This is a genomic window from Paenibacillus dakarensis, assembly GCF_001373415.1.
Taxonomy (GTDB): Bacteria; Bacillota; Bacilli; order Paenibacillales; family Paenibacillaceae; genus Paenibacillus_AQ; species Paenibacillus_AQ dakarensis.
In genome coordinates, this window is sequence record NZ_CDSE01000047.1 from 1 (window position 1) to 109940 (window position 109940).

The window sequence follows — 109940 nt, forward strand, 5'->3', positions numbered from 1 at the left end:
CCCGGGAGCCGAACGCTGTGAATACGGAAGCCATTATAATAACCGCCTCTCGCGCCTTCAATTGTCTCTTCCTCATTCGGATTTCCTTGACGAAGCTCCTCCCGGTTTGCTGCAATCATCTCCGCAGTCTTGATGGAAGTTCCGGAAGGCGCATCCAGCTTCTGGTCTCCATGTGTCTCGATAATCTCAACATGCGGCAGGTATTTCGCAGCTTGAGCTGCAAATTTCATCATCAGGATCGCCCCAATCGAGAAATTCGGAGCAATTAGCCCGCCGATCCCGCGGGATTTGCACAGCTCGTCCAGCTCTTCGATTTGTTCGGGAGTAAAGCCGGTCGTACCGATAACTGGCCGTACTCCATGCTTAATAGCTAAAGCGGTATTAGCGTAGGCAAACTGAGGTGTTGTAAAATCCACCATCACATCAGGCTTATGCTCTACCAGCGCCATTTCAAGATCGGCTGAGACGTTAACCCCACAAGCCGGCAAGGACACAAGAGTTCCGGCATCCACTCCCTGATCGCTACGTCCAATGGCAGCAGCGAGCTGAAGCTCAGGGTCCTGCAGCACTAATTTCACAACTTCTTTACCCATGCGGCCGCCTGCTCCAACGACCGCTACCCGGATTGCTTTTGACATTTCAAACATTCCTCCACTCTCAATCTGTTGGTAAATCAAGCACATAAGATTTTAGACGCTTCTTCAGTTCTTCCATGATATGTTGAAGTCCGCTCTCCTGTGGAAATAAGCTTATGACTTCTTTCAAGGTTGTGATCGCAAGCGGATGTTCATTTAATTCGCTATACACCAGTGCAAGCCAAACATAAGCTTCGGAATGCAAAGGATCTTTGGATATCGCAGACTTTAATAGCGCTGCTGCCTGGTATAGATCTTTAGGAGAAGCATCTGTCTTCCCCTCTACCATCTTCCGAGCCTTCTGCACAAGCTCCAACGCTTCCAAATGCTGAAGATGTAAATGGTATTCCGGTTTATCTTCCTGAAGGAGCACCGCTTCCTTGGCATGACGAATCGCCTGTTCAAGTCTACCGCTACGGCCGTAAGTTATGGAGCAGCGATAATGAACTTCCGCATCTCCTGGATTTGCTTGAATCGCGGCCTCAAACCAACGGAGTGCTTCTTCAAAATCGTTTTGCAGAATGAAATGATATGCCTTTTGTATATAGTTATCCGGTTTCAATGGCTGTCCCTCCCCTATAGCGGGTTTTGGTACAGCATATGTATACTCAGCCTAATCTGTGTTCAATTTCGTCCAGCGATTCGCATCTCTTGTATTAAACTTGTGCATCACCTTATCATGAGCCTCTGCAAGATCAATCCCTAAAGAATTAGCGAAGCACATTGTGATAAACAAAATATCGCCGAGCTCCATCTCAATTGAGTTTTCAGCTTCATCAGGCTTCTTTGGCTTCTCACCGAACTGGTGATTCACCTCTCTGGCAAGCTCGCCCACTTCCTCCGACATACGCGCCATCATGGACAAAGGACTGAAGTAACCTTCTTTAAACTGCGATATATAACGATCCACTTCACGCTGCATCTCTGCCATAGATTTCTCCATAGTAGGCACTCCCCTCTTATACTTCTGTCTGCTGAAGATTTCTTTACATTTATCGGCAACGTTTTACCACTTATGTTATCGTAAAGCGGTTTTGAAAACAAATATTTTTTATTGTCACAAGAAAGGTATATACTATGGAAAAGCTACCGAATTTATAATGAAGAACAATAATCAATTACCATTGTGAGGGATTTCAATGAAAAACTCCAAATTGATTCAGCAGCTTCAAATCATTATCCCCATCATCGTGGGTACAGCGATTTATGCATTCGGATTACTTTACTTTATTATTCCGAATCAATTGATGGAGGGCGGGGTTACTGGAATAACGGTATTGCTGAACTATGCGTTTCAAATCCCCCCATCCATGTCAACACTATTGCTGAACATCCCCTTATTTTTAGTGGGGGTCAAAATTCTGGGCGGCCGGCAGTCGATCTATACGGGGCTTGGAATTGTATCTTTGACTTTTTTTCTATGGCTTATTGAGAAATGGATTGAACTTGGCTGGATTGTCCCTTTTCAAACAGAACATGATTACATTCTCGCTTCTCTATACGCCGGTGTGACCTTGGGAGCAGGTCTTGGCATTGTATTTCGTTTCGGAGGAACAACCGGAGGCTCAGATATCATTGCCCGGATCTTCAACCGGAAATTTGGTTATAGCATGGGCCAGGTCATTCTTGGTTTAGATATAATCATCATCGGAGCATCACTTCTGTATATTCCTCTCGAAAAAATATTGTATACGCTTGTAGCGGTGTTCATCGCCTCAAAAGTCATTGATTTTATCCAAGAAGGGGCTTACTCGGCTAGAGCTTGTACAATTATTAGCGATAAGGCTATGAATATTGCTGATCGTCTCACCAACGAGCTGGAGCGGGGGGTCACCCTGATCCCTGCCATCGGTGCATACTCCAAACAAGCCAAGCATATCGTTTACTGTGTTGTTTCCCGGCAGGAAATACGCCGTTTAAATGAAATAGTCAAATCTGTTGATTCACGTGCCTTCGTCATTATAAATGATGTTAAAGATGTGCACGGTGAAGGATTTAAAGAAGAGTAGCCCTGAGTTTTCGGGCTACTCTTCTTAGTATTTTTTAGGAAACATAGGATGATATCCGCTGTTAAGTCCCTTATATTTACGGTAAGCTGCAAAGCTCAAAGCCGATAGTATAAAAGCTCCAAAGAGCAGCTGCCAGAACCATGGTCCCTCCACCTCTCCCAATTGGGCAAGAGCGGGCTCGTCTTTTTTCTTCCCGAAGAGTATATTAACTATTACTTCTCCTTGCGGAATAATGCCCCTTACAGCAGATGGCCCTGCCGTAGACACAACACCGCCGGCATGTGATAACCAAGATTCTATCATGGAAACATCCTCAGGCTTACGCTGTATGACCAGCGCCGGGCGAATCAGTTCATAATGATCCTCCAAGGAGGCATATGCTTTCTTAATCCCTTTCGTATCCTGCTTCGCCGCGCTTAGCTCCATCATTCGCAAATCTTCCCGAATGACCTTATAGTATTGAAGCCATATTCCATCTTTAGGATGTGTCAAGCTGTCTGCCGCTAGCCTTAGTTTAGCTGCAGATCTCATCCATTGTTTTGGCTCCAGTTGGGCACCGGCTGTCGTTTCTTTCATTTCTACAATACTTTCAGCCAGCACCTGAATTCCTTCGACACTTGTCAAGCCTTGAAAAGAAGCTGCCTCAAACAAACTTTGCACCTTCCTCAAAGACTCATTAACCTTCATTAAATTGCCTTCCTCCACCAGCTTATACAAGGTCTCTACCTCGAGATTTAAGGCTTTCGCCTGAATAGATGCGGCTGGTGACGGGCGGTCTTTTGGTGTATCCGGGCTTGAATATGCAATCTTCCCAAAGCCTAGACCAAACAGTAAGAAAACAGCGGCTGCACCCGCTGTCCATTGGAATACACTCCGCAGCATAGGACATCCCTCCTACCCGTAATATATGGCAGAAGGGATGTCTCTAGAACTCTTTAGCTTTTTCTTGGCCGGATAATGAACGTTTAACAGTGATCCAGGTCAGGAAGCCACTAAGCAGCGTTAGAGCGAACGTAAAGGCTTCCACAGCCCCTAAATGATCATAAAGCGGGCCTGGGAGATATGGAAATATACCGAAAGTATAATCGACAGTATCATTCAGCAGTGTCCATGCCATGGCAACAGCTAGAGCAGTCCACCGGATATGAAATAATTTCACATAAATGAGAGCTTCCACCGCCATCGCCGTGTGTGAAGCTATTAGCATCCAATCCTGCCAAATGAGTTCATTCCCTTGGGATGCTCCGGCAAAAATCATGGCTACCGCCCACACCCCGTATTTGATCGAGGTTACAACAGCCAGGGACTCCGTAAGCTGCTGAATTAACAGCCCTGACAATGATCTCGGTGGATATAATAACATCACTAGTGCCAGGCTGAAAAACAAGCTCGCCGTCGGACTGTCAGGGACGAACACAAGCTGCCATGCAGGATGATTTTGAGCCGTATTGTAGAGTTGTCCTCCATACCATATGTAACCATAAACCGTCCCTAAAGTATTACTGATCAACAAAATCCACAAGATAAACCGCTTCGACAAAAACTCACGGCTCCATAAATAAGTAACAGACAACCAGCACACCCTCCTGTTAGATAATGAATCAACATGAATAAATCCCTAGATAAAGCTCACACTCACTTATCTCCTCATTAAAAAACCTGACCGTAAGTTACGATCAGGTTTCATCATTATTCTACTCTGCAGTTTTCTGGCTGGCAAGCCATTCAGCCAATTGATCAAGTTCTTTTTCCGAAACACCTGCAGCAATGGCCTGGTCATGCATTGGCGGCATGCTGCCTTTACCGTTCTTGATAATGCCTGCAATAGCATCCTTATCAAGACTGTCACCAACACCGCGAAGTGCAGGTGCATTTCCTTGTCCCTTAAGATCAGCTCCATGACAAGTAATGCAAGTCGCCTTCTTCAAGGTTTCCATAGCAGGGTTCTCCGGATCTACAATAGCAACCTCGTCGGACTCAGCCGACTTCGCATTTGAGACTGGAGGAAGCCCCTGTAGACGTCTCTCGTGCGCTTTCTCTTCGCGGTCAATATGCTCCGGTTTCTGCCCTGTAGCCTCCAATTCATGTGTATAGTGCGTCCAAGCAGAATTGGTCAGGTAAATGATTGCGAGAATCGAAAGAAACATCAGAGCTGAAGTAATCGGACGCTTGTAGAAACGGCGCTCTTTCCCTGTATCCAGGAAAGGGACCAGCAATAGTGCACCGAAAGCTACTCCAGTAACACCGAGTGTACCGAGAACTACGTAATCACCAGATGCATACGGCAGCTTCAAATATTCGTATAAGAATAGGAAGTACCAGTCCGGCATCGGAATTACAGATGCACCAGGGTCAGCAGGGTAGCCCAGTGGAGCGGGCTCTGATATGGTCAATACCAGAAATCCTACCAGTACCACAACCCCTACCATCCATTCCTTTAACAGAAAGTTTGGTATAAACGCTTCCGACTTTCCGGGATAAGCCGTATAGTCGGGAGGAACGATAAAACCTTTACCTTTACGTACACGGGAATCGCCTACGTATACTACTTTTTCATCAGGTTTGTGACCGTGTGCCATGAATACGCCTCCCTTCTTCTTATAGTGGTCCGGAAATACCCTGTCTTCGGATCATAATAAAGTGCCCTACCAATAGAGCAAGCAGTACAGCCGGAAGGAAGAACACGTGAATGGCGAAGAAACGCGTTAACGTTTCGGCACCAACGATGGTACCGCCTTGCAGCAGTTCCTTTATGATTGGTCCAAGCCAAGGCACGGAATTTGCAATTTCCAATGTTACTTTTGTAGCGAAGTATGCTTTATTATCCCAAGGAAGCAGGTAGCCTGTCAGACCAAGGCCCAACATGACGAAGAAGATCAGCATACCGACAACCCAGTTCATTTCACGAGGCGCTTTATAAGAGCCTGTAAAGAATACACGCATCGTATGTAGGAACATCATCACGATGACCAAGCTTGCTCCCCAGTGGTGCATACCGCGAACGATTTGGCCGAATGCCACCTTCGTCTGCAAATACTCTACACTGGCGTAAGCGTTTATAATATCGGGTACGTAATACATTGTCAGGAACATACCTGACAAGATCTGGATTACAGTAATAAAGAACGTCAAGCCGCCGAAACAATAAACAAACGCGGAAAAATGGTGAGCGGGGTTAACATGCTCTGGAACCTCATGATCCGCAACGTCTCTCCAGATCGGCGTGATATCGAGACGTTCATCAATCCAGTTGTAGACATTCTTCAACATCCGAATCTACGCCTCCTATTTCACTACGGTATTTGGTATGATTTCACCGAGATAAATCCAGCCATTCTCTTCTTTCACGGTGTACATATCCAATGGCTTAGGCGCAACAGCCAGATTCTTGCCATCCGGCGTATACCGTGCACCATGACATGGACAGAAGTACTCGTCTGGATGGGTCTTGTTGTTATTCCAGCCCACCAAACATCCTAAGTGCTTGCAAATCGGTGAAAGTGCAAGAATCTTCCCATCGTCTGTCTTACGGATCCAGGCAGTCAGCGTTGCTTTACTTGCATACCAGCCATCTTGCTGTTTCAGCTCAAAATCAAATTCTTGTGGTTCATTCGTAATCTTGCTAGATTCAACTACTTTAACGAACGCCCCTTCTTCTTTATCCTGAAGAATAGGATCCACGGCAAACCGGAGCATTGGAAGTACGACTCCACCCGCCATATAAGCTGTGGCGCCGCCCAACGTATACGTAAGAAATTGTCTTCGTGACATTTCTTTCAGCCGGGGTGGTTTGTGCGACTCTTCATGCTCGTCATTGTGGTTGTGGCTCATTCTGTGTTCAACCCCCTTTGTCAACCATTCTAAGTGTTTTCAATGATTAATATCACACGACGTACTAGGACATAATAATAATATATGAGGCATCTCAGACCGTCAAGAATTTGAACCCCAAATTTGTCTCCGCTTCCAGTAAGCACTATCAAAATTGTCGGTTTTCCGTCACATTTAGACGATATCCTCATTATTCCACAACTGATGAATTCTCTTGGTTACAGCTAAAGACAGCGGTGTATTCTCACTAGCTAAAATTCTAGGCTGGGAAAGCACTAATGCGCTTTCAGGAACATCGGCTTGATCAAGCTCCACATCAGCTGTCATGATGACTGCATAGGTGAACCCCGCAGATTTGACATTATGACAAATGTCGTTTAGAAGTTGAACGGATGACTCTCCACTATACTGCATAGCAGGATATGTAATGATCCTTCCTTTAAACGGAATCTCTATTAAATCCATAAAATCTCTTAATCTTTCAAGTGCTGCCGTTGCTTCCCAAGGGCTCTCGCTCCCGGTCAGGGCCGTATAAGGAATCACACAGGTATCAAAATATGGCTGCAGTTCAGGCCAAGCCTGTTCATCCACTTCACTGAATTTCATGCAGTACATCCTTTCTATTCCAAATGTTTCATTTATTAATTATACGTTTCCATCATGATTTAGGCAAAAAAAAAGAAGAAATGCCGTAGCATTTCTTCAATTTAATGTTTTCAGTTCATCCGTCAGGTTTCGGAAAGCCAGTTCATCGCCTGTAGCGAGCGCCTCGTCAATTCCTTTATAAAGTTCCTCACTCCGATGCTTACGCAAAGCCTCGTCCCATACCATCTCCGCAGCCAAACTTAACATTACTTCGTAAGTAACCTTCATTTTATCCATTAGGATGCACCTCCAACTATGAATTAGAATTGCCTATATTCCTTACCCTTAAGTACATAACTATCCATCGTCTTCTTCATTCGAAGCAAATCCTCATCCGTCAATTCCCGAACGACTTTAGCAGGTGTGCCAAGGGAGAGTGTATAGGGAGGAATCACCGTATTCTCTGTTACAATAGCGCCTGCACCGACTAAAGCATATTCACCAATATTAGCGCCGTTTAGCACAATCGCGCCCATACCAATCAAAGAGCCTTTCCCGATTGTACATCCGTGGATAATTGCTGAATGTCCGACGGATACTTCGTCTGCCAGGATTAATGGCTGACCAGCATTGACATGTCCGATTACTCCATCCTGAATGTTACATTTGTTACCGATTACAATTGGCGCAAGGTCTCCTCTTAGAACAGCGTTGAACCATATCGTTGAATCGGCGCCTATCGTAACATCACCAATGTTCTTTGCACCATCAGCAACAAATACAGAAGAATGGACAGTCGGCCATATTCCTTTATACTCATAATTCATTTCCGGATCACCCCTTTAATTATTGGGAGTGATTGTAGCAATCAACAACTTGTTCTGTCAATGCGGTACATTGTTGTTAGCCCCTGTATGTAGACACTCCATTGCAGCTTTTTGACCAAATGCCGTCATACGGATAACAGTACCCGATTGTTTACTTTCACCAATGCGGAGCATCCCAAGATGCATAAGCATCTGGATGATACGATGATCCAATATGGTTTGAGGAGTGTCGTAGTAGAAAGGGCGAATTAACCATCCCAGCGATTCACTAAGGGATTCAACAGTAACCCAATCCTTAGCACACTTACTTATCCAGTACACTAAAGAAGACAAGTTAGGGACGGCGCCTTTATAAAGTCTTAACCAAAAGCGGAATATCTGTATCACACTTATTTCATTTCCTTCTTCTAGCACCTCTTTACCATACTTCGTCAGAACTAGACGGGCGCCCGATTCCTGGACCCACTTCCTAGCATAGGCATAGTCATAAAGCAGCGCCAATCGATTCGGATATTCGGCACAAGATCGTCCATATCCAAACCTCCAGGCCCCTTTAGAAATCAAGGGCTCTTGGATGTGTAGAGAGCTCATCAGCTGCTGCTGATGCCTGCGGTACATAAATCCTTCAGCATTCAAGTCAATCTCCTGATTCTCAACGAACTTCAGTAGAAGAACCATATCTGCAGCTGCCAACCCCTGCTCATCCCGATAAACTTCAGGTTCCGAGGTTAACTTTATTCCTTCTTGAAGTCTTTCACCCAGCACATCTCTAAAACGTATTTTCAAATCAGACGGTACCTGGAACGAATATTTCGTGGAATGAGTAAATCCATTGAACAACCATCCGCTTCTACGGTATCTTGCAACCGCTTCTCGGGGACTCTCTGCTTTTCTCTGAGCACCCTGTTCACCAGAAACGGTTTCTTCAGAGGCTTGACGAATCGCTGCTGTTAATTCCTCCAAGCTGTAGACACTCCGTGCATCGAATACAAGACTGTTTAAAAATCTTAAATCCGAATCAGATAAATGTCTCATCAGTTCCTCGAAATAATCTCTTCCGCCAAGTTTAATCAGGATACTCTGTATGAGCTCATGCTTGGAATTACGTTTACATTCACATTCGTAATAACTGGCGATGTTGCTTAATTGTCCAATGTCGGCATAAGTGAGCATATCCGCTAGATTCATCTTCCATCGTCCTCACCGTTTTACTTCCATTATGTGAATATTGTGCCCATTTGATACATGTCCAACACGCTGCTAGTCCACATTTTTAACGGTTTTGCTTATTTATAAACATCAAAAACTCAACTTTTTTTAACTTTTTGTGATTGTATTTGAATACATTTAAATCGGCATAAAAAAAAGACCTCAGAGCGAGGTCCCATTTCCAATTTGGGGTATTTAGTGCTGTTTCTCTAATAAATGTTTTGTGCAGTTAAACAGATGTGGAACCCAGTCGATTTCTTTTTTCTCCACAATCGTTAAAGACAGATTTCCTATCCTCTCTGCCTGTCTCTCTTTGTAAAGAGCGCTGAACAATTGTGCAAGAAACCCTCCATGACTGACCACAAGCATATTACGATCAGGATATTTGTCCCACATGGATTCTAAAAAATCCAATCCTCTAGCCTGTAATTCCAAGTCCTTTTCCTGACCAAGGTCCTGTAAATGCCACTCTGCGCCAAACATTTCTTCACGTTCGGCAGCCGTTAGTCCCTCTATTTGGCCATATGCTCGCTCACGCAGGCGAAGATCCGGTTCAAGTATTTGAATATCAAGCGCGGAGGCTATAATCGAGGCAGTCTCTTCTGCGCGGGACAAGCCGCTGCTAACGATAAAATCCCACTTATATGGTTCATGTAACAGACGTTCTGCCAGCATTCTTGCCTGCAAACGCCCTTCATCATTAAGTGGAATATCTGTTTGTCCCTGTATCTTACCGATTGCATTCCAATCCGTTAAGCCGTGCCGGATAAAACCGATGAGCATCTTAGAGCCTCCTATCGAAAATGAATCTTTTGGCCTGTCGTGTTAACGCCTTACGACTCTGTTTAGCCGCATTAAGAAAAATAAGGCCAATCCAACTCCAAGAATGGATAATATCATCCAGTACTCAGGTTGGCTTGGGTCCATACTCACAACTAATGGATCAATAATTCCGCTATTAATTCCTGGAATGTTGTAGTGCTGAGCCTCGGCTGTAACTGTTCCGCCGTCCACTACACCTGTTGGAAGAATGCCTGTTGGCTGCACAGGAGGCTGGGGTTCTTTAGTGTTATCTTTAAGAGCAAAATACAGAAAACTACTTCCAAATAAAGCTAAAAAGCCCGAAATCAGAATAGTGAGCCGTTTGCGGAAAATGCGGGATACCATCTTTCCCTTTTCATTCTCCTCAACAAGCATCGGAAAGTCGCGATATATCCGGTCCATTACATTACGATTGATCGCTTCAGCCCTTGCTTCCGTCACCTCATACTCCAAAGAATGAACCGCTCTGAGACTATCTTCCCACATTTCATATTCCACTGCACAAGAGCCGCATGTCTGTATGTGCTGTCTCAGCCTGATCCGCCGGAGATCATTGTCCGGGAGATCCCAGACATACTCCATCAGCAATTGGGCTTCCTCGCAATTCATCTGCTGCTCATCCCTTCATATTCCTTGTACACCGGCTCCGTGAAATATGGCTCTAGCTGAATTTTCACACTATATCGCGCTCTAAACAGGAGGGATTTAACCGAACTGACGGTTTGGCCCAATATATTAGCAATCTCTTGATAATCAAGCTGATCATATTCACGTAAAATCAGTGCCGAGCGTTGTTTCTCAGGTAAATTGTTAATCGCTGCCCGGACTAGAGTAACACGCTCACTGCGCAGAATCGCCTGTTCAGGCGCGATTTCAAGCGGAGCAATCGGAACTACACCACTCTCTTCCAAAGGAAGAGTACCGCTGCGCTGTTTCCTCAGCTCACTTAAAACCGTATTACGCGCTATCGTATACAGCCACGTTGAGAATGACGCATCTACTTCGCGAAATGAATGAAGGCTTCGGAAAGCCTTACAGAAAGTCTCTGAACATATATCTTCAGCTAACAGCTCAAGGTTAGCACTTTTTAACATATGATATACAAACGCTAATATTTTGCGTTGGTACCTTCTCATTAATTCAGAATATAAATCAACATTTCCCTGTTTTATCTCATAAATTAATTGGGAATCCGTCATATGATTTTTATTTCCTCCCTCGCCATCTGTGTGCCTTCTCCCTGTCATCATCGGTATTTCTTAATATAACAAGGTTCACATAGCTGTCGCAAAACCATATTACACCACATGATGTCTGACTTTTTTCTATGTATTCGGCAATTTCCCCTAAACTTTTTGAAACTATTAATTATTATAGCATAAACTGGAGAATAGGTCAGGTGTACCAGATTCAATTATTATATCAATATGGATGTAAGGGCATTCAATAAAAAAGAACCGCCTCCCTTAAGGGAAGGCGGCCGCACAAACGTGCAATTATTGGATAGGAGTGGAGAGAAACCATACTGTACTTTTATTATATGTATACGTTTTCATTTTGTCAACATGAACATTGTAAAAATTTCGGAAACTAAAAATCAGGCTGTTTTCATTGAAAAACGGAGTATCCGATCGACTGCAGTAACTCCTTGGCAAGTTCTAGATCATGTTCATTACGGAAGGATAATTTCATCAGTCCAGGGACATCTTCTCTGCTCTCAATAATTTGAATATTACTTAAGTTAATGCCTCTCTGGCCAAGCTCTGTCGCAATCCCGCCAATAATACCCGGATGATCGGGAACATCCAAATACAAGTTATATTGCTGGACGATCATACCTTTCCGTCTTTCCGGCAGCTCATTACGGAACTCACCAGCTTGCCGAAATGCTTGTTCGATTGCAAAACCATCTTCTTTTTGAAGCATGTCCATGAACTGCATAATATGATTATTCCAGTCCTCAAGCAGCGGAATCATTACCTTTCGGTTATTCAGCAGAATATCCCGCCATACTATCGGATCACTTGAAGCAATCCGTGTGATATCCCTGAAGCCTCCGGCTGCCAGCGTCTGATACAAGGGATTATCATCATTATACCCACAAATCTGATTAACCAAGGCTACAGCGATGATATGCGGCAAATGACTAATTGCTCCCACAATCTGATCATGCAAATGCGGCTCGACCGTAACAATATGCGCACGAGTATGAGATAACATATTGGCCAGCGCTTCAACTTTGGCTTCTGGAACCCCTTGAGCTGGCGTTAACACGTAGTATGCATTCTCGAATAGGAGGTATGAAGCTGCAGCTACGCCTGACCTCTCTGAACCTGCCATAGGGTGTCCCCCAATGAAACAGGCATCACGAAGAATGAGCTTCTCAGCACATTCAGCAATACTTGCCTTGGTGCTCCCTACGTCCGTAATAATACATCCCGGTTTTAACGGCAATGTACTCAGAAGAGTTATATATTCTTCTAAATTTCCTACAGGCACACATAAAAAAATAAAATCAGCATTTCGTGCTGCCTCTTCCGCAGACATAGTCACCTGATCAACAACGCCTCGAGCGGCGACCTCCTGGGCGTATTGCTGCGTATGGGCATAACCTGTAACGGTTATGCCCGGTTTACCTTTAAAGCATAGAGCGAGAGAACCTCCAATTAGTCCTACGCCAAATATTGCGATATTCGTTGTCATATTATTTTCCATTTTCTCTCACTCTCTTCTATGTTGCATATGTAATGCTTAAACAGGTGACTTCATATCACGCAGGACCTGCTCTAACGCGCCAATAAATGCTTGATTATGTTCTGGCGTCCCAACACTCACCCGGATATAAGTCGGATAGCAGGAGAATCCGGAGCGGATAATAATCCCTTTACTTAAGAGCGACTCGAATACTTCCTTGGCTGGTGCTTGAACATCAACAAGGATGAAATTCCCATGGGAAGGGAAATACTTAAGTCCCATGCGGTCAAACTCCTGCTGTAAATAAACAATTCCTTCTGCATTATTTTTGCGGCAGCTCTCAATGAATTTTTGATCTTGAAGCGCTGCTTTTGCTGCCGCTTGTGCCGGACGTCCTGTGTTAAACGGCTCTCTGACTTGATTAATAAATCTGATTACTTCAGCCTGCCCGATTCCGTAGCCTATTCGAAGTGATGCCAAACCATAGATTTTAGAGAATGTACGCAGCACAACCAGATTGTGATACCGATCCAGTAATTTAATGCTTTCAGGATAGGAAGAGTCCACTACGTACTCATAATAAGCCTCATCCAGAACTACCATCACCTCCGAAGGTACAGCATCGATAAACCGGATAAACTCCTCTTCGGATACAATGGTTCCTGTCGGATTGTTAGGATTACATACCCACACAATTTTCGTTCGGTCCGTAATAGCCTTCAGCATCGCGTCTAGATCATGCTTGCCGTCAACCAATGGAACTTCAATGCTTACGGCATTCTCAATGTCTGCGTTACTCTTGTAAACGGAAAAAGTTTGGTCTGCCATAATTGTTTCGTCCCCACTGCTAAGAAAGGCACGTGCAATCAAGGCAATAATTTCATCCGAACCGCATCCGAATATTATCTGATTACTGTTAATCCCAAGATGACCCGCAAGTGCCGCTGTCAGTTCAGCAGCACTTCCATCCGGATAAACACTAAGATTGCTGAATTCTGCAACAATTGCTTCCTTTGCCAGCGGGGAACAGCCATATGGATTCTCGTTGGATGCCAATTTAACGACTTCACTTAAGCCCAGCTCTCGCTTGACTTCCTCTATTGGCTTTCCGGGTTGATATACCGGAAGATTTACAATATTCGCTTTTGGCTTCATATTCACAACTCACCTTTCATACACTTTTGCTTTTTTTAATTGTGACACGAATTCCCTAATTTGCAAAAGCCCTTCTTCCTTTGTATCCTTTTGCAGCAGCAGAGGTATACACGCTTCAATCTGACGAACAATAGCACTGCCTACGACAACACCATCGCAAATTTCTGAAAACCTTGCGACCTGCTCACCGTTAGAGATCCCGAAACCGATAGCAACAGGAACTTTACTGTATTGCTTGACGGTCTCAATAAATTCATTAATGCCGCTGTAGAAGTCGGATCGTTCCCCGGTTACTCCAAGGGATGAAACACAGTATATAAAGCCTTCAGCCTCACCCACAATATTCGCTATGCGTTCATGTGATGTCGGAGCAACCAGTGGAATCAGGTGTACTCCTCCTTCTTTCGCTTTTCTGCGAATTTCACCTGACTCCTCAATTGGCAAATCCGGGATGATCAGACCGCTGATATCATGTGCGATGACTTCTTCAAAGAACTTATCTAGTCCCATTTGAAGAACTGGATTATAATAAGTAAACAGTATAAAAGGGAGCTCGCTTCCTGCCTTTCTAGCCTGTAAAGCAACATCCATACAGGTTCGTATCGTAACCTTCCCTTTCAAAGCACGCTCGGAAGCTCTCTGAATAACAGGACCGTCCGCAAGCGGATCGGAATAAGGTACACCCAATTCAACAATGTCGGCTCCAGCTGACTCCAATTCAGCAATGATATCAAGTGTCAGTTCAATACTCGGATCACCAACGGTCAGAAAGGGAATCAGTGCGGTTTTATTTTGCTCCTTCAAGCGAGCAAAAGCTGCATCCATCCGGTTCATAATGATTTTCCCCCTGTATACGCCATGATTGACTCCACATCCTTGTCGCCCCGACCCGACAAGCAAATCACGATGATGTCATCCTCATTCCATTCCGGAGCCATTTTAACAACTTGAGCTACAGCATGAGCTGACTCCAATGCAGGGATAATACCTTCCGTTCGGCAGAGCAGTTGGAGAGCTTCGAGTGCCTCCTGATCGGTAATCGGAACATAACGGACTCGCTCAATATCCTTTAAATAAGAGTGCTCTGGTCCTACGCCCGGGTAATCTAGGCCAGCCGAAATCGAGTGAGCTTCTTTCACTTGACCGAACTCGTCCTGGAGTAGATAGCTCATGGAACCTTGAAATACCCCTTGGGTCCCTTTGCTCATTGTTGCGGCATGGAATTCAGTGTCTACACCTTTACCAGCAGCTTCAACGCCGACAAGGGCTACTTCCGTATCTTCCAGGAAAGGATAGAACATGCCGATTGCATTACTTCCTCCCCCGATGGGAGCGAATATAGTATTGGGTAAACGACCCTCGGCGGCAAGAATCTGACGTCGTGTTTCATCTCCAATAATCCGCTGAAAGTTGCGAACCATCATCGGATAAGGATGTGGACCGACCGCCGAGCCCAGTACATAAAATGTATCCTCTACATTGCTGACCCAGTAACGAAGTGCTTCATTACCTGCATCCTTTAGTGTCCGGCTTCCAGAGGTTACAGAGATGACTTCTGCGCCAAGCATCTTCATTCGAAATACGTTTAATTGTTGACGCTTCGTATCCTCTTCACCCATAAATACCTTGCACTCTAACCCAAGTAAAGCAGCGACTGTAGCCGTAGCTACACCATGCTGACCTGCTCCTGTTTCCGCGATAACCTTATGTTTTCCCATCCGTTTAGCAAGAACGCCTTGAGCGATGGCGTTATTGATCTTATGTGCTCCCGTATGGTTTAAATCTTCCCGTTTCAGGTAGATCTTTGCTTTTCCCAGATGCTTGCTTAGTCGCTCTGCATAATATAGCGGTGTTTCCCGGCCGGAGTATTGCTTTAACAGATATGCCACCTCTTCTTGAAAAGCAGGATCCGCGGCATAGCGGTTATATTCTTGCTCCAACTCAATCAATGCGTTCATCAATGTTTCAGGAACAAATCGTCCTCCGAAGGAGCCGAAACGTCCATTGCGATCCGGAAGCACTGTCATTTTACGTTTCACCCTTTCTACGAATGCTGTTACTTTTTCTATATTTTTCACGCCTGGTGAAGACTCAACTCCGCTGGAAACATCCACTCCGTCCGGTGAATAGTCTCTTAATAACTCTTCCACATTCGAGGAATCAAGTCCTCCTGCCACGAACAACGGTATGCCCTGCTTGCTCGCCCAAGCTTTATATAAGGGGATTACATCCCAGTTAAATGTACGTCCTGATCCGCCGCCGTGCACCGGGTCATACGTGTCAATCAAGATACCATCAATACAACCGGCGAATTCTTCAAGCTCAGCCATAATTTCTTCAGGCAGCCGCCCTGCCTGTACCGATACGGCCTTAAATACCAAAACCGGGAAGCTCTCTTTCACTTCCCGGCAAAATTGAGGTGTTTCTTGTCCGTGCAGCTGAACGACATCCAGTTCTACCGTATGAAGAAGCTCTCTAATTTGCTCTATGTCGGGGTTTACTACAACTCCGACCGAGGAAGGTTTATGCCCGTTCTCCCACCGCTTCAATATACTGGTAAGCTCTACAGCCTGTTCAAGTGTCACCTGACGACGGCTCTTTGCAAATACAAGTCCAATATAATCCACGGGTAAGTTTATCATCGATTTTAGCACTTCAACGTCCTGAAGTCCACATATTTTTACGGCTGTATCGTTCATACTAAAATGCTCCTCGTCCGATAGTCTCAGTTCCTGCCAACGGCCCCATCAGGTCATAAACTGCTTGCTCAATATTTTGTTTGCGCATAAAGTATTCGCCTACTAGTACACCGTTAGCTCTGTTTGATGCTAAAAATGATATATCCTCCGGCCCGGCAATACCACTTTCACTGATCAGGACAACATCCTCCGGTATATCCTGACTCAGTTCGGCAGTCGTGTGTAATGATGTCTCAAATGTTTGCAAATTCCGGTTGTTTATACCAACCAGCTTCGCTGAACCCAGTTGAAGCACCAGGTCCATTTCCCTTCTGTCATGCACTTCAATCAGGCAATCAAGCCCTATAGAGTCCGCCACAGCGATAAACTCTGAAATTTGCTCCTTTTCCAGAATGCTCGCTATCAGCAGAACCGCATCTGCACCAATCAACCGAGCTTCAAATATTTGAGCTTCATCAATAATAAAATCTTTCCGAAGAAGCGGCAGCGTAACAGCTTCACGTACCACTGTCAGATATGAACCGTCTCCCTGAAAGTACTGCACATCTGTTAGAACTGACAAGCAGTCAGCCCCTGCAGCTTCATAAGCTTTAGCTATCGCGACCGGATCAAAGTCGGCCCTGATCAACCCCTTTGACGGGGAAGCTTTTTTCACCTCAGCAATGAGAGCCATTCTTCTGTTTCGCCGCAAGGACAATGCATCGATAAACCCTCTGGTTTGCGGGAGTGTGGATATTTGTTCAAGAGCTTTCTCAACAGAAAAGGTCTGGCGCAGTTTAGCAGCCTCTTCACGTTTGGTTGCAACAATTCGATCAAGATACATAGCTCAATTCTCCCGTCATAGAAATTAACTGTTCCAGTTTCATCTGTGCACTTCCCGTATCAATTGCCTCAGCTGCCTTGGTAACACCCTCCGCAAGACTATCTGCCAAACCAGAAACGTAAATGCAGGCTCCGGCGTTGGCAAGTACGATATCTCTATAGGCACTTCTCTCACCTTGAAGCACAGATCTGATAATCGAAGCATTCTCCTCAGCATCTCCACCCAGGACGGATTGCATCGGATGAACTGCAAGACCCAGGTCATGAGGATGAATATCAAAGGTCCGGATTTCTCCTCCACGTAGTTCTGATACCCGTGTTGGTGCGGATATGCTGATCTCATCCAATCCATCATGACTGGTTACGACCATAGCCCGTTTGAGGCCCAACTCCTTCAGAACCTTTGCGATTGTCTCTGTTTTATCCCGATCATAAATACCAAGCAGCTGACGATCTGCACCCGCTGGATTTGTCAAAGGACCCAGCATATTAAATACCGTTCGTACACCAAGCTCTTTTCTCGGGGCTGCTGCATGCTTCATCGATGGATGATAGATTTGAGCGAATAAAAAGCAGATACCAATCTGGTCAAGGCATTGTTTCGCCTGCTCTGCTGTTAAATGAATATTTACTCCCAAAGCTTCTAACACGTCAGCACTTCCTGCACGCCCGGAAGCAGAGCGGTTTCCATGTTTCGCTACCCGAACAGATACAGAGGACGAGATAATAGCTGAGGCAGTGGATATATTGAACTTATGAATTCCAGAGCCTCCTGTTCCGCAGGTATCCAGTAATTGACTTCGTTCTGTCTGAACCCGGCCACCGGAGCCTCGCATGGCTTCTGCGAAACCTGTAATTTCCTCAACCGTTTCACCTTTGATGCGGAGTGCGGTTAACAGCGCTCCGATCTGAGAAGGCGTAGCTTTCCCTTCCATGATGGTCTGCATGACTTCTCTGGCTTCAATACGCTCCAGATCCTGGCCTTCTATTAATTTGGAAATACTGGATTGTACAGTTCCCATATTGTTCATTACTACTTCTCCCTCCTCTATAAATGTTAAGGTGTGTATTCGTAAAGATAATCCTGATTCGTTGTGCTTTCTGATTTCACCTTGGCTGGGAACATTGCTTCAGCAATCCGAATTGCTTTAAGCATCCCCTTCGCCTTATTGACTGTTTCTTCAAACTCTTTCTCTGGCTCGGAATCCCACACAATACCTGCCCCGGCTTGAACATAAGCTTTGCCTTTCCGGAATATGATCGTCCGAATCGTAATGCATGAATTCATATTTCCAGTGAAGCCAAGATACCCTATCGCTCCTGCATAAGCTCCCCGGGCTTCATGCTCAAGCTCTGCGATAATTTCCATTGCCCGCAGTTTTGGAGCACCGGATACGGTTCCAGCAGGGAGACAGGAGAGAAATGCATCAAAGAAATCCTTGTCTTCGCGAAGTTTGCCGGATACTCCGGACACGATGTGCATGACATGGGAGTAACGTTCGATTTCCATAAAAGTATCACACTTCACACTTCCGAATTCAGAGACACGGCCGAGATCATTACGCCCTAAGTCCACTAACATCAAATGCTCTGCCCGCTCTTTTTCATCCGTTAACAATTCTTCAGCAAGCCTTCGATCCGTTGATTCATCCATACCGCGAGGACGGGTTCCGGCAATCGGTCTCGTCTCAACCCTTCTGCCATCGACTTTAACCAACGCTTCTGGTGAGGTTCCTACGATGATCTCCTCATCCATTTTTAAATAATACATATAAGGAGAAGGATTTAATGTTCTCAGCACCCGGTAAACATGCAGCGGAGACACCTCAGTGTCGATATGAAACCGCTGGGACAGTACGACTTGAAATATATCGCCTGCACGGATGTATTCCTTCGCTATGTCTACATTGTTCATATACTGTTCCTTGGTCATATTGGATTTGATATGTCCTAGTTCAATTTCTGAAGGAATATTACGTGAATTTACGTTTTCTCGTGGTCCTTGCTCTTGCAATTGCTCAGCCGTCTCTTCCAGCTTGCGACATACATCCATATACGACTGCCGGATGTTATCATCCGAAGCGCCTTCCTTGACATGCACGTTGCCAATAAGAAGAATCTGCTGCTTCACATGGTCAAATACAATAATCTGATCACAAAACATAAATCGGATATCGTCCATCCCCAGATCATCAAGTGCATGGCTTGGCAGCTTCTCATAATACTGAAGAAGATCGTATCCAAAGAATCCAATCGCACCCCCGGTAAATGGAGGCATCTCATCAAGCTGTGGACTTCGATAAGAACGGAGCAGTGCTTTTAGTTCCTCTACCGGTTTACCAGTAAGCTGTTTTCGTGTGCCATTAAGATCTACTTCAATATGACCCTGCTTACCCGATATCATAAGGAAAGGATCAGTTCCGATAAACGAATATCGCGCCCATTGTACACCGCCCTCTACACTCTCCAATAAAAAGGCCCGTTCCCGCTCTGCATACCTTTGAAAAATACGAATCGGCGTTTCCATATCGGCAAGCAAACGGATCGCTACAGGAATCAAGTTGTATTGTCCGGCTAAGGACACCACTTGCTCCATTGATGGGTTAGCCATAATTAATCCCTCCTTATTTATCATCTGACCAAACAAAAAAGACCTCTACCGAAGTAGAGGTCTCTAACAGACAAGTATATGAAAAAGGGCATGGACAAGAAGGTACAACCAGATAAGGTAATGAGGTATCTAGATACATTATGTTCTCCAGCATAACTAACACTACCGGAACACAAATGATCAGAAAATACTCCAACCTTAAAAGATATGGTCTTCTCAATCCGCTTCATGGTGATTTCACACTATATGCTCTGCTCTTCTCATCTCAACTATACTCATCTAAACTCTACTCAGCTATTCTGATATCAATATACAGGATCTGCTTTATAAATAGCAACCCCAAAATTCAATCTTTTTAGGAAGACGCCGATAAATCGGGCCGAAGCCGCTGGGCTTCATTCAAATAAACATGTTTAATTTCCTGTTGGCTCTTCTCTGTATTGACCTGCACCATTAAGCGAATGCAGCGGGGCAAGCTGCCCTGCACAGGAATTTCAACTGCACACATTAATGGAACCAGATCCCAGCCGTTCAGTGATCGAATCGCTCTTGCAGGAAATGTAGCATCCAGATCATGTGTCATGGTGATCCATACACTGCATATATCTTCTGGCTTTACATCATTTCGCTTCACGATTTCGTCCAAAAGGAGTACGGTTTCCTTTAAAATCTCTTGTTCGTCATTTTGCGTGACGGTTGTCGCTCCGCGAATACCGCGATTCATCATCGTTACTCCTCCTTCTTCAACTGTTCTACAACCGAACGAACCAGCTCGACCGGCACATCCTTAACGATGCTAACCTTACCAATTCGATCTGGAACGATAAACACCGTTTTACCGTCAGAAAACTTCTTGTCATGCTGCATGGCATCCATAATGTCATCAACCGGCAAATCTGACGGAAGCACGACCGGAAGCTGAAGTGCCTTTAACATCTCCCTGGTTTCACTCACCAAATGTTTGCCTCTTCCAATCTTTTCAGCAATCATCGCAGACCCTACCATACCGATCGAAATAGCTTCCCCATGCAGCAGTCGACCGTAACCGCCCACAGCTTCAATGGCATGCCCTATTGTATGGCCCAAGTTCAAGATGGCTCTTAGTCCACCTTCACGTTCATCTTGGGAGACAACATCCGCTTTTATGGCACAGCCGCGTTCTAAGCCATAAGCAAGCTTTTCCTTATCCAAGGAGAGTAAATCGGCTGCATTATCCCGGCACCAATATGCAAACTGCTCATCCAGGATTAGCCCATGCTTAACCATTTCAGATAACCCTGCCGACACTTCCCTTGGAGGTAGTGTGGATAACGTATCAACATCATAAAGTACCATAGCCGGCTGGTGAAATGCTCCGATCATATTTTTAGCGAGAGGGTGGTTGACTGCCACCTTTCCACCTACGCTGCTGTCATGGGCAAGAATCGTTGTAGGGACCTGGACAAAAGTAATTCCTCTCATATAAGTAGCTGCTACAAAGCCTGCCAAGTCACCCACAACGCCTCCGCCCAGAGCAAATACTGCGGAATTCCGATCCAGCTTGCCTTGTATGGCGGTCGTCATCACTTGCTCAAATACGGCTAAAGATTTAGAGGTCTCTCCCGATGGTACAATATGAGATACGGTTTGAAATCCTGCCTCTGCCATGAAAGCTTCGACCATCTGCAAATAATGCGGGGCAACCTGATCATCTGTTACAATCAAATGTGTACTAAGTTTATGAATTCCATGCTTCAAGCTTAGTTCACCGATCATGTTAAGGATACTTGAGCCTATATATATTGGATAAGAGCGTTCGCCTAATTCAACCTGTAAGGTTCTCATATTAGTAATTCTCCAGCTGAGCCAGATAATTGTTATAATTAGCTCGTATTTCTTCCATCGAGTCCCCGCCGAATTTCTCAAGGAACGCTTTCGCTACTTCCCAGGTTACCACATGCTCCATAACGACGCTTGCCGCAGGAACTGCACATGCATCTGAACGTTCCACTTGGGCTGTAAAAGCTTCCTTGGTATCAATATCTACACTTTGCAATGGCTTGTACAAGGTAGGAATCGGCTTCATCACGCCGCGAACCACGATTGGCATCCCGTTGGTCATACCGCCCTCAAACCCGCCTAGACGGTTGCTGGCACGGTAATATCCCCGCTCCTCACAATACATAATTTCATCATGCACATTTGAGCCTCTCAATTCACCGGCTTCAAATCCAATTCCTACTTCAACACCCTTGAAGGCATTGATGGACATTACACCTTGAGCAATTCTGCCATCAAGCTTTCGATCATACTGAACATGACTTCCCAGTCCAACAGGAACCCCTTCAATGATACATTCCACAATACCGCCGATGGAGTCCCCTTCCTTTTTAATCAAATCTATGTACTCTTCCATCTTCTTCTCAGTTTCTTGATCGACAACGCGAACAGAAGATTCCTCCGTACGTGCTATCAACTCATCAATCGAGAGATTGTGAGGGGGAGCTTCAATTTCTCCGATTCTAATAACTTGGCCTGCTACCTTAATTCCAAACTGCTCCAAAAATTGCCTTGCAATCGCCCCGCATGCAACGCGAACTGTCGTTTCCCTGGCACTTGAGCGTTCCAATACATTTCGCAGGTCTGTCAGGTTATATTTCAAACCACCGTTCAAATCCGCATGTCCCGGTCTTGGGCGGTGCACGCGTCTCTTCTCTTCATCTGTTCCTTCAATCGGCTCAATATTCATAATGTTGCGCCAGTGCGTCCAGTCTTTATTCTCCACGACAAGTGCGATAGGTGCACCTGTTGTATACCCGTGGCGAACTCCACCGACGATCTGCGCTGAATCTTTCTCTATTTGCATGCGACGCCCGCGGCCGTAGCCTTTCTGTCTGCGCTGCAGTTGAAAATTCAATGCCTCAAAATCAATCTTAAGATTGCTCGGCATCCCTTCAATAATGGCGGTGAGTTGAGGACCGTGTGTCTCCCCGGCGGTCAAAAAACGGATAGTCATGATGAGTTCCCCCTTTATTCTTTTAGGACTGTGAATCACTAAAACCCGAAAATATCTTCTGCTCATTATAGTATAGGACCTTCGCTTTGACAAGAAAACGGATTTACAAAAAAAAGCACTCCTTATCTATAGATAAGAAGTGCTAGTTGGGATTTGGTTATTTCAAATAACGTGTTGTCCTTCTCCAAGGTTTATATGCCTCGGTCTGTTGCGGATCTAGAATAGCATTTATCTGAAAACTTTCCAATCCAAGAATTTGTCCGCATTCCTGCACGCTGAATAATCCACGCTGGTAAGCGGTAATTACCTTTCGTTTATCCACCTTTCGACCTCCACTTGAATACTGCATATATCATTACTATTATCACATTTACAACATGCAATTATTCAAATAACAGTCATCCTCTAATTTTGCGGTAAAAGAAAGTTTCAGCCGTCTCAAGTCCATATTGACCCGGGTTAAATATTTGCTCAGTACTGCCTACAAACAGAACCCCGCCTGGCTTCAAGCTGTCAGCAAATTTCTGATACAGCTTATGCTTTGCCTCTTCTGTAAAATAAATCATTACATTTCTGCAAATAATCAAGTCAAATTCCGTATCAAATTTGTCTGTGAGCAGGTTTTGTTTCTGGAAACGAACTTCTTTCTTAAGCTGTTCATTAAATCTATAGAGTGAGCCTTCTTCTGTAAAATATTTTGCGGCAACCGCCTTGGGGACATCCTTTAAAGACCTCTCCAGATACATTCCCTGCATAGCTTTTGCAAGTGCTCCATCATCAATGTCTGTTGCCACAATCGTACTTGAACGGAACAGGTTCTGCTCAGCTAATATCATGGCAAGCGTGTATGGTTCTTCGCCGGTAGAACAGGCTGCACTCCATAGCTTAAGACGTGTAGAACCCCGCCCGAATAACTCCGGTAAGACATTGTCTCTCAGAACCTCCCAGCGGTTTGGATTACGCCAAAACTCCGAGACATTAATCGTCATTCGATCCAGAAACTCGTGCATCAGTGATTTGTCCGTCATCATGCCTTCATAGAAGGAAGAGAATGTCTGATGCCCGTATTTTAAGCGAAGAGTTGTTAATCTCCGTTTCATCTGGGTCTCTTTATATTCTGCAAGATTGATTCCGGTACTCCGTTTGACGTTCTGAATAAATCCTATATAATCTTGGTCCAGCACTTCATTTTCATGTTCCTTCATCGTACCATCCTGTATTGATTCAGAATATTAATTCCAAGGGGAAATGCTTTTTTCGTATTTAACAAGCTCCTCTGAACTGAAGAAATTTGCAATCTCCCGTTCCGCACTTTCCGGTGAATCCGAACCGTGAATCAGGTTATGAGGAGTATGTGAGGCGAAATCACCTCGAATGGTTCCTGGCAGCGCTTCCTTAACATTCGTTTTGCCTATAACCATACGAGATAAAGTGATGATATCGTCACCTTCCCATACCATCGCAAACACCGGGCCCGAGGTAATAAACTCCACTAAATCACCAAAAAAGTTTTTACCTTCATGCTCAGCATAGTGACGCTTTGCCTGTTCGTCGGAAATCTGAAGGAATTTCCCTGCAACAAGCTTAAAGCCTTTATCCTCCAGCCGGCTAACGATTCTTCCGATTAATCCCCGCTGAACACCATCCGGTTTTACCATCAAAAAAGTACGCTCCATTAGCTTCATCACGCTCCATTTTCATACTAGTGATGTTACATTCTTCAAACGCAAGTTTAACAGAAGTGCAATTTCAGTTTAATATGAACGCTTTGTAACGAAGTGTGCAATATCTCTCAGTTGCTTTTTTGTTTTAATGTCCGGCAAGCCTTCCAAAGCATTCAACGCCTTTTGAATATAGCGGTCTGCAAGTTGTTCGGCGCGGGCAATTCCGCTGCTTGCTTTGATCATCCCAACAGCTTTGCTGACATCGCATTGTCCATTCAGCGAATGAATTCGATCGATTTCTTCCAATAAAGGTTTTTTTATCTCCTGATCCTGAAGGGCATAAATGACAGGCAGGGTTATATTACCTTGCCTCATATCACTGCCAGGAGGCTTTCCAATTTGCTTTTCTGATCCGCATAAATCGAGAAGATCGTCCTGAATTTGAAAGGCCATTCCTACATTATACCCAAAACGATACATACTACTTGCAATTGTACGATCAGCATCTGCAGCCAGTGCACCCAGCTGACAGCTTATCGCGATTAGAAGCGAAGTTTTTCGTCTTATTCGCAGAAGATAACGCCTAACATCCTGATCAGTATTAAAGAAATCACGAATCTGCTCCATTTCACCAATCGACATCTCAACCATGGCTTTAGATAAAATCCGGTGAATCTCCGGGTTACTTAAATTTGTAGTCAGGGTTAATGCCTTGCCGTAAATATAATCACCCGTATACATAGCTATACGATTGTCCCATTTGGACTTGACTGTCGGCTTGCCTCTTCTTGTTTCTGCGTCATCAATAACATCGTCGTGTACAAGAGAAGCACTATGAATCAATTCCAGCGGAACGGCAATATACTTGAGCTTGTTGATGTCGTAATTTCCGAATTTGCCGCCCATCAGCACAAAGACTGGACGAAGTCGTTTACCACCTGCCTTCAGAAGGTGAAGGGAAGTTTCAGTCAGTTGAGCTTCATCGCCTTCGATGCTGCGATATAGCTCTTTCTCAATGATATCCATATCTTTCTTCAGTGCTCCGAAAATGTCCAATCGCTTCATTCTTTCACCTGCATCCGAATATTATCTCTCCATAGCTCAGGCTTCACATCTTGCTGTAAAAGTCCCAGTTCATACGCATATTTAAAATATAAGCGGAGGCCCTTCTGCTGCTGTTCATCAAAATCATAACACAAATTATTGAAATATCCTTGCCAATAAGCTGCTGTTCCTCCAATTCGGCTGGTTGCTTCCGTTAAGATTGGAGTTAAATCCTTTAAGCTGCGTCTCTTGCTGTCCTGAAACATACGGGTGATTTCCGCCATGGCTTCTGGCTGCTGAGCCGCTGCTTTACGGTTAACAGCCCATACAGCAAAAGTCATACTGCATCCAGTGAAGTCCTTCCACCATGCACCCAAGTCAGTCATATGATACTTGCCACGGTTATACCATGACTCTCTTATAGCATTATCGCCAATAAGCAGAGCCGCATCCGCATGCTCCATCATAAGTTCAAGGTTGGGCTCCATTGTCTTATACTCCGGATTTCCCCCAAGCGCTTTGATCATCAGGATCTTAAGCAGATTAACCGATGTTGCAGAGGTATTCGTAAGTGCAATCGTTCCATTCTTCAGTGTCTGAAGAGGTCCACGGGAAAACAGAAAAATTGATTTAACGGGTCCATTCGCGCTCACGGATAAATCCGGAAGCAGCTGCAGCTGTTCAGCTGCTTCCGCATAAGCGAAGGAGGATAACGCACCGATGTGGATATCTCCTCTCTTCATGCCCTCATTCAAAACGGAAGGCACCTCTGTAACCATGGAAGCAGATGTGCGGAGCAATTGTGGATCAACATAATAAAACAATGGCCATGCATTGGTATAACTGATCTTGCCGATCACTGTCTTCGTGTCTTTTCCCGGCATGCTAGTCACCCCATCTTTTAAACAATTGATGATCGATTCGAATATTGTCAAGAACTTTACCAACCAGAAAATTAACAATATCGTCCAAGCTTTGCGGTTTATAATAAAAGGCTGGCATCGCCGGAATAATCTTGACTCCCAGATTCGCAAGCTTCAGCATATTCTCCAGATGGATCGAATGCAGAGGCGTTTCTCTAGGAACAATAACGAGAGTTCTTCCCTCTTTCAGCATGACATCTGCTGCACGAGCCATCAGGTTATCAGAAGCCCCGTGGGATATTGACGATAATGTTCCCATCGAACAAGGCATAATAATCATACCTTCCACAAGATAAGAACCGCTCGCAATACTTGCGCCAATGTCAGACACAGGATGATAATGAACACTGCCGGATCTGTTTCCAAACTTCTCCTGAAGTACAGCTTCCCGGTCTCCAGCCTGCCAATCCAGTTCCTCTTTTAATACACGCCAGCCGGCATTTGTAATAACCAAGTGCACATCATATCCCAGCTCGAGTAAACACTCAACCAATCGTACTCCGTATATACTTCCGCTTGCACCTGTAATACCTACAATCCAGCTTTTTCTCCGGCTTGTATTCGTCAAAGGTACTTCACCACCAGATCAATCAAAGTAAATACAAATAATACGATACTAAGTGTACTGTTCATCGTGAAGAAAGCAGTCTGCAGTCTGGTCATATCTTTGGGAGATAAAATGTAATGCTGGTAGAACAATATCCCGCAAGCGATAATCATACCGATTAAATACCACCAGCTTAACGGAGTTACCAGGAAAAGAATAATAAAGCCGACAGCAGTAATCACATGGAATCCACGAGCGAACCATAGTGCTTTCTGAAGGCCAAAGCGGGATGGGATCGAATACAGCCCTTCCTTGCTGTCAAAGTCCAGGTCCTGACAGGCATATATCACATCAAATCCTGCAGTCCAGAAGGCCAAAGCTATATAAAATATAATTGCTTTATAGTCCACTTGTCCGGTAACCGCTACCCATCCGCCAAGCGGAGCAAGTGCAGTTGTCAATCCTAGAACTACATGACAAAGCCAGGTAAAACGTTTGGTATAGGAATAAAATACAAGCATGAAAACGGCAATAGGAAGCAATCGAAACGCGAATGGATCCAGCTCTGCTGTTGCCCAGAAAAATACACCAAAAGATAAAATAATAAATAATACCACTTCGAGTGGTTTGAGCAGCCCCGCAGGGATAGCACGTCCGACTGTTCTTGGATTCTTAGCATCTATGTATTGATCAGTCAGCCGGTTTAAACCAAAGGCAGCACTCCGGGCTCCAAACATGGCGAGAAGGATCCAGCCGATATCTCCCCAAGAGGGAAGATGGTCAAATTCGACCACAGATCCCACAAGGGCTCCCATTAGTGCGAAAGGCAGAGCAAATAAGGTATGCTCTACTTTGATCATTTCCAAGTAAACACCGATCTTCTTAAACATTCTGACTCTCCTTGATCCCAATATGTAAAGCTGCTATTCCGCCGGTTAAGGGATAGGCTTCAACTTGAACCAATCCGACCTTACGGAATTCCTCAGCCAGCTCTTCTCTCCCTGGGAACAGAGCCACTGATTCAGGAAGCCATTTATATTGATCATACCGTTTGGCAATGATTTTTCCGATCATAGGCAGCATTTTAGAAAAATAAAAATTGTACAAGCCTTTAAATGGCTGCCATGTCACCTTGGAAAGTTCAAGACATACGACCATTCCTCCAGGTTTCACAACACGCTTCATCTCTTTCAGAACCTGGTTGTAATCCGGAACATTCCTTAGGCCAAAACCGATCGTCGCATAGTCGAAACTGTTATCATCAAAGGGAAGGCTCATCGCATTACCCTGAACCAGCGTAATCTGGTTGTCTAAGCCCTTTTGATTCACCTTCTGCTGACCAACCTGCAGCATGCTTTCACTGAAATCGAGTCCCACTATGTGGCCGGTTTCACTTGCCTGGGCTATGCTGATCGTCCAATCGCAAGTGCCGCAGCACAAATCAATTGCCGTATTTCCGGGCTCAATGTTCATTTTCTTCATTGCAAAATTACGCCACAACTTGTGCTGCCTGAAGCTGGTAATGTCATTCATGATGTCATATTTATCAGCGATGCTTTCAAATACGGAATGAACATATTCCTCCTTCGGTTTATTGCTCTCATCATGCTTGGTTATAGGCTTTACCGAATTATCGCCCATAGTAACACCTATCCTTCCCTTACTGCAGTTCGATATCTGTTAATTCTCTGAGAGAACGGTATGAGGATCCCACTCATTTGAGCTGAAATTCCTTCTTCGTCCCCCATTGATATTGCTGATTGTACACTGCTAACAGAGTGACGCAGCTTGTCCAGCAGATCATCCATTGCTTTATACTTCAGCATCAGCTTTGTCCAATCCCTGGAATCCGTCTTTTCCATGGAAAGCATCTTCTTCTCATCCTCATTGACTTGTCCAAGAAGATACCAATAAGCATACCCACGCTCACCTTCTTCTGGAGAAGCAGTGCGAGCCATTTCTCTTTCGATCGTCTCGCAGCGGGTTACCTCATTCAACAGCGTTTTCCACAATTCTTGAATGGAAGGCTCGATCAGCGGAGTAAAAGAAAGAAACAGCTGCATGTTCAGCTGTACCATTTGAGATAAATATTCTTCTGCTGACAGAAGCAAGCTCTTCATCTTTCCATACAACTTGATTTTCAACACATTAACTTCACTGACAGCCTTACTCAGTATAGCAATAGCTTTCAAATCTCCGTATTGTGCCAGCAGATGATAAAACCGGCTGCTGTAATAATCACCGGCTAAAACCTTCAACTGCCGTGAACGCATCATGAGTTCCCCGTGATTCCCGGCTGTCGTGTCGATACTCTCATGTGTATCTAACCCTACCTGAACCAATGAAGTAACCAGAGCATACAATTCAGCACGTTCCGCATTCACGCTGGAATGTTGTAAAAATATGTATAACAAATGAACGCGGGCATCCGGAAATGCTGGAAGCTCCGTGTGTTTTTGAATCATGTCATAATTTAAATACTTATTAGCTAACTCGGGAACGCGATACGGTCTCATCCTCAGCCTCCGTGCACTTGATGTACTATAGTCCAGTCGTGATTTTAAATCCAATCTATTATAACACATGATCCCTGTGCGTACACGCCTGGTAAATACTATTTTACCCCGCAGGACTGATATTGAACTGCATCTTCCATAGATTAGTGAGCGTAAGATGCAGCCCTTCCACTAACCTCTCCGAAAATGGTTCATTCTTCGTTTGTTTTAGCTCTTCCAGCAGAGTATGATCCCACTCGTTTTTCCTGACGTTCGCAGCAAGTATTAAGTAACGTGACCCGGACCATGGGTCTACTGCCTCAAACCTGAGGAAAAGACGATTAACATTGTCCACATCTTCAAAGCTGAATGAAAGCACTGCCGCAAGATCCTTTTTCACAGCCTCCACCCTCAATGGGTTCTCCGTTACTTTTAGATCAAGATACAATGCTCCGTTATTCCAATCAGCCGTCCCTATTTTTAATCCGAGAGGCAAAGCGCGAAGACGATCCACCAGGTTATCATCTGACAAATTCCCACTTGTAAAAGGATTATAAACTGCCGTACTGTTTCGTTCTTCTGTATTACTAATGGAGTGAATAGCAGAGAGAAACACAAATATTAAAAAAGTTCCCATAACCGGCACCCAGAAAAACCAGGTTCGAACTGAATATTTCATTGGTAACCCCCTTATCCAATTATCATATCCCCTTATTTAGCTCATACTTCATTGTACAATCACAAAGAACAAGCTATGCCTCCTTACAATATTCACGATCGATATTTCGTAAATTCGTAATTAGCGATAGAATAATAAGGAACTGCATAAACTGATGCTGTTATACATGCGAAGGAGGATTCATAAAAAAATGAGCGTGGACTATAAAGCATATTTTGCTGAACATCGCGAAACTCACTTAAACGAATTGAAGGAATGGTTATCGATTCCCAGCATATCTGCGATATCGGAACATAAGGAAGATGTATCCCGGGCAGCTGACTGGCTGGCGGACAAGCTGAGAGACGCAGGGCTGGAACATGTAGAAGTACATCCAACCAATGGACATCCTATTGTTACCGCAGATTATTTGCATGCTGAAGGTAAACCGACTGTATTAATTTACGGTCATTATGATGTACAGCCTGTTGATCCGCTTAACCTGTGGGAGAGCCCTCCATTCGAGCCGACGATTCGTAACGGAAAGCTCTTTGCACGCGGCGCTACTGATGATAAAGGCCAATTATTCCTTCACGTTAAGGCGGTTGAAGCACTATTGAAACAGGAACAAGAGCTTCCTGTGAACATTAAATTTTGTATTGAAGGGGAAGAAGAGGTCTCCAGCCCGAACCTGCCGCTTTATCTGGACCAGAATAAGGACAAGCTTGCAGCCGATGCTATCCTGATCTCGGATACGTCGCTTCTGGCACCCGGGAAGCCTGCAATCTCCACGGGGCTTCGCGGTCTTTGCTCTCTTGAGCTTACCATCAATACGGCAAATACAGACCTTCACTCCGGTACATTCGGTGGAGGAGTTCCCAATGCTCTGCATGCACTTGTATCCTTGCTGTCATCACTTCATGATGAGAAGGGCCGAGTCAGCGTAAAAGGCTTTTATGATGGGGTTCTGGAGCTGTCTCCGGAAATGCATGAAGAATTCGAAAAGCAGCAGTTTGATGAGGAGCAGCTTAAGCAGGATCTTGGTCTGGATGCTCTCTTCGGTGAAGAAGGCTACTCTTTTGTAGAGCGGGTTGGTGCTCGTCCGACACTCGAGCTAAACGGAGTCTATGGCGGGTTTCAAGGGGAAGGCAGCAAGACAGTGATACCGAAAGAAGCTCATGCGAAGATTACGTGCCGCTTGGTCGCTGATCAAGACCCGCAAGCTGTCCTGAATGCCATTGAAGCTCATTTACACGCTCACACTCCAGTCGGTGCCAAGCTCACCTTCGCTCCTAAGGAAAAAGCATTTGCATTCAATATTGATCCATCACATCCGATGCTGCAGAAAGCAGCGGACGCCTTCGAGAGTGTGTATGGTACGCGTGCGTTGTTCACAAAAGACGGCGGCTCCATTCCGATCGTAGAAAAGCTGTCCAGTACGCTTAATGCACCTGCTGTCATGATGGGTTTTGGATTGCCTGATGAAAACCTGCACGCGCCTAACGAGCATTTTAACCTGGAGAACTTTGATCTTGGATTATTGACAATCGTCAACTATTTAAAAATGATCTAATCTGTTCCCGAACAAATAAAAGGGGCAGTCCAATGTCGAATGACCTTGGGCTGCCCCTTCCTGCTATAAACGATAAAAGCCTAATATTAATTTACGAACCAGCTTCAATATTACCGTGCTTTGTCAGCACTTCCGCTTTGCCTCGGATTTTAACGGCAGAGGTATGGTCTGTGAACTGAGCGATGATAACCTCGCCCTTATCGAGTTTTTCGGTATGGTGAAAACGAGTATCTTGCCCACGGGTCAATCCGATTACCTGAACCCCATTTTCCAGAGCCTTCACGACAAAATAATCACCGTTTTTCATGTCTTCCATAACCGTGTCCTCCCCCAATCTTGTAGAAAAGAAAAGGCCGTGAAACGAATTCACGGGCCTCTGCTTTTTAGATAGTATGTAGAAACCTATTTGATTCCGTCTTTGAGCGCTTTACCAGGTTTAAATGCAGGAACTTTGCTCGAAGGGATTTCGATTTCTTCACCCGTTTGCGGGTTACGGCCTTTACGTGCAGAACGCTCGCGGACCTCAAAGTTTCCGAAGCCTACCAATTGGACTTTGTCTCCATTTTGCAACGCTTGAGAAATAGCATCAAAAACAGCATCAACTGCTTTTGTTGCATCCTTCTTGGAAAGCTCCGTGGATTCAGCAACCTGAGTGATCAGATCTGATTTATTCATTCTTTCACCTCCTGACAAGGGTATCATTTACTTGCTATTCACTGTTTCCGTTTTACCGCAAAATATACGTGCACCGGGCTTTTTTCGCCCTTTACTGCTATCTGTCGCAGGACGCGGAACAAACTTATAGTAATACAGCCAAATCATAATTTCAAGCGTTTTACTGCTGCAGGACCTCAAAACGGCAAAAAACAACCGTAATCCGGCATATAAACCGGCTTACGGCTGCTTTTTTCTCCTCATCAGTGATTTATAGGATGATTGCAATTAATCCGCCTGATCCCTCATTAATAATCCGTCCCAATGTTTCTTGGAGCTTATAGCGGGCATTATCCGGCATCATCGCAATCTTGCCTTGTATTCCTTCCCGTACAATGGAGTGAAGCGAACGTCCAAATATATCAGACTCCCAAATTTTGATCGGATCATTCTCGAAATCCTGCATCAGATAGCGAACTAACTCTTCACTCTGCTTCTCTGTTCCTATGATCGGTGAGAATTCGGATTCCACATCGACACGGATCATATGAATAGATGGAGCCGTTGCTTTCAACCGAACGCCGAATCGGGTTCCTTGACGGATGAGTTCCGGCTCGTCAAGTGCCATTTCAGCCAGCGATGGAGCCGCAATGCCGTAACCTGTTGTTTTGACCATTTCAAGTGCTTCAGCAAACCGGTCATATTCACGTTTCGCATGAGAGAACTCCTGCATCAGCTGAAGCAGATGGTCCTTGCCCCTTATTTCAACGCCAACCACTTCCATAAGAATACGATCATACAATTCGTCAGGTGCAAAGAGATCGATCTCGGCAACCCCTTGCCCCATGTTCATGCCGCTAAGTCCAGCGCGATCAATAAAGTCATATTCCATGAACTGGCTGACTACACGATCCACATCACGGAGACGGCGAATATCCTTCACTGTATCTCTTACGGAATTCTCATAGTTGTTCCGGAGCCAATGATTTTCGTTCAGCACCATAACCCAGCTCGGCAGGTTCACGTTCACTTCATGCACAGGGAACTCATACAATACTTCACGGAGAACGCCTGTAACATCATCTTCAGTCATCGACGCGGCACTTAAAGTCATAACCGGAATATCGTATTTTGCAGCCAGCTCATTGCGCAATTGCTGCGCCTCTTCGCTCTTCGGACGAGTAGAGTTAATCACTACTACAAAAGGCTTTCCTACTTCCTTTAACTCCTCGATAACCCGCTCTTCTGCCTCAACATAAGAGCTGCGCGGAATTTCAGCAATCGTGCCGTCCGTTGTTACGACAACGCCAAGAGTCGAATGTTCCTGGATCACTTTGCGTGTACCGATCTCCGCTGCTTCCTGGAACGGAATAGGCTCCTCGAACCAAGGTGTTGAAATCATGCGAGGACCGCTCTCATCCTCGTATCCCTTTGCACCTTCTACAGCATAGCCAACACAGTCAACAAGCCTAACATTAACCTCAAGACCTTCAGCCACTTTAATCTGAACTGCATTGTTAGGTACGAACTTCGGTTCCGTAGTCATTATTGTTTTACCGGCAGCACTCTGCGGCAATTCATCGATAGCTCTTACCCGATCAGCTTCGTTCGTTATATTCGGAAGCACGACCGTTTCCATAAACCGCTTGATGAAGGTTGATTTACCCGTCCGGACTGCGCCAACGACACCTAAGTATATGTCCCCTCCAGTACGTTCGGCTATGTCCTTAAAAATGTCCACTTTTTCCAAAAGAGATCCCCTCCTCAAATTACTCCGAAGGAAAAATGCTTTAAGAGCATCCGCTTCGTGTTCCATCTCACAGCCAAAGCCATTGCAACAATTGAGCAGCCTTTTCCTCGCCGCCAGTAGTCCGCCGCCATTATCCTAGTGAGCTCTTGGAATCGGCAAAGCGGCTTAACTCGTACATGCATTTGGACTAGTAACATCATATGTACCGGGAATCAAAATATGACGGTTGCCCGGATAAGTCCGTCCTGATTTTTTTTGAAAATCTAGCCGGGCATCTGTGAACCCGAACTGCGCTTTCTAATTATGGATATGCTTAGAAGCATTCAATCATGTCTGATCGTTCAAAATAATTCCCATAAAAATAAAAAACCCGCTTCTCAGCGGGCTTCATAAAGCTATAATTGAGCTACAGGTTGATTATCCTTCCAGTAATAAGGTGTGGATTTTACAGGTGCAAAATAAGAAGCTTGCTCTAGATAAACTCTCAAATCTTCATCAGACTTCGGTTTAGCCTTTTCCTTATCGACCGCCTGCATAATATCAAAAGCATAGTCAATATAGACTGTTCCAGTGTTGTCCATCATAAATACTGCCTCTTGACCGGAATAAACGCTTTTGAGTTTCATATTCTTAACATCCGTTTTCGAAATGTCAACTGCGAATAATCCCGGGTACAGCTCATCTCCTGTCGGAAGTGTACCGTTATTCGCCGTCTTGTAACGATTCACGGACATTTGAACCTCGTTCACTTTCTGCTTCGTATTTAAATCCAGCACCTTTACGCTAGGCTCAGACTCTTCATTAATGATAAGAAAATAGGCGCTTCCACCATTTTCAAAGGCTGTTTTCGGAATTTCATCTATATACCCCATATTCTTCAACTTATCTAAGTCCACCCGATACTTCTCATAGCGCGGAACCTCTGCATCAGCTGTGAGTATCGGAAGAACAGACTGCTCTTTATAAAAATCGTCAACAGCAGACTGTATGCGCTTAACGCTTTCACGATAAGAAACCTGGCTGTCCTGCTCGTTATCACTTGGATACATGCATCCTGTCGTCAGAATAGATAACAGCGTAAGAATGAATGCGGTATATGCAGCCTTTTTCATTGCTGTCGGTATTGCCTTGCCAATCGATAAAGTCCCTTTCACCTTGCATCATCCTTTACAACTTAAATAAAGTCATCAGCTTGTCCTTTTCGGGCAGCCTCAAGTTTTTTCCGGACCGCGGCTTTAAGGGGATCCTCAGGTACGATAACGGTTAAATCTCCAGTAATAACAGTCTGACAAGAAAGCCTTATTCCCGAGTCAATAAGTGAGCCAAGCTTTCTTCGTTCTGCCTCTTTAGGAGGAAGGCAGCTGTTCCGCTCCTCATCCTGAATCTGGACTTTACACATTAAACATCCCATTTTGCCCCCGCAGCGTGTAGGTATTCTCACGCCAGCACGCCGTGCAGCCTCCAGTACACTGGTGTTTCGGCGGACTTTCACTTTTGTGCCTTCAGGCTGAAACGTCACTTCAAAGTCCACCTTATCCACTCCTTCTGAAAAATACAACAGTCACTTTTTATTAAGAAAAGCTCGTCAATTGCTGAATGATCGTTAAATGGGATGCATCCCATTTATTGTGAGACAAAATTGTGTTTAAAAGGTCCAAATGAAGCTCCGGTTTACGCCTAATCTCTTTCGCAATGGCTTCATACCGATCCCTTCTATTACGAAGTACGTTAAATACTAGTTCATGGGATAATGGCATCAGACGGATAGGCTTGTGCTGCAGGGTGTATACAGGTGCTCTGTCGTAAAGCAAACTCGAAACCTTAACCTTATACTGTGACCCTAATGATGCAATCTCAAATCCACCAACCAATTCAACCGGGTAATCAGCGATTACATAATGGCTAAGTACCGATTTATACATTCCCTCTTCATCGAGGTGTGGTGAATCCTCAGCCCATAGATTTAGTTCATGATGTAACTTATGTACCGATTCTGCATCCGTATAAATATCTATATCACGGGGGGCTTTATCCAGCTTGACACCTTGAAGCAGCAATCCGCAGCTCCCGCCTAATAACCAAGCCGTTTTAGCTTTATCCAATGACTCAGTTGCAACCAGAAGTGATTTTTCTAATTCCGGCATTCGATCGATATTCATGACTCACCTCATCTTTTCATCACGGCTCACTAACTTATCATAATAATCCATCTAAGTTATAGAGGCTAATCCTGCGATGAAACCGATGATCATCATAACGAACGCAATGGCGGATAAGCCCATCCGTATAACGCCTTTGGTCTTACTCCGAGCCAATGTAACAATAACAACTGAGATTGCCATAATCAATAAAGCAATCATGGAAAGCCACATTTTCTGCATTGCATCCATGCTATTATCCGCTCCAATCTATCGACAAAATATTTCAACCCATTATATCACGAATTCACCCTTCTCTCACAAAAAAAAGAACAAAAGACCTGATCCTGAAAGGATTGGTCCTTTGCTCTGTAATTCAAGGACTTAAGTAAGTCCTACTTGTTCATCATCATTTTCATTAATGCTTCCATATTGCTTGGGTTCATACCGCTTTTTTTGACGGCAGCAACAATCTCTTTGATTGTCTCTTCACTGACAGGCACGTTAGCCATAGCAGACACCTGCTTGATCAGCTGTCGGAGCTGGGCTTCGTTCTGCATCGTAGACGGCTTAACCGTCCCGGCCAGCTTCTTGACAGCCCCTGAAGATATTTGTTTGCCGCTTTTTTTATTAATCGCATTCAGCACATCTTTAGGAAAGTTCTTGTTCATTTCCACCCCTCCTCCGGCAATCCTCACATCATTATATGAGGTGGAAGGACGGATGGTGAATAAGCTAGGTATGCCACTGCTCCCATATTTCCTGAGGCATAATTTCCATTTCCGTTTTAGGATCCCTGCCCATAAGTGCTTCAACAGCCACTCGGGGATCTCTGTCCATGAATAATACATGATACAGTTGATCTACGATCGGCATCTGAACCCCGAGCTTGCTCGAAATCACATAAGCAGCCTTGGTCGTACGAATGCCTTCCACAACCATGCCCATCGAGTCGAGCACTTCACCTAAGGCCTTGCCCTGGCCCAGAAGGGAGCCGGCGCGCCAGTTACGGCTATGGCGGCTTGTTGCCGTTACAACCAGGTCTCCGATCCCTGCGAGACCTGCGAAGGTAAGCGGATTGGCTCCCATCTCTACTCCGATACGGGAGATTTCCGCGAGCCCGCGCGTAAGCAGCGCGGCTTTGGCATTATCTCCAAATCCCAAGCCATCGGACATTCCTGCTCCAAGAGCGATAATGTTCTTTAGAGCACCTGCAAGTTCAACACCGATCATATCCCGATTTGTATATACGCGAAAATACGAATTCATGAATAAATCCTGTGCTGCTGCCGCAGCCTGAGCATTTGCAGAAGCCACTACAACCGTTGTAGGACACTTTTTGATTACTTCTTCTGCATGACTCGGCCCCGATAACACTACGAGATTTCCTTCATCACAGCCAAGTTCTTCAGAAATAACGGTAGACATCCGTTTCAAGGATTCAGTTTCAAAGCCTTTCGTTGCATGAATAACCAGTGTACCTTCTGTCCAGTATGCCTTAAGCTGGTTCGATACTTCACGCATCGCAGATGATGGTGCAACAATCACGATCGCTTTTGCTCCGTCAACCGCATCTTTCATGTCCGTCGTTGCACGGATGTTAGCAGGCAATGCAGCATCCGGGAGATACCGGCTGTTCATATGCTTCTCATTGATTTCTTTCACCTGCTCTATGTTTCGAGTCCATACTGCTACTTCCAGATTATTATGGGCCAGCACGCTGGCAAGAGCCGTCCCCCAACTGCCAGCGACTAGTACAGCCACCTTGTTAGACAACGCGTTTCCCCCCTTTTCCTTTACCGCCGGAACCAAGTTTATTTTCCTTTCCTGCAATGAGCTTTGAGATGTTGGTTCTATGCCGCCATACTGCAAATACACATATAATCAGGCTGGTCCAAAATATCGGCCAAGGGAACTTCATAATCATGATAAATATAGGTGTTAAGATTACAAAAATGAGCGATCCTAGTGAAACATAGCGAGTAACCACGATAGATAGAATCGCAATGATTCCTGCGTACAGAGCCGGTAAAAAGCATAGTGTTGCCAGTACACCTATTGCAGTAGCAATACCTTTGCCACCGCGAAAGCGGAAGTAAACAGGCCAGTTATGTCCTGCAATAGCTGCGATACCGCATAATCCCGGTAACCACTCACTGTCCCCGCCAAGCCATTTACCGATCCATACCGCAGCGATACCTTTTAATACATCAAGGGCTAATACAAGAATAGCTGGACCTTTACCAAGCACGCGGAGCGTATTCGTTGCTCCGGCATTTCCACTGCCGTGCTGACGAATGTCAATTCCTTTTAGCAGCTTCGCCAACAGTACGCTAAAGCTAACAGAGCCTAGCATGTAACATAAAATAATCGCTACGATCTTCAGAACCAAACTACTCTCCCCTAACTCTCATCAGACTTTCGTCTTGTAAATATACGAATAGGTGTCCCCTCAAAATTAAATGCTGCACGAATTTTATTCTCCAAATATCTTTCATAAGAGAAGTGCATCATTTCGGGATCATTAACAAATACAACCATGGTTGGCGGTTTAACGGCAACCTGGGTTACATAGTTAATACGCAATCTCCGGCCTTTGTCTGTTGGCGGTGGATTAATTGCCACGGCATCTGATATCACATCGTTCAGTAAGTGAGTCTGAATGCGAAGGGTATGCTGCTCTGCAACATGCTTAACGACCGGCAGCAGCTTATGCAAGCGTTGTTTTGTTTTGGCAGACAAGAACACCACTGGAGCATAAGTCATAAACAGGAAATGATCACGAATTTTGTTCTCAAACTGCTGCATCGTCTTGTCGTCCTTTTCAACGACATCCCATTTATTTACGACAAACAGTGAAGCTTTTCCAGCTTCATATGCATAGCCTGCAATGTGCTTGTCCTGTTCAATGATGCCTTCCTCACCGTTAATGACCACCAGCACAACATCTGCACGTTCAATCGCACGCAATGCACGCATGACGCTATACTTTTCGGTAGTCTCGTATACTTTTCCCCGTTTACGCATACCAGCCGTATCGATTAATACGTAGCGCTGTCCATCTTTCTCAAATGGAGTATCAATCGCATCACGAGTGGTACCGGCTATGTCACTTACAATAACACGCTCTTCACCGAGAATCGCATTAACGAGTGAGGATTTACCTACGTTTGGTCTGCCGATCAGGGCAACCTTGATTACATCTTCATCATATTCATCGTCTGGTAAATCAGGCAAATTCTCCACTACTGCGTCAAGCAAATCTCCAATCCCGGTTCCATGACTTCCGGATATTCCAATCGGATCACCAAAACCAAGGCCATAAAACTCATAAATATCTTCAGTTCTCTTCATATTGTCCACTTTGTTAACAGCCAAAATGACCGGTTTACCTGAGCGGAACAATATTTGTGCAACCTCTTCATCGGAACCTGTAACTCCAGATTTTGCGTCACACATAAACACAATCACATCTGCTTCCTCAATGGCCAATTCAGCCTGCATGCGGATGGATCTTAAAATCATATCATCGCCGTCAATCTCGATTCCTCCGGTATCAATTACACTGAAAGCTTTACCGTTCCACTCAGCAATGCCATATAGGCGATCACGTGTAATTCCAGGTTTATCTTCAACGATGGCCAACCGATCACCGATCAACCGATTAAAGATTGTCGATTTACCGACATTCGGCCTGCCGACAATAGCCACAACGGGTCTTGCCATATTCACTCCTCCTGTCAATGCTTACGATAATCATCATAGCAAAAAACATTACACTTGGCTAACGTTTCGTCACCAGATTCTAATCATTTCTTTCCCTATTCACCACTTCTGTATGCAGCGGTAAAAATAAAACAAACGGCGAACCCAAAACTGGGTCCGCCGACTAAATTATGATAGGTCACCATGACCGCTCATTCGATTCCCGACTTACTTGAATTTACTCAATTTATCACCAAAGCGTTCTCCGAGCGTTACGCTCATGCCTTGGTTATTCAAAGATACGTTAGGATTGTCTTTCAGATCAATTTTAGGACCTTTGGATTGTTTTTCAGCACGTGGAGCTGGAGCAGCAGGAGCTTCTTCAGTCTCTTTAATGCTCAGGCTCACGCGTTTCTCTTCAGTGTTGATGTCCAGAATTTTAACCTGAACCTCCTGGCCTTCTTTCAACACTTCTTGCGGAGTTCCAATGTGCTTATGAGAAATTTGGGATATATGCACCAAACCTTCAACTCCTGGTGCCAGCTCTACAAATGCGCCAAAGTTCACGAGACGTTTAACTTGACCTGTAACAACATCTCCTGTTTTGAATTGATCTGCAGCTGATTCCCAAGGACCTGGTTGTGCAGCTTTAATGCTGAGGCTGATCTTTCCTTTTTCAGGGTCAACTTTCAGCACTTTCACAGTAACCTTGTCGCCTTCAGAAAGGACATCAGATGGTTTATCAACATGGCTCCAAGCGATTTCGGATACGTGAACCAAACCATCCACGCCACCTACATCAACAAATGCACCAAATTGAGTCAAACGCTGAACTGTTCCTTCCAGCACTTGGCCTTCTTGAAGCTCAGCCATTACCTTCTGCTTGTTCGATTCGAACTCTTCTTCCAAGACATCCTTCTGTGAAAGGATTACCTTGTTGTTCTCGCGGTCGAGTTCTTTAACCTTAACGCGCAGTGTGCGGCCTTTGTAATCACTGAAATCTTCTACGAAATGACGCTCAACCATAGAAGCCGGGATAAATCCGCGGGCACCTACGTCAACAACCAGACCGCCTTTTACTACATCAGCAACTACAACTTCGATAATCTCTTGATCTTCAAACTGCTTCTCAAGTGTTTCCCAAGCGCTTTCAGTATCAATTGCACGTTTGGAAAGAACCAGGCTTTCCTTGTCGTCATTAATGCTGACAACCTTGCATTCTACTTCTTGGCCAATTTGAACCGCATCCGATGCGTTATCCAAATGAACAGAAGACAATTCGCGAACAGGAATAATTCCGTCATATTTATATCCAATGCTTACATAAGCTTGGTTATCCTCAAGTTTGACGATCGTCCCTTTCACGGTGTCCCCTTTTTTCAAGGATACGATTTGGTCCAGCTGATCTTGACTTTGTGCTTCAACTTCTTGATTTTTTGTTTCTTCCGACATGTCAATACCCTCCTCAATTCAAACCCCATTTATTTAAACCCGCATGAAGCGAAGTTCAAAACATAATTGCTGTATTAGCTTTCCATAATGTTCATGTATTTTATACATGATACAGTGAAAACATCAGTTCACCGTCGGCTTTCCTGTAGCGCGCATTTCATTAATACTCTTCATAATAAGTGCTGTAGCTTTATCAAGGGTCTCAGGCGACTTATCCTCTTTGAAAGGCGACATATCAACGGGAGCTCCATATATGATCTTCGTCTTTCGGAATAACTTGTAATCACCGACGATGGCTGCCGGTATAACAACAGCATCACTTCGAAGCGCAAAGCTTGCTGCCCCCCGCTTCGCAGCATCTGAATGTGAATTACGTGTTCCTTCCGGGAAAATTCCCATCACTTCACCTTGACGTAAAATTTTCAATGATGTCTTAATTGAATCCTTGCTGACGCCACCGCGCTTAACAGGAAATGCACCAAGCTGACGAATCAGCCAGCCGAATACCGGAATTTTGAACAGTTCTGCTTTGGCCATGAACTTGACCTGACGCTTCACATGGATCCCTACGGATATAGGGTCCCTTAAACTGATGTGATTGGCGCAGATCAGTACTCCGCCTTCCGAAGGAATGTTATGTACGCCAACGGACTCAAACCTATAGAGCACAGCGAACAATGCGCGAACCACTGCTCTGCAGAACACATAGATCATGTTTTATTTCTCCCCATCCATTTGAGATATACAGTAAGAAAATATCGTATCCACAACCTCATGAATTGTCATTTGTGTCGTATCCAGCACAATCGCATCATCAGCGCAGCGCAGCGGTGACACCTCGCGTTCTTGATCCAGACGGTCGCGAGCTGCAATATCCAATTCAAGCTGTTCCAGAGACACTCCTTCTGCGTCACCCATTTCTTTGAATCGGCGGAGAGCACGTTCCTTGACACTAGCCGTCATGAAAATTTTGACCTCAGCATCCGGCAAAACAGTTGTTCCGATGTCACGTCCATCCATTACGACACCTTTACGTAATGCCATCTGTCTCTGCAAATCAACCAGCTGAGTACGAAGACCTTCGATCTGAGCATAACGGGAAACAGCTGAGCTGACTTGATGAGAACGAATATAAGGTGTAACATCCTTCCCGTTTAACAGAACAAGCTGTCCGTTTTCATACGGTTTTAATTCAATCACCATATTTTGTGCTGTTTGAAGCACTTTTTCGTGATTTTCTGAAGAAATTCCTTCATTTAGCATAAACAAGGTCACTGCCCGGTACATGGCTCCTGTATCAACATAGATGTACTGGAGCTTGTTCGCCACCATACGGGCAACCGTGCTTTTGCCCGCCCCTGCAGGTCCATCGATGGCAATATTTATTCTGTCGTTCTTACCTGTCCCCTTCATAACCAACGGGGCATTCCTCCTCAAACATAAGCCTCAAGAAAAAAGCAGGCATTGCCTGCGACGTGAAAATTATACCACACTAGCTAGAGTGTTGCAAAAGCTCAGGCTCTTTTCTCCCCATCCAATCCTTTACATTTCGCATATTAACGGGTACCCCCTCCATACGATAAACAGGCGATAAGTAAGGTCTGACCCATTCAATATGTATTAGAATCTGAATGACAACAAGACTGATTACGAGCCAAGGAAGAGTCTTCAGCAGACAGCTGAATAGGTAATCAGAACATTTCATGCCTTCGAATATGCCCCCTTTTCCTTTTTCAGGTTAGGATGGCACGACACGAGTAAAAATATTCTACCGGTTCTTAAAATCAAATTGTCTTTCAAAGCAGTAACGGATCAGCTTTTGACGCTCTATGTCTGCAATGCTAGTAAATTTAAGCATCGTCAGTATGCGTCCGTTTAGAAGCTTCTTGATCCTTACAACCTCAGCTTCAAAAGGCACGTGCTCAACCATACCGTTCTTGTAAGGAATAAGCAGCCAGCAGGATAATATATCCTCCTCGTTAACGGTTTGGTCCGGCGCGGAATAAAAGGATACTCCCCCGCCCCCAACATCCTCTGTTTTGGATAAAAATTTACTGCCATCCTTGTGACTCATTGCAATCTCAAGTTCGGCCTGCACCCTGAGGAAACTGCGTCTCTGGATCTTTGTGATTTCTTCCGCTTCCGGTTTTCTGATTCTTACCTGCCGTATTACATCATCATGAAACCCAAGGACATGTGTATTAAAATAGTTCTTAATGCCGCCTTCGGAGAGAAAGTATATCGAAAGCTCGTCCCCTAGGTATAATTTTTTCAGACGGCCCGTCCCTTCCTGAATCGGTACCTCCATAAAAATTGAGTCTTCTGTAATTTCAGAAATCCTCGATTTGTAAACAAGTTTCGCTTCTTTCTCATCACCCGTATCCACCTGGATGAACAAAACCTCATTCACTTTAAGATACAAACCGTTCACCTTCTACTTATTGGATAATTAACATAAAAACATTATAACACGCACCCTTTTCAATGAAGGTATAAAATTATAAACATAACGAAACGAAAGAACGAGCCTCCTTATGGAGACCCGTTCTTTTTTATCAGCAAATATTAGCTTATGTCAGCCTCAGCATCCCGAATGATCTCAACGGTCTCCTCAAGCCCCGTATCTGCGTTGATATAAATACGATACTGAGCACCATTGATTCTGCCGCCAATCTCATAACAGAGCGTATCCTCAGCCCGATCATTCTTAATCAATGCCTTACGGCTGTATACCTCTTTGAAATCGGTATTTAATGTTTTTCTTGCTTCAGCAAGACTTAGTTTAGCTTTAGGTATTTCCCGGTTATCTTTATGCTCATAGATAAAATCGCTGGCCTGAAACCCAACAACATTACCATTATCCAATGCAGATCTTACTGTCATTTTCTCCGGATAAATGAGAACTCCGTCCTGTTCTTTGACAAAAGTAAAGTTCACCAGATTATCGTATTGATCTGCATTAACAGCCTTCATATTCCGATAGCCTTTTTTCGACAGGAATTCCTCTGCTCTGTTCATGGCTTCTGAAACCTTTACTTTAGCCGGGCCTACCTGGCGGTCATCGGTGTAAGAAATAAGCAGTCCGCCTTTACGCGTAAAGTCCATACTTAGCGGGCTTCCTTGCGGTGGCTGTACCCTGGCGGTATAGGACTCCCAGTCGGTTCCTTTACCGTTCTCGATTACCTGACAATTCGCATTTTCACCAGCATCAGCAAACTTAAGCGCCTTGCGAACAATATCCTTCTCCGTCACAGGAAGACCAGACAGCATTTTCACGGAACGTTTTTCATACATGCTGCTTACCGAAGGACCCCAATCGAGTTCAGGGTACATTTCTACTTTTTTATTCACCGAACTAAACCCGTCAACAATTGCATTGTTGCTCGCTTGTTCATTATTTCTGGCCATCGCTGCATCTACATCAACCCAGCTCAGATTCTGTGAAATAACGGTATTACGAAGTTTTTCCATATCCTTTGAAATTTCACCGGAGTTTGCGTACAGCGACTTCAATGTCTGAATTTCTTTGTCGGAAAGCGGCTCTTTCGTCATGTCACGGACACCTGCTTTGTAAGAAAAGTTGGCAATCCGTGACAGAAACTCCTCCGTTTTGCTGAAAGGAAGCATAGCAAGCGGCAATTGGTTAAGCTCGGTCTGAGCTTCGCTGGTAAGTCTCCAGACGTTCATCAACCCTTTACGCTGCATCCCCTGTGATGCGGAGTTAACCGCAAGGGTATTACCAAGCTCACCGTGAATCCGATCGATATGATAGGACAGATCGTGAAACGCACGCTGATATTGGTTCTCTGCTCTTATCTGCATACTGTTCCGATCTGCCTTAAGCTGATTTCCCCACATAAGCGAACCAATTAGCATTATGGTCACCACGGGAAACAATACGGCACTAATTCGTTTATACATATGGTTAAAGACTCCTTTCTTCTATTCACTGCCGTTAGTTTGACTAGAAGAATGAAGTATTATGCATTGTGAATAAAACATTACTTACCCGGCTGTATTTACATGTCCTCCTCAATTTCAAAGGAGCTCTGATTATCACAGAGGCATCGTTTAAACCCTGTCTCAATCCGTCCATGTTCTTTTTTTCCTCGCAAGATGTATCTTTCCCCGCATTCTTTACAACGTATCTTCACTTTAACTCGCAAAAAAAAGACACCTCCATCGTTTTTTCCTGACTCACAGCCAGGGTTCAATACGATGAAGTGTGCCCTTATTGATGAGGTTTTAAAACCTCTTCTTCCCTCTTTAGCAAACGAAAGGGAGATCGGTTATTTGCCCGCGAAATCTTTCCCATTCCTCCGTACCACAGCAGGACCATTAACGGAATAATAAACCATAACCAGGAATGAGTTACCGTGTTAAGGATCAAATCGTACAGTCCGTGCCACATCCAAGGAAGCAGTAAGGAAAGCAGGAGGGCGGTTCGTTTAGACCTTTCACCTGAAAATTTCGCGTGTCCAAAATAATATCCCATAATGATGCCGAACATGGCGTGTCCTGATACCGGGAGCAGAGCCCGAATCAGCATCGGACCAAAAGCGGCGTGACTATACCATGCGTAAAAGATGTTTTCAACCGTTGCGAAACCCAGAGAAATCGCCGTGGCATACAATATGCCATCATAAGGCTCATCAAATTCCGTATGGTTAAAAATTAGATGGTATAGCACAAACCATTTTAACAATTCTTCAACGCCTGCGGAAATAATCAATGATTCGACTACCGGGTTGTCCCCGAGCCATAATATCATACCCCGCTGCACAATCATAACTGGAATGACAATCAGGAATCCTAGCAAGAATACCTTTACAACTATATGAAGCGGTTCCTGATCATATCTGTCCTTCAGATAAAAATAGGTGAGTAATGCGAGACCCGGCGCCAAAGCAGACGCTATGATTGAAAACACAAGCACCGAAATCCCCCTCTATTAGTTGCAGCATGTCTTTTACTGTTCTCACTTGACCGCACTGAATTATTTGCTGCGTTCAAAGTGGAAGCATATATTTCCTACCGCTTGCTCCGGCATTATTTTCTTCCCATATTCCTCAAGAATAGCCTCTGTTACTGTAGATGAATTACCAAACTCAGCAAGAAGAGCAGTGACTGCTGCCTGTTTATCACTATTCAACTGCTCCGGATTCATCCATAAAAACCATTTATCCAAATAGTGATAGAGCGTACCTGCCCCGTCGACTAAATCGTTCAACATATGGGCGGCTTCAATAAGCACTTCAAAATCGTTAAATGCATACACAATGCTGCCGCTTTGTTCTAAAGTTACTTCCATTTCATAAATCTCATCCGGAATTTCATCCTCGGATAAGCCTCCGAAATGGTGATCAAACTTTCCTCTCGTCACATATACCACCATACCTTGGGCGGACAGAGTGAACACTTCAACCGCTAGTGGCCCTGTAGCATCAAAGCCGAGTTCACTATAAGCCTGATCCATCATTTCGATAAACAGGTCATAAACCTTTGGGGCTTCCTGCCACAATTCCTCTTCCTGTATCCCACGCTCACTCAGATCGTCAAACGTGAGGAAAATCCGTATCTTATCTTGACTCAAACGTTCTATTTTCATGACAGGATCCTCCTCTGAAAAACAAAAATTTATAACAAAATATGATTCTTTGATAATGAGGTGCTAAAAATGGTTTTATATATTGATTTTATCATTTAATACCCACAAATGCACGTAAATATGTAACCAGATAAAAAAAGAATCATTCTTAGGGAATAAAGATTCCCATGGAATGATTCGAATACGTTCTGGATGTTTACAAACCCGGTATGACTGTATTGGTTTCTTTAAGAATTTGTTCGACTTCGTGCTTGACATCAGGATTGCTCTGGATAAATTCTTTAACCAGCTTCAGGTTGGCAGCCTTCGAATCAGACGATGCCTGTCCCCCGTGTTGATTGCTCTTGGAATGACTGGAAGATTCTGAACTGCTTGAACTGGGACGCACGCTTTCTTGGCGTCTGCTGCCTTGATTTGAACTGCTGGAATTGCCTGTATAGTCTTTCATCATATTTTTTGCTGTATTCGCCAATTGACTAATGTCCGTCCCTTTTACTATGGAAGAGAATGACATATTGCCTTTGCCGGAGAACATACGATACACAGCAATTCCCATTAAGGCACCGAATAAAAATGTCGAAGATCTCACAAATATTACCTCCTTCAATGATAAACTCATAAGTAGTGTTCTCTTGCTCTGGAAATCCATGCAGTATAAATACAGGAAAGCGAGATGGAAATGATGGTTATAAGAACATCCGCGCTGTTTCTGGCGGCCAGTTTAGTACTCAGCGCCTGCGGGCAAGCCGAAAAAAACAGCCCGGCCCCTTCAGGAGCAGAATCAGAAAATAATACAGCACCCAATGAGACAAACCAAGCTCCTTCTTCTGACAAAGAAAATAAGGATTCTTCGGATGCCTTGGACCCCTCGGATACTTCGAATAAAACTTCAACAGAACCGGAGCGATCTGAGGATACCGGGAAAGAAAAAGACAACTCTGATAACACCCAAGCAGAAGAGACACCTGCAGCCCCTCAGTACTACATGAATAAGGTATACAATATTGTTCCGAATGATGAAGCAGCGGAGAAAAAAATCGTGTTGTTAACTTTTGATGATGGTCCTAAGGATGAAAAAATGATCAATGGCCTTATAGATACACTGGACAAACATAAGGCTAAAGCGATATTTTTCGTCAATGGGTACCGGGTAAAGCAGAATCCCGAGCTTTTAAAATTAATACACGAGCGGGGTCAAATTATTGGAAATCACAGCTGGGATCATATCGATTTGAAAAAGGAAAGCAAAGCAACAGCGAAGAAACAGATTGAGGATGTTCAAAAAATAGTGATGGATACCATCGGTGAGAAGCCTAAATTTTTCAGGCCTCCTTTTGGCTCAGGTGGAGATTATGTCAAGCAAGTCGTAAGCGAAAATAACATGCTGTTCATGACATGGTCCAACGGTTCCCTGGATTGGGAAAGCCAAAGCAGGAACAATCCGGAGGCCGTTATTAACAATGTGATGGAGCAGCTTCATCCCGGAAGCAATATCCTTATGCATGAGCTTCCTTGGACTGTTGAGGCACTGGATACACTTCTAACTAAGCTGGAGAAGAAAGGGTACAGCTTCGTTGATCCTCAAAATATTGAACTGAAAACAAAATAAATGATTAGAGACGTCTACATAAACTCTCTGCCATTACAAAAAGCCTTGACTCCTCCCCCTAAACGGGTTAAGAAGTCAAGGCTTTTTAATCAATGTAATCAAGTGTATTTCAGATGGACTCCGAAATCGAAGCGGGATATGCGATGTACCAAACCCCCGGCTAATCAGCATTCGGACTGCTTTTTTCGCTTTATGACCAAGATGATACCAACCAGCATTATACTTTTTATAAAATCCTTCAAGGCGCGCCGCCCCAAGAAAAGGCAGTACAATCTGTCCACCGTGTGTGTGGCCAGCTAAGATCAGATTTGCAGAAATGCTTCGTCTATCCTTAATCCATATCGGATCGTGAACCAGAACAATGTGGTATTGACCTTTGTGGGCATTCCCTAGAAAAGAACTGTACGGATCATTACGGGAAACTGGCTGCATAATACCGCTTAAGGCGATGGAGTCTCCATTCTTGTTAAGCATAACCGTATCATCTTTAAGCAAGAGCAGCCCGGGCTCTTCAAACAAAGTCTCAAGCTTGCCGCTTCCTGCCTTCAAATCATGATTGCCAAGAACGGCATAGACTGGTGCTATTTTTCGCAATATCTCTAAGTTAGCGCCCACACGCTCCCACGGAACCCCTTTTTCTGTTATATCACCGCCCAGCATGATGCAATCTGGCTGAAGGTTCAGCGACAGAATCTTTCGTTCGGAAAGCTTGCGGCGGTGTATATCTGTGATGAACAAAATCTTATAAAGATGAAATGCATCTGGGATGTCTTGGGTCTCAATGACCTCATTTCTAACCCGGTAACCAAATGCTTCGATCTTCATCCATATTGCCGCACTCAATGCAATAACACCTGCCGCTAAACTAACCTCTACAATCAAAACATTTCCTCCAAAGGCGGTGCACCGATCAATCCCCAGTAGACCAGACCGGCCATCAACAGGATAAAAATTACAATAAGAGAATTGACAAACCATTTACTCATTCTTACCCGTGATGACGGATAAGTGCTTGTTCTGGTTGGTGTTACAGATTCTTCATCAAGCTCGAATTTATCATAACTATGGTCTTCACGTCTTGACCTGCGCAGTTCTTCAACTTCGTGTGTTCGATTTACAGCTGAAACGTCGTAATCCTGCTGCGCTCTTTCATGAACAACTTGGTCTTCCTTTATTGATTTTGAACGAAAAGCTGATTCTTCTGATGCAGCCTTATTATCTTTTTTCCGGCCTTTATGTCGGCGCTGATGTCGATCCATTCTGCTAAGCTCGTTCATTATCTTCCTTCCTCCGAAAACGAATCATCATTCCTGATATCATATCAATGACAAAATGACAAATTATCGGTGCCCAAAGTGTTCCTGACTCTATATAAATATACCCAAGACCATAACTGCTCAAAAACACCCAGCCAGTCGGAATCCAGTGCCTTAAATAACGTACATGGATAACAGCAAACAGAATACTGGTCCAGTAAGGGCCAAAAGCATATTGAATGGCTCCGCGAAATAGAAGCTCCTCACATACCGCTACTATAAATGCGATAACAATAATATGCCAGACCGGTCTTTTACTAAACAGCATTTCGTTGATACCGCCATCATCCATCGCGCTCTCCGGTACAATTCGGGAAATGATAAAATCGATGACCAGCATTGTAATGGCAAGACCTAATCCCCATAGGATAAATTGTTTATCGGTTGGTACAGCAAGCAGTCTAAAAGGGTTCCGCTGCTGAAACATGATCCAGATCAGGCCTATAATCAGTGTTAGGCCTTGTGTTAGATACAAATTAATCAACAGCAGCCGATCATTTAGCTGATTCGGCTCAATCTTTTTGATTTTAATTTTGAATTTTTTCATGTTAGCCTGCCTGTCTTTATAATGATCTAATTAATAGATTATAAATAAAATAAATAGAATGTTATCCATAAATCCTGAGCAATAAAAATAAGTCGGCATATGCATCATAGCAAATAAAACGCCCGTATTACAAGGCTTAAGGCAACCAGATAGCCAGAACATCGCGTTTTATACTTGCCTAATTACCTATTGACATGATTACAAAAGCCATGATACATTATGAAAAAATTAATCGACCAAAACCGATGATGGAAAAAAGAAGCTTTAAACGTCTACAGAGAGCCGATGGTAGGTGCAAATCGGCGGCGCAAAGTGTTCTTGAGCGATCCTGAGATATTCCGCTGAATACAGTAGGCGTAATCGGATGATATCCGTTACCAATCATGGCCACGAATGGCCGTTTGAGGCTGCCTTAAGGCAGTGAATAAGGGTGGTACCACGAATAAATCTCGTCCCTTACTACGGAAGTAGTATGCGGATCGAGGTTTTTTTTATATGATTTTCCCTTTTTCACATTACCGCGTCGCTTGAATCCAGGTATAACGGAATGCGCTATATGCAGTCCTTATTCTATATTTATGCAGCACATTATACTTAGAGAAGGTATTAAGGAGGCAGAGAAACCATGTATAAAATTTTGGTGTCGGATCCGATTAGTGACCTGGGTATCCAGCAGCTAATGGATGCTCAAGACGTAGAGGTAGAGAAAAAGACGGGCCTTTCAGAAGACGAACTGGTTGCTATTATCGGTGAGTACGATGGTCTTCTGGTAAGAAGCCAGACTCGTGTAACCGAAAAAATCATGAATGCCGGTGTGAATCTAAAAGTAGTTGGCCGTGCTGGCGTCGGTGTGGATAACATCGATCTGGAAGCAGCAACCAAACGCGGTATTGTGGTAATCAACGCACCGGACGGTAATACTATCACTACGGCTGAACACACATTCGCCATGATGATCGCACTTGCTCGTCATATTCCCCAAGCCTATGCGAAGACCATATCAGGCACATGGGATCGTAAATCCTTCCTTGGCGTTGAATTGCGCAACAAAACCCTTGGTGTTATGGGAATGGGTCGTATCGGCAGCGAAGTTGCAAAACGTGCAAAGGCTTTCGGTATGAACATCCTCGCTTTCGACCCGTTCCTTACCGAGGAACGCGCTGAAAAGCTGGAAGTGAAATTAGCTTCCGTAGATACCATCATTCGGAATGCAGATTTCATAACTGTACACACACCGCTTACACCAGAAACTCGTCATATGATTGCAAAACCGCAATTTGAAGTGATGAAGCCTGGGATGCGGATTGTGAACTGTGCTCGAGGCGGAATCATTGATGAACTGGCACTCGTAGAAGCCCTTGATGAAGGTATCGTAGCTGGAGCAGCATTTGACGTATTTGAGCATGAGCCACCTCAGGCAGACCATCCTTTTCTAACACACCCTAAAGTCATAGTCACCCCTCACTTGGGTGCCTCCACCGTGGAAGCCCAGGAGAATGTAGCAATCGATGTTTCGGAGCAGGTGCTTCACATCCTGCGGGATGAGCCATTTAAAAATGCGGTCAACTTCCCTCTCATTGCCGCAAATGTGATGAGCAAGCTTCAGCCATACTTTCATCTCGGTGAAAAATTGGGCAGTGCGGTTGCACAAATTACAGCTCACGCGGTGAGCGAGATCCATGTTGACTATGCAGGTGAGCTTGCTGAGGTAGATACACAGGCATTGACCCGTTATATTGTTAAAGGTGTACTTGAACGCCATCTAGGAAACGATGTAAACATCGTTAATGCAATGCATCTTGCAAAAAGCCGCGACCTCCATGTTATCGTTTCTCAAACACCAAAAACCAAGGGCTTCACCAATTTGGTGACTGTTACCTTGAAATCACAAAACGGAAGCGAGCGTCTGATTGCCGGCACATTGCTCCATGGCTATGGAGAACGGATTGTACGTCTGGATAAATTCCCGGTTGATATCGCACCTGAGGGATACCAAATTCTCATATCCCACAATGATATTCCAGGTATAATCGGACGAGTGGGAACTCTCCTTGGTGAGAATAATGTCAATATTGCCTCGATGCAGGTTGGCCGTAAAGTAATCGGCGGAGAAGCTATCATGTTCCTTACAGTCGATAAGGATGTCCCTAAAGAAGTGCTTGTTAAATTGACAGGACTTGCCGATCTTAATTCAGCTCAGGAAATCGTACTTAATTAATTCCATGTTCCACGTAGAACAAGATTAAAGTTTATCATTCAACAAAAAACACCTTCAAAATAAGAAGGTGTTTTTTGTTTTTTGTAATTATTTGATGTAATAGTTCCTATTCTGCAGGTATGTAGAAGGTGAATTCCGTGCCTTCTCCCACTACACTGGTAGCACTAATCGTTCCTTTATGCGTTTCTACAATATTTTTCACAATGGCAAGACCAATTCCCGTTCCCACGGACTCCCCTCGAACACGGGCCTTGTCTGCTTTGTAAAACCGGTCAAACACAAAAGGGAGATCTTCTGAAGGAATGCCCGCTCCCTGGTCTGAAATCACGATTTTGACGGCAGCGCCCGTCTGGTTCTGAACACGGTCAGCAGTTATTTCAATGACCTTTCCAGAAGGAGTATGCCTGAAAGCATTATCCAATAAATTGGTCATTACTTGCTCCAGTTTATCTTCATCTGCAAACTCGAGCATTAAGTTGCCGTTTAATTTGCTCAATCGCAGGTCGATGTCCCGTTCTTTGGCCCTAACCGCGAATTTGCGGTACACACGCTCGCACAGCTCTCCTGCGTCCACTTTACGGCCTACTAATTCCGAGTGTCCCGCTTCCATTCTTGTTAAATCCAGAAGGTCTTTAACTAGTCTCCCCATTCGAAGTGATTCTTCATGGATAACCCGAATGAGTTCCTCCCTCTCTTCAGGAGTTTCAGCCATTCCATCAAGCAGCGCCTCACTGTAACCCTGCATCATGGATAGCGGCGTTCTTATTTCATGAGATACATTAGCGATAAAATCAGTACGACTCTTCTCAAGCTTCACCTGCTCTGTTATATTACGCAGAACAACAACCGCTCCTCGAATAACCTCATCCGAATACAGCGGAGCCATATGTGCCTCCCAGACCCCTTGTTTAACATGCAGATCGGTACTTTGGTCTTTGCCCTCATGCATCGTTTTATAGAACAAGGCGCTTAAAGGCTCGGGTATGACATCGGCATCCCAACCGCCGCCCTTTAATTCATCATCCCAGTGCAGACCCTGCCAATTCTTCATGACTTCCTGACCCGGAGGATTTGCCAAAATCACATTGCCATTGTTATCGAAAGTTATAACAGCATCGCTCATACTTCGCAAAACACTAGCCAAATGTTCTTTCTCATGGTTCAGACTGCGAATCGTTGTCTCCAGTTCAGCCGCCATATGGTTGAAAGTATTCGCCAGTTCTCCGATTTCATCACTCGTAACGAGATCCAGACGAGTTCCGTATTTTCCTTTACGAATTGCATTAGCTGCTTGGATCAATTTCTGCATTGGCTGAGTAATCTTTGTTAGGAGAAACAAACCAAAGAAAGTCGTCATCGAGAATCCGATAATCGACACATAGGTAAACAAACGTTTAATAGCTCCAGAATTCGTAAATACGGTATCTATATAAGGAAGCAGGAATAGACCGAGTATAAGCAAAACACATGCTACGAGGCAGGTAATTGTGATCCATAGCTTGCCGACGAGCGTTCTCATGAAGTTCACTTACTTCGGAACCTCCAGTTTGTAGCCTACTCCCCATACGGTTGTAATCATAGCCGCTGCTTCTCCCGATACCTTGTTCAGTTTCTCGCGCAGTCTTTTTACATGAGTGTCAACAGTCCGAAGATCTCCGAAAAATTCATAATTCCAAACATCCTTCAACAGCTCTTCTCTTGAGAACACCTTGTCCGGTGAAGATGCCAGATAATGCAATAATTCATATTCTTTAGGCGTTAAGCTAATTTCATGTCCGCCTGCGGTTACACGGTGAGCATCATGCTCAATAACCAAATGCGGAAAAACAATACTGTTGCTTGGTGTTGTTTCTTTGGAAAGATAAGCGGTTGCAGATGAACGGCGTAAGATAGCCTTAACTCTGTATATTACTTCACGAGGGCTAAAGGGTTTAACAACATAATCATCTGCCCCTACCTCAAAGCCTTGAACACGATTGATTTCCTCACCTTTCGCTGTAAGCATAAGGATCGGTGTGGATTTCACCTGGCGCAGACGTGAGCATACCTCTACTCCATCAATTCCAGGCAGCATTAAATCTAAGAGCACGAGCCCATAATCTTCATTCGTCGCCTTCTTTAGAGCTGTCTCTCCATCCTCGGCTTCATCGATTTCATATCCTTCTTTCTCAAGATACATTTTAAGCAAACGCCTAATGCGTTCTTCATCGTCTACTACGAGGATACGATTTCCAAGCTCTGTCATCGGTAACATCTCCTTCATTATCATAGAGGAAAATCAGAATGGTCCTCATCGACTTTAACCGAGGACCTTCTGATTAATTCTAATAGATTACACACTTTTATAACATTATCATATTATTCAGTTCCAGCATAGGAATGGAGCCCTGCAATAATTAAATTTACACCGACGAGTGTAAACATCACGACGATAAAGCCAATAACAGTAAGCCAGGATGATTTCTTTCCCTGCCAACCTTTGGATAACCGCAGGTGTAAATATACACTATAAAACAGCCAGGTAATAAGAGCCCATACTTCTTTCGGGTCCCAGCCCCAGAAACGTCCCCAAGCGATTTGTGCCCAAATCATAGCGAATATTAATCCACCCAGTGTAAATACAGGGAAGCCAATCGCAATCGCCCGGTAACTGATTTCATCCAAATCATCCGGATCAAGCTTATTCAATGCTGGCTGAATAACCTTAGCCAGTGGTCTGCGTAATATCAGTCGAATAATTCCATAAATGATCAAGCCGCTAAGAATCGACCAAATAACTGTATTCAATTTACGACCTGCATTTGCGCCATGCATCCATGAAGGTGCATTAAAGAGTGGAGATTTCATTCCCAGGAAAGACTGCATCTCGTTAACTTCACTATTATAAGGAGCTACAATAGGAGGCATATCATATTCCACTTTAACTATTTTACTAATTTCTGTTTTAGGGTCAACATTTGTCTGATTAAATTCTGCATGATAACCCGCTGCACGGAAGCTGTAGACAGAAACGATAAATCCGATTAGCACGACAATAGCAAACATGCAAAGCTCCAACCACCGCTGTTCCCGGCGAGCGGACTTGTCTTTATTATTGAAATTAACCGTCCGCAGCAAATGCATCAAACCAGCAATAAAGCCTACTGCAAAAAATGCATCACCCAGGGCCGCTAACGTGACATGAATGCCGAGCCAGTATGATTTCAAGGAAGGAATCAACGGCTGAACTTCCTGTGGGAACACTGCAGCATAAGCCATAATAATGATTGCAAGCGGCAGTGCAAATAGTCCAAGCATCGATTTTTTATAAAGAATAAACAAGACCAGAAATGCAATCATAATAGCCATTGATAAGAACGTCATAAATTCATACATGTTGCTGACAGGCACATGTCCTGATCCTGCCCAACGTGTAAAGAAGTAAATCAGATGACAGAGAAGACCGATGGTAGACGTGATAAAGGCAATTTTACCCCATTTAGCAACATGAACCTCCGGATCTGTCTTTCTGAAGCGTTTGCCTAAAATCGCTACTCCGTAAAAACTAAATGACAAACAATACAGCAAAAATGCCACTATAAATACATCACTACTAAAATCCACTAATGTCATAGCTTGCTCCCCCTATTATTCTCCAATGACTTCTCTTCCACTTCGATATTCATTTGCTTGAATACAGCCGATATTTCCCTTCGCAATCCAAACCAGTTCTTGTTCGTATGCGCTCCCAAAGTCAGCATTCCATCATCAATTCTAAGCCATATACGGCGGTGCTGGAAATAGAAGCCCATAATCAGGCCAAGCATGGCTATTGCTGCTCCAATCCATATAAAAGGCATAACTTTATCGACGCGTACATTCAAATAAGTGGTGGATTTCGATAAGTCGACATCCTCCATGCTCATTACATCCAAGTTGAGGGGAATACTTCCTCCGGCAAGCTGGGCATTAAGTGCATCCTGCTGAAATCGTTCCTTGTCAATTTGTTTCGGAAAGTAGAAATATTGCACGCCATCTTCCGGCAGATCAGGTCCATAAATCTGGAATAAATAGGCCGGTGCATTTTGATTCGATGACATATTCGCAGGTTTCCCCTGATCGTTTAGACCAAAGTCCGAAAATTTCTCTTTCAGCTTGAGGGTATAGGCTCCAACCTTGTATTCGCGTTCCGGATCCCTAATGTTCAATGTAAACTTTCCATATTCTTCACCCGTCTGGGCATTTACCAATACTGGTGAAACCGAACGCAAGACAGGATTCAGATCATAGTCGAACTGATAGGCCATGAGTCCTTTATAATTCATAGGATCATTCACTTGGATATTATGACGATCCACTTCAATCAGTTTCGGCTCTTTCGTCAGATCATCACAATCGGATTCACATCTGTAAAGAATCGCCTTTGTTTCGAACTTCTTAGGCAGAACCTTGCCCTTGCCTTTAAATTCATTAGGCATGTCGTCCTCTGTATAAAACTCTACCGAAAAACCGTCATTCTCCAGGTAATAGCTTGTGTCCGGAATTTTTTTGGCTTCCCCTTCAGGGAATCCGATATGTACATCCATATGCATTCCCGGCAAGCCTCTGGCAAGCACGGCCAGCAGGAAAACAATGAGGCCAATATGAAGTACATAAGGCCCCCAGCGGCTGAAGCGCTGCTTCTCTGCGAGCAAAGTGCCTCCATCCGTTCGAACACGGTAGCCTTTTTTACGAATAATAGGCTTGACCTTCTCTACCCATTCCGTTCCGTCCCCGTTAATCGAAGTCTGGTAAGTTACCTTTTGGCGGGTAAGAAAGGATATATGCTTCGGGATACGCTGCCTGCTAAGAGCTTTGTACAATGGCAGAACCCTGTCAAGACTGCATATTACAAGCGAAGCTCCAATCATAACCAATAAAAGCACAAACCACCAGGAGGTATATGTATGAGAAAGACCGAGCAAATAATAAATGTGACCCAACTGCCCATATTCTTCCTTGTAGTAAACAGACGGATCAATGTTTAGGAATGTGCTTTCCTGAGGATAAATGGTCCCGAGCATGGAGCCAACCAACGTGAAAACAATCAAATAAATGGCGACTTTAACCGAGGAAAAAAAGTTCCAGATACGATCAATGACACCCGGATTGGATTTCTGCGAACGGCGGGCTACTCCATCATAGCGCATTTCAAGGATAGGCTGAGATTCCGCCTCTTCCGTCAACGGTTTTCCGCATGCCTCGCATAACTCGGTGCCAACCGGATTTTGGTGGCCGCATTCGCATTTCGTGTTTGTTATTAAAGAATGTTTCTCCTGACTCATTGTTCATTCACCAACTGTTCGATTTGTTTGTCCAAAGTGCTTAAGTCTAGTTCCCCTATCTTTATGTGAACGATTTCGCCTTTAGACGACACAAAATAGGTTGCCGGCATGGGGCCAACCTTGTAATCTCCTACCGTATCGCGATCAGGGTCCATCAGTATGGGGAATTTCACACCGGTTTTTGCAACAAAATTTTCAACCGTCATTTTGTCTTCCCCGGCATTTATGCCTATTACTTCGACTCCCTTGCTCACCCATTTATCTCTCTGGGCTTGCAGTGCAGGCATTTCTCTCACGCATGGAGGACAGTAAGTTCCCCAGAAGTTAATGACCTTGGCTTTGCCGTCATATTCCTTCATGGTATGCACCTTACCGTCCAATCCAAGCAACTGAAAGTCAGGAGCTTTATCTCCTTCTCTAGGAATGCTGTCTTTCCCAGTAACTACGGTAGCCACAGCATAAGCACCCAATAGAACAATAATCAACAGGATGATGATTTGAACCGTTTTCCTTGATTTGACCATAAACAAAGCAGCACCCTTCCTATGACATTCATCATAACATTCGCAGCATGTGTGAACATCCTATGAACATTATAACGAAGTTTGTCATAAACGCCGCAATTCAATTTGAATATTATGTGTCAGGATTTAACGTTTTTTGCGTGGACTTCCTTCAGGCTTAGCCGATTTTGCCAGCTGTGTCAGCGTATTAATTTCATCTGCAGTCAGATGACGATACACGCCTCTTTTTAAATTTTGAAGCAGAAGATCGCCATAAGAAATACGCTTGAGACGGGTTACAGGGTGTGAGATGGCTTCAAACATCCGGCGGACCTGACGGTTTCTGCCCTCATGAATCGTAATGGAGATTACGGATTGTTTGTTATCCGGATCAACATCTTTATACTCTACCTCAGCCGGTGAGGTCATGCCGTCTTCCAGCATAATACCCTGGCGAAGCTTGTCCAGTTCGGTTCCATGCGGTACGCCTTTAACGGTTGCAAGATATGTCTTGGGCACATGATACTTCGGATGACTAAGCAAATTTGCGAATTCGCCATCGTTCGTAAGCAGCAAAAGTCCTTCCGTATCGTAATCAAGCCGTCCAATCGGATATACGCGTTCTTTCACGCCTTTCAGATAATCCGACACGATTTTACGGCCTTCCGGATCGGAGGCACTCGTGATGACACCTTTTGGCTTGTTCAGCATAATGTATACTTTTTTCTCATTCTTGATCGGTTTGCCAGCAACCGTGATGATATCTTGATCGGGGTCCGCCTTGGTACCAAGCTCGGTTACGGTTTCCCCGTTAACCTGCACCTTTCCTTGCAAAATCAATTCTTCGCACTTGCGGCGGGAAGCAACTCCGGCCTGTGCCATAATCTTTTGTAATCTCTCCATGTCCTTTTGGTCACCTCAACCTAATGATACCCACCTGCAGGATAAATCACAAGCACGTTCCAAGGAAAATGTGTACCCGGGCAAGTTTCGTTATGCGGAAACAAAAAAAGCGGGGATATGGAAAATCGGCGGGAAAGCTCATAGATGATCTTGCTCGCCATAAAAAGCTGTATTTTCTGTTCATTATCCATCAATTCATAATCCCGGTTAAAATCCCCTTCCAGGCAAATGTGAATATAGTCAGATTCCATAAACTCGGGTGAAGCTGAAACCGAGCCGTCACGGCGGATGGTAAAATCCCATTTTTCTTCCTTCTTCTTATCGCATGAGTTATTGTGTATGATAAATCCTTCGAACTCCATATCATCACCCTCTTCATACGGTCTGTGGATTCATCAGTATATGCAGAGGCCCTGCCATGGATATGGTCATTTGACCTAATTAAAAAACAAAAAACCTGTTTATCCGAAGACAAACAGGCAGACCGCGATCGCTGCAATGAAACCGACTATATCCGAGAACAATCCTACTTTCAGTGCATAACGTCCATTCCGGATGCCGACCGCCCCAAAATAAACAGTTAATACATATAATGTAGTGTCCGTACTACCCTGAATGGTTGATGCAATCCGCCCAATCATCGAATCCGGGCCATAAGCTCGGATCAGCTCTGTTGTATATGCCAGGGATCCCGTTCCTGTAAGAGGGCGAAGAATTCCTAATGGCAGAACTTCACTTGGAACACCAAGCCATTGAAAGAACGGCGATGTCCAGCCAACCATATATTCCAGTGCGCCAGACGATCGGAACACACTAATTGCCACCATCATGCCAACCAGATGGGGAATAATCGATATCGCCGTTGAGAACCCGTCTTTGGCTCCATCTACAAAGGACTCATACACGGGAACCTTCCTGGTAAAAGCATATAGCGGAATAAACGCGATCATGACCGGAATTGACCATATGGATATGGTATTAATCCACGTCAGCACCTGTCATCACCCTTTCCCGCTAACAGCAGCATTGAATCCATCCCCGTCCCGGGGCGGTTTATGCCGGCGAATGGTGCGTGCCCTGAACCAGCGATCCGCTGCGATTGCAGCCAAGGTCGCTACTGCTGTAGCAAGTAATGTCGTACCCACGATCTCTGTAGGGCTTGCTGAATGATAGTTCATTCTTATTGCAATGAGTGTCGTAGGAATAATGGTAATGCTGGCGGTGTTTAAAGCAAGCAGCGTGCACATCGCAGGGGTAGCCGTATCCTTGTCCGGATTGAGCTTTTGAAGTTCCTGCATCGCCTTAATGCCCATCGGAGTTGCTGCATTTCCAAGTCCAAACAAGTTAGCACTCATATTGGACAGGATAAAACCTATTGCCGGATGATTCTTCGGTACATCAGGAAATAAATAGCGCACAATCGGACCCATCAACTTGGCTACCTTTGCCAGCATTCCAGAATCTTCTGCCAGCCGCATAATTCCGAGCCAAAATACAAGAACGCTGATCAATCCGAACGAAACGGTTACCCCCGTTTGTGCCCCGTCAAAAGCAGCTTTGGTGACAGCATCCATATTCCCGTTGATCGCAGCAAAAATAAAGCCGATAAGGAGCATGCCCATCCATATCACATTGATCATGTTTCTTCCTCCTGTCCCTCTCTTCGTCAACAGCATTCTCCCGATGCTGTGAACGTTGTTATTTATCGCTTCCGAACATCAGCGCAAGGACTTTACCCGCTGCCTCCCATAAGCTCCCTGTCTTTACTCTGTGATTCATTGCCGTTTTCTCAGACGGACTTGTAAGATGCTCCTCGGGCAAACGGCTGCCTTCAGCAAATACAGGAACCCGTCCAATCAATTTTCCATCCAAGGACACTTCTATAAACCCTCTTAATCCAAAGCTAAGATCCGGATTCCCCGGCTTTTCCAGCCTAAGCTTTTTATATACTCGCTCCTCTTCGCCCTTCGCCAGCGCGTAAGAGAATCCTTTACCCGTTACAAGTGAATACCCTTTTAGCTTTTGTCCTTTTGCGATAATCTGGCTTAACGGGAAGTGGGCGAAACCATAATCAAGCATATTCGCGTGATCACTCCAGTCGTTTCCATCATTTAAGGTGACCGCCGCAATTTGTTGTCCATTTCGAGTGGCAGAGCTTACAAGACACCGGAAAGCTTTTTTGGTGTATCCTGTTTTTACTCCATCAGCACCTTCATAAAATCGAAGCATTTTATTTTTGTTGTCCCATTTGTAATCCCACTTCTCATTCGGGTTAGGCGCTTTTTTAACAGGGGTTTTTACAATTTCCTTAAATACAGGATTCTTAAGGGCATATGCCGTTAACTTTGCTAAATCATTAGCTGAAGAGTAGTGATCATCGTGATCCAAACCGTGCGGATTCATGAAATGAGAGTTGCTAAGCCCCAAAACAGCTGCTTTTTCATTCATCATGTGCACAAATCCTTCTTCTGAACCGCCTACATGCTCTGCAATTGCAGAAGCGGCATCATTACCTGAACGAAGCATGAGACCGTATAACAAGTTCTCCAGTGACATTTCCTCGCCCAGCTTCAAGAACAAGGAGGATCCCTCTTTGGCAAAAGAGTTTTTCGTTATTTTGACTGAGTCCTTCAGATTTCCGCGTTCGATCGCAACGATAGCTGTCATGATTTTCGTTAAGCTTGCAATTCTCATTCGCTCATCCCCTCGCTTGCTATAGAGGAGCCTGCCTGAAGTAACATCGATTACAGCTGCAGCCTGGGCATGATGTTCAGGACCATTAAGTACGTTTTTTTCATATTCTGCCTGAGCAGGCGATCCGCTGTGCAGAAGGAATATCAAGGTTGTAAAGCATATAAACATGGATCTTTTTGTAAAACCCTTCAATCGATTCATGGATTCTAGCCTCCGCTGATCAAAATCTTGTACAAGTATATGCTGAAAAGGTTCAGGGTATGTCCATCTTCCCACCGAAATGCCATATTAACAAAAGATCCCTTTCCGGGGAGTCCGAAAGGGATCTGGCTGACAGACTATTGATTTTGCTGCTTTCCATTTTGGCTGGAGTTAGAGTTCCCTGTCCCACCCGTTCCGCTGGTTCCACCACTTCCACCATTTCCGCCTGATCCGCCACTTCCGTTTTGAAACATGTTTTGGATTTGCTCGAGCAAGTAAGGTGTCGAATCAATGATTCGTTCGAACAAATGTGTCTGATTGTCAAGCGGAACGATATGAACTCCTTCTTTCCCGACGACAAGAAAAGCAATCGGTCTGATGGATACGCCTCCGCCGCTGCCCCCTCCGAAAGGAAGGGAGCTTTGATTATTGTTCTGATTGTCTCCCCCACGGCCATTACTGAGAGCCGCATTATAATCACTTCCGCCTGCAGCGAAACCGAAAGCGACTTTACTGATCGGTAGTATGACGGTGCCGTCCGGGGTATTTACAGGATCTCCAACAATGGTGTTTACATCGACCATCGCTTTAATATTTTCCATCGCGGTTTGCATTAACCCTTGAATAGGGTGATCTGACATGATGACTCCTCCTCTGGTGTTTATATAATAAAGAGCATTCCTGCACTATCGTCAGTTTGCTCGGAAGGAACGAGTTATATGTATTCATCTGAGTTCTGATCGAAAACTTTAAACAGATTAGTTCACTGCACCCTGAACATAACTTTGCGCCAGGTTTTAAGACCTCCCTTTGATCTTAAAATTCGAACCATAAGAATAAGACCTGCATATAAAGCCCTACCGAAGTTCATCTGTATTTCAAAACTCATATCGGAGGACAATTGCGGTGGTCCGGTAAAATCCGGCCTTACTTGCAATTGAGGAATGTCTGTCAACCTCAGGTAGAAAGAAAGCATCCCGAAAATCGTATGCTTGACTCCCCATACCATTCCCGCTGCTGCAGCGGTTTCAGCTGCATTATCAAGTGCAATAGAGGTCTCCCAGCGGGACTTGGACATTTCCATAATGGACATTGTATTTATCATCCATTCTTTAAGACCATTTGTAGCCCGAAATAATAACTTCATATCGCTGAACTGAAGCGCCCTCTTGTTCACCGGATTCTCTTCTGAATCTTCATAACTCTCCTCTGATTTCTCAGATGTGAGCAGCATCCTCACAAGTCGAATACCCGTATCTATAACGTTAAAAGGAAATTCATACTTCACATTTACCAGCCCAAATAACATTTTTCCTTCCACATTCAATTTGTATTCTGTGCCACGAAGAACGAGATGCATTCGCATCGTAATGGTGGACGCCATCACAATAATCAGCAGAAATACGAATATTACCAGCGCCAATAACCAAAGAAAAATCCACATCCCCACACTTTTACCTCCAAAACGTTATAGAACAACTATCTGGCTTAGTATGGCAATTCATCCGGTAAAAAATGCGAAAAAGTGCAGAAAACAAGAAGAAGCCCGGGAAATCCCCAGGCTTCTTCTCTTATATGCTTAATTCACATCATCAAACGTCATCTGCTTATTATCCAGCTTATCAAACAGCATTTGTGTTTCTTCCTCCAAGCTGTCGACATCTGCTTCAAATTGGGAAGGCTCAGGCAGATCACGGATGTTCGCTAATCCAAAATAGTCCAAAAACGATTTGGTTGTTCCGTACAGAATAGGTCTCCCGATCGCTTCAGCCCGCCCTACTTCTTCAATAAGTCCCTTATTCGTTAAGGTATGAATCGCCCGCTCCGCCTTCACACCGCGTATTTCTTCGATCTCAACACGAGTGATCGGCTGCCGGTAAGCAACAATAGACAGCGTCTCAAGTGCAGCCTGAGATAGAGAAGAACGTGATGGAGAATAGGCAAGCCGTTCAAAATAAGGTGCATGCTCAGGTAATGTTGCCAATTTGTAGCTGCCCGCTATTTGAATAATTTGAATCCCCCGATGTTCCTGTTCACAGTTTTTCTTCATCTCGTTCAGAGCATCAACAACGATATCTGCCGGCTGTTCGGTGATTTCTGTCAACTGTTTAACCGACAAGCCCTCCTCGCCAGATAAGAATAACAGTCCCTCAATAATCGATTTCAGCGCCGGAAAATCCATCAAACTTTATTTCCCCTCTCCACTCCATAACGATGTCATCAAACAGTTTTTCTTGAAAACACCATATTTGTTTCATTTTCATCAATTCCAGAATCGCCAAAAAAGTAACGACAATTTCATGCCTTACCATCTCTTCATGCAGTAATTTAGAGAACATTACTCTTCCGCCAGGACCAGCGCTTTCCAGCGTTTGTACCACCTGATTAATCCGGTCCTTTACCGATATTTCATCCCTTTGTATACGGGCATATGAAGTTCGCTTGACCGCTCTGCTGAGCGCCTTTTGAAAGGCGGCAATAAGATCAGATGTATGCAATCCCTCTACCGGATTTTCTTCTGTCACTGGCATGAATGGTGTCAAGTCTTCCGGCTCTTTCGAATAAATCAGACTGCGCTCCCATTCACGTTCATGAAGATGCTCAGCAATTCCTTTGAACTTTTTGTACTCAATCAGCCTCTGAATGAGTTCCTCTCTTGGATCAATTTCATCTTCTTCATAAAAATCAAACTCGTCCATGTCAATAACCGGAGGCTTAGGCAGTAAAAGTTTACTCTTAATAGAAAGCAGCGTGGCAGCCATCACCAAAAATTCACTGGTAATTTCCAGCTCCAACTCCTGCATGCTGTGTAGATAAGCCATATACTGATCGGTAATTTCACTGACGGGGATATCCTGGATGTCGATTTCCGCTTTATCAATGAGATGAAGCAACAAGTCCAGCGGTCCTTCAAACGTCTCCAGCTTGTATAGTACGGTCACGGTGAATCCTCCCGCCATAAAAAAATAAAATGCAGTACTCTCTTAGAAACGTGTTTCATCGTCATAATATCAACGATATTCGCTTCATAAAGAAAAAAGAGTACTACATTAAATAAGCACTATTTTAGCTGTTTCGTCAAGTTCGCCATTTCAATCGCTGCCATGGCTGAATCCCAGCCCTTGTTACCTGCCTTTGTTCCTGCCCGTTCAATCGCCTGCTCGATATTTTCTGTCGTCACTACACCAAAAATGGTAGGCACCCCGGTTTTAAGACTAATCGCCGAAACTCCTTTAGCAACTTCATTACATACATAGTCATAATGAGTCGTTGAGCCTCGGATTACGGTACCCAGAGTAATAACAGCATCATACTTCCCGCTCTCAGCCATTTTTTGGGCAATCAGTGGAATTTCAAATGCTCCCGGTACCCATGCAACATCTACCTCCTCATCCTGAACCCCGTGGCGCTTCAGTGCATCGAGGGCCCCTCCGAGCAGCTTGCTTGTAATAAACTCATTGAATCGTCCTACAACCACTCCATATTTTAACCCTTCAGATACGAGATTTCCTTCAAAATATTGTGCCATCTTTTCATCAACCTTTCTCTTCAAATAAATAGATTTATAATAGTATTTCTAAAATCTCTTACTATAACTTTACATTATGTTCGTTCTGTTCGAGATCATCGAATCTTAGTAAATGCCCGAGCTTAGCCTGCTTCGTATGAAGATAACCGGTATTATCCTCATTCTCTTTCATTTGGATCGGAACACGTTCAACCACTTCAAGCCCGTACCCTTCTAGCCCCTTGATTTTGCGAGGATTGTTAGTCAGCAGTCGAATTTGGCGAATGCCAAGATCTTTTAAAATCTGGGCTCCTATTCCATAGTCTCTTAAATCAGCCGGAAATCCCAGCTTTAGATTCGCATCAACCGTATCTAATCCCTCTTCTTGAAGCTTGTAGGCCTTCAGCTTATTAATAAGACCAATTCCGCGTCCTTCCTGTCTCATATACAGCAGGACCCCTTCACCTTCTTCTTGAATCTGACGAAGAGCCGCTTCGAACTGAGGACCACAATCGCACCGGTGGGAATGAAAGACATCACCCGTTAGGCATTCCGAATGGACACGGACCAACACAGGCTTATCCCCGGTGATCGTCCCTTTTACAAGAGCAATATGCTCCTTGCTATCCACTTCATTCGTATAAGCTACAGCCTGAAATTCGCCATAATCGGTCGGCATACGTACCGAAACTTCACGGTGGACCAGCTTTTCCTTTTCGTTACGATAATGAATTAAATCTTTGATGCTTATTAGCTTCATGTCATGATCATGAGCGATTTGGACAAGCTCCGGTAGACGGGCCATTGATCCATCTTCCTTCATAATCTCACATATCACCCCAGCCGGATAAGAACCGCATAGACGGGCCAGATCTACAGCAGCCTCGGTATGGCCAGCCCGGCGAAGAACCCCGCCATCCTTTGCAATAAGCGGAAACATATGACCAGGTCTTCGGAAATCTGTCGGTGCTGCCTGCGAATCAATTAGTCCTTGAACAGTAAGTGACCGCTCAAAGGCTGAAATGCCGGTGGTCGTATCTTTATGATCGATGGATACGGTAAAAGCTGTTCCATGATTATCTGTGTTTTGAGATACCATCGGCTTCAGATCCAGCTGAAGCGCTCTTTCTTGTGTAATAGGCAAACATACTAAACCTCTTCCTTCGGTCACCATAAAATTAATAACTTCAGGAGTCGCTTTTTCAGCAAGAGCGATAAAATCCCCTTCGTTCTCACGGTCCTCATCATCAACGACAATGACAACCTTTCCTTGAGTTAAATCCTCTAATGCTTCTTCAATTCGGCTGAACTTGAACCCATTCTCCATATGGCATCCTCCTCTGTTCTTCATGGAGTTCTATCAATGTGTTATGCAAAACCATGTCTGGCCAGATAATCATGGCTAATATTGCTGTCTGCTCTGTTCGAGGCCTTACTTGGCGAACTGAAATGCAGCAGATGCTCCACATATTTGCCGAGAATATCGCATTCGATGTTTACCGTATCGCCCTTAGTTTTGAACGCAAGGACCGTCTCTGCAAGCGTATGTGGAATAATCGAAACGGTAAAAGAAGTCTCCAATACTTCAACCACAGTTAGACTAATTCCGTCCAGGGTAACTGATCCTTTTGGAATAATAAATTTAAACATGTCCTGGCTAGTAGGCGTAATCTCAAACACAACTGCATTTAGATCCTTGCGGAGACTTCGTATTACACCTGTACCATCAACATGCCCCTGAACAATATGCCCTCCGAACCTTGCTCCGGCAGCCATGGCCCGCTCCAGATTCACCTTACTTCGCCCTTGCAGACTATTTAAATTGGTGCTTCGATAAGTCTCAGGCATCACATCTACCGTGAACTGATTCTTCTCCATCGTTGTCACGGTTAGACATACACCGTTCACGGCAACACTATCACCCAGCTTTAAATCATCCATAATGCGAGAAGCAGATATACTGAGCACCATGGCCTCACCGCTGCGGCTAATACGGCTTATTTCCCCGATTTCTTCCACGAGTCCTGTGAACATATGAAACCTCCTCTCAGGCAAAATATAATATGGAACTATAAGATCAGTTATGTACTAACTGTATCTGCCCAAATGGGATTACCGCTGACGCATACATTGTCATCAACCTGTTCGATCTCCAGATTCTTCAAAGTGACAGCATCACTCATTAGCTCTACACCGCTAAACATGAAGTTCGAAGGTGCCTTAAGACCACCTGCGATTTTGGGCGCTATAAAAAGAACGATACGATCTACAAGCCTTGCCTCCAGCATAGATCCATTCAGCCTTCCCCCGCCCTCCACAAGAATCGAACTAATCTCTCTTTTTCCTAACAAGGTCATAGCAAGGGGCAGATCAACCTGAGGACCTTCCCCGCAAGGGATTACTTCAACCCCTCTCTCCTCCAGCATGGATCGTTTATCCGGCGGCGCAAGTGCAGTTGTCAGAATAATCACCGGAGCTGCCTCGTCATTAAGCATCCTGCTGTGCAACGGAATTCTCAGCTCGGAATCCACTACAATACGAATCGGATTTAAGGCTTGCACCGGCAAGCGGGTTGTAAGCTTCGGATCATCTGCAATGACAGTTGATACACCAACCATGATTGCTTGATGCTGATGCCGGAGCATGTGAGTTCTTGCTCTTGCTGCTTCATTGGATATCCACTTGCTATCACCGGAATTTGTTGCGATTTTTCCATCCAGTGTACTTGCTGTCTTTAAGGTGACGTATGGTTTAGCAGTTGTAATAAATTTCGTAAACGGCTCGTTAAGCTTAACTGCATGCTCTCTCAGAATTCCTGTATCCACCTGTATGCCTGCTGCGCGAAGCTTTTCAATGCCTCTGCCGGATACAAGAGGATTGGGGTCTTCCGCAGCAATAACAACCCGCTTAACACCCTCCGCTATTAACCGCTCACTGCAAGGAGGTGTCTTTCCATAATGACTGCATGGTTCAAGCGTAATATATACCGTGCTTCCAGCAGCTTTCGGTCCAGCCATTTGAAGTGCATGAATTTCAGCATGAGGCGTTCCCCTTTCAAGGTGTGCTCCCATTCCCGCTATCATACCATCCTTAACAACAACACAGCCTACAACAGGATTGACTCCTGTCTGACCTGTCGCGCGAGCCGCCATTTCCAGTGCAAGATTCATATAAAATTCATCATTCAATATTTCCATGCCCTGCAACCACTTCCCCTCCCCATACTTATGAGTTCAACTCGTGTGTGACCAGGCGGAGTTCTCTCTGTACAGCATAAAAAAGCCCTGCTCGGATCATTGGCATCCAAACAGGGCGGCTTATAGGGAGAAATGAATATAGAAGATAGATGGAAACAAGCAAGACATATCCGTGTGCATTCAAAGAAACACAAACCTAGGCGTAACGAAAACAACTGCCTAAATTGCTGTGATTACTTTGTGAAAAACCGAACATATCAAAAAATGCTGTTTCGACCCTACGTATCTATTAAAAATATACGTCTTCTCTCCTTCTCCCATCCAGACTATACTGTCGGTCCCGGATTCACACCAGGTCCACCGAATATACGAAAAACATATCCGGGTCACGGACTAAGTCCGCAATGAACAACTGTTTCAGCTCATTCATTACTTCCATCACCGCCGGTAGGGAATTTCACCCTGCCCCGAAGGATAAAACTGTATTAAGTTAATCGCATTTTATCATTAATAACTCGAAAAGAAAACAGCAAAGTATCGGTACTATTATCCAACTTCTTAAATCTTGCGATTAAAAAGCCCCTCTCAAGGAGTAGATCCTTTCAAGGGGCCTCATTATTCTTAAATCCTACTCTTCCCAGACTTTAACTTCTTTCATTTTGTCGCCTGGTCTAACATTGTCCACTAACTCCATACCTTTGGTTACTTTACCGAAAACGGTATGTACCCCATTCAGATGTGGCTGCGGTTCATACACGATAAAGAACTGGCTGCCACCCGTATCCTTGCCTGCATGAGCCATAGAGAGCACGCCGCGCTCGTGTTTCGTTGTATTCGTAGCAGTTTCGCATTTGATCGTGTAACCAGGACCGCCTGTTCCATTGCCTACCGGGCATCCGCCTTGTGCTACGAAGCCTGGGATAACACGGTGAAAGCTAAGCCCGTTATAAAAACCGCTGTTAGCCAATTTCTCAAAGTTGGCTACCGTATTCGGTGCTTCTTCTGTTAAAAATTCGATTTCTACAATACCGCCGTTTTCTAATTCAATTGTACCTTTTTTCATCTCTCTTCACTTCCCTTAGTAGATTAATCGACTGCATCGTCTAATCAATTACATTTCCATGTCTTGATCACGTTCCCATTGTATCTCAAATCGAACATCCCATGCAAACATAGAGCAATAAAAAAGGATCATGACCATATACCGAAGCATAAGCATGATCCTTCATTTATTCGAATTACTTGCTCATTACAGTCTGCTTGTTCTTGATGCGTTCTGGAACGACATCATGTCTCACGATATCCCCCAAGCTCTCCCGGCGAACGACCAAATCGCTCGCACCGTCTTTGACGAATACAACCGCCGGTTTACGGATCCGGTTATAATTGCTAGCCATCGAATAGTTATATGCACCAGTACATGCAACAGCCAGCAAGTCGCCGGACTCTACTTTAGGCAGCTCTACATCCCAGATTAGCATATCCCCGCTCTCACAGCATTTACCTGCAATAGATACCTTCTCTTCATTCTTTTCATTCGCACGGTTAGCAAGAATCGCTTCATACCGGGACTCATATAAAGCAGGACGAGGATTATCCGTCATACCGCCGTCTACAGCAACATACTTACGCACCCCAGGAATGTCCTTGCTGGTTCCTACCGTATAAAGAGTTGTACCCGCATCTCCTACAATGCTGCGGCCCGGTTCTACCCAAATCTCTGGCAGCTCAGAGCCAATCCCTGCAAAATGAGTCTTCACCGAATCGGTAATGGCCTTAACATACTGCGACACCTGAAGAGGTGTATCTCCCTCGACATAGCGAATTCCAAACCCACCGCCCAGATTCACTACACTAAATGTCACTCCAAGCTCTTCCTTAACCGAACGAGCAAATTCTGCTACACGCTGAACAGCCATCTGGAAGCCTTCGACTTCAAAGATCTGAGATCCGATATGTGAATGCAGCCCAAGAAGCTCAAGGTTAGGTTGAGCAGTTGCAAGCTTAACCGCTGCGAAAGCAGAACCGTTACCAATATCAAATCCAAATTTTGAATCTGTTTGACCCGTAGAAATATATTCATGCGTATGTGCTTCAACACCAGGCGTTACACGAAGCAAAATTTTTACCAGGCGCCCTTTTTCTGCTGCAGTGGCTTGCAGCAAGTGAAGCTCAATCTCATTATCCACCACAAAACAACCGATATTTGCATTCAAAGCCATTTCGATTTCATCCAGTGTCTTATTATTACCGTGAAAATGGATACGCTCTGCAGGAAAGCCCGCCTCCAGCGCCGTGTATAGCTCACCGTCAGACACCACATCAAGAGACATTCCTTCTTCTTCGGCAAGACGACACATCGCCATAACACAGAATGCCTTGCTGGCATACGCAACCTGATACTTCAAGCCAGAGGCCTTGAATGCATCGATATATTCCCGGCATCGTGCTCTTACCGACTGCTCGTCTACAATATAGAGAGGGGTTCCGTACTGGGCTTTAAGATCAGCCGTATCACACCCGCCAATTTCAAGATGTCCGTGATCATTGATTCTGCTCGTACCGTGTAAAAACATGCAAACAATTCCTCCGATCAATATTTACAAAATGTGATAAATCGAATAATTGTTCACAGTATAGCAGACAACGGTACGTAATTAAATGGATTATTCAACATATCCTTTGTGTTATTTATTCTCGATCTCTTTTCGGATCCATCTCAGGACCCATCTTGCTGTTATCCCGAGTCTTGTTTAATGCCGGGCGTCTTCGGGAGTATAGAAGAGGTTTACGGACCAGAACTTCTCCCATTGCCTTTGCACTAAATGGTATGAAAGGCCATAGGTAAGACGAGTTGTAGGACCGGTGTGTCGTTAACATCAGAATGAGCAGCGTAGTTCCGATGACCATTCCTTTAACGCCGAATAGTGCTACTGCGATTAAAAGTGCGAGACGTACAGCCCGATTCGCCAGCCCCAGCTCATAACTTGGTGTTGCGAACATTCCGATCGCTGCTACAGCCATATACAACACAACCTCGTTTACGAACAGCCCTGTCTTCACCGCTATGTCTCCGATAAGTATCGCTGCAATCAGGCCCATAGCAGAAGCGAGCGGAGTTGGCGTATGAACTGCTGCAAGACGCAGCAAATCCACGCCGAATTCCACAATCAGAAACTGGGCGATGATTGGAATTTGGGCATTCTCATGAGGCCCAATTATATCCAGGTGCGGCGGCTTTAATTCGGGATGAATGACAAGAAGCATCCACAGCGGCAGCAAGAACATAGAGGCAAAGATGCCTCCGAAGCGAATCCACCTTAAATAGGTGCCCATAAATGGTGTCTGCCTGTTCTCTTCTGCATGCTGACACAGATCAAAAAATGTCGTCGGCATAATCATAACGCTGGGTGAAGTGTCTACCATCACAACGACTCTGCCTTCCAGCAGGTGAGAGGCAACAACATCCGGACGCTCGGAATATCTGACGAGAGGGTAAGGATGCCAGCCTTTATTTACAATGGCTTCTTCAAGCTGTTTGTCTCCTAGTGGCAGCCCCTCCAGGTCAAGCTCTTGGATTTTATGCCGAATCGCTTCCACCTGGGACCGGTCTACGATGTCATCGATGAACGTAATAACCACATCCGTCTGTGTACGACGTCCTACCTTCATGATCTCGCAATGAAGCCCTGGGTCACGTACACGCCGCCGAACGAGGTTGATGTTTGTAACAATCGATTCCGTAAAGCCATCACGTGATCCCCTTACAACTTTTTCGACGGCGGGCTCCTCGGGGCTCCTTGAAGGATACTTTCTTGTATCGAGCAAAATAGCAGTGTTTTCACCTTCAATAAAGATAGCACACAGTCCTGCAAGTACCTTATCAATTGCTTTACTGAGCTTGTCTACGGACTCTACTTGAACAAATGGAATATACTTATCCATAATGCTGGAAAATGCCCGCTCCCCTAAATCCTCTGGAGTCAAATAGGAAAGACGCGTTAAAATTTCCGTTATTACTTCATCATTCACAAAGCCATTGATAAATAGCAATCCTGTTTCTTTCCCTGCCACTTCCATATCTCGAAGAACGATATCAAAAGAAACACCAAGCCCTAAAACCTCGCTGAGTGTTGCTTTCAGATCCTTCATGCGCTCTGGGATATCATCGTTTTCTTGCCAATACAGCACAGACTCATAGGTATTATCAGAACTTTCGCTGTACCTCTTTTTGAGAAGCTCTTCTTCATCCAACTTCGCAGCAACGGAAGAAGGATCGGAACTCCCCCCTTCTCCTTGCTGCTGATTTTTTTCATTCTTATCATGCATTAATCCTACCCCCTAATATCGGCTGGTTTTACTGTTGGTAAACGAACCAATCAAACAATGAACCTGCTACTTTTCCCGCTACCATTGCCATGAGCAAGCCAAATAGGTACTTTGTCATTTTTAAACGTTTTGAAAGAATTGGCAGAACATTCAATACCTCAGTTAACGCTGCTGCAAGCATGCCGATAAATACCCCGCAAAACAATCCAATGATGGTACTGATCACTGGACCTAATGATATTTTCCACATCCAAAAGTCTGCAATAGTCCCGATTAGTGATCCGGTAATCAGAGCCCCTTCATACCAGTGAACCTTGTTGTAAGTATGGGTTAACTGTGAGAGCCGAGGAACAATATCAAGCACAATAATGAGCGCTATAACCCCTCCGCCTACCGCAATACCGCCTGCAATACCAAGAAGAATCGTCATTATATGCTGCAGGACCAGGATCATAATTTTCCTTTTGGATTCTTATTCTGCACCGGATTTTGGATTTCCAGGGACTTTCTCTTCCTGTACTCTTCAGCTACTACAAATTGGTCTAGATTTTCCTGATACAAATACATCTCAACCTCAAGCGGTGTAGGTTCCTCATTCCACTTCTTCTTGAACAGATGATTGAAGAACACAGTCATCCCGAAACCAATCCCCAAGGAGTACGCAATTTGAAATAAATAAGGGTGCTCATCCCTCTGTCCGGTAACCATCTCAACGATGCGAATATGCACTTCCAGCATGTTTACATCAGCATGAAAGTTCATAATTGTTAAAGCAGAACCAAAGAAAAGCAGTAACCAGATAAGTATGAACCATATCTTCGATGGCTTGGCTTCCGGACCGATCAATTCTACTAATGCATGGTGATTCCCCATAGGCTCAATCTGAACGCCCGGTATCAATTGCCTGATTTTCGGAATGATCTGAATCAAATCCATGAGCAGCCGGTTCCCATCCCGCTCCTTAGGGTGAACAAGCGGCAGACTGCGAAGGGATTCTTCCCATTCCGGATCACATATAAGAAAAGCAACATCTCCTAATTTGACGGTCTGATCTCTGGGCAGTCGAATACGGCTCCTGAGCTGCAGAAACACCGTCGGAGTGGGATTAACCTTCATCCGGAACACTCCTTTACTGCTAAATTACCATTAGTATGGGAAATAACAGCCCGTCTTACTCATTTTTACCTTTCCATTTGCAGGCAGGTCCCCTTGGAAAATAAAAGAAGAAGCTATCCCCAAGCAGTAAAAAATCCGCTTTTGGAACAGCTTCTTCCGATTTCGTTAAGTTTACTGAGCAATCTGATTTCGAATGCTCTGGAGTATCTTTTTCTCAAGTCTTGATACCTGAACTTGAGAGATCCCGAGACGATTGGCTACTTCAGACTGGGTCTGATCACGGTAATACCGTAAATATACGATCAGCCGCTCACGTTCGGTTAATCCCTCTATAGCTTCATTTAAAGCCAGTTTATCAAACCAGCGGTCTTGTGATTCATCCGCAATCTGATCCATTAATGTGATCGGATCGCCATCATTCTCGAATACCGTCTCATGGATAGAAGTTGGAGGTTTATTCGCCTCCTGGGCAAAAACCACTTCTTCCGGAGTCACGCCTAGCTGTTCAGCAACCTCTTTGATGGTAGGCAGGCGATCCAGATGTTTGGACAGCTCGTCCCGCTTCTTTCGAACTTTGTTAGCCATTTCTTTCAGAGAACGACTTACTTTTAGCGTACCATCATCTCTTAAAAAACGCTGAATCTCCCCGATTATCATCGGTACGGCATACGTCGAGAACTTTACGTCATAACTGAGATCGAATTTGTCTACGGATTTCAGGAGACCGATGCAACCGATCTGGAATAAATCCTCCGGCTCGTACCCCCGGTTCATAAACCGCTGCACAACCGACCATACAAGACGTATATTACAGTTAACGAGCGTATCCCTTGCAACTGTGTCTCCGCTTTGGCTAAGTGCAATTAGACGTTTAACCTCCGCGTCGTCCAAATAAGTCTGCGAAGTCTTCTTCACATCGGCATCCATTTGTCCAACCCCTAATTATATAAAGCTTTCTTGGATTCAATCCTTTTTTTCATTTTGATCGATGTGCCGGCTCCTGGTTCGCTAATAACATCAAATTCGTCCATAAAGTTCTCCATGATCGTAAAACCCATCCCTGAGCGTTCGAGTTCAGGCTTTGACGTGTAAAGGGGCTGCTTGGCCATTTCAAGATCATCAATACCCTTACCGTTGTCTTGAATGACCAGGCAGATCATATCCCCATCAATTTCAGCTTCAATCTTCACCACGCCCGCCGGATTACTGTCATAGCCATGAATAATACAGTTTGTTACCGCTTCGGAAACAACAGTTTTCAAATCACTAAGTTCGTCCATTGTCGGATCAAGCTGAGAAATAAACGCAGCCACAGCCACCCTTGCAAAGGATTCGTTCTCCGATTTTGCGGCAAACTCCAGAGTCATGAAATTATGCTGCTGAGATTTCTCTTCACTCATGACACAACCTCCAAACCTGAGAGCGCAGTACCCTCGTTCTCATAAATGGGCATGATTTTAAACAATCCGGACATCTCAAGCAGACGATACACGGGCGGGTTTACATCACACACAGCCATTTTCCCGCCTTTTTGCTTAATGATCTTGTATCGTCCGAGAATAACCCCCAAACCCGAACTATCCATAAATTCAAGCTCTTTAAGACTGAGCACAAGATGCTCCGTCTGACGACGCTGGATGGCATCATCCAGCTGCATCCGGACATGATCAGCGGTGTGGTGATCCAGTTCACCTGATAGTCTGACGATCAACACATGCCGCTGGTGTTCTAATTCAACATGCAGATTCATGTTTGCTCACTCTCCTCTTTAGCATGGACAAAGATTTCTACACCTGCCAAAGACATTCCTGCCCCCCGACAAAACTAGAAGAAAACTCCTATCAGTCTACATGAAACAACTTTCCTGTCGTTCGTTTGAACAGCTTCCACCAGCCTGCTCTCTTTACATCTTCCGGAGCTTTCAAATCAAACTCCTTTACCAGCTGCTCACCTTGATAAACCGTAAGCTTACCGACGATCTGCCCAGCTGTTACAGGAGCCTTGATGCTCTTAGGAATAGACACTTCATGACGAAGGACTGCGGCTTTGCCGCCCTTTTTCACAAGAACACTGTAATTCTGGTCTGCTTGCAATTGGATACTAGGTACAGCGCCTTTAGAAACCTGTATGCTCCCAAGCACCTCACCCTTTTTGTAGATCGAATGCTTACTGTACTGTGCGAATCCATAATCGAACATGCGAGATATTTCATTATTACGGTTTTTTGTATCCGGTGCCCCTAAAACAACGGCTACGGTGCGAAGACCATCCCTGGACGCTGTGGCAGACAGGCAAAATTTCGCCTCTGAAGTATAACCGGTCTTAAGTCCATCAGCTCCTGGATAGAAGCGGACAAGCTTATTGGTGTTCACCAGCCAAAAGGGTTTCGGTGTATCTTTACGTAAATAGTCTTGATATAACCCTGTGTATTTCGTAATTTTCTCGTGCTTTAACAGCTCCCGGCTCATCAAAGCGATGTCATGCGCTGTGCTGTAGTGGTTCTCAACTGGAAGTCCATTGCAATTTGAAAAATGAGTGTTTTTCATTCCCAGTTCTGCCGCTCTCTCATTCATCATCTTGACGAACTCTTCTTCAGAACCAGCTATTCTCTCAGCTAAAGCTACTGATGCATCATTTCCAGATGCCATGGCGATGCCTTTCAGCATATCATCAACCGTCATTTCTTCGCCTGGTTCCAGGAATATTTGTGATCCACCCATCGAAGCTGCACGTTCACTTGTACGCACCTTATCCGTCAGTTTCAATCTGCCGTCCTCAAGGGCTTCCATCGTCAGCAGCATCGTCATAATTTTGGTTATGCTGGCCGGAGGCAGCTTATCATGGCTGTTTTTCTCATAGATAATAGTTCCCGTTTCCGCATCCAGCAAAATGGCAGATCGTGCACTTGGTGCAAGCTCACTATTAGATCCCTCATTTGGTTTCTTCTCATCAGCATAGGTTGCAAATGCCGGTGCAAGCATCATACTGCATGCCAGCAATCCGGCGGTCAACGCCTTTTTCAAATCCTTCCCCTCCTGCAATCATAATGACATCTTCCGTTTTCTCACAACGGTTCTGTATTCATTGTGGTCAGAATAAAAGTAAAATATTCCATCGAAGAAGGGATGAATCTAATATTACGCAAAAAAAGAGAGGGCTCCCGTTTGTATTCGGGAAACCCTCTCCTACTCTTATCAGATCCTTACAATATGATATTTTCCTCTCTATTGAACATTACAGCTTACTCTTCCTCCAGTATTCGTATGCATGAACCACATAACCGCTATAAGAAGAAGATTCTTTCAATAATTCTTGGAGCTTCGCAAGCTCTTGTTCCATATACTCTGATCCTTCTTCATAAAAAGTAATATGTTCACCCTCGTTACTTTCCTTCATTTCAACGGAGAACATGATCGGTTTATTGAGCTCATTAGCAAAGGCAAGCTCTTCCTTTACCACATCGACAATTCCACCGCGTCCTTCGGCGGTATCTCTGAATGACATAAATGAGACATGGTCCATCTGATCAATCATCCATTTGCTAAGAGATGTATCGGTGCCTGGAACGACGTATTTATCCAGCCATACAGCCATATCCATACTTGCCTGGAGGCTGGAATCCTTCTTCAGTTCATGAACAAACAGCTCCATATTAGAGGTCCATTCGGATATCACCAGCTCTTTGTCTAACCACCATTGAGGCAGCACATAAGGCTCGATGTCCAAATGAATGCCATGAAAACGCTGCTGACTCTGAACTGATCGATTGTATGCCTTCACATAATCAACGAGCCGAAGCATTCTGTCCTGATTTTCTTGAAATGCCCATATCGGATGTCCTCCCAATGCATGCACTTCAATGCCAGCTTCCCATGCTTGTTCTACAAAGGATTGATAAGATACGAACGGTTGCTGTAAATCCAGACGAACATATAGCCAATTCACGTTCTTCTCTTTCGCAAACCTCAGAATCTCCTGACTGTTCTGTATCACTTCATTGGCTTCCCATATGTAAGTACCTCTTACCATTGGATCCCGGTGTACAGGAGCCGCGCTTGGGACACGCTGATCGTGTTCTGGTTCTGGCTCGGGCTCTGACTCTGGTTCAGGTTCAGGCGCAGGCTCTGGCTCCGGTTCCGGCACAGGCCCTGGTGCGGGTTCCGGTGCGGGATCAGGCTTTGGAGCTGGTTCGTCCGGATCTGTTCTTTCATCCTCTTCCCATACGGGCATGTTTCCCCAGCTCATGAAGTCGTGAACCGCAAGTCCGGCAAAAGAATCGTACGTACCCAGATCACGCTTCAATTGTACCAGCGTTTGATTCATCTTCTCTTTTCCAAGACCATAAAAGGTTGTATGTGACTCTCCCGGCATCTCCATGGTATTCACAGCAATTAACACTTCTGATCCAAGACGATCTGCCATTTCGAGTTCATGCCTTGAATGCCAAGCAATGCCGCCTTCTGTGTCTGCCATATTACGATAAGCTAGAACCGTTATATGATCAAATGTTTCCATTAACCACGCATTTAATAAATCTCCATTCGATAATTCCACATCGTCGAACCAGAAAGGAATATCGATTCCAAGCTCTAAATTCGAACCGGAGACGATCGTTAATAATGACTCGATATTACTTACCCACGATGAAATAATACTGTTCTGATCCGTTTCCCATTGGTTCAGCACATAAGGCTCAATATCGAGATGAATGCCGTCGAACTGTTCATCAGCTGCAGCACTCTCGTTGTAACTCAGTACCCATTCAGCAAGGCCCATCATATCATCCCTGTGAGCATGAAGTGCCCATCTCGGATCTCCTCCGAGGGCATGAATCTCAACCTGCTCTTTATGAGCCTGACTTACAAACTTCTCGTAGTTTTCTCTGGGCATACTGCGATTAATTTGTAAGTAAATCAGGTTAATCCCTTCCTCACGTGCAAAATGAAGAATTTTCTCTCCACCGTCTTCAATCAATTCCGTCTGCCATACCCAAGTTGCCTTCTTTCCGGCCGTTTCTCCATAAGCCGGGGCTTGAAATCCTACCAAAAGCATGACAGTCATAAAAAACAGACCAGCAAGCATTTGATATTTTCTTTCAATCATAATTTCCCTCCATTTCTCATGAGGATTGTGGTCCCCAAGTTGTAAACGGGGTTAATTATAACATTACTTTCCAAAAAAAAGATGAGCCCATATCCTTAAAGGATGGGCTCATTCCATTCATCTGCTATAAGCGATGTATACTAAAGTACTATCATCTATTGCATACAATTAATCCAATCACAGTCAAAACGTAAAAACAGGTTCTTTTTAGTGCCTGCTGTTCAGTATAAAAGCAGCAATTAACTACTTTTATCTTACTTGTGAGTCTCACGGTCCACGAGTTCCTGCTGAGCAAGCCGAATCATTTCACGAACCATGGACCCGCCGATTTTCCCGCCAATCTGACCAGCAGCTTCCGTCGTTAAATCTCTGTTACTCCCCTGCTGCAACGGAATTCCCAGATCACGGGCTACCTCATACTTTACATCATCAGGGCGATTCGGATCTACTGTGTAACCTTCATTTTTCATGACCTTAGCCTTGAAGGCTTGTATTCCTTGCGCCGCAGACGGTACTGCATATTTGTTATTTCTTCTTGCCATTTACTTCACTCCCCAACTGGTTTACCCCTTAGCATACCCAAGAGAGCTTCTCATCTCTTATGGGTATATGTGTTAGTTGAAATAAGAGTGAACTATATCCTCCATGGCTGATCCAAAATTACATACCTGGGATAACGGCCATGACAAGCCCCAAAAATTTCTCGCGTACCATTTCAGCTGTTTCCATCACTTCATCATGGGACAATGGCTGATCGAGTATACCTGCTGCCATATTCGTGATACAGGAAATACCGAGTACTTCCAGTCCCGAATGCCGTGCTACAATAACCTCTGAGACCGTAGACATTCCTACAGCATCAGCTCCTAATGTACGAAGCATTACGATTTCTGCAGGTGTTTCATAAGTAGGGCCAAGCAGGCCTGCATATACGCCTTGCTGAAGAGATATTCCCTGAGTTTTTGCAGTATCCAGGGCCAGAGTACGCAAACGCCGGCTGTATGCTTCCGACATATCGGGAAACCGCACGCCAAGCGCTGAATCGTTCGGCCCAATCAATGGATTTCGTCCTGTCATATTTAGGTGATCCGTTATAAGCATTAGATCTCCAGGCTTAAACTCCGTATTGACACCTCCAGCCGCATTCGTGACAAGCAAGCTTTTAACACCTAGCTGTTTCATCACTCGTACAGGAAATGCCGTTAGCTCGGGGCCATACCCTTCATACATATGGAAACGGCCTTTCATCAGAACCACAGAGCGCCCTTTAATCGTTCCAAGCAAAAGCTCCCCCTCATGCCCTTCTACAGTCGAAACAGGAAAATGAGGTATATCACTGTATGGAATAGACAATGGCTCTTCCAACAAGTCGGCAAGTACGCCTAATCCAGAACCCAGAATTAATCCAATTTCCGGATCAACTCCGCCTTTACTCTTAATGAAAGCTGCTGCATCTTCAATCATTCCCAAATTTAAAGTCCCCACTCTAACATCTCTCCCAATCCAATTATTTTAATAGCGGTAAAAAGCTCTTGCCATACTCTGGCGGTTTTGAATCAAATATATCGGCTATCGTTGCCCCCACATCCGAGAAGGTTGTCCGCAATCCAAGACTGCCTGGAGAGCTGAGACCCGGACTATATACAAGCAGCGGCACATATTCACGTGTGTGATCTGTTCCGGAATGAGTTGGATCGTTCCCGTGATCAGCCGAAATAATCAACAGGTCCTGTTCTGTTAATTTCTCTTTGATCTTCGGAAGAGCTTCGTCAAATATCTTCAAAGCCTGTCCGTACCCTTTCGGGTCCCTGCGATGACCGTATAAGGAATCGAACTCTACCAGGTTGGCAAATAATAATCCATTAAAATCACTGCTCAACTGTTCGATCGTTATTTCAATTCCATGCTCATTGCTCTTCGTCGGATAAGATTGCGTTATCCCTTCTCCAGTAAAAATATCACTTATCTTACCGATGGCGATCACATCAAGCCCATGATGCTCAAGCGCGTTAAGTACGGTTGGTTCAGGCGGCTTAATCGCATAGTCATGACGATTTGATGTGCGAATGTATTTCCCGGGTTCACCAGTAAAGGGGCGAGCGATTACTCTGCCCACTGAAAATTCAGGCTGGAGTGTAAGACGGCGAGCAATTTCACAAGCCCGGTATAACTCTTCCAAGGGGATAACCTCTTCATGAGCCGCAATCTGAAAAACACTATCCGCTGAGGTGTACACAATCCAGGCACCGGTCCGCTTCTGTTCTTCCCCGTATTCTTCAATAATCTCGGTTCCTGAAGCCGCTTTGTTTCCAATAACCTTACGTCCGGTTTGCTGTTCAAACTGGGCAATAAGTGCAGACGGAAATCCCTGCGTATACGTATTAAACGGTGTGTTCAGACGAAGGCCCATCAGTTCCCAATGCCCCGTCATTGTATCTTTCCCAACCGATTGTTCCTGCATTTTACCAAAATAAGCTTCCGGCACATCCACAGGACTTACGGACGGTAAGGAAGTTATATTGCCAAGCCCCATCTTCTGCAGATTACTGAGCGATAGATCAGGATTTTGTTCAAGAATATGACGGAGGGTATGAGCTCCACCATCCCCAAACTTTAAAGCATCCGGTGCCTCCCCGATCCCTACACTGTCAAGTACAATAAAACAGATTCGTTTAAAACGATGTTGTTTGGTGTTGTCTGACATGATGATCACTCCTTATTTATGGTAGGTTCACCAATCATTTACCTGCCCGCGGGTGGTGGGATTCATAAACTTCTTTCATGCTTTTCTTGGGCGTCTGATACATCTGTGTAGTAGATATGTCAGCGTGGCCCAGCATTTCTTGTACAGAGCGAAGATCTGCTCCATTATCCAGCATATGAATGGCAAAAGAATGGCGCAGTGTATGCGGTGTAATATCCTCATCAATTCCCGCGTCTTTTCCATACTTCTTAATAATCTTCCAAAAGCCTTGCCTTGATAACGTCGTACCCAGCCCGTTTAAGAACAGACCTCCGTCATCGGTGCCAGATTTAAGGAGTCTCTCCCTCATCCCGTTCATGTACTGTTCTACGCTGCGTGCAGCAATCGGACTAATCGGCAAAATTCTTTCTTTACCCGAGCTCCCAGTGCATCGTACAAATTTCATATCCGTATCCACATCATTCAAACCCAGATTCACCAGCTCCGATACACGGATACCTGCCGCATACAACAGCTCCAGCATTGCTTTATCCCGGGCTCCTTGGGGAGTTGTCACATCCGGTGCGTTCAGAAGCTTGTCCACCTGCTCGATAGATAGGCCTTTAGGGATTTTTCGTTCCGGCTTCGGGGCTTCAAGCATCAATGATGGGTCTTGCTGAATGATACCGAGACGTACAAGAAACTGAAAAAAAGAGCGAATCGAAACGGTACTGCGCATCATCGTAGACGGGGCCCGGCCTCGTTGTTTCATACTGCCCAAATAAAGACTAAGCAGTGTTCGATTCACCTCAGCAGGATCGTAAACACCACGCTGCTCTGCAAATTCGATAAGGCCGGAAATATCTTTCCGGTATGATTCTGTAGTACTGCGCGAAAGCCCTTTTTCCTCAGTTAAGAAGGATATATAAGTGTCCAAATACTGCTTCATGATTTATTCTGCTCCTTATCACTGCACTTCCATACACAGGAGGGACGCTTATTCGCCATACCAGTAGTATAAGCGAAGCCTTTCTCGTGGAGTTACCCAGCTCTCCAGAGAGTTTTCAGGCTGAAATGCCTTCACGGCATGGCCTACCGGCACTCGGTACGGATCCGTTGGAATCAACCATTGATTCACTAATGACAAAGCATGGTAAAAAAATAGTGTAAGTACGGTAAATAATAAAACAAATCTTATAAAAGCTGCGACTTTTCTTATCGAAATAATCAAGAACAACGCCTCACTTTCAATGAAAACTCCAAAAGCTTCCTGTAACCCAAGCCTATGAGCCTATTCCATTGAATATGACGCTGTGTACCACATTAATTCCAGATGATCTCCATGCCGATTTCCTGCTAATAACAGCTGTATACAAACTGTAAACACATCATATGTAAGTGAACCTATTAAGTTGAAAAAACCCTCTCGGAATTTCCTCAAGAGGGCCATCTGTGTCAGTACAGATTATGGGCATTTCTTTAATTGTCACTATGATCTTGTTTTCCTTTTTCCTTACACCGATAACAGATGCCGTGGAAATCAAGACGATGATCATGAACGGTAAAGTTAAATTCTTTCTCGAGCCGCTCTTCCAGTGGACCAAGCCAATCTTCTCTTATCTCATCCATGCTTCCGCACTGGGTACATATCAGATGATGATGATGATGTTTAGACGTATCTGTCCGCAAATCGTAGCGGGCTACTCCATCACCAAAGTTAATCTTCTCCACCACATGCAGCTCGCTTAAAAGCTCGAGGGTACGGTATACAGTAGCCAGACCAATCTCGGGAGCTTTTTCTTTAACGAGCATAAAAACGTCTTCTGCACTTAAGTGGTCGTCCTCATTCTCCAACAATACGCTAACGGTGGCTTCCCTTTGGGGCGTTAATTTGTAGCCTTGGGATTGTAACTGTTGTTTGATTTTGTCGATCCGTGCTTCCATCGTTCCCCTCCCCCTTGGAAATCACTGCACGTATTTGTTCACTTCTTTCATTATAGGGGGACTTTGCAAACAAAGTCAAACGATTTTGCTACATCGATTAACCACTGGTAGAAAGAAGCATAGGCACCACCCATTGCATCATAACTGGGGTAATCCATGTTTCAAAAGAAGAAACACCTAACATAAGTAGCACCATGATCAAAGTAAACCCTAAATAGGAGGTGAATGGTTTTGTCAGGCTTCCATTACGCTGAGCTAACAGGCGATTTTTTATAATATAGAGAGAAAAGGTTATTGCTGCAACGCTGCTCATCATGAGAACCGGTATCACGAGCAGGTTTTGCGGTGCAATAGAGACAAACGCAAAGAGCAGACCTTTCCATGAATACTGTCCGACAAGGTATCCAACGGTAAAGCCGATCAGAACCCCTTTTAGAAAATCCAGTACAAGAATTCCAGGCAGACCGATAATGGATAGACCCAGTATCCATATTAAACCAACCCATTTAAGGTGAAGGGCAGCGATACTGCCAAAGGCAGCTGAGGACGGTCCTTCAGCAGCTTCATGTATGGTTAGAAAGAAATGATCCAAATAACCGGAAAGATCCTGCTGCTGTTCGAGGGAAAGTGCATTAACCATCAAGGCTCCAAACAGGACCCCTACTAAAAACAAAACAGCAACAAAAACATATAGAGGCATCTGCTCCTTAAAGCTTTGGCGGAATGATTGCATGAAATAGAGTCTCCTTTCCTGTCTCTATTCCTACTCTATGTGAATTTGCTGCTGTCTATGACTTCGTATCGTTCCTATCTATTTATGGTTTTATGACAACCTTGCCATAGGTGCCTCCGCCTCCTGCGGAAAGCTCCAACGTTCCATTTCTCGCCATAACTATACTTTTGGCAAGTCCCTCACCCACGACTGCTGCAATATCCTGCTCAGATGCTCTGTGAAGGATCGACATTTCGGTGCCAAAGACAGCCAATAATTTAGACATGGAGGCTTTTCCAAGTCCCGGGATGAATTCTAGCGGAACCTGATAATGATAGGGCGGGCGATAAGAAGGAATGCTTGACTTGCTTCTGTCAGCAATAGACATGATGCGGTCGAATACACCCATTACAGTTTTGAGGCTCCCGCAGTAAGGGCATCGTTCCTGGGAAGACACAATGGCTTCCTCATCCAGTATGCTGTTACAGCTTGAACAGTAAGTCCGGTGATATTTCCCAAGACGGGGATTCAGTCCGTAATTCGCCGAGACATGTCTCCCAGCCTTACACTTGAGCGCCAAGCGGAATTCATCAAATGACGGCGTGCCCATCACAATCTTGTTGTATTCTCTCCCGATCTTTCCTAATGAATGGGCATCAGAGTTCGTCAGAAATGAAAAATGATCCAGCTCTGATATATACCCTGCCATCAGGGAGTCAGCACTTAGACCGAGCTCAATTCCCGCGATGCCATTCAAATCAAACACATCCGCTAACCGATCAGCCATACTGCCGTACAGCCCTTTATGAGGGGTAAACACATGTGCCGGAATGAGAATTCCGCCCCGGTCTAGGATTTCCTGCTGCAATTCCCTCGGTTCAACGTAGATTCGCTGCGAACTTAGCTGGACATTTTTCATATAGCGTGACATCCACTGTGTAAAATCCTGCATGGTGCTTAGATCGCGAAAAAAAGCGAGCACATGAGCTGCTCCTCTTCCGCTTTCTCGGATTTCAATCTCACTGCCGAGCAGAATGACCGTATCCTGATATTCGATTCCCCCGCCCTCAAGCTCTTTCATCATCCCGCTGTCCAGAGCTTTCATGATATCCTCCTGTACCGAGGGTGAGTGGCAATCTATAATTCCGATCATTTCGATCCCTTTGCGGTCAGCTGCTTCCCTGGCAATGTTCTCAAAGGTAAGATTTCTACTGCCGCTGATTTTCACAGCTTGTCCGCTTCCCGTCCGTCCGATATGGATATGCATGTCACAATAATACTCCCTCAGCCCGTTAGCATCATCAAGTTGTTCAAATGACATATTAGATTTCACCCGTAAGCTTATACATATTCCAAGCATACACAGCAAGAATCGTCTTGGCATCACTGATTCTTTCTTCCTTGATAAGGCGGTAAGCCTCTTCTAGAGTAATTTCAGACATTTCAAGAAATTCATCCTCGTCTGGCTTCATATCCCCACTAATCAAATCCTCTGCCAAATAGAGATGAATGATTTCGTCAGCGAAGCCAGGAGAAGTATAAAATGACTGCAATTTCCGGATTGTCCCGCAAGTATAACCTGTCTCCTCCTGCAGCTCACGTCTCGCAGCTTCAAGCGGGTCCTCGCCACGTTCCAGCTTCCCTGCAGGGATCTCTACTTCACAACGTCCCAGCGGCTGTCTATATTGGTCCACCACTAACATTTTATCTCCGTGTAATGCAAGAACAGCTACAGCTCCTGGATGACGAATGATCTCTCTGGTAGCCTGATTGCCATCAGGAAGTGTAACCGTGTCGACTTGAAGTGATATAACCTTTCCTTCAAAAATCTGTTCGGTTGATACCGTAATTTCTTCTAAAGTTCTATGTTGTTGTTTATTGCCGACATCGCTCATACGATGGCCTCCTTTTTTCTGAAAACGGCATGTCTGTTCATACAGTTGCATAAGCTTTATTATACCAAACTATCGAAGAAAGAAGGAACGGACGATGAAGAGCTATCAAGGAATAAAATCCATACATATGACAGGCCAGGTTTGGCAGATAAGATCCTTATTAAAGCAGTGGCAAAAACAGTGGGGACCTGAAGCCACTATTGCTGAAATTTTAAGCAAATCCAAATAAAAAATATGCGAAAATGAGCAAGGAACTAGTTCTTTAGACTTAAAATTCGACTTTTTTCGTTAAAAACCGTGACTATTCATCCTATTCGTGTGTTTTATTAGTGGGAGGTTTTGATATGACAGATCTAATAAATAGAGAACCCGAACATAATCCAGAGCCACCAAAGCATCCTTTTGAACTTGGTAAATGGCATGAATCAAGGGGGCATTTCGAAGAAGCACTGGAGTGCTTCAAACAAGGAGCTATAAACGCCATTCCATCTGACTCATCGTCAGGATCCGATAACCAGAATTCTGCTTTAAGCTGGATTGAATACGGGCGCCTTAGCACAAAATTAAATAAATTCGAAGAAGCCTCTTCTTCCTTTAGACAAGCCCTAACCTTTGGGTTGCCGTATACCTCCCTTGCCTTAGCGGAGTGGACAGCAATGCTCTATAAGCAAGGCCTTCAAGACAGCGATATTTTCCATATACTGATTGAAGAATTGCCATCACACTTTATTTCCCCATCGGTGCTTGGGTGTGCATTAACCAATATCGGTGCCTACAAAGAAGCTATACAGTGCTTTAATATGACCAAATTTATCGATAATAAATCTGCAATGATGCATGCTCGTTGTCTGATCAACGAAGGTAATCTTCATGAAGCGGTGGAAATGTTAAACCGCTTAAATCATACCTTCAATCCGCTGGATTGGTTATCAGATGAAGATCGTTCCATCATTCAGCATACCCTATTGCTGTGTGAATGGAGAATAAGCGGCTCTAGGCCCAACCTTAAATCATCCGGGTACAACTTAAGTAAATTGGCACGGGCCGCTCTGAACTTGGGAATGGTTGCGGAGGCAGAAAATATTTTATCCAGTGAAGGAGTTGCAGGGGAGCATACTCTTATCTTTTTGCTGTATTCAGAAGGCTATATAGATTTAGCGATAACGTGGCTCTGTCAGCTCTCAGATTCAGAAGCGAAGAGCTCCGAGCTTCAATTCATTGAGGCCGAACAATTATATGATGAGGGTAATTATGAAAAAGCATCCGCCTTATTTGAGAAGATCCGGTTAGCACAACCAGAGCATACAAATGCCAGATTTGGTGAAGCAGCATGCTATCTGCAATCTGCTCTTTTATCTCTTTCTTCCCGTATCACACGCATCGATACCCAAGCCTCGGTAAAACAGCAAGCGATAGAGTATATGAAAGGGATTAATGCTGCACTTCATATTGTGGAAAACACGAAATGGCACACCGTATGGACGCTTGAACAGCAGCGTAGAAGGAGCACCATAAAACAAACAACGCTATTAAACTAACTCTTTTGTATGATCAATGAGGCTTATGCTTCTCTCTATAAAATCAAAAAAATACCCCTAGAATCCATTGGTTAAACAAAATGTTTATTCCAAGCAGGCTTTCTAATGGGGTATTTTATTCTTTTTAATCACTTCTGCAAGGAAGAGAGACTAGGCTTTCGCTGCTTCCTGCACAATGGCAACAACCACTTTCGCAGCCTTAACCAGATCCGCTGCCTTGATGCGTTCCTTCGTTGTATGAATGTCTTCATAACCTACAGCTAGATTTACGGTTGGGACGCCCAAGCCATTGAAGACATTAGCGTCACTTCCGCCACCCGATGGAAAGGTTCGGCTTGGAAATCCAAGTCCCTTAATCGCACGCTGTGCCATTTGGACAACTTCATCGTTTTCATTGAAGCTGAATGCCGGGTATATGATTTCACTGCGGAACTCACAAGTCGCTCCAAAGTCCCGTACAGTAGTTTCTAAAGCTTCGCGCATTTGGTTAATTTGCTTCTCTACCTTCTCCTGTACAATACTTCTTGCCTCTGCATCGATTTGAACATAATCACACACGATGTTGGTTGGGCCTCCGCCTTGGAATTTCCCTATGTTAGCAGTGGTTTCCTCATCGATACGTCCCAGGTTCATTTTTGCGATTGATTTAGCAGCAACCTGAATGGCACTTATACCGTCTTCTGGATTGACGCCCGCATGGGCTGATTTTCCTGTAATGCTCATTTTCACTTTCGCTTGAGTTGGGGCCGCAACAGCAATTGCGCCAACTTCACCATTTGAATCGAGTGCATAACCGAAATCAGCATCTAAATGCTTTGGATCAAGCGAACGGGCCCCTACCAGACCGGACTCTTCACCTACAGTGATTACAAATTGAATCTTGCCATGCGGGATCTTGTTCTCTTGAATGACCCGAATGGCTTCAAGAAGCGCTGAGAGTCCCGCTTTATCGTCTGATCCAAGTATGGTTGTACCGTCACTGCGAATCCATCCGTCTTCACCGAGCTCAGGCTTAATCCCTTTTCCCGGTGTGACCGTATCCATATGGCATGTAAATAAAAGTTTATGAGCTTGCTCCGCCTGATCAGCTTCCCAAGTAATAATCAAGTTACCGGACCCGTGCCCTGTCTGTTCCTGTGTATCGTCCTCTAATACGTGCAGACCCAGGCTTCCGAACTTTTCCTTCAGTACTGCTGAAATCTGCTCTTCATGCTTAGTCTCACTATCCACTTGAACCAATTCCATAAATTCTTTAACTATACGTTCTTGTGAAATCATTGGACTTTCCTCTCCTTCATAGATGAGTTACAATGTGCTTGTACGATGTGCAAATAGGACTCAGTCCTTATGACATCTTTAAACTTAAACCAAAGGAGCAACACAATGCAACGAAAAAAATGGTTTCGTATTGTCATTTATCTCATGCTGGCTGCCATGATCGGTTCCACCTTATTTATTGTTCTGGAACCATTACTCTTACGCTAAGCCTAACATATCTGAGATTCAAATTAAGCTTGGCTATAATGAACGCACTTCGTAGGGAAATACCCGGGTGAAATACGGAACGATCTCCCGGGCAACTTCCTCCACCCGAAAAGTCATACCTGTACATTCTTCTAGCGAGGTTACACCATATTCCTGTATCCCGCATGGAATAATACCCGCGAACCCTTCCTTTTCAATGCCTGCCTTCACATTCAGCGCAAACCCATGGCTTGTCACAAATCCGCGATGGTTACGACCTTTATTAAACTTCATGCCAATCGCGCATATTTTCTTATCACCGACCCATACGCCGGTATATTCCGGTTTACGGCCAGATTTAATACCGTACTTGCTAAGAAAGTCGATAATAACCTGCTCTACATCCCTTAAGAAACCATGCAGATTCAGATTCTTACCGCCGTCAAGCAGCAGCAGCGGGTACCCAACAAGCTGCCCGGGCCCATGATATGTAATATCCCCTCCGCGATCGATCTCGAACAACCCGATTCCACGTCTCTCAAGTTCTTCACGGCTGAGAAGCAAATGTTCCGGATGTCTCTGTGATCCTATGGTGTAAGTCGGGGGATGCTGGAGGAGCATCAGGCATTCGTTTTGCTCCCCCAGATCAATACCTTTCACCCGTTCTTTCTGCATATCCCACGCTCTACCGTAATCGACCAGCGGCGTATAGGATACGTCCAATGTTTTCTTCATTCTGCTAAGCCTTCTTTCTTAGAATACCCTAACAAGATCACTTTAGTTATGTGAATCAATACAGCTTCGTTTCCAGTGAGAATCCTTCCAGGTTATCTTTCACCCGCTGCAGGAATCTTCCGCAGATAACACCATCGAGAATTCTGTGGTCGAGCGAAAGACAAAGATTGGCCATAGACCGTACAGCAATCATATCATTAATGACAACAGGTTTTTTAACAATGGATTCGAACGTAAGGATTGCAGCTTGCGGATAATTAATAATCGGATATGACAAAATAGATCCAAAGGAGCCCGTATTGTTTACTGTAAATGTGCCGCCTTGCAGATCATCAAGCGTTAATTTGCCTTCCCGGGTCTTACGGGCCAATTCATCGATTTCACGGGCGAGACCTGCAATGTTCTTCTGATCTGCTCTTTTGATGACCGGGGTTATGACGGAGTCCTCTGTGCCAACAGCAAGGGACAAGTTAATATCACGCTTCACAACAATCTTATCCACTGCCCAAAAGGAGTTCATAATTGGATAGTCTTTGATTGCATTCACTACGGCTTTCAGCAAAAACGCAAGATATGTCAGGTTTACACCCTCTTTGCGCTTGAATTCATCCTTCAATTTATTCCGTATGAGAACCAGATTCGTCACATCCACCTCAATCATCGTCCAAGCATGCGGAATTTCTGATATACTCTGACGCATGTTTTTAGCAATTGTGTTTCGGATCGGTGTTACATCTACAAAATACTCCGATCTGCCATTGCCCGTATCCTCGACTTCAATCTGCGGAATTTTTGGCATCTCTGTAAGATGGAGACCCGAGTGCCGCACATCCGGTATAACCGTTCCAAGCGGAGGACTCGGCACAGAAGGAGGTGGAGACACCATACCTGCAAACGGTGATCCTGTATTTGCCTCTGCTTTATGATTCGATACTGTAGAAGCAGCCGGTGCTTCTGCATCACGTTTCGCCGAGCCTCCATTCCCAATGTAAGACAGCACGTCTTTACGGGTGATCCGGCCTCCCATTCCAGTCCCGGTAACTGAATTCAAATCAATCCCGTGCTCAGCAGCCAAGGTCTGTACAGCCGGCGAGAAGCGGCTGCGCATGGAAGCATCAGCTGTGGAGGACTGTTGTACCGTTACCGGCTCAGATTTCGATGCAGCAGCCGTTTCAGCCTCTGCCCCACCTGCTGCCGAAATGCGGCAAATGATTTCTCCAACGGCAACGGAACTGCCTTCTTCAGCTACAATTTCACCCATGAAACCGTCCAAGGTTGAGGGAATCTCTGCATTTACTTTATCCGTGATCACTTCACAAATCGGTTCATACTGCTCTATCTTTTCTCCCGGCTTTTTCAGCCATTTTGCAATGGTTGCAGAAACGAGAGATTCCGCCAGCTGCGGCATCGCCACATCAGTCATATTCCCTTTACTCGACATGCTCACAACTCCTTAATAAAGCGCCAATTGACGCATGGATTCTTTCACTTTATCCTTGTTCAGCATATAAAATTTCTCCATTGGAGGACTAATTGGCATTGCCGGTACATCCGGCGGGCATACACGAATAATCGGCGCATCCAAATCATACAGGCACTTCTCCGAAATGATAGCAGCTACTTCAGCGCCAACTCCGCCTGTTTTGTTATCCTCATGGATAATCATGACTTTACCAGTTGCCCGCACAGCCTCAATAATCGCTTCTTCATCCAGAGGTTGAAGAGTCCGAAGGTCAAGAACATGTGCAGTAATGCCTTCTTCTCTTTCTAATTCTTCAGCGGCCTGCATAACAAAATGCAATGGCTGACTGTATCCGATAACCGTGATATCTGCTCCTTCCCGCAGGAGGTTCGCCTTACCGATCGGTACAATATAATCATCATCAGGTACATCACCTGTAATCAGCTTGTAACATTTTTTGTTCTCGAAAAACAGTACCGGGTCCGGGTCACGAACTGCAGCTTTTAACAGCCCTTTTGCATCATAAGCTGTAAATGGAGCTACGATTTTAAGACCAGGCGTTCCGAAGAAAATCGATTCCGGGCATTGGGAGTGATACAATCCGCCAAAAATGCCGCCGCCGATCGGTGCGCGAATAACGACAGGACAGTTCCAGTCATTATTAGAGCGATAACGGATTTTCGCCGCTTCGCTTATAATCTGATTCGTTGCAGGAAGCATGAAATCAGAATACTGCATCTCTGCAATGGGCTTCATTCCAACCATCGCAGCGCCAATCGCAACGCCCGCAATTGCTGATTCAGCAAGCGGAGTATCCAGCACCCGCATTTCTCCAAATTGATCGATCAGACCTTTGGTTGTGGTGAATACACCACCTTTTACTCCAACGTCCTCTCCAAGCACAAATACGGAGTCATCCCGCTCCATTTCTTCCTTCATTGCTAAACGAATCGCATCGATATATTCCATCTGAGCCATCTTTACACTCCTCCTTCGTTCTCGGCGTACACGTGACGAAGTGTATCCTCCGGCTTAGGGAAAGGAGCCCTGTCCGCATATTCAGTCGCTTCTTTTATTTCAAGATTCACCTGAGCGACCAGATCCTGCTCTTTATTCTCATCCCACAAACCTAATCCCGTTAAATATTGTCTAAACCTTGCCACACCGTCTTTCTTCCAGTTCTCCTCGACTTCTTCTTTAGTCCGATAAGCCAAGTCATTATCCGATGTCGAATGTGGAGATAAACGGTACATCATTGATTCGATCAGTGTAGGTCCTTCACCCCGCACTGCCCGTTCGCGTGCTTCCTTAACGGCAGCATAAACGGCTAAGGCATCGTTGCCATCCACTTGAATCCCTGGAAACCCGTATCCAAGCGCCCGATCACTAACCTTTCCTCCGAGCTGCTTGTGCACAGGAATCGAGATGGCGTACTGGTTATTCTCGCACATAATAATAACAGGAAGCTTGTTTACGCCGGCAAAGTTACACCCTTCGTGGAAATCTCCCTGGTTGCTTGAGCCTTCTCCAAAAGTAACAAATGAAACAATATCCTTCTTCTGCATTTTAGCGGCAAGGGCAATTCCAACAGCATGAGGCACCTGCGTTGTCACAGGGCTTGAGCCCGTAACAATTCGAAGTCTCTTGCTCCCAAAGTGCCCCGGCATCTGCCGGCCACCGCTGTTTGGATCTTCTGCTTTTGCGAAAGCGGAGAGCATCAGTTCCCTCGCTGTCATGCCAACCGTAAGCACAAACCCGTAATCGCGGTAGTAAGGAAGGAAATAGTCCCTCTCCCGGTCCAATGCATAGGCAGCGGCAACCTGACAAGCTTCCTGTCCAATCCCGGAAACGTGGAAATTGATCTTTCCTGCCCGTTGAAGAAGCATGTTTCGCTCATCGAATTTTCGTGCCAGCACCATATATTTGTACATGTCCAGCACTTGACCATCTGTTAATCCAAGCTGCTCATGCCTATTTTTTTCAGTAACAGTTTCCTTTTCTATCATGGAGATCCCTCCCATATTCATCGCTTCTAAGTCCATGAAGAATGCACCATTTTTCCGTACATAGACCTTTCTTTTTCATAATCCTGATCTAGTATTAAAACCTGGTACTAAGACTTGGTTTAATGTTATTATAATCCCTTTTCAACGAAAAAGAAATGAGGGATTGCTCATCATGCTTATTCGAAAAATTATATACCTGTAGCGATTCCATCGATCGCGAGACTAGCTTCACCCAAGATTTCCGACAAGGTAGGGTGTGCATGAATCATGCTTCCTACTTCCCAAGGCGTCGCATCCAGGACTTGAGCTAGGGCTGCTTCACCTATCAGTTCAGTCACATGCGGACCGATCATATGAACGCCCAAAATATCGTTTGTTGCCTGGTCTGTAATGATTTTAACAAAGCCTTCATTCATCCCGTATACCAGCGCTTTACCATTAGCAGAGAACGGGAATTTTCCTGTCTTGATTTCATAACCGCGCTTTAAAGCCTCTTTTTCCGTGATTCCTACACTGGCTGCTTCAGGTCTGGTATAAACACAACGAGGGGTCCATTCCTTGCGGTATTTCATTGGTGCTTCACCTGCCAGATGATTTACGGCGGTTACCCCTTCATGAGTTGCCGCATGTGCAAGCTGAAGACCTCCAATGACATCTCCAATTGCATAAATATGCGGCTCTGTTGTCTGCATAAATTCATTGACGACGATTAAGCCATTCTCAACCCGCACGTCTGTATTCTCAAGACCGATATTGTCAGCATTGCCTATACGCCCTACAGAGATTAACAGCTTGTCCGAAATAAGCCGATGCTCTTCTCCACCATGCTTCACCATAAGCTGAACTTGATTATCCTTCACCTCATAAGTTTCGGTAAGAAGCTCGGCTCCGGTAAGAACCTTGATTCCTCTTTTTGATAAAAGCCGGTTCATTTCTTTACCGATTTCCTCATCCTCCGCGGGCAAAAGCTGTGCCGAAGCTTCAATTAAAGTAACCTCCACACCAAAATCATTCAACATAGAGGCCCATTCCACACCAATCACACCACCGCCGACAATTACGATTGAAGCAGGAAGTTCTTCCATCATCAGTGCATGATCACTCGTCATGATATACTTGCCGTCCGGCTCAAAACCAGGCAGATTACGCGGCTTTGAACCTGTCGCAATTATTAGATGGGCTGGAACTACGGTTTCCATCTCCCCGTCTGCTAACTCTACGGCTACAGCACCGCTGCGCGGAGAGAAGATCGAAGGGCCAATCACTCTTCCTTGACCGTGAACGACACGGATTTTATTTTTATGCATTAAATACTGGACACCTTTATGTAACTTCTCTACAATATTTTCTTTTCTTTTCTGAACTTTTGGAAATGACAAGCGAACACCATCCGCCTCAATCCCAAAACTCTCACTTTCCTTCATCTCGGCAAATACTTCTGCACTTCGCAGCAAAGATTTGCTAGGGATGCAGCCCCGATGAAGACATGTTCCTCCAAGCTTGTCCTGCTCTATAATAACAACGTCTTTTCCCAGCTGGGCGGCACGGATTGCAGCAACATAACCACCGGTTCCCCCGCCAAGAATCGCCACATCACAAGTCATTGCCATCATTGGCACCTCCGATTTATGTACTTCATTTCTTTAGTATTGTACTATCTTTTTATCGTATTACCAATAAAGTTCAGCTTCTTAAATAGACATCATCCATGGAAATAGGTATGATATATAGTAGAATTTTCATCTCACAACAGAGGAAGGAAAACCGTATGAAATTACTGATTTCCCGCTTTATTGCCATCATTATTCTGGTAATACCCGGCTTAATGGCAATGAAAGGTTTTCTATTGATGAAAGATGCTGTTTTCTCATATATTGCCGTACACGGTGACGACCAGGTCACTTCCCCCTCATTCGAATGGCTCCCATTCACCGGTGGGCTTCTCCTATTTGCTCTAGGGATCAGCTTTTTGGGGGGATGGATCCTGTTCCGCGACCGAAAGCGCAATTATGTAGGACCACGCTTCAAGCAGAAGCGTTCTCCTAAACCGGACACCCCTCAACAAACCTAATTTAAGATCTACTCAAAACAAGCACCGGAGGTTCATTCCTCCGGTGCTTGTTTTCATAGCCTAACATAAATGAACATTGTTATTCATATAATGCATCCTTTAATTTGCTGGACATTCTGGATTGTTTTGAAGTAGCTTTTAAAGCTGCCTTCCGCAAGTTTACATTTTGGCGGGCGAGCGTTTCCAGCTCCTCCAGCAGCTGGTCGATGAGCTTTGTAGCCTCAGGGCTTAATTGTTCTTCCTCCTTCAGCTTCTTCGCCTCATTCGCTAATTGTAAGACGGTGTCATTCATGATGATCTTCCTCTCCTGACAATCTTTATTCATATGTAAACCTACAAAGGGACTATACTTTTATAATCAGCTATAAGTTTCGGCATCCATTCCTTTAGGCTCCAAAAGTTGAATCCGGCAGATGCCGCCAAGCTATGATCCATAGTCCAATCCCCTGGTATACCAAAAGGAGACATATGCTCAGCCCCTGCTGATGTCTGTAGGTTCACTGTTTTTCCATATTCCTGATAGATCATATCCATGATTTCCCGAACAGATACCGCTCCGGCAGAGCAAGCATTTACAGGTCCCTCAATACCGGTCTTCCCTACCCAGTACAAGAACTGTGCTGCTTCCTCAGCATGTATAAAAGATATAAGGGCGTCCGGTGCGGGTAATCCTATCGGTTCACCCTTTAGGGCATGTTCGATATGAAAGAGCAGTCTTCTCGTATAGTCATCAATACCCAGAACAATCGGAAACCGAACCGCAGCAACATTAAGATCATGATGACTGAAGAGTACAGCTTCTGCTTGGCGTTTTCCTTCTTTATAGCTGTAATCCTTGTGATCATGCTTCATAACAGGATATCGGTAAGGATCAAAATCATGCTCCTTTAGCGGATGATCCGCGAAATCATATACGGAAAGTGTAGATGTAAGGACATAATGGCCGACCCTACCTGTAACAAGGTTCGCCATATCCTCCGCCTCTTCGGGGGTATAGCAAATATTATCATAAATGATATCATAATCTCTGCGGCCAACCGCTTGCTTCAAGCTTTCATAATCTTTACGGTCTGCTTTTAGTCTCTTTACTGAATCACCAAAATCATCCTTGGTATTGCCTCTAGTTAATAATGTTACATCCAACCCGTTATCGATCAGGTTTGTAACCAGTCTCTTTCCGAAAAAACGCGTACCTCCCAATACTAAAGCCTTCTTCATTATACTCCCTCCGCTGTACCACTGCTATTAAAATACGTCACTTCTTTAATGAGCAGATGATTGCTTTCATCATCCACTAAAGAAGTGACGCATCGTTTACGGATTAATTGAATCCACCCATTACTCCTAACCCTTTCAAGAAACTTTATGCTCAATTCGAAGCTTATCTGCTACCATCGCAATAAATTCTGAATTCGTTGGCTTTGATTTACTGATGTTAATAGTGTATCCGAATAAATGACTAATTGAATCAATATTGCCGCGTGTCCATGCCACCTCAATAGCATGACGAATGGCACGTTCTACACGTGATGGAGTTGTTTTGAATTTCTCGGCAATCGCAGGGTACAGTGTTTTTGTAATCGCTCCCAGAATTTCGATATTGTTATAAACCATAGTAATTGCTTCGCGTAAATACTGATAGCCTTTAATATGAGCTGGTACACCGATTTCATGAATGATTGATGTTATGTTCGCGTCCAGGTTCTTTCCTTTACCCATTGGAACAACATTGGATTTCATTGAGCTGAAAGAAGAGCTGGAAGACATACTGTTAGGTACCCCTACCAATTGACGAATCCGGCTGGCAAGGACCTCCATGTCAAAGGGTTTCAAAATATAATAAGAAGCACCTAATTGCACAGCACGCTGGGTAATATTCTCTTGGCCGAATGCTGTCAGCATGATAATCTTGGGCTGCGGAGACAAGTTCATGTCACGCAGGCGCTCAAGAACACCCAGACCGTCCAAATGAGGCATAATAATGTCAAGTATTAAAACATCCGGCACCCGGCCGGCTTCCTCGATCATATTGAGAACTTCTTCACCATTATAGGCGATACCCGAAACTACCATATCATGTTGTTCCGTGATGTATTCTCCAAGCAGGTTTGTAAACTCACGGTTGTCATCTGCTAATAATACCTCGATTTTTTGCAATTCGTGCTCCTCCCTTAACATAACAGTTGGTATTTAAAATTCTTATAACTACATTTTCGACATATACATTTGAAATCCTTCTGTCGAAAATTATTTTTCTTTATTTTTTTTTAAACTTGTTTTATAATGTATATTTTATTTCAAATTCATTGTTATTTCGGCTTTTTGCGACAAAAAAATCTTAAGGCATTAACCTGCCTTAAGATTTTGTGCTTTCTTATGGGTTGTGGGAAGGACTCCTGAATCCTGCAGCATCCATTCGATAAAACATCCATAACCGGATTTTGGATCATTCACAAACACATGCGTGACAGCCCCGATCAGTTTACCGTTCTGAATAATAGGACTACCGCTCATGCCTTGTACAATACCGCCTGTTTTCTTGATGAGTTCGGGATCTGTGATTCGGATAACCATCCCTTTGGTTGCTGGAGCATCCTGACGTGTGACATGAATGATCTCCACTTTAAATCGCTTGACCTCCTGCCCTTCAACAACGGTCAGGATTTCAGCCGGACCAGTCCTCACTTCGTCTGCTAAAGCAACCGGAATCGGTTCAGGATAAAGGCTATGAGATGGATTCTCAGCCATTTTTCCGAATATTCCAAAATGGGTATTACGCTCAACATTTCCAAGCACACGGCTGTCCTTCAAAAAGTGAGCCCTCTTTTCTCCTGGCTCCCCTTGTTCACTTCGTGAAATGGATGTGACATTGGACTGTAGTATTTGTCCGCTTCCCACTTCAATAGGTGTTTGGGTATTCATATCCGTAATCACATGCCCCAGTGCTCCATAAACCTTCTGATGAGGTGCATAAAAGGTTAATGTTCCAACTCCCGCTGCGGAATCACGAATGTATAATCCCAAACGCCATGAGCGGTCTTCAAGATCATAAGCAGGATTTAGCTTGGTTTTGAATTCCTTGCCGTTTCTCATAAACGTAATATTTAGCGGCTTTTTATCCGTACCAGCTTTTTCAACAATTGAAGCGATTTTAGTTACATCATTCAAAGCGGTCCCATTCATATGTGTTAAGAGATCACCTAGCTTCAAACCGGCACCTTCCCCTGGAGAAACCTTACCGCCTGTCGTATTCACTTGATGATGTCCGACAACCAGTATTCCGGCCGACTTAACCTTAACGCCAATGGTCTGGCCGCCCGGGTAAACCTTCAGCTCCGGCATCACCTTAACATGAACAGTCTTTAGAGGGATGGACCCGAATAATTTTAAGGTTACCTCCGCTTTGCCGCTCTGTTGAGGGCTAAGCTTCAATGGACGCTTAAGCGAGACGTGCAGCGTCGACTGAGTTGAATCGTTCAACTGGAGCACATCTGGACGGTCAACCGAAGCCAGTGCCTGTACAGGCACCTCCAGATTCAAATTCGCCTGTTGGCCTGCGAACAACCTCATTTCATCAGGCAGCGCTGCAAAAGACTGGACAGGTTTAGCAGTTCCAATGGTACAAAGAAAGAAGGCAAGAATAAAACCGATCAGTTTTTTCCTGAGGTTGGGGTTCAATGGCTGTCACGCTCCCTTTTTCTTCTTTCGCTTGACGAAAAGGTTGGTCGCCAATTGCGTACCTTTAAGTTAACCCTGCCCTCAGGCTTTTATAACTGTCAATCATTGACCCGATGCGCTTTTGGATGCTTTTTGTGCAGCCGCCAAATTGAGCATCTCTTGGGCATGATGCAGTGTTTTTTCAGTGATTTCGACTCCCCCAAGCATTCGGGCAAGCTCTTTAATGCGTCCATTTTCATTCAGCGATTCAACTTGCGTCATCGTTCTGCCTTCCTGAAGCTTCTTCTCAATTAAATACTGGTGGTCTGCCATGCAGGCTACCTGTGGCAAGTGAGTAATTGAGAAGACCTGACAGGTTTTGGCCAGTATGTACAGTTTTTCAGCAATGGATTGTGCCGCTCGCCCGCTGACACCCGTATCCACTTCATCAAAAATGAGAACAGGGATTTGATCATGTCGTGCGAAAATGCTTTTCATTGCCAGCATGATCCTTGAAAGTTCACCACCGGAGGCGATTTTGGCTAAAGGTCTAAGCGGTTCCCCCGGGTTAGGAGATATGAGGAATTCAGCCGTATCCAGGCCTTGCTTACCCAGACGAATGCTTCTTCCTTCATACTCGTAACCATTAGGATCCTCCTGTACATCCAAGCGAACTTCAAGGGAAGTCCGTTCCATTTGAAGATCTTTCAGTTCACACTCGACTTGTCTCGCCAAGTCGGTGGCACACTGTTTTCTGGTTTGGCTCAGCTCTTTAGCATGAACCAACAAACCTTCAAGGAGCTTGTCCCTGCGGGCCTTCAATGCTTCAATATGCTCATCCTTATTCTCAAGCAAATCAGTTTCCTGCTCAATGCGATTGTAGTATTCCAATATCTCCTCTACATTATCCCCATATTTACGGCGAAGACCCGATATCATATTAAGACGCTGTTCGATATCATCCAATCGGTCGGGATTGAATTCAATTTGGTCGCGGTAATCCCGCAACTGAAAAACGGCATCCTCCAGTTGATAATAAGCTGATTGAAGCTGCTCCGCCAGAGGTTTTAAACCTTTCTCATCATAACCAGCAACATCATCAATTCGGGTTAATGCACGGCTGATCGCTTCAAGCCCTTGTGACCCATATAACAGCTCATAGGCGCTGCCCACGGATTCCATCATTTTCTCACTATGTGCCAGCTTCACTCTTTCTTCAGCCAGCTCCTCGTCTTCTCCGGGTTTCAGCTGCGCAGCAGCGATTTCCTCTAATTGAAAACGATACATATCAAGCATCTGATAAGCCTTCTGGCTGGATTCAAGCAGGTCGTTTAACTCTTTTTCAACCTTCATAAATTGGTTGTATTGTTCCTGGTATTTCCGCTTCACCGGGCCTATGATCTGATCTCCATAAGTATCAAGCAGGCTTAAATGCCTGTCTGAACGAAGCAGGCTCTGATGTTCATGTTGCCCATGGATATTGATGAGCTGTTCCCCAACCTCCCGGAGCATGCTCAAGTTAACCAGTTGTCCATTTATACGCGAAGTACTCTTTCCCTGGTTAGTCAACTCTCTTCGAATTAACAAATGTTCTTCAGGGGATCCTTCGATCCCTAGCCTCTCCAGTGTTTCCCACACAGGATGAACTTTAGGTAGATCAAACAGAGCTTCAATTTCCGATTTATCACAGCCATAGCGAATTAAATCCGCAGAGCCTCGCCCCCCTGCTATAAGTCCAAGGGCATCAATAATAATGGATTTACCGGCACCTGTCTCACCAGTCAAGACATGAAATCCTGAGAAGAAACGAACATCCACTTTCTCGACGACGGCCAGATTTCGTATGGATAACATCACTAGCATAAAATACAGCACCTCCGACCCAAACTCTTCAATGAAATTGTTATTATGAAATATACCCCATAATTTGAGATACGACCTTTTCACTGTCTTGTTCTGTACGGCAAATAAGCAGGATTGTATCGTCTCCGCAGATTGTACCCATGATATGGGACCATTCCATATTATCTAACAATACGGCAACCGAGTTGGCAGTACCCGGCAAACATTTCATCACAACGAGATTTCCGGTCCGGTCAATGTGGACAAAATTGTCCACAAGCGCGCGTTTCAACTTCTGTACCGGATTATATCGCTGATCTGTCGGCATGGAATACTTATAGCGTCCATCATCCATCGGAACTTTAATGAGCAGCAATTCTTTAATATCCCTGGATACTGTCGCCTGGGTCACTTGAAAGCCTTCTGATCTAAGCGCCTCTACTAACTCATCTTGTGTTTCAATTTCCTGATGGGTAATAATATCCCGAATCTTAATATGTCTTTGTCCCTTCATTAAAGAAGCCTCCCGAAATTAGCTGATTTAATCGTTATTTACATTCCATTCCTCATCCGACCATTCCATAGTTACCCGCCGGACAACATTATCATTCAGGTCAATGTACAGTAATCCTGCACATTCCGGATACATTATCATAAAAGGCATCAGCTGGTCTCTAATACCGCTTCCCGTCCATTCGAGCGGCAAGCGGTCACGTGAGAGCTTGACCAAATATAGTTCTCCGTTGTCGTCTGATGCAACATAATCGATGAAAAGACGGCTTTGAAGCGATTGCTCATCTGTATCGAATGTCAGGTTAATCTTAACCTTTCCGCCGATGACTTCATAACCCTCATTTTCTAAAAGCATGATCCCAGGATGATCGGGAATACGCTCATTGATGGGAATACCCGGCAGCTTGCCGGGAGCAGATGACATAAGCCAGCGGTTAAGCCGCCATGACAGCAATATGATGACAACTACCCCGATTAGAATCATAAGAATCCCATCATAACGTTCGTTCATCCCATTCACCTCAAAATCTTTATTCGAGGATAAATACTGCAACTCCTTTTTTTCAGCAAAAGAAACCCATCATTTCGATGAGTTTCCCGTAAATGTATGAGCCGCCTGCTGGATAGTACTGTCAATCCATTGACCCATTTGTTCCGGTACTTGGTCTGAAGGAACCCCCGGTTCTTCCGTCTGGGCCTGACTCTCCGGTGTAACTTGCCAGTGAGCCAAAAATTCAATATTTCCTTCCCCCCCGGTAATGGGCGAGAAGGTTAGTCCTTTTAATTCCAACCCCAGATTATGGGCAAAAGTAAGCACCTGGGTCAATACTTCGCGATGCACCTTTGGATCTCTTACTACTCCAGACTTGCCGACTTTATCACGCCCTGCTTCAAATTGCGGCTTAATTAAAGCTGCAATATCGGCAGGTCTCTTGAGTAAGGCAAGCAAAGGGGGCAGAATAATTCGCAGCGAAATAAACGATACATCAATACTCGCAAAATCAGGCTGCGGCCCCTTTAAGTCCTCAGGTGTTACATAACGGAAATTGGTCCTCTCCATCACGCATACCCGCTCGTCATTGCGTAAAGACCAGTCAAGCTGATTATATCCAACATCAATCGCATATACATAAGCTGCTCCATGCTGCAGTGCACAATCCGTAAATCCGCCGGTCGAAGAGCCGATATCAAGCATTGTACGTCCGGTCATATCAATACCAAAAGACTTAAGAGCTTTCTCCAGCTTTAAGCCACCACGGCCTACATAGGGATGAACCGAACCTTTAACCCTAAGCTCCGTAGTACGCGGTATTTTCATACCCGCCTTTTCGATTCGTTCACTGCCGGAGTATACCAGTCCAGCCATAATGGCCGCTTTGGCTTTCTCACGGCTTTCATAATAACCCTGCTCCACGAGCAGAACATCTACGCGTTCTTTTTGTATTGAATCCATTATAGTCTCCTGATTGGTCTTTAAGAAGAGAAGCTTCTCTTGCTCGCCGGGGCCGAATGGGATGAGATTAATTCCCGAATTTTGGTGCATACAGCCTCCGTTGTTAAACCCACCTCGGCACGCTGCTCTTTAATGCTGCCATGTTCAATAAAGCGATCCTCGATTCCCATTAAGGAAACAACAGCTTCGTGCATCCCTTGAGCTGCAAAATATTCAAGCACCGCACTTCCTAAGCTTCCTGCTTGGGATGCTTCCTCGAGTACAAGCATTGCTGTGCCAGACGAGGCCAGGCTTGCAAGCATTTCCTCATCCAGCGGCTTCAGGAATCTGGCATTGATAATCTGTACCTGAATTCCTTCACGTTTCAGCATATCTGCGGCTTCTTCTGCAATTTGAACCATAGGTCCCACCGCAAGAATCGCACAGCCTTCACCGGAACGAACCATTTCCCATTTTCCAATAGGAATCGGAATTAATTCTTGATCCATTGGTACGCCTACTACATTGTTTCGCGGATATCTGTAAGCAATTGGACCATCATTATATTCAAGTGCCGTTTTCATCATATGCCGAAGTTCATTCTCATCTTTAGGCATCATGAGTACAATATTGGGAATATGTCTCATAAATGCAATATCGTAAACACCTTGGTGTGTTTCCCCATCCGCTCCAACAAAGCCTGCACGGTCAATTGCAAACATGACATTAGCATTTTGACGGCAAATATCATGAACAATTTGGTCGTATGACCGCTGCATGAAGGTAGAGTAAACGGCAAATACCGGTTTCATTCCTTCCATTGCAAGCGCAGCACACATCGTGGCAGCATGTTGTTCAGCTATTCCGACATCAATCATACGATGCGGGAATTTCTCGCTAAACGGAATGAGGCCTGAACCGCCGGGCATCGCAGGAGTCACGGCAACGATGCGCTCATCCTGTTCCCCGAGCTCAATCAACGTCTGACCAAAAATCTCCGTATACATCGGATTGCCAACGGCTTTAAGAACTTGCCCGGATTCGATCTTATACGGCGAAATCCCATGCCATTTATGAGAATCGGACTCCGCAGGACGGTAACCTTTTCCTTTCGTAGTAACGGCATGAATCAGCACAGGTCCGTCCACGTTATCTGCCTGGCGCAAAGTTTCTATCAATTTATTCAAATCATGTCCATCAACAGGTCCTAAATACGTGAACCCGAGTTCTTCAAACAGAATGCCGGGAACCATCATGTATTTCAGACTGTCCTTCATCTTCTCAGCTGTCTTAGCAAGCTTCCCGCCAATGGCCGGAATTTTCTTAAGCAGACTCTCTACTTCGTCTTTCGCCCGTAAATAATACCGGTCTGAACGAATCTTGCTCAGGTAATTATGCATTGCGCCGACATTTGGAGCTATAGACATTTCATTGTCATTCAGAATAACAATAAGCTTCTTCTGCTCATGTCCAATATGGTTGAGTGCTTCAAAAGCCATCCCGCCAGTCAAGGCACCGTCACCGATCATAGCAATCACACGGTTATCCTCACCTTTCAAGTCACGTGCCAACGCCATTCCCATCGCTGCTGACAGGGATGTGCTGCTATGTCCAGCTTCCCATACATCGTGTTCGCTCTCATTACGTTTCACGAATCCGCACAAACCTTTGTATTTGCGCAAAGTATCAAATTGGTCCATACGGCCAGTCAATATTTTATGAACATATGCTTGATGACCCACGTCATAAATCATTTTGTCCCTAGGACTCTCGAAACAATAATGCAAGGCCAGCGTGAGTTCAACCACTCCCAAATTGGATGCAAGATGTCCACCGGTAACGGATAGCTTTTCAATTAAAAACTGCCGGATTTCACCTGCAAGATCAGCCAATTCGGCTACCGATAGTTGTTTTAAATGTTCTGGATGTTTTATGTTCGGAAGCAGCACGAAGAATCTCCCCGCTTTCCTTGGTTAAATTTAGTGTTCATTAGGCAGTCCGCCATTTCTTCTAAAGCTTCATTTCCTAGACATTATATCACAAAAAAAGAGCCCGCAAGTAATTTCAGCACTAGTGATCCCGAACCATCAGAAAGTCTGCAATTTCCAACAGGCGCTGCGGATTGGAAAATCCGCCTTCGGCAATTACAGCCTTAGCCTCAGCCGTAAGACGTTTAACTTCCGCAATAGAAGCTTCCAGACCAATGAAGTATGGATATGTGACCTTCTGCTGCTTTACATCGCTCTGTGTTTTCTTCCCAAGCTTTGCTTCATCACCGGTTATATCAAGAACATCGTCCTGAATTTGGAAGGCGAGGCCGATATGATGGCCATACGTTTGCAGCGCATTCAACTGTGCATCTGTTACACCAGCTACCCTTCCACCGGCCACCAAAGAAAACATAATCAAATCGCTTGTCTTATGCAGATGAATGTACTCCAGCTGCTCCAAGCTTGTTATCCCCTGCTCCCCTTCCATATCTGCAACCTGTCCACCCACCATGCCTCTTGGACCCGAATATTCAGCTAAATCCTCTACAATCGAAAGCACTCGTTCTGCTGGTATCCCATAACGCCGGCTAGTCTGAACAATACTGTAGAATGCATGGGTTAGAAGTGCATCGCCTGCCAGGATTGCACCCGCTTCACCGTACACTTTATGATTGGTTGGCTTTCCGCGCCTGAAATCATCATTATCCATGGCAGGAAGATCATCATGAATTAAAGAGTACGTATGTACCATTTCAACTGCACAGGCTACCGGAAGAGCTGCTTCCCTGTCACCGCCGCCAGCTTCACATGCTGCTATTGTTAGAAGGGGACGGAGACGTTTGCCTCCAGCCATTAAAGAATAATTCATGGATTCTTTAAGGCTTGCAGGAACATCCCAATCCCTCGGCAGCATTGCAGATAGCTCCTTGGAGACAAGGTCAATGATTTCATTCATATATTGATCCAAAGGACAAGTACTATTCACTATCTTCACCCGTTTCTTCCAGCGCACTCCCAAACGGACGACGTTTTAGCTCCCCGCCTTCGTCAACAATCATTTCAATCTTCTGTTCTACTTGCTCAAGCTTCTTACTGCACATTTGAGAAAGCTGCATTCCTTTTTGAAATAAATCAATTGCCTTCTCCAGTGGTACATCCCCGTCTTCGAGTTGACCTACGATCGTTTCGAGCTGAGCCATTGCTTCCTCAAAGCTCAATTCTGTTTCATTCGCCACGATTGTCCTCCTCCTTCATTCCCCAAACTTGACACTGCAGACGACCATCACTAACCTTCACATTCACCATATCACCAGGCTGTACATCTTTTAATGACTTGATAAGCTTTCTTTCCTGCTCGTCGTATACAAGACTGTATCCACGTGACATTACCTTGAGCGGACTAAGCGCATCCAAATGTCTTATTTCAGACTGTAGCTGCTGCAGCTTATCTCGCATAACAGCTTGCATTGCTGTGGATAACTGGCGGTGCGCGTTGTCACGCCTGCGAGCTGCAATCTCAACCTGAACCTGCGGGTTAAGGCGTATTAATCCATGCTTCAAGGCAGTCTGTTTCTGACGGTTCTGTGAAATAGTAGTCTGTAAAGCCCCCTTCAGTTGAACCTTTAACATATCCAGTCGTTCTGCATGCTGCAGCATATATCTGCGCGGATGCACAAGTGCCGGTGAGCGCTGCAGCGATATGAGCCGTTCCCGGCTTCTGCGCAGTCTTTGCTGAAGGCCTTGTTCCAGCTGCCTTCTTCTCTGATGGATACGCTCCTTAAGCTCAGCGGAACTCGGAACTGCAAGCTCTGCCGCTGCTGTAGGCGTTGCTGCACGTAAATCAGCAACGAAATCAGTAATCGTAAAGTCTGTTTCATGACCAACGGCTGATATGACTGGAATCTCCGATTCATAAACTGCCCTGGCTACAGCTTCCTCATTAAAAGCCCATAGTTCCTCAAGCGAGCCTCCGCCTCTGCCAACGATAAGCACATCAGCCTCAGCTAATTCATTCATTGCACGAATTGCTTTTACGATAGAGGGTGCTGCTCCTTTTCCTTGAACCAATACAGGATAAAGAACTGTACGCGCCTGGGGAAACCGTCTTTTAATGGTGATCATGATATCCCGAACCGCTGCACCCGTAGGCGATGTAATCACTCCCACAGTACGAGGGAACAAGGGAATCGGACGTTTGCGCTCAGCGGCAAACAATCCTTCACCTTCTAATTTCTTCTTAAGCTGCTCATAAGCAAGATACAGACTTCCTATTCCGTCAGGTTGCATATGAGTGGCATAGAACTGATATTGCCCATCCCTTTCATATACAGAAACATTTCCTCTGGCTATAACCCGGGACCCTTCCTTCGGGATAAACGGCAGTCTCTGGTTGTGAGCAGCAAACATGATCGCACGGATCCGGCTTCCCTCATCTTTCAAGGTAAAATACATATGCCCGCTGGAATGATGCGTAAAGTTCGAAATCTCACCGCGAATCCATACGTCTGACAATCTCTTATCGCTCTCCATCTTCATTCGAATATATCGATTCAAATCCTTGATGGATAAAACGTGCTGCTGATCTACAGGCTTCATATCAGACTAATCCATTCAGCCGTTTGGAGGCGAGCAGCGTATTCTTCATCAGCATCGTAATGGTCATCGGACCAACACCTCCCGGAACCGGCGTGATATATCCCGCCACTTCCCTGGCACTGTCATAATCAACATCCCCCGCAAGCTTCCCATTGTCCAGCCGGTTCATTCCTACGTCAATGACAACGGCTCCCGGCTTAACATAGCTTGCATCAATCATCTTTGCTCTGCCGATAGCAACGACCAGAATATCAGCCATACGGGCGATTTCCGCCATGTTAGCCGTTTTTGAATGACACATCGTTACGGTCGCATTCTCACGCTGCAGCAGCAATGATACAGGTTTACCGACAATGTTGGATCGTCCGATGACCACAGCATGCTTACCGGACATTTCGATGCCTGTCCGCTTTATAAGCTTGATAACACCTGCTGGTGTACACGGCAGCAGACTGTCGTCTCCTATGACGAGGTTACCGACATTGATCGGATGAAAGCCATCCACATCTTTTTCAACTGCAATGGCGTTAAGCACTGCTTTTTCATCAATATGCTTCGGTAAAGGCAGCTGAACAAGAATCCCGTGGATACTGTCCTGGCTGTTGAGCTTGTTTACTAATGTCAAAACTTCTTCCTGACTTGCAGTTTCAGGCAAGCGATGGACTTCAGAATAGAATCCGAGATCATGGCATGCCTTCTCCTTATTACGAACATATACATGAGATGCAGGATCTTCACCGATCAAGACCACCGCCAAGCCAGGGCGAAAGCCTTTACTTGCAAGCACTTGAACTTCCTCTGCAATATTTCCCCGTATTTCCTCAGATATCAATTTCCCGCTAATGATTTCTGCTGCCATTCTTAACCTCTCCCCTTAAGCCCAAAGTAATAATTACAATTCGATTGAATACATAAGAGTTAAGTCACAAAATTAAGCCTGCTGCAGCTTCGCTTTCACTTGATCAACTTCTGAAAGCATACGTCCAAGAACCCCGTTGACGAATTTGCCGGATTCGTCCGTGCCGAAATGCTTGGCAAGCTCGATTGCTTCATTTACAGCTACCTTCCCTGGAACATCATCCCGGAATGCTAATTCATAGGCAGCAAGACGTAAAATTTGACGGTCTACGCGAGACAGCCGGCTAACCTGCCAGCCTTTCAAATAATGTGTCAATACAGCATCAATTTTCTCTCTTGCTGCCCAGGAGCCATTCACCAACTGGAGGACCGTTTCTTTGACCTTGGTTTCATCGCCAATAACACGTTCCGTCTCATTCTCCTCCGCAGCTTCAGCGAGCAGCATGGAGACAGCCTCAGCACTGTCCACTTCGTTCATCTCCATCTGATACAAGCTCTGAACAGCAATCTCTCTTAATACACGTCTCTTCATTATGTTCCTCCTGTGGACTCTGACTGAAATCCATTTTGTGTTTAGTATGATCTATGAGTGATAATTATCAGCAAAAAAAAAACCTGTGAGCAGCTCTCTCCGCAAAAACGGGCGAGAAACAGCATATCCCGGCATTTTTCCGAAAGAGAGCAAATCACAGGGTTCATTTAAACGGCCGCCAACGCTCAAACAGCCAGCGCCCCCACTCCTGCCAATGAAACAGGGGGCCCTGCTGTAAGTCCCTTCGTTTACCGAAGGTATAGCCGATAAATACCACCAATGCAAAGAACAGCATATCCCAAAAACCTGATAATAAATAAATCAGACCACATATTATACCACTGATTACACCGAATAT

123 protein-coding genes, 1 pseudogene, 1 riboswitch and 1 other annotated feature are annotated in these 109940 nt (G+C 44.8%); of the genes and pseudogenes, 8 read left to right on the plus strand and 116 right to left on the minus strand.

From position 1 onward, the window contains the following. The 3 genes from dapB to BN1234_RS13020 all read right to left on the minus strand — a co-directional run. Positions 1-638, minus strand: a 638-nt coding sequence (dapB, locus tag BN1234_RS13010) for a 4-hydroxy-tetrahydrodipicolinate reductase (protein ID WP_054957207.1), incomplete at its 3' end; no start/stop codon positions are given. 19 nt (positions 639-657) lie between these two features. Continuing rightward, the gene (locus BN1234_RS13015) at positions 658-1197 is read right to left on the minus strand and encodes a tetratricopeptide repeat protein (RefSeq protein ID WP_054957098.1); all 540 of its coding nucleotides are present in this window, start codon (positions 1195-1197) and stop codon (positions 658-660) included. A 51-nt stretch (positions 1198-1248) separates the two neighbouring features. After that, the gene (locus BN1234_RS13020) at positions 1249-1578 is read right to left on the minus strand and encodes a nucleotide pyrophosphohydrolase (RefSeq protein WP_054957099.1); all 330 of its coding nucleotides are present in this window, start codon (positions 1576-1578) and stop codon (positions 1249-1251) included. A gap of 196 nt (positions 1579-1774) precedes the next feature. Here BN1234_RS13020 and BN1234_RS13025 point away from each other — a divergent pair, with 196 nt between their 5' ends. Beyond that, positions 1775-2644: a YitT family protein gene (locus BN1234_RS13025; RefSeq protein ID WP_054957100.1), complete on the plus strand. Its 870-nt coding sequence runs from the start codon at positions 1775-1777 to the stop codon at positions 2642-2644. A gap of 24 nt (positions 2645-2668) precedes the next feature. On the opposite strand, the gene BN1234_RS13030 is transcribed toward BN1234_RS13025, so the two are convergent. From BN1234_RS13030 to BN1234_RS13180, 33 genes and pseudogenes are all read right to left on the minus strand, one after another. Continuing rightward, a complete protein-coding gene (locus BN1234_RS13030) occupies positions 2669-3526 on the minus strand; it encodes a sporulation protein YpjB (protein ID WP_054957101.1) in 858 nt (285 codons plus the stop codon). A 43-nt stretch (positions 3527-3569) separates the two neighbouring features. Continuing rightward, positions 3570-4217 carry a DUF1405 domain-containing protein gene (locus BN1234_RS13035; protein ID WP_054957102.1) on the minus strand — a complete coding sequence of 216 codons (648 nt, stop codon included), beginning with the start codon at positions 4215-4217 and terminating at the stop codon, positions 3570-3572. Between the two features lie 121 nt (positions 4218-4338). Further along, positions 4339-5223, minus strand: coding sequence for a menaquinol-cytochrome c reductase cytochrome b/c subunit (locus BN1234_RS13040; RefSeq protein WP_054957103.1), 885 nt, complete (start codon positions 5221-5223; stop codon positions 4339-4341). 19 nt (positions 5224-5242) lie between these two features. Then, positions 5243-5914: a menaquinol-cytochrome c reductase cytochrome b subunit gene (gene qcrB, locus BN1234_RS13045; RefSeq protein ID WP_054957104.1), complete on the minus strand. Its 672-nt coding sequence runs from the start codon at positions 5912-5914 to the stop codon at positions 5243-5245. Between the two features lie 15 nt (positions 5915-5929). After that, positions 5930-6475: a Rieske (2Fe-2S) protein gene (locus BN1234_RS13050; protein ID WP_054957105.1), complete on the minus strand. Its 546-nt coding sequence runs from the start codon at positions 6473-6475 to the stop codon at positions 5930-5932. Between the two features lie 174 nt (positions 6476-6649). Beyond that, complete coding sequence (locus tag BN1234_RS13055) at positions 6650-7081, minus strand: DUF2487 family protein (protein WP_054957106.1); 432 nt, start codon at positions 7079-7081, stop codon at positions 6650-6652. A gap of 96 nt (positions 7082-7177) precedes the next feature. Beyond that, complete coding sequence (locus tag BN1234_RS13060) at positions 7178-7357, minus strand: IDEAL domain-containing protein (RefSeq protein ID WP_054957107.1); 180 nt, start codon at positions 7355-7357, stop codon at positions 7178-7180. A 23-nt stretch (positions 7358-7380) separates the two neighbouring features. Next, a complete protein-coding gene (locus BN1234_RS13065; protein ID WP_054957108.1) occupies positions 7381-7887 on the minus strand; it encodes a gamma carbonic anhydrase family protein in 507 nt (168 codons plus the stop codon). A 57-nt stretch (positions 7888-7944) separates the two neighbouring features. Further along, a complete protein-coding gene (locus tag BN1234_RS13070) occupies positions 7945-9075 on the minus strand; it encodes a hypothetical protein (protein WP_054957109.1) in 1131 nt (376 codons plus the stop codon). A gap of 216 nt (positions 9076-9291) precedes the next feature. Further along, the gene (locus tag BN1234_RS13075) at positions 9292-9879 is read right to left on the minus strand and encodes a histidine phosphatase family protein (RefSeq protein ID WP_054957110.1); all 588 of its coding nucleotides are present in this window, start codon (positions 9877-9879) and stop codon (positions 9292-9294) included. A gap of 42 nt (positions 9880-9921) precedes the next feature. After that, a complete protein-coding gene (locus BN1234_RS13080) occupies positions 9922-10527 on the minus strand; it encodes an anti-sigma factor family protein (protein ID WP_054957111.1) in 606 nt (201 codons plus the stop codon). Further along, a complete protein-coding gene (locus BN1234_RS13085; protein ID WP_054957112.1) occupies positions 10524-11117 on the minus strand; it encodes an RNA polymerase sigma factor in 594 nt (197 codons plus the stop codon). The genes BN1234_RS13080 and BN1234_RS13085 overlap by 4 nt, the downstream gene beginning before the upstream one ends. A gap of 409 nt (positions 11118-11526) precedes the next feature. Further along, complete coding sequence (locus tag BN1234_RS13090; RefSeq protein ID WP_054957208.1) at positions 11527-12621, minus strand: prephenate dehydrogenase; 1095 nt, start codon at positions 12619-12621, stop codon at positions 11527-11529. 48 nt (positions 12622-12669) lie between these two features. Then, on the minus strand, positions 12670-13767 hold the full coding sequence (gene hisC, locus BN1234_RS13095; protein WP_054957113.1) for a histidinol-phosphate transaminase: 1098 nt from the start codon (positions 13765-13767) through the stop codon (positions 12670-12672). A 9-nt stretch (positions 13768-13776) separates the two neighbouring features. After that, complete coding sequence (gene trpA, locus BN1234_RS13100; protein WP_054957114.1) at positions 13777-14601, minus strand: tryptophan synthase subunit alpha; 825 nt, start codon at positions 14599-14601, stop codon at positions 13777-13779. Continuing rightward, on the minus strand, positions 14598-15794 hold the full coding sequence (trpB, locus tag BN1234_RS22770) for a tryptophan synthase subunit beta (protein WP_054957209.1): 1197 nt from the start codon (positions 15792-15794) through the stop codon (positions 14598-14600). The genes trpA and trpB overlap by 4 nt, the downstream gene beginning before the upstream one ends. Before the next feature lie 27 nt (positions 15795-15821). Further along, a pseudogene (locus BN1234_RS22775) lies at positions 15822-16466 on the minus strand (phosphoribosylanthranilate isomerase); the annotation flags it as partial. A 1-nt stretch (position 16467) separates the two neighbouring features. After that, on the minus strand, positions 16468-17289 hold the full coding sequence (gene trpC / locus BN1234_RS13110) for an indole-3-glycerol phosphate synthase TrpC (protein WP_054957115.1): 822 nt from the start codon (positions 17287-17289) through the stop codon (positions 16468-16470). Then, the gene (trpD, locus tag BN1234_RS13115) at positions 17279-18319 is read right to left on the minus strand and encodes an anthranilate phosphoribosyltransferase (RefSeq protein ID WP_054957116.1); all 1041 of its coding nucleotides are present in this window, start codon (positions 18317-18319) and stop codon (positions 17279-17281) included. Before trpD ends, trpC begins: the two co-directional genes overlap by 11 nt. A 26-nt stretch (positions 18320-18345) precedes the next feature. Beyond that, a complete protein-coding gene (gene trpE / locus BN1234_RS13120) occupies positions 18346-19899 on the minus strand; it encodes an anthranilate synthase component I (protein WP_054957117.1) in 1554 nt (517 codons plus the stop codon). Positions 19900-20254: 355 nt separating this feature from the next. Continuing rightward, positions 20255-20626 (minus strand): chorismate mutase, encoded by a 372-nt coding sequence (aroH, locus tag BN1234_RS13125; RefSeq protein WP_054957118.1) that lies wholly within the window; start codon positions 20624-20626, stop codon positions 20255-20257. 2 nt (positions 20627-20628) lie between these two features. Next, positions 20629-21723, minus strand: coding sequence for a 3-dehydroquinate synthase (gene aroB, locus BN1234_RS13130; RefSeq protein WP_054957119.1), 1095 nt, complete (start codon positions 21721-21723; stop codon positions 20629-20631). Position 21724: 1 nt separating this feature from the next. Beyond that, positions 21725-22894, minus strand: coding sequence for a chorismate synthase (aroC, locus tag BN1234_RS13135; RefSeq protein WP_054957120.1), 1170 nt, complete (start codon positions 22892-22894; stop codon positions 21725-21727). Between the two features lie 157 nt (positions 22895-23051). Next, positions 23052-23216, minus strand: a complete 165-nt coding sequence (locus BN1234_RS22515) for a hypothetical protein (protein ID WP_170308039.1) — start codon at positions 23214-23216, stop codon at positions 23052-23054. A gap of 76 nt (positions 23217-23292) precedes the next feature. After that, complete coding sequence (locus BN1234_RS13140) at positions 23293-24099, minus strand: CheR family methyltransferase (RefSeq protein ID WP_054957121.1); 807 nt, start codon at positions 24097-24099, stop codon at positions 23293-23295. Between the two features lie 27 nt (positions 24100-24126). Further along, positions 24127-24570, minus strand: a complete 444-nt coding sequence (gene ndk / locus BN1234_RS13145; RefSeq protein WP_054957122.1) for a nucleoside-diphosphate kinase — start codon at positions 24568-24570, stop codon at positions 24127-24129. 78 nt (positions 24571-24648) lie between these two features. After that, positions 24649-25623: a polyprenyl synthetase family protein gene (locus BN1234_RS13150; protein ID WP_054957123.1), complete on the minus strand. Its 975-nt coding sequence runs from the start codon at positions 25621-25623 to the stop codon at positions 24649-24651. Then, a complete protein-coding gene (locus tag BN1234_RS13155) occupies positions 25620-26486 on the minus strand; it encodes a menaquinone biosynthesis protein (protein ID WP_054957124.1) in 867 nt (288 codons plus the stop codon). Before BN1234_RS13155 ends, BN1234_RS13150 begins: the two co-directional genes overlap by 4 nt. A 1-nt stretch (position 26487) precedes the next feature. Then, positions 26488-27093: a UbiX family flavin prenyltransferase gene (locus BN1234_RS13160; RefSeq protein WP_054957125.1), complete on the minus strand. Its 606-nt coding sequence runs from the start codon at positions 27091-27093 to the stop codon at positions 26488-26490. Continuing rightward, positions 27090-27962, minus strand: coding sequence for a UbiA-like polyprenyltransferase (locus tag BN1234_RS13165; RefSeq protein ID WP_054957126.1), 873 nt, complete (start codon positions 27960-27962; stop codon positions 27090-27092). Before BN1234_RS13165 ends, BN1234_RS13160 begins: the two co-directional genes overlap by 4 nt. After that, positions 27955-28713 carry a demethylmenaquinone methyltransferase gene (locus BN1234_RS13170; protein ID WP_054957127.1) on the minus strand — a complete coding sequence of 253 codons (759 nt, stop codon included), beginning with the start codon at positions 28711-28713 and terminating at the stop codon, positions 27955-27957. The genes BN1234_RS13165 and BN1234_RS13170 overlap by 8 nt, the downstream gene beginning before the upstream one ends. Before the next feature lie 8 nt (positions 28714-28721). Next, positions 28722-29588, minus strand: a complete 867-nt coding sequence (locus BN1234_RS13175) for a heptaprenyl diphosphate synthase component 1 (protein WP_054957128.1) — start codon at positions 29586-29588, stop codon at positions 28722-28724. Between the two features lie 103 nt (positions 29589-29691). Continuing rightward, the gene (locus BN1234_RS13180; protein ID WP_054957129.1) at positions 29692-30246 is read right to left on the minus strand and encodes a hypothetical protein; all 555 of its coding nucleotides are present in this window, start codon (positions 30244-30246) and stop codon (positions 29692-29694) included. A 190-nt stretch (positions 30247-30436) separates the two neighbouring features. Here BN1234_RS13180 and BN1234_RS13185 point away from each other — a divergent pair, with 190 nt between their 5' ends. Further along, positions 30437-31798: a dipeptidase gene (locus BN1234_RS13185; RefSeq protein WP_054957130.1), complete on the plus strand. Its 1362-nt coding sequence runs from the start codon at positions 30437-30439 to the stop codon at positions 31796-31798. Positions 31799-31889: 91 nt separating this feature from the next. Here BN1234_RS13185 and mtrB read toward each other — a convergent pair whose 3' ends face one another. From mtrB to BN1234_RS13285, 19 genes are all read right to left on the minus strand, one after another. Beyond that, positions 31890-32114, minus strand: coding sequence for a trp RNA-binding attenuation protein MtrB (mtrB, locus tag BN1234_RS13190; RefSeq protein ID WP_054957131.1), 225 nt, complete (start codon positions 32112-32114; stop codon positions 31890-31892). 86 nt (positions 32115-32200) lie between these two features. Further along, positions 32201-32473: a non-specific DNA-binding protein Hbs gene (gene hbs / locus BN1234_RS13195; protein WP_054957132.1), complete on the minus strand. Its 273-nt coding sequence runs from the start codon at positions 32471-32473 to the stop codon at positions 32201-32203. 250 nt (positions 32474-32723) lie between these two features. Continuing rightward, positions 32724-34202 (minus strand): stage IV sporulation protein A, encoded by a 1479-nt coding sequence (spoIVA, locus tag BN1234_RS13200; RefSeq protein ID WP_054957133.1) that lies wholly within the window; start codon positions 34200-34202, stop codon positions 32724-32726. Between the two features lie 395 nt (positions 34203-34597). Further along, complete coding sequence (locus tag BN1234_RS13205) at positions 34598-35356, minus strand: YphF family lipoprotein (RefSeq protein ID WP_245640169.1); 759 nt, start codon at positions 35354-35356, stop codon at positions 34598-34600. Between the two features lie 20 nt (positions 35357-35376). Further along, positions 35377-35733, minus strand: a complete 357-nt coding sequence (locus BN1234_RS13210) for a 2Fe-2S iron-sulfur cluster-binding protein (RefSeq protein ID WP_054957134.1) — start codon at positions 35731-35733, stop codon at positions 35377-35379. A gap of 40 nt (positions 35734-35773) precedes the next feature. Next, positions 35774-36361, minus strand: coding sequence for a nucleotidyltransferase domain-containing protein (locus BN1234_RS13215; protein WP_054957135.1), 588 nt, complete (start codon positions 36359-36361; stop codon positions 35774-35776). A gap of 51 nt (positions 36362-36412) precedes the next feature. Then, the gene (locus BN1234_RS13220) at positions 36413-36592 is read right to left on the minus strand and encodes a DUF2768 family protein (RefSeq protein ID WP_054957136.1); all 180 of its coding nucleotides are present in this window, start codon (positions 36590-36592) and stop codon (positions 36413-36415) included. A gap of 143 nt (positions 36593-36735) precedes the next feature. Further along, positions 36736-37011: a stage VI sporulation protein F gene (locus tag BN1234_RS13225; protein WP_054957137.1), complete on the minus strand. Its 276-nt coding sequence runs from the start codon at positions 37009-37011 to the stop codon at positions 36736-36738. 64 nt (positions 37012-37075) lie between these two features. Continuing rightward, positions 37076-38116 (minus strand): NAD(P)H-dependent glycerol-3-phosphate dehydrogenase, encoded by a 1041-nt coding sequence (locus tag BN1234_RS13230; RefSeq protein ID WP_054957138.1) that lies wholly within the window; start codon positions 38114-38116, stop codon positions 37076-37078. Next, a complete protein-coding gene (plsY, locus tag BN1234_RS13235; RefSeq protein ID WP_054957139.1) occupies positions 38109-38732 on the minus strand; it encodes a glycerol-3-phosphate 1-O-acyltransferase PlsY in 624 nt (207 codons plus the stop codon). The genes BN1234_RS13230 and plsY overlap by 8 nt, the downstream gene beginning before the upstream one ends. Before the next feature lie 11 nt (positions 38733-38743). After that, complete coding sequence (gene der / locus BN1234_RS13240; RefSeq protein WP_054957140.1) at positions 38744-40066, minus strand: ribosome biogenesis GTPase Der; 1323 nt, start codon at positions 40064-40066, stop codon at positions 38744-38746. Positions 40067-40273: 207 nt separating this feature from the next. Further along, positions 40274-41497 carry a 30S ribosomal protein S1 gene (gene rpsA, locus BN1234_RS13245; RefSeq protein ID WP_054957141.1) on the minus strand — a complete coding sequence of 408 codons (1224 nt, stop codon included), beginning with the start codon at positions 41495-41497 and terminating at the stop codon, positions 40274-40276. A 123-nt stretch (positions 41498-41620) separates the two neighbouring features. Next, on the minus strand, positions 41621-42211 hold the full coding sequence (locus BN1234_RS13250; RefSeq protein WP_054957142.1) for a lysophospholipid acyltransferase family protein: 591 nt from the start codon (positions 42209-42211) through the stop codon (positions 41621-41623). 3 nt (positions 42212-42214) lie between these two features. Continuing rightward, entirely contained in the window at positions 42215-42910 is a 696-nt protein-coding gene (gene cmk, locus BN1234_RS13255) for a (d)CMP kinase (RefSeq protein ID WP_170308043.1), read from the minus strand. A gap of 355 nt (positions 42911-43265) precedes the next feature. Continuing rightward, complete coding sequence (locus tag BN1234_RS13265; RefSeq protein WP_170308040.1) at positions 43266-43919, minus strand: flagellar brake protein; 654 nt, start codon at positions 43917-43919, stop codon at positions 43266-43268. A gap of 143 nt (positions 43920-44062) precedes the next feature. Beyond that, positions 44063-45418 (minus strand): germination protein YpeB, encoded by a 1356-nt coding sequence (gene ypeB / locus BN1234_RS13270; protein ID WP_054957146.1) that lies wholly within the window; start codon positions 45416-45418, stop codon positions 44063-44065. Between the two features lie 310 nt (positions 45419-45728). Next, complete coding sequence (prsW, locus tag BN1234_RS13275) at positions 45729-46433, minus strand: glutamic-type intramembrane protease PrsW (RefSeq protein ID WP_054957147.1); 705 nt, start codon at positions 46431-46433, stop codon at positions 45729-45731. Positions 46434-46493: 60 nt separating this feature from the next. After that, entirely contained in the window at positions 46494-47105 is a 612-nt protein-coding gene (locus tag BN1234_RS13280) for a genetic competence negative regulator (protein WP_054957148.1), read from the minus strand. Between the two features lie 196 nt (positions 47106-47301). After that, positions 47302-47694 (minus strand): hypothetical protein, encoded by a 393-nt coding sequence (locus BN1234_RS13285; protein WP_054957149.1) that lies wholly within the window; start codon positions 47692-47694, stop codon positions 47302-47304. 93 nt (positions 47695-47787) lie between these two features. Between BN1234_RS13285 and BN1234_RS13290 the strand changes: the two genes are divergently transcribed. Continuing rightward, positions 47788-48714, plus strand: coding sequence for a polysaccharide deacetylase family protein (locus BN1234_RS13290; RefSeq protein WP_054957211.1), 927 nt, complete (start codon positions 47788-47790; stop codon positions 48712-48714). A 75-nt stretch (positions 48715-48789) separates the two neighbouring features. Here BN1234_RS13290 and BN1234_RS13295 read toward each other — a convergent pair whose 3' ends face one another. The 3 genes from BN1234_RS13295 to BN1234_RS13305 are packed head-to-tail and all read right to left on the minus strand — an operon-like array spanning position 48790 to position 50577. After that, positions 48790-49596, minus strand: a complete 807-nt coding sequence (locus BN1234_RS13295; protein ID WP_245640170.1) for a metallophosphoesterase — start codon at positions 49594-49596, stop codon at positions 48790-48792. Beyond that, complete coding sequence (locus BN1234_RS13300) at positions 49593-49991, minus strand: hypothetical protein (RefSeq protein WP_054957150.1); 399 nt, start codon at positions 49989-49991, stop codon at positions 49593-49595. Before BN1234_RS13300 ends, BN1234_RS13295 begins: the two co-directional genes overlap by 4 nt. After that, complete coding sequence (locus tag BN1234_RS13305) at positions 49978-50577, minus strand: CPBP family intramembrane glutamic endopeptidase (protein ID WP_054957151.1); 600 nt, start codon at positions 50575-50577, stop codon at positions 49978-49980. The genes BN1234_RS13300 and BN1234_RS13305 overlap by 14 nt, the downstream gene beginning before the upstream one ends. Positions 50578-50813: 236 nt before the next feature. Continuing rightward, positions 50814-51037 (plus strand) — a binding site (T-box leader). Positions 51038-51202: 165 nt separating this feature from the next. Between BN1234_RS13305 and serA the strand changes: the two genes are divergently transcribed. After that, positions 51203-52795, plus strand: coding sequence for a phosphoglycerate dehydrogenase (serA, locus tag BN1234_RS13310; RefSeq protein ID WP_054957152.1), 1593 nt, complete (start codon positions 51203-51205; stop codon positions 52793-52795). Between the two features lie 106 nt (positions 52796-52901). On the opposite strand, the gene BN1234_RS13315 is transcribed toward serA, so the two are convergent. The 37 genes from BN1234_RS13315 to BN1234_RS13490 form a co-directional block, all read right to left on the minus strand. Then, positions 52902-54323, minus strand: coding sequence for an ATP-binding protein (locus BN1234_RS13315; protein ID WP_054957153.1), 1422 nt, complete (start codon positions 54321-54323; stop codon positions 52902-52904). Continuing rightward, positions 54324-55040: a response regulator transcription factor gene (locus tag BN1234_RS13320; RefSeq protein WP_054957154.1), complete on the minus strand. Its 717-nt coding sequence runs from the start codon at positions 55038-55040 to the stop codon at positions 54324-54326. Between the two features lie 113 nt (positions 55041-55153). Continuing rightward, the gene (ccsB, locus tag BN1234_RS13325; protein WP_054957155.1) at positions 55154-56407 is read right to left on the minus strand and encodes a c-type cytochrome biogenesis protein CcsB; all 1254 of its coding nucleotides are present in this window, start codon (positions 56405-56407) and stop codon (positions 55154-55156) included. Beyond that, positions 56404-58098, minus strand: a complete 1695-nt coding sequence (locus BN1234_RS13330) for a cytochrome c biogenesis protein ResB (protein WP_054957156.1) — start codon at positions 58096-58098, stop codon at positions 56404-56406. Before BN1234_RS13330 ends, ccsB begins: the two co-directional genes overlap by 4 nt. Then, positions 58095-58622, minus strand: coding sequence for a redoxin domain-containing protein (locus BN1234_RS13335; protein ID WP_054957213.1), 528 nt, complete (start codon positions 58620-58622; stop codon positions 58095-58097). The genes BN1234_RS13330 and BN1234_RS13335 overlap by 4 nt, the downstream gene beginning before the upstream one ends. Positions 58623-58748: 126 nt before the next feature. Further along, positions 58749-59504, minus strand: a complete 756-nt coding sequence (locus tag BN1234_RS13340; RefSeq protein ID WP_054957157.1) for a pseudouridine synthase — start codon at positions 59502-59504, stop codon at positions 58749-58751. Between the two features lie 20 nt (positions 59505-59524). After that, positions 59525-59866 (minus strand): hypothetical protein, encoded by a 342-nt coding sequence (locus BN1234_RS13345; RefSeq protein WP_054957158.1) that lies wholly within the window; start codon positions 59864-59866, stop codon positions 59525-59527. A gap of 99 nt (positions 59867-59965) precedes the next feature. Then, the gene (locus BN1234_RS13350; RefSeq protein WP_054957159.1) at positions 59966-60499 is read right to left on the minus strand and encodes a spore maturation protein; all 534 of its coding nucleotides are present in this window, start codon (positions 60497-60499) and stop codon (positions 59966-59968) included. Positions 60500-60505: 6 nt separating this feature from the next. After that, positions 60506-61144: a nucleoside recognition domain-containing protein gene (locus tag BN1234_RS13355; protein ID WP_054957160.1), complete on the minus strand. Its 639-nt coding sequence runs from the start codon at positions 61142-61144 to the stop codon at positions 60506-60508. Positions 61145-61202: 58 nt separating this feature from the next. Continuing rightward, on the minus strand, positions 61203-62399 hold the full coding sequence (locus BN1234_RS13360; RefSeq protein ID WP_054957161.1) for a D-alanyl-D-alanine carboxypeptidase family protein: 1197 nt from the start codon (positions 62397-62399) through the stop codon (positions 61203-61205). Between the two features lie 137 nt (positions 62400-62536). Then, complete coding sequence (ytfJ, locus tag BN1234_RS13365; protein WP_054957162.1) at positions 62537-63040, minus strand: GerW family sporulation protein; 504 nt, start codon at positions 63038-63040, stop codon at positions 62537-62539. 122 nt (positions 63041-63162) lie between these two features. Continuing rightward, a complete protein-coding gene (locus tag BN1234_RS13370; RefSeq protein WP_245640171.1) occupies positions 63163-63843 on the minus strand; it encodes a DUF2953 domain-containing protein in 681 nt (226 codons plus the stop codon). A gap of 135 nt (positions 63844-63978) precedes the next feature. Beyond that, positions 63979-64581 carry an SMC-Scp complex subunit ScpB gene (gene scpB, locus BN1234_RS13375; protein WP_054957164.1) on the minus strand — a complete coding sequence of 201 codons (603 nt, stop codon included), beginning with the start codon at positions 64579-64581 and terminating at the stop codon, positions 63979-63981. Next, positions 64550-65341, minus strand: coding sequence for a segregation/condensation protein A (locus tag BN1234_RS13380; protein WP_054957165.1), 792 nt, complete (start codon positions 65339-65341; stop codon positions 64550-64552). Before BN1234_RS13380 ends, scpB begins: the two co-directional genes overlap by 32 nt. 119 nt (positions 65342-65460) lie before the next feature. Beyond that, complete coding sequence (ribH, locus tag BN1234_RS13385) at positions 65461-65928, minus strand: 6,7-dimethyl-8-ribityllumazine synthase (RefSeq protein WP_054957166.1); 468 nt, start codon at positions 65926-65928, stop codon at positions 65461-65463. Positions 65929-65989: 61 nt separating this feature from the next. Then, the gene (locus BN1234_RS13390; protein WP_054957167.1) at positions 65990-67234 is read right to left on the minus strand and encodes a bifunctional 3,4-dihydroxy-2-butanone-4-phosphate synthase/GTP cyclohydrolase II; all 1245 of its coding nucleotides are present in this window, start codon (positions 67232-67234) and stop codon (positions 65990-65992) included. 41 nt (positions 67235-67275) lie between these two features. Next, positions 67276-67941, minus strand: coding sequence for a riboflavin synthase (gene ribE / locus BN1234_RS13395; RefSeq protein WP_054957168.1), 666 nt, complete (start codon positions 67939-67941; stop codon positions 67276-67278). Between the two features lie 47 nt (positions 67942-67988). Beyond that, positions 67989-69104 carry a bifunctional diaminohydroxyphosphoribosylaminopyrimidine deaminase/5-amino-6-(5-phosphoribosylamino)uracil reductase RibD gene (gene ribD, locus BN1234_RS13400; RefSeq protein ID WP_054957214.1) on the minus strand — a complete coding sequence of 372 codons (1116 nt, stop codon included), beginning with the start codon at positions 69102-69104 and terminating at the stop codon, positions 67989-67991. Between the two features lie 305 nt (positions 69105-69409). Beyond that, a riboswitch (FMN riboswitch) is annotated at positions 69410-69583 on the minus strand. 149 nt (positions 69584-69732) lie between these two features. Beyond that, complete coding sequence (locus BN1234_RS13405; protein ID WP_054957169.1) at positions 69733-70167, minus strand: peptidylprolyl isomerase; 435 nt, start codon at positions 70165-70167, stop codon at positions 69733-69735. 175 nt (positions 70168-70342) lie between these two features. Continuing rightward, entirely contained in the window at positions 70343-71680 is a 1338-nt protein-coding gene (gene lysA, locus BN1234_RS13410) for a diaminopimelate decarboxylase (protein WP_054957170.1), read from the minus strand. A 115-nt stretch (positions 71681-71795) separates the two neighbouring features. Further along, positions 71796-73433, minus strand: a complete 1638-nt coding sequence (locus BN1234_RS13415) for a spore germination protein (RefSeq protein ID WP_054957171.1) — start codon at positions 73431-73433, stop codon at positions 71796-71798. Between the two features lie 28 nt (positions 73434-73461). Next, positions 73462-73887 carry a stage V sporulation protein AB gene (locus BN1234_RS13420; protein WP_170308042.1) on the minus strand — a complete coding sequence of 142 codons (426 nt, stop codon included), beginning with the start codon at positions 73885-73887 and terminating at the stop codon, positions 73462-73464. Beyond that, positions 73884-74549 (minus strand): stage V sporulation protein AA, encoded by a 666-nt coding sequence (locus BN1234_RS13425; protein ID WP_054957172.1) that lies wholly within the window; start codon positions 74547-74549, stop codon positions 73884-73886. The genes BN1234_RS13420 and BN1234_RS13425 overlap by 4 nt, the downstream gene beginning before the upstream one ends. Before the next feature lie 171 nt (positions 74550-74720). Further along, positions 74721-75476 (minus strand): RNA polymerase sporulation sigma factor SigF, encoded by a 756-nt coding sequence (sigF, locus tag BN1234_RS13430; RefSeq protein ID WP_054957173.1) that lies wholly within the window; start codon positions 75474-75476, stop codon positions 74721-74723. 11 nt (positions 75477-75487) lie between these two features. Next, entirely contained in the window at positions 75488-75949 is a 462-nt protein-coding gene (gene spoIIAB, locus BN1234_RS13435) for an anti-sigma F factor (protein ID WP_054957174.1), read from the minus strand. Further along, complete coding sequence (spoIIAA, locus tag BN1234_RS13440; RefSeq protein ID WP_054957175.1) at positions 75946-76299, minus strand: anti-sigma F factor antagonist; 354 nt, start codon at positions 76297-76299, stop codon at positions 75946-75948. The genes spoIIAB and spoIIAA overlap by 4 nt, the downstream gene beginning before the upstream one ends. Positions 76300-76390: 91 nt before the next feature. After that, positions 76391-77572: a D-alanyl-D-alanine carboxypeptidase family protein gene (locus tag BN1234_RS13445; protein ID WP_054957176.1), complete on the minus strand. Its 1182-nt coding sequence runs from the start codon at positions 77570-77572 to the stop codon at positions 76391-76393. Positions 77573-77783: 211 nt separating this feature from the next. After that, positions 77784-79652 carry a hypothetical protein gene (locus BN1234_RS13450; protein ID WP_054957177.1) on the minus strand — a complete coding sequence of 623 codons (1869 nt, stop codon included), beginning with the start codon at positions 79650-79652 and terminating at the stop codon, positions 77784-77786. A gap of 254 nt (positions 79653-79906) precedes the next feature. Continuing rightward, on the minus strand, positions 79907-80194 hold the full coding sequence (locus BN1234_RS13455; RefSeq protein ID WP_054957178.1) for an alpha/beta-type small acid-soluble spore protein: 288 nt from the start codon (positions 80192-80194) through the stop codon (positions 79907-79909). A gap of 118 nt (positions 80195-80312) precedes the next feature. Beyond that, positions 80313-81116, minus strand: coding sequence for a purine-nucleoside phosphorylase (locus BN1234_RS13460; protein ID WP_170308045.1), 804 nt, complete (start codon positions 81114-81116; stop codon positions 80313-80315). A gap of 43 nt (positions 81117-81159) precedes the next feature. Then, complete coding sequence (locus BN1234_RS13465; RefSeq protein WP_054957180.1) at positions 81160-82356, minus strand: phosphopentomutase; 1197 nt, start codon at positions 82354-82356, stop codon at positions 81160-81162. Between the two features lie 34 nt (positions 82357-82390). Next, entirely contained in the window at positions 82391-83284 is an 894-nt protein-coding gene (xerD, locus tag BN1234_RS13470; RefSeq protein WP_054957181.1) for a site-specific tyrosine recombinase XerD, read from the minus strand. Between the two features lie 48 nt (positions 83285-83332). After that, positions 83333-83572 (minus strand): DUF4227 family protein, encoded by a 240-nt coding sequence (locus BN1234_RS21930; protein WP_306455061.1) that lies wholly within the window; start codon positions 83570-83572, stop codon positions 83333-83335. A gap of 242 nt (positions 83573-83814) precedes the next feature. After that, entirely contained in the window at positions 83815-84279 is a 465-nt protein-coding gene (gene fur, locus BN1234_RS13475; protein WP_054957182.1) for a ferric iron uptake transcriptional regulator, read from the minus strand. 97 nt (positions 84280-84376) lie between these two features. Continuing rightward, positions 84377-85012 (minus strand): stage II sporulation protein M, encoded by a 636-nt coding sequence (spoIIM, locus tag BN1234_RS13480; RefSeq protein ID WP_054957183.1) that lies wholly within the window; start codon positions 85010-85012, stop codon positions 84377-84379. An 82-nt stretch (positions 85013-85094) separates the two neighbouring features. Continuing rightward, positions 85095-86312, minus strand: a complete 1218-nt coding sequence (locus BN1234_RS13485; RefSeq protein WP_054957184.1) for an endonuclease Q family protein — start codon at positions 86310-86312, stop codon at positions 85095-85097. Position 86313: 1 nt separating this feature from the next. Further along, positions 86314-86886 carry an NUDIX domain-containing protein gene (locus tag BN1234_RS13490; protein ID WP_054957185.1) on the minus strand — a complete coding sequence of 191 codons (573 nt, stop codon included), beginning with the start codon at positions 86884-86886 and terminating at the stop codon, positions 86314-86316. 94 nt (positions 86887-86980) lie between these two features. Here BN1234_RS13490 and mciZ point away from each other — a divergent pair, with 94 nt between their 5' ends. Together mciZ and BN1234_RS13495 are read left to right on the plus strand one after the other, a co-directional pair. Next, entirely contained in the window at positions 86981-87115 is a 135-nt protein-coding gene (mciZ, locus tag BN1234_RS21935; RefSeq protein ID WP_082423199.1) for a Z-ring formation inhibitor MciZ, read from the plus strand. Between the two features lie 115 nt (positions 87116-87230). Then, positions 87231-88424, plus strand: coding sequence for a tetratricopeptide repeat protein (locus tag BN1234_RS13495; protein ID WP_054957186.1), 1194 nt, complete (start codon positions 87231-87233; stop codon positions 88422-88424). Positions 88425-88574: 150 nt separating this feature from the next. Here the strand turns inward: BN1234_RS13495 and BN1234_RS13500 are convergent, their stop codons facing one another. Beyond that, positions 88575-89702 (minus strand): tripeptidase T, encoded by a 1128-nt coding sequence (locus BN1234_RS13500; protein WP_054957187.1) that lies wholly within the window; start codon positions 89700-89702, stop codon positions 88575-88577. A 105-nt stretch (positions 89703-89807) separates the two neighbouring features. On the opposite strand from BN1234_RS13500, the gene prli42 reads away from it, so the two are divergent. Beyond that, on the plus strand, positions 89808-89909 hold the full coding sequence (prli42, locus tag BN1234_RS22260) for a stressosome-associated protein Prli42 (protein WP_156337212.1): 102 nt from the start codon (positions 89808-89810) through the stop codon (positions 89907-89909). A 33-nt stretch (positions 89910-89942) separates the two neighbouring features. Here the strand turns inward: prli42 and lipB are convergent, their stop codons facing one another. The 5 genes from lipB to lpdA form a co-directional block, all read right to left on the minus strand. Beyond that, on the minus strand, positions 89943-90623 hold the full coding sequence (gene lipB, locus BN1234_RS13505) for a lipoyl(octanoyl) transferase LipB (RefSeq protein WP_054957188.1): 681 nt from the start codon (positions 90621-90623) through the stop codon (positions 89943-89945). A 55-nt stretch (positions 90624-90678) separates the two neighbouring features. Continuing rightward, on the minus strand, positions 90679-92064 hold the full coding sequence (locus BN1234_RS13510; RefSeq protein WP_054957189.1) for a dihydrolipoamide acetyltransferase family protein: 1386 nt from the start codon (positions 92062-92064) through the stop codon (positions 90679-90681). Positions 92065-92076: 12 nt separating this feature from the next. Then, positions 92077-93063: an alpha-ketoacid dehydrogenase subunit beta gene (locus tag BN1234_RS13515; protein WP_054957190.1), complete on the minus strand. Its 987-nt coding sequence runs from the start codon at positions 93061-93063 to the stop codon at positions 92077-92079. A 2-nt stretch (positions 93064-93065) separates the two neighbouring features. After that, the gene (locus BN1234_RS13520) at positions 93066-94091 is read right to left on the minus strand and encodes a thiamine pyrophosphate-dependent dehydrogenase E1 component subunit alpha (protein ID WP_054957191.1); all 1026 of its coding nucleotides are present in this window, start codon (positions 94089-94091) and stop codon (positions 93066-93068) included. A gap of 188 nt (positions 94092-94279) precedes the next feature. Continuing rightward, positions 94280-95701, minus strand: coding sequence for a dihydrolipoyl dehydrogenase (gene lpdA / locus BN1234_RS13525; RefSeq protein ID WP_054957192.1), 1422 nt, complete (start codon positions 95699-95701; stop codon positions 94280-94282). A gap of 158 nt (positions 95702-95859) precedes the next feature. On the opposite strand from lpdA, the gene BN1234_RS13530 reads away from it, so the two are divergent. Then, the gene (locus tag BN1234_RS13530; protein WP_054957193.1) at positions 95860-96162 is read left to right on the plus strand and encodes a DUF2627 domain-containing protein; all 303 of its coding nucleotides are present in this window, start codon (positions 95860-95862) and stop codon (positions 96160-96162) included. A gap of 79 nt (positions 96163-96241) precedes the next feature. Here BN1234_RS13530 and BN1234_RS13535 read toward each other — a convergent pair whose 3' ends face one another. From BN1234_RS13535 to BN1234_RS21940, 15 genes are all read right to left on the minus strand, one after another. Then, positions 96242-96454 (minus strand): hypothetical protein, encoded by a 213-nt coding sequence (locus tag BN1234_RS13535; protein ID WP_054957194.1) that lies wholly within the window; start codon positions 96452-96454, stop codon positions 96242-96244. Positions 96455-96495: 41 nt separating this feature from the next. Then, positions 96496-97380, minus strand: coding sequence for an NAD-dependent epimerase/dehydratase family protein (locus BN1234_RS13540; RefSeq protein ID WP_054957195.1), 885 nt, complete (start codon positions 97378-97380; stop codon positions 96496-96498). A 135-nt stretch (positions 97381-97515) separates the two neighbouring features. Then, positions 97516-98319 carry a sporulation transcription factor Spo0A gene (spo0A, locus tag BN1234_RS13545; RefSeq protein ID WP_054957196.1) on the minus strand — a complete coding sequence of 268 codons (804 nt, stop codon included), beginning with the start codon at positions 98317-98319 and terminating at the stop codon, positions 97516-97518. Between the two features lie 189 nt (positions 98320-98508). Further along, complete coding sequence (spoIVB, locus tag BN1234_RS13550; protein ID WP_054957197.1) at positions 98509-99840, minus strand: SpoIVB peptidase; 1332 nt, start codon at positions 99838-99840, stop codon at positions 98509-98511. Positions 99841-99942: 102 nt separating this feature from the next. Further along, on the minus strand, positions 99943-101682 hold the full coding sequence (gene recN / locus BN1234_RS13555; RefSeq protein ID WP_054957198.1) for a DNA repair protein RecN: 1740 nt from the start codon (positions 101680-101682) through the stop codon (positions 99943-99945). A 43-nt stretch (positions 101683-101725) separates the two neighbouring features. Continuing rightward, positions 101726-102175: a transcriptional regulator AhrC/ArgR gene (gene ahrC, locus BN1234_RS13560; protein WP_054957199.1), complete on the minus strand. Its 450-nt coding sequence runs from the start codon at positions 102173-102175 to the stop codon at positions 101726-101728. Positions 102176-102202: 27 nt separating this feature from the next. Then, positions 102203-102685 (minus strand): hypothetical protein, encoded by a 483-nt coding sequence (locus tag BN1234_RS13565; RefSeq protein ID WP_054957200.1) that lies wholly within the window; start codon positions 102683-102685, stop codon positions 102203-102205. Between the two features lie 69 nt (positions 102686-102754). Beyond that, on the minus strand, positions 102755-103627 hold the full coding sequence (locus BN1234_RS13570) for a TlyA family RNA methyltransferase (RefSeq protein WP_054957201.1): 873 nt from the start codon (positions 103625-103627) through the stop codon (positions 102755-102757). 20 nt (positions 103628-103647) lie between these two features. After that, positions 103648-105555 (minus strand): 1-deoxy-D-xylulose-5-phosphate synthase, encoded by a 1908-nt coding sequence (gene dxs, locus BN1234_RS13575; protein WP_054957202.1) that lies wholly within the window; start codon positions 105553-105555, stop codon positions 103648-103650. Positions 105556-105676: 121 nt separating this feature from the next. Further along, positions 105677-106552 carry a polyprenyl synthetase family protein gene (locus BN1234_RS13580; RefSeq protein WP_170308046.1) on the minus strand — a complete coding sequence of 292 codons (876 nt, stop codon included), beginning with the start codon at positions 106550-106552 and terminating at the stop codon, positions 105677-105679. 22 nt (positions 106553-106574) lie between these two features. Then, positions 106575-106832 (minus strand): exodeoxyribonuclease VII small subunit, encoded by a 258-nt coding sequence (gene xseB / locus BN1234_RS13585; protein ID WP_054957203.1) that lies wholly within the window; start codon positions 106830-106832, stop codon positions 106575-106577. Then, complete coding sequence (gene xseA / locus BN1234_RS13590) at positions 106822-108192, minus strand: exodeoxyribonuclease VII large subunit (protein ID WP_054957204.1); 1371 nt, start codon at positions 108190-108192, stop codon at positions 106822-106824. Before xseA ends, xseB begins: the two co-directional genes overlap by 11 nt. 1 nt (position 108193) lies before the next feature. Beyond that, a complete protein-coding gene (gene folD, locus BN1234_RS13595) occupies positions 108194-109051 on the minus strand; it encodes a bifunctional methylenetetrahydrofolate dehydrogenase/methenyltetrahydrofolate cyclohydrolase FolD (protein ID WP_054957205.1) in 858 nt (285 codons plus the stop codon). A gap of 72 nt (positions 109052-109123) precedes the next feature. Further along, positions 109124-109582: a transcription antitermination factor NusB gene (nusB, locus tag BN1234_RS13600; protein WP_054957206.1), complete on the minus strand. Its 459-nt coding sequence runs from the start codon at positions 109580-109582 to the stop codon at positions 109124-109126. Between the two features lie 163 nt (positions 109583-109745). Further along, the coding region (locus BN1234_RS21940) for a DUF2273 domain-containing protein (protein ID WP_082423200.1) at positions 109746-109940 on the minus strand (195 nt) is incomplete at its 5' end.

Excerpts from the sequence above, each read along its gene's own strand:
- hbs (WP_054957132.1), bottom strand. The coding sequence starts at position 32,473 with ATGAATAAATCAGATCTGATCACTCAGGTTGCTGAATCCACGGAGCTT.
- aroC (WP_054957120.1), bottom strand. The coding sequence starts at position 22,894 with ATGACTATCCGTTTTTTGACCGCCGGGGAGACACACGGTCCTCAACTC.
- trpE (WP_054957117.1), bottom strand. The coding sequence starts at position 19,899 with ATGGCTAACCCATCAATGGAGCAAGTGGTGTCCTTAGCCGGACAATAC.
- ccsB (WP_054957155.1), bottom strand. The coding sequence starts at position 56,407 with ATGACATTAGTGGATTTTAGTAGTGATGTATTTATAGTGGCATTTTTG.
- BN1234_RS13460 (WP_170308045.1), bottom strand. The coding sequence starts at position 81,116 with ATGATTGAAGATGCAGCAGCTTTCATTAAGAGTAAAGGCGGAGTTGAT.
- sigF (WP_054957173.1), bottom strand. The coding sequence starts at position 75,476 with ATGGATGCCGATGTGAAGAAGACTTCGCAGACTTATTTGGACGACGCG.
- rpsA (WP_054957141.1), bottom strand. The coding sequence starts at position 41,497 with ATGTCGGAAGAAACAAAAAATCAAGAAGTTGAAGCACAAAGTCAAGAT.
- ribD (WP_054957214.1), bottom strand. The coding sequence starts at position 69,104 with ATGGAAATATTGAATGATGAATTTTATATGAATCTTGCACTGGAAATG.
- qcrB (WP_054957104.1), bottom strand. The coding sequence starts at position 5,914 with ATGTTGAAGAATGTCTACAACTGGATTGATGAACGTCTCGATATCACG.
- BN1234_RS13565 (WP_054957200.1), bottom strand. The coding sequence starts at position 102,685 with ATGAACGAACGTTATGATGGGATTCTTATGATTCTAATCGGGGTAGTT.
- BN1234_RS13215 (WP_054957135.1), bottom strand. The coding sequence starts at position 36,361 with ATGAATATCGATCGAATGCCGGAATTAGAAAAATCACTTCTGGTTGCA.
- BN1234_RS13055 (WP_054957106.1), bottom strand. The coding sequence starts at position 7,081 with ATGAAATTCAGTGAAGTGGATGAACAGGCTTGGCCTGAACTGCAGCCA.
- BN1234_RS13425 (WP_054957172.1), bottom strand. The coding sequence starts at position 74,549 with ATGAAGGTTAATCCCACTCCGACGGTGTTTCTGCAGCTCAGGAGCCGT.
- der (WP_054957140.1), bottom strand. The coding sequence starts at position 40,066 with ATGGCAAGACCCGTTGTGGCTATTGTCGGCAGGCCGAATGTCGGTAAA.
- BN1234_RS13450 (WP_054957177.1), bottom strand. The coding sequence starts at position 79,652 with ATGATTGAAAGAAAATATCAAATGCTTGCTGGTCTGTTTTTTATGACT.
- BN1234_RS13090 (WP_054957208.1), bottom strand. The coding sequence starts at position 12,621 with ATGACAACGAATATCGCAATATTTGGCGTAGGACTAATTGGAGGTTCT.
- ribH (WP_054957166.1), bottom strand. The coding sequence starts at position 65,928 with ATGGCACAATATTTTGAAGGAAATCTCGTATCTGAAGGGTTAAAATAT.
- xseA (WP_054957204.1), bottom strand. The coding sequence starts at position 108,192 with ATGAAGCCTGTAGATCAGCAGCACGTTTTATCCATCAAGGATTTGAAT.
- trpB (WP_054957209.1), bottom strand. The coding sequence starts at position 15,794 with ATGACAGTGCTTCCGGATCGCAATGGACGTTTCGGCTCCTTCGGAGGA.
- lysA (WP_054957170.1), bottom strand. The coding sequence starts at position 71,680 with ATGTTTTTACACGGTACGAGCAGAATCAATGATCACGGACATCTTGAA.
- ribE (WP_054957168.1), bottom strand. The coding sequence starts at position 67,941 with ATGTTCACAGGACTCGTGGAAGAAATCGGGGAAATAAGCCGTATTAGC.
- BN1234_RS13535 (WP_054957194.1), bottom strand. The coding sequence starts at position 96,454 with ATGAATGACACCGTCTTACAATTAGCGAATGAGGCGAAGAAGCTGAAG.
- recN (WP_054957198.1), bottom strand. The coding sequence starts at position 101,682 with ATGCTAGTGATGTTATCCATACGAAATCTGGCCGTCGTCGAGAAAGTG.
- cmk (WP_170308043.1), bottom strand. The coding sequence starts at position 42,910 with ATGAAGGGGACAGGTAAGAACGACAGAATAAATATTGCCATCGATGGA.
- BN1234_RS13280 (WP_054957148.1), bottom strand. The coding sequence starts at position 47,105 with ATGAAAATAGAACGTTTGAGTCAAGATAAGATACGGATTTTCCTCACG.
- serA (WP_054957152.1), top strand. The coding sequence starts at position 51,203 with ATGTATAAAATTTTGGTGTCGGATCCGATTAGTGACCTGGGTATCCAG.
- BN1234_RS13150 (WP_054957123.1), bottom strand. The coding sequence starts at position 25,623 with ATGAAGCGATTGGACATTTTCGGAGCACTGAAGAAAGATATGGATATC.
- BN1234_RS13075 (WP_054957110.1), bottom strand. The coding sequence starts at position 9,879 with ATGCTCATCGGTTTTATCCGGCACGGCTTAACGGATTGGAATGCAATC.
- BN1234_RS13330 (WP_054957156.1), bottom strand. The coding sequence starts at position 58,098 with ATGAGTCAGGAGAAACATTCTTTAATAACAAACACGAAATGCGAATGC.
- spoIIAB (WP_054957174.1), bottom strand. The coding sequence starts at position 75,949 with ATGAGTGAAGAGAAATCTCAGCAGCATAATTTCATGACTCTGGAGTTT.
- mtrB (WP_054957131.1), bottom strand. The coding sequence starts at position 32,114 with ATGGAAGACATGAAAAACGGTGATTATTTTGTCGTGAAGGCTCTGGAA.
- BN1234_RS13485 (WP_054957184.1), bottom strand. The coding sequence starts at position 86,312 with ATGTCATTTGAACAACTTGATGATGCTAACGGGCTGAGGGAGTATTAT.
- BN1234_RS13570 (WP_054957201.1), bottom strand. The coding sequence starts at position 103,627 with ATGGATTCAATACAAAAAGAACGCGTAGATGTTCTGCTCGTGGAGCAG.
- BN1234_RS13520 (WP_054957191.1), bottom strand. The coding sequence starts at position 94,091 with ATGATAGAAAAGGAAACTGTTACTGAAAAAAATAGGCATGAGCAGCTT.
- prli42 (WP_156337212.1), top strand. The coding sequence starts at position 89,808 with ATGCAACGAAAAAAATGGTTTCGTATTGTCATTTATCTCATGCTGGCT.
- BN1234_RS13305 (WP_054957151.1), bottom strand. The coding sequence starts at position 50,577 with ATGAAAAAATTCAAAATTAAAATCAAAAAGATTGAGCCGAATCAGCTA.
- BN1234_RS13420 (WP_170308042.1), bottom strand. The coding sequence starts at position 73,887 with ATGATCCTGGTCCTGCAGCATATAATGACGATTCTTCTTGGTATTGCA.
- folD (WP_054957205.1), bottom strand. The coding sequence starts at position 109,051 with ATGGCAGCAGAAATCATTAGCGGGAAATTGATATCTGAGGAAATACGG.
- ndk (WP_054957122.1), bottom strand. The coding sequence starts at position 24,570 with ATGGAGCGTACTTTTTTGATGGTAAAACCGGATGGTGTTCAGCGGGGA.
- mciZ (WP_082423199.1), top strand. The coding sequence starts at position 86,981 with ATGAAGAGCTATCAAGGAATAAAATCCATACATATGACAGGCCAGGTT.
- BN1234_RS13495 (WP_054957186.1), top strand. The coding sequence starts at position 87,231 with ATGACAGATCTAATAAATAGAGAACCCGAACATAATCCAGAGCCACCA.
- BN1234_RS13355 (WP_054957160.1), bottom strand. The coding sequence starts at position 61,144 with ATGATCAATGTGATATGGATGGGCATGCTCCTTATCGGCTTTATTTTT.
- BN1234_RS13085 (WP_054957112.1), bottom strand. The coding sequence starts at position 11,117 with ATGACGGATTCCCAATTAATTTATGAGATAAAACAGGGAAATGTTGAT.
- BN1234_RS13025 (WP_054957100.1), top strand. The coding sequence starts at position 1,775 with ATGAAAAACTCCAAATTGATTCAGCAGCTTCAAATCATTATCCCCATC.
- BN1234_RS13080 (WP_054957111.1), bottom strand. The coding sequence starts at position 10,527 with ATGAATTGCGAGGAAGCCCAATTGCTGATGGAGTATGTCTGGGATCTC.
- BN1234_RS13500 (WP_054957187.1), bottom strand. The coding sequence starts at position 89,702 with ATGATTTCACAAGAACGTATAGTTAAAGAATTTATGGAATTGGTTCAA.
- BN1234_RS13165 (WP_054957126.1), bottom strand. The coding sequence starts at position 27,962 with ATGTTTAAGAAGATCGGTGTTTACTTGGAAATGATCAAAGTAGAGCAT.
- BN1234_RS13510 (WP_054957189.1), bottom strand. The coding sequence starts at position 92,064 with ATGTCGAGTAAAGGGAATATGACTGATGTGGCGATGCCGCAGCTGGCG.
- ahrC (WP_054957199.1), bottom strand. The coding sequence starts at position 102,175 with ATGAAGGGACAAAGACATATTAAGATTCGGGATATTATTACCCATCAG.
- nusB (WP_054957206.1), bottom strand. The coding sequence starts at position 109,582 with ATGAAGAGACGTGTATTAAGAGAGATTGCTGTTCAGAGCTTGTATCAG.
- hisC (WP_054957113.1), bottom strand. The coding sequence starts at position 13,767 with ATGAAGCCAAAAGCGAATATTGTAAATCTTCCGGTATATCAACCCGGA.
- BN1234_RS13370 (WP_245640171.1), bottom strand. The coding sequence starts at position 63,843 with ATGTGGATTTTTCTTTGGTTATTGGCGCTGGTAATATTCGTATTTCTG.
- BN1234_RS13140 (WP_054957121.1), bottom strand. The coding sequence starts at position 24,099 with ATGAAGGAACATGAAAATGAAGTGCTGGACCAAGATTATATAGGATTT.
- BN1234_RS13050 (WP_054957105.1), bottom strand. The coding sequence starts at position 6,475 with ATGAGCCACAACCACAATGACGAGCATGAAGAGTCGCACAAACCACCC.
- ytfJ (WP_054957162.1), bottom strand. The coding sequence starts at position 63,040 with ATGTCAGATCACCCTATTCAAGGGTTAATGCAAACCGCGATGGAAAAT.
- BN1234_RS13290 (WP_054957211.1), top strand. The coding sequence starts at position 47,788 with ATGGTTATAAGAACATCCGCGCTGTTTCTGGCGGCCAGTTTAGTACTC.
- spoIIAA (WP_054957175.1), bottom strand. The coding sequence starts at position 76,299 with ATGAATCTGCATGTTGAATTAGAACACCAGCGGCATGTGTTGATCGTC.
- BN1234_RS13465 (WP_054957180.1), bottom strand. The coding sequence starts at position 82,356 with ATGTCAGACAACACCAAACAACATCGTTTTAAACGAATCTGTTTTATT.
- BN1234_RS13060 (WP_054957107.1), bottom strand. The coding sequence starts at position 7,357 with ATGGATAAAATGAAGGTTACTTACGAAGTAATGTTAAGTTTGGCTGCG.
- aroB (WP_054957119.1), bottom strand. The coding sequence starts at position 21,723 with ATGAGAACCTTACAGGTTGAATTAGGCGAACGCTCTTATCCAATATAT.
- lpdA (WP_054957192.1), bottom strand. The coding sequence starts at position 95,701 with ATGGCAATGACTTGTGATGTGGCGATTCTTGGCGGGGGAACCGGTGGT.
- BN1234_RS13220 (WP_054957136.1), bottom strand. The coding sequence starts at position 36,592 with ATGGATGCAATGCAGAAAATGTGGCTTTCCATGATTGCTTTATTGATT.
- BN1234_RS13335 (WP_054957213.1), bottom strand. The coding sequence starts at position 58,622 with ATGGTCAAATCAAGGAAAACGGTTCAAATCATCATCCTGTTGATTATT.
- lipB (WP_054957188.1), bottom strand. The coding sequence starts at position 90,623 with ATGAAGAAAACATTGGACGTATCCTATACGCCGCTGGTCGATTACGGT.
- BN1234_RS13455 (WP_054957178.1), bottom strand. The coding sequence starts at position 80,194 with ATGGCAAGAAGAAATAACAAATATGCAGTACCGTCTGCGGCGCAAGGA.
- spoIIM (WP_054957183.1), bottom strand. The coding sequence starts at position 85,012 with ATGCAATCATTCCGCCAAAGCTTTAAGGAGCAGATGCCTCTATATGTT.
- BN1234_RS13405 (WP_054957169.1), bottom strand. The coding sequence starts at position 70,167 with ATGAAAAAAGGTACAATTGAATTAGAAAACGGCGGTATTGTAGAAATC.
- BN1234_RS13300 (WP_054957150.1), bottom strand. The coding sequence starts at position 49,991 with ATGAACGAGCTTAGCAGAATGGATCGACATCAGCGCCGACATAAAGGC.
- trpD (WP_054957116.1), bottom strand. The coding sequence starts at position 18,319 with ATGAACAATATGGGAACTGTACAATCCAGTATTTCCAAATTAATAGAA.
- trpA (WP_054957114.1), bottom strand. The coding sequence starts at position 14,601 with ATGAACCGGATGGATGCAGCTTTTGCTCGCTTGAAGGAGCAAAATAAA.
- BN1234_RS13040 (WP_054957103.1), bottom strand. The coding sequence starts at position 5,223 with ATGGCACACGGTCACAAACCTGATGAAAAAGTAGTATACGTAGGCGAT.
- aroH (WP_054957118.1), bottom strand. The coding sequence starts at position 20,626 with ATGATGAATCGCGGTATTCGCGGAGCGACAACCGTCACGCAAAATGAC.
- BN1234_RS13065 (WP_054957108.1), bottom strand. The coding sequence starts at position 7,887 with ATGAATTATGAGTATAAAGGAATATGGCCGACTGTCCATTCTTCTGTA.
- BN1234_RS13170 (WP_054957127.1), bottom strand. The coding sequence starts at position 28,713 with ATGGGCGATAATTCGGTAAAGCCTATAACCAAGCATGATGAGAGCAAT.
- BN1234_RS13155 (WP_054957124.1), bottom strand. The coding sequence starts at position 26,486 with ATGCCGGGAAAAGACACGAAGACAGTGATCGGCAAGATCAGTTATACC.
- BN1234_RS13020 (WP_054957099.1), bottom strand. The coding sequence starts at position 1,578 with ATGGAGAAATCTATGGCAGAGATGCAGCGTGAAGTGGATCGTTATATA.
- BN1234_RS13180 (WP_054957129.1), bottom strand. The coding sequence starts at position 30,246 with ATGAAATATTCAGTTCGAACCTGGTTTTTCTGGGTGCCGGTTATGGGA.
- BN1234_RS13390 (WP_054957167.1), bottom strand. The coding sequence starts at position 67,234 with ATGGAGAATGGGTTCAAGTTCAGCCGAATTGAAGAAGCATTAGAGGAT.
- BN1234_RS13175 (WP_054957128.1), bottom strand. The coding sequence starts at position 29,588 with ATGAGACCGTATCGCGTTCCCGAGTTAGCTAATAAGTATTTAAATTAT.
- BN1234_RS13250 (WP_054957142.1), bottom strand. The coding sequence starts at position 42,211 with ATGATCTATGTGTTCTGCAGAGCAGTGGTTCGCGCATTGTTCGCTGTG.
- BN1234_RS13225 (WP_054957137.1), bottom strand. The coding sequence starts at position 37,011 with ATGAACAAGAACTTTCCTAAAGATGTGCTGAATGCGATTAATAAAAAA.
- BN1234_RS13540 (WP_054957195.1), bottom strand. The coding sequence starts at position 97,380 with ATGAAGAAGGCTTTAGTATTGGGAGGTACGCGTTTTTTCGGAAAGAGA.
- BN1234_RS13320 (WP_054957154.1), bottom strand. The coding sequence starts at position 55,040 with ATGACAGAGCTTGGAAATCGTATCCTCGTAGTAGACGATGAAGAACGC.
- ypeB (WP_054957146.1), bottom strand. The coding sequence starts at position 45,418 with ATGTATAAACGAATTAGTGCCGTATTGTTTCCCGTGGTGACCATAATG.
- BN1234_RS13415 (WP_054957171.1), bottom strand. The coding sequence starts at position 73,433 with ATGCATGATAAGAATGAAAAAAATCAGCAGCAAGGAGAAGGGGGGAGT.
- trpC (WP_054957115.1), bottom strand. The coding sequence starts at position 17,289 with ATGTATCTTGATCGAATTGTTGCAACCAAACGTGAAGAGGCTGCTAAA.
- BN1234_RS13580 (WP_170308046.1), bottom strand. The coding sequence starts at position 106,552 with ATGAATGAAATCATTGACCTTGTCTCCAAGGAGCTATCTGCAATGCTG.
- BN1234_RS13340 (WP_054957157.1), bottom strand. The coding sequence starts at position 59,504 with ATGGAGAGATTACAAAAGATTATGGCACAGGCCGGAGTTGCTTCCCGC.
- BN1234_RS13515 (WP_054957190.1), bottom strand. The coding sequence starts at position 93,063 with ATGGCTCAGATGGAATATATCGATGCGATTCGTTTAGCAATGAAGGAA.
- BN1234_RS13360 (WP_054957161.1), bottom strand. The coding sequence starts at position 62,399 with ATGAATCGATTGAAGGGTTTTACAAAAAGATCCATGTTTATATGCTTT.
- BN1234_RS13530 (WP_054957193.1), top strand. The coding sequence starts at position 95,860 with ATGAAATTACTGATTTCCCGCTTTATTGCCATCATTATTCTGGTAATA.
- BN1234_RS13490 (WP_054957185.1), bottom strand. The coding sequence starts at position 86,886 with ATGAGCGATGTCGGCAATAAACAACAACATAGAACTTTAGAAGAAATT.
- BN1234_RS13345 (WP_054957158.1), bottom strand. The coding sequence starts at position 59,866 with ATGGAGTTCGAAGGATTTATCATACACAATAACTCATGCGATAAGAAG.
- fur (WP_054957182.1), bottom strand. The coding sequence starts at position 84,279 with ATGGAAGCACGGATCGACAAAATCAAACAACAGTTACAATCCCAAGGC.
- BN1234_RS13070 (WP_054957109.1), bottom strand. The coding sequence starts at position 9,075 with ATGAATCTAGCGGATATGCTCACTTATGCCGACATTGGACAATTAAGC.
- scpB (WP_054957164.1), bottom strand. The coding sequence starts at position 64,581 with ATGGATTTTCCGGCGCTGAAATCGATTATTGAGGGACTGTTATTCTTA.
- xerD (WP_054957181.1), bottom strand. The coding sequence starts at position 83,284 with ATGAAGCAGTATTTGGACACTTATATATCCTTCTTAACTGAGGAAAAA.
- BN1234_RS13030 (WP_054957101.1), bottom strand. The coding sequence starts at position 3,526 with ATGCTGCGGAGTGTATTCCAATGGACAGCGGGTGCAGCCGCTGTTTTC.
- BN1234_RS13185 (WP_054957130.1), top strand. The coding sequence starts at position 30,437 with ATGAGCGTGGACTATAAAGCATATTTTGCTGAACATCGCGAAACTCAC.